The sequence below is a fragment of the Ensifer sp. EB106-05-01-XG146 genome (assembly GCF_058791875.1).
Genome location: NZ_JBYTDX010000002.1, coordinates 1,615,477 through 1,729,731 on the forward strand (window position 1 = coordinate 1,615,477; position 114,255 = coordinate 1,729,731).

At 64.1% G+C, this 114,255-nt stretch carries 99 protein-coding genes and 1 riboswitch (2 of these 100 cut by a window edge); of the genes, 53 read left to right on the plus strand and 46 right to left on the minus strand.

Annotation, left to right across the window (positions count from 1 at the left end):
* A protein-coding gene (locus AC3WVQ_RS27460) for a GlxA family transcriptional regulator (RefSeq protein WP_457578499.1) crosses the window boundary here: on the plus strand, positions 1-534 show its 3' portion. 438 nt of this gene lie to the left of the window's left edge; only the last 534 of its 972 coding nucleotides appear in the window; its start codon lies beyond the left edge, outside the window; the stop codon is at positions 532-534.
* Between the two features lie 37 nt (positions 535-571).
* On the opposite strand, the gene AC3WVQ_RS27465 is transcribed toward AC3WVQ_RS27460, so the two are convergent.
* The 5 genes from AC3WVQ_RS27465 to AC3WVQ_RS27485 form a co-directional block, all read right to left on the minus strand.
* Positions 572-1,819 (minus strand): MFS transporter, encoded by a 1,248-nt coding sequence (locus AC3WVQ_RS27465; RefSeq protein WP_112771379.1) that lies wholly within the window; start codon positions 1,817-1,819, stop codon positions 572-574.
* A complete protein-coding gene (locus AC3WVQ_RS27470; protein ID WP_492383268.1) occupies positions 1,819-4,134 on the minus strand; it encodes a TonB-dependent siderophore receptor in 2,316 nt (771 codons plus the stop codon). The genes AC3WVQ_RS27465 and AC3WVQ_RS27470 overlap by 1 nt, the downstream gene beginning before the upstream one ends.
* Positions 4,135-4,387: 253 nt before the next feature.
* Positions 4,388-5,338, minus strand: a complete 951-nt coding sequence (locus AC3WVQ_RS27475) for a FecR family protein (RefSeq protein ID WP_090425918.1) — start codon at positions 5,336-5,338, stop codon at positions 4,388-4,390.
* A gap of 97 nt (positions 5,339-5,435) precedes the next feature.
* On the minus strand, positions 5,436-5,942 hold the full coding sequence (locus AC3WVQ_RS27480) for a sigma-70 family RNA polymerase sigma factor (RefSeq protein ID WP_060601781.1): 507 nt from the start codon (positions 5,940-5,942) through the stop codon (positions 5,436-5,438).
* 213 nt (positions 5,943-6,155) lie between these two features.
* Positions 6,156-7,073, minus strand: coding sequence for a LysR family transcriptional regulator (locus tag AC3WVQ_RS27485; RefSeq protein ID WP_060601783.1), 918 nt, complete (start codon positions 7,071-7,073; stop codon positions 6,156-6,158).
* Positions 7,074-7,164: 91 nt separating this feature from the next.
* On the opposite strand from AC3WVQ_RS27485, the gene AC3WVQ_RS27490 reads away from it, so the two are divergent.
* The 5 genes from AC3WVQ_RS27490 to AC3WVQ_RS27510 all read left to right on the plus strand — a co-directional run bounded on the left by AC3WVQ_RS27490 (position 7,165) and on the right by AC3WVQ_RS27510 (position 11,602).
* On the plus strand, positions 7,165-7,572 hold the full coding sequence (locus AC3WVQ_RS27490) for a VOC family protein (protein WP_060581066.1): 408 nt from the start codon (positions 7,165-7,167) through the stop codon (positions 7,570-7,572).
* A complete protein-coding gene (locus AC3WVQ_RS27495; RefSeq protein WP_492383269.1) occupies positions 7,559-8,230 on the plus strand; it encodes an SDR family oxidoreductase in 672 nt (223 codons plus the stop codon). The genes AC3WVQ_RS27490 and AC3WVQ_RS27495 overlap by 14 nt, the downstream gene beginning before the upstream one ends.
* A 59-nt stretch (positions 8,231-8,289) precedes the next feature.
* A complete protein-coding gene (locus AC3WVQ_RS27500; RefSeq protein WP_060530393.1) occupies positions 8,290-9,390 on the plus strand; it encodes an alkene reductase in 1,101 nt (366 codons plus the stop codon).
* Positions 9,391-9,431: 41 nt separating this feature from the next.
* Positions 9,432-10,448 (plus strand): zinc-binding alcohol dehydrogenase family protein, encoded by a 1,017-nt coding sequence (locus AC3WVQ_RS27505; protein ID WP_060644600.1) that lies wholly within the window; start codon positions 9,432-9,434, stop codon positions 10,446-10,448.
* Between the two features lie 347 nt (positions 10,449-10,795).
* Positions 10,796-11,602, plus strand: coding sequence for an arginase family protein (locus AC3WVQ_RS27510; RefSeq protein ID WP_268088223.1), 807 nt, complete (start codon positions 10,796-10,798; stop codon positions 11,600-11,602).
* 28 nt (positions 11,603-11,630) lie between these two features.
* On the opposite strand, the gene AC3WVQ_RS27515 is transcribed toward AC3WVQ_RS27510, so the two are convergent.
* Together AC3WVQ_RS27515 and AC3WVQ_RS27520 are read right to left on the minus strand one after the other, a co-directional pair.
* A complete protein-coding gene (locus AC3WVQ_RS27515; protein ID WP_034805481.1) occupies positions 11,631-12,680 on the minus strand; it encodes a serine hydrolase domain-containing protein in 1,050 nt (349 codons plus the stop codon).
* A 97-nt stretch (positions 12,681-12,777) separates the two neighbouring features.
* Positions 12,778-13,350, minus strand: a complete 573-nt coding sequence (locus tag AC3WVQ_RS27520; protein WP_112985521.1) for a TetR/AcrR family transcriptional regulator — start codon at positions 13,348-13,350, stop codon at positions 12,778-12,780.
* Positions 13,351-13,439: 89 nt separating this feature from the next.
* Between AC3WVQ_RS27520 and AC3WVQ_RS27525 the strand changes: the two genes are divergently transcribed.
* The 4 genes from AC3WVQ_RS27525 (at position 13,440) to AC3WVQ_RS27540 (ending at position 16,978) form a co-directional block, all read left to right on the plus strand.
* The gene (locus AC3WVQ_RS27525) at positions 13,440-14,348 is read left to right on the plus strand and encodes an SDR family oxidoreductase (RefSeq protein ID WP_034805465.1); all 909 of its coding nucleotides are present in this window, start codon (positions 13,440-13,442) and stop codon (positions 14,346-14,348) included.
* Positions 14,349-14,477: 129 nt separating this feature from the next.
* Positions 14,478-14,732 carry a hypothetical protein gene (locus AC3WVQ_RS27530; RefSeq protein ID WP_034805462.1) on the plus strand — a complete coding sequence of 85 codons (255 nt, stop codon included), beginning with the start codon at positions 14,478-14,480 and terminating at the stop codon, positions 14,730-14,732.
* A 333-nt stretch (positions 14,733-15,065) separates the two neighbouring features.
* The gene (locus AC3WVQ_RS27535; RefSeq protein ID WP_060530479.1) at positions 15,066-16,055 is read left to right on the plus strand and encodes a L,D-transpeptidase family protein; all 990 of its coding nucleotides are present in this window, start codon (positions 15,066-15,068) and stop codon (positions 16,053-16,055) included.
* Positions 16,056-16,138: 83 nt separating this feature from the next.
* Positions 16,139-16,978, plus strand: coding sequence for a L,D-transpeptidase (locus tag AC3WVQ_RS27540; RefSeq protein ID WP_082566580.1), 840 nt, complete (start codon positions 16,139-16,141; stop codon positions 16,976-16,978).
* Positions 16,979-17,026: 48 nt separating this feature from the next.
* On the opposite strand, the gene AC3WVQ_RS27545 is transcribed toward AC3WVQ_RS27540, so the two are convergent.
* Together AC3WVQ_RS27545 and AC3WVQ_RS27550 are read right to left on the minus strand one after the other, a co-directional pair.
* Positions 17,027-17,743 (minus strand): L,D-transpeptidase, encoded by a 717-nt coding sequence (locus AC3WVQ_RS27545; protein WP_060530387.1) that lies wholly within the window; start codon positions 17,741-17,743, stop codon positions 17,027-17,029.
* Between the two features lie 184 nt (positions 17,744-17,927).
* The gene (locus AC3WVQ_RS27550) at positions 17,928-18,686 is read right to left on the minus strand and encodes a L,D-transpeptidase (RefSeq protein ID WP_060581085.1); all 759 of its coding nucleotides are present in this window, start codon (positions 18,684-18,686) and stop codon (positions 17,928-17,930) included.
* A 115-nt stretch (positions 18,687-18,801) separates the two neighbouring features.
* Here AC3WVQ_RS27550 and AC3WVQ_RS27555 point away from each other — a divergent pair, with 115 nt between their 5' ends.
* Entirely contained in the window at positions 18,802-19,464 is a 663-nt protein-coding gene (locus AC3WVQ_RS27555; RefSeq protein WP_034805456.1) for a response regulator, read from the plus strand.
* Positions 19,464-20,837: an ATP-binding protein gene (locus AC3WVQ_RS27560; RefSeq protein ID WP_113187141.1), complete on the plus strand. Its 1,374-nt coding sequence runs from the start codon at positions 19,464-19,466 to the stop codon at positions 20,835-20,837. The genes AC3WVQ_RS27555 and AC3WVQ_RS27560 overlap by 1 nt, the downstream gene beginning before the upstream one ends.
* Positions 20,838-20,903: 66 nt before the next feature.
* Here the strand turns inward: AC3WVQ_RS27560 and AC3WVQ_RS27565 are convergent, their stop codons facing one another.
* The 10 genes from AC3WVQ_RS27565 to AC3WVQ_RS27610 form a co-directional block, all read right to left on the minus strand.
* Positions 20,904-22,574 (minus strand): ABC transporter ATP-binding protein, encoded by a 1,671-nt coding sequence (locus AC3WVQ_RS27565; protein WP_268088215.1) that lies wholly within the window; start codon positions 22,572-22,574, stop codon positions 20,904-20,906.
* Positions 22,571-23,515: an acetamidase/formamidase family protein gene (locus AC3WVQ_RS27570; protein ID WP_113187143.1), complete on the minus strand. Its 945-nt coding sequence runs from the start codon at positions 23,513-23,515 to the stop codon at positions 22,571-22,573. Before AC3WVQ_RS27570 ends, AC3WVQ_RS27565 begins: the two co-directional genes overlap by 4 nt.
* Before the next feature lie 60 nt (positions 23,516-23,575).
* The gene (locus tag AC3WVQ_RS27575; protein WP_034805443.1) at positions 23,576-25,195 is read right to left on the minus strand and encodes an ABC transporter substrate-binding protein; all 1,620 of its coding nucleotides are present in this window, start codon (positions 25,193-25,195) and stop codon (positions 23,576-23,578) included.
* Positions 25,196-25,224: 29 nt separating this feature from the next.
* Positions 25,225-26,145, minus strand: coding sequence for an ABC transporter permease (locus AC3WVQ_RS27580; RefSeq protein ID WP_268088212.1), 921 nt, complete (start codon positions 26,143-26,145; stop codon positions 25,225-25,227).
* 1 nt (position 26,146) lies between these two features.
* Complete coding sequence (locus AC3WVQ_RS27585; protein WP_034805438.1) at positions 26,147-26,995, minus strand: ABC transporter permease; 849 nt, start codon at positions 26,993-26,995, stop codon at positions 26,147-26,149.
* Positions 26,995-27,576: an ANTAR domain-containing response regulator gene (locus AC3WVQ_RS27590; protein WP_060530382.1), complete on the minus strand. Its 582-nt coding sequence runs from the start codon at positions 27,574-27,576 to the stop codon at positions 26,995-26,997. Before AC3WVQ_RS27590 ends, AC3WVQ_RS27585 begins: the two co-directional genes overlap by 1 nt.
* On the minus strand, positions 27,573-28,709 hold the full coding sequence (locus AC3WVQ_RS27595) for a transporter substrate-binding protein (RefSeq protein WP_060521916.1): 1,137 nt from the start codon (positions 28,707-28,709) through the stop codon (positions 27,573-27,575). Before AC3WVQ_RS27595 ends, AC3WVQ_RS27590 begins: the two co-directional genes overlap by 4 nt.
* A gap of 303 nt (positions 28,710-29,012) precedes the next feature.
* Positions 29,013-31,505 (minus strand): TonB-dependent receptor, encoded by a 2,493-nt coding sequence (locus AC3WVQ_RS27600; protein WP_268088207.1) that lies wholly within the window; start codon positions 31,503-31,505, stop codon positions 29,013-29,015.
* A gap of 93 nt (positions 31,506-31,598) precedes the next feature.
* On the minus strand, positions 31,599-32,540 hold the full coding sequence (locus AC3WVQ_RS27605; protein ID WP_162765870.1) for a FecR family protein: 942 nt from the start codon (positions 32,538-32,540) through the stop codon (positions 31,599-31,601).
* A complete protein-coding gene (locus tag AC3WVQ_RS27610; protein ID WP_113187172.1) occupies positions 32,537-33,061 on the minus strand; it encodes an RNA polymerase sigma factor in 525 nt (174 codons plus the stop codon). Before AC3WVQ_RS27610 ends, AC3WVQ_RS27605 begins: the two co-directional genes overlap by 4 nt.
* Positions 33,062-33,470: 409 nt before the next feature.
* Between AC3WVQ_RS27610 and AC3WVQ_RS27615 the strand changes: the two genes are divergently transcribed.
* Together AC3WVQ_RS27615 and AC3WVQ_RS27620 are read left to right on the plus strand one after the other, a co-directional pair.
* Complete coding sequence (locus tag AC3WVQ_RS27615) at positions 33,471-34,541, plus strand: IS110 family RNA-guided transposase (RefSeq protein ID WP_192373398.1); 1,071 nt, start codon at positions 33,471-33,473, stop codon at positions 34,539-34,541.
* A gap of 263 nt (positions 34,542-34,804) precedes the next feature.
* Positions 34,805-35,239: a GFA family protein gene (locus tag AC3WVQ_RS27620; RefSeq protein ID WP_034798487.1), complete on the plus strand. Its 435-nt coding sequence runs from the start codon at positions 34,805-34,807 to the stop codon at positions 35,237-35,239.
* Between the two features lie 59 nt (positions 35,240-35,298).
* Here AC3WVQ_RS27620 and AC3WVQ_RS27625 read toward each other — a convergent pair whose 3' ends face one another.
* The gene (locus tag AC3WVQ_RS27625) at positions 35,299-36,969 is read right to left on the minus strand and encodes a SulP family inorganic anion transporter (RefSeq protein WP_034798485.1); all 1,671 of its coding nucleotides are present in this window, start codon (positions 36,967-36,969) and stop codon (positions 35,299-35,301) included.
* A 307-nt stretch (positions 36,970-37,276) separates the two neighbouring features.
* Between AC3WVQ_RS27625 and AC3WVQ_RS27630 the strand changes: the two genes are divergently transcribed.
* A complete protein-coding gene (locus AC3WVQ_RS27630; RefSeq protein WP_034798484.1) occupies positions 37,277-37,594 on the plus strand; it encodes a potassium channel family protein in 318 nt (105 codons plus the stop codon).
* A gap of 43 nt (positions 37,595-37,637) precedes the next feature.
* Here the strand turns inward: AC3WVQ_RS27630 and AC3WVQ_RS27635 are convergent, their stop codons facing one another.
* From AC3WVQ_RS27635 to AC3WVQ_RS27645, 3 genes are all read right to left on the minus strand, one after another.
* Positions 37,638-38,240, minus strand: coding sequence for a nitroreductase family protein (locus AC3WVQ_RS27635; protein ID WP_060521914.1), 603 nt, complete (start codon positions 38,238-38,240; stop codon positions 37,638-37,640).
* Positions 38,241-38,302: 62 nt separating this feature from the next.
* Entirely contained in the window at positions 38,303-38,566 is a 264-nt protein-coding gene (locus tag AC3WVQ_RS27640; protein ID WP_309142281.1) for a hypothetical protein, read from the minus strand.
* 165 nt (positions 38,567-38,731) lie between these two features.
* Positions 38,732-38,926 carry a hypothetical protein gene (locus AC3WVQ_RS27645; RefSeq protein WP_034798505.1) on the minus strand — a complete coding sequence of 65 codons (195 nt, stop codon included), beginning with the start codon at positions 38,924-38,926 and terminating at the stop codon, positions 38,732-38,734.
* Between the two features lie 106 nt (positions 38,927-39,032).
* Here AC3WVQ_RS27645 and AC3WVQ_RS27650 point away from each other — a divergent pair, with 106 nt between their 5' ends.
* The 4 genes from AC3WVQ_RS27650 to AC3WVQ_RS27665 all read left to right on the plus strand — a co-directional run bounded on the left by AC3WVQ_RS27650 (position 39,033) and on the right by AC3WVQ_RS27665 (position 43,821).
* A complete protein-coding gene (locus AC3WVQ_RS27650) occupies positions 39,033-39,932 on the plus strand; it encodes a LysR substrate-binding domain-containing protein (RefSeq protein WP_492383270.1) in 900 nt (299 codons plus the stop codon).
* Between the two features lie 129 nt (positions 39,933-40,061).
* Positions 40,062-40,886 (plus strand): N-formylglutamate amidohydrolase, encoded by an 825-nt coding sequence (locus AC3WVQ_RS27655; protein WP_090296452.1) that lies wholly within the window; start codon positions 40,062-40,064, stop codon positions 40,884-40,886.
* On the plus strand, positions 40,883-42,766 hold the full coding sequence (locus AC3WVQ_RS27660; protein ID WP_089042870.1) for a flavohemoglobin expression-modulating QEGLA motif protein: 1,884 nt from the start codon (positions 40,883-40,885) through the stop codon (positions 42,764-42,766). Before AC3WVQ_RS27655 ends, AC3WVQ_RS27660 begins: the two co-directional genes overlap by 4 nt.
* A gap of 8 nt (positions 42,767-42,774) precedes the next feature.
* Positions 42,775-43,821, plus strand: a complete 1,047-nt coding sequence (locus tag AC3WVQ_RS27665) for a glutathione synthetase (protein WP_060529375.1) — start codon at positions 42,775-42,777, stop codon at positions 43,819-43,821.
* Positions 43,822-43,839: 18 nt separating this feature from the next.
* Here AC3WVQ_RS27665 and AC3WVQ_RS27670 read toward each other — a convergent pair whose 3' ends face one another.
* From AC3WVQ_RS27670 to AC3WVQ_RS27685, 4 genes are all read right to left on the minus strand, one after another.
* The gene (locus AC3WVQ_RS27670; protein ID WP_060644571.1) at positions 43,840-44,316 is read right to left on the minus strand and encodes an RbsD/FucU family protein; all 477 of its coding nucleotides are present in this window, start codon (positions 44,314-44,316) and stop codon (positions 43,840-43,842) included.
* A 145-nt stretch (positions 44,317-44,461) separates the two neighbouring features.
* The gene (locus AC3WVQ_RS27675) at positions 44,462-45,475 is read right to left on the minus strand and encodes an ABC transporter permease (protein ID WP_060521908.1); all 1,014 of its coding nucleotides are present in this window, start codon (positions 45,473-45,475) and stop codon (positions 44,462-44,464) included.
* 1 nt (position 45,476) lies between these two features.
* Positions 45,477-47,039: a sugar ABC transporter ATP-binding protein gene (locus AC3WVQ_RS27680; RefSeq protein WP_268088501.1), complete on the minus strand. Its 1,563-nt coding sequence runs from the start codon at positions 47,037-47,039 to the stop codon at positions 45,477-45,479.
* 117 nt (positions 47,040-47,156) lie between these two features.
* Complete coding sequence (locus tag AC3WVQ_RS27685) at positions 47,157-48,089, minus strand: sugar ABC transporter substrate-binding protein (protein ID WP_034798471.1); 933 nt, start codon at positions 48,087-48,089, stop codon at positions 47,157-47,159.
* A gap of 297 nt (positions 48,090-48,386) precedes the next feature.
* Here AC3WVQ_RS27685 and AC3WVQ_RS27690 point away from each other — a divergent pair, with 297 nt between their 5' ends.
* On the plus strand, positions 48,387-49,388 hold the full coding sequence (locus tag AC3WVQ_RS27690) for a LacI family DNA-binding transcriptional regulator (RefSeq protein WP_089042872.1): 1,002 nt from the start codon (positions 48,387-48,389) through the stop codon (positions 49,386-49,388).
* Positions 49,389-49,439: 51 nt separating this feature from the next.
* Here AC3WVQ_RS27690 and AC3WVQ_RS27695 read toward each other — a convergent pair whose 3' ends face one another.
* From AC3WVQ_RS27695 to bioB, 5 genes are read right to left on the minus strand one after another with little or no spacing between them, the layout of a single operon-like run.
* Positions 49,440-50,429: a beta-ketoacyl-ACP synthase III gene (locus AC3WVQ_RS27695; protein ID WP_268088195.1), complete on the minus strand. Its 990-nt coding sequence runs from the start codon at positions 50,427-50,429 to the stop codon at positions 49,440-49,442.
* Positions 50,426-51,694 (minus strand): adenosylmethionine--8-amino-7-oxononanoate transaminase, encoded by a 1,269-nt coding sequence (locus AC3WVQ_RS27700; RefSeq protein WP_060644568.1) that lies wholly within the window; start codon positions 51,692-51,694, stop codon positions 50,426-50,428. The genes AC3WVQ_RS27695 and AC3WVQ_RS27700 overlap by 4 nt, the downstream gene beginning before the upstream one ends.
* Positions 51,691-52,329 (minus strand): dethiobiotin synthase, encoded by a 639-nt coding sequence (gene bioD, locus AC3WVQ_RS27705; RefSeq protein WP_268088192.1) that lies wholly within the window; start codon positions 52,327-52,329, stop codon positions 51,691-51,693. The genes AC3WVQ_RS27700 and bioD overlap by 4 nt, the downstream gene beginning before the upstream one ends.
* Positions 52,326-53,471, minus strand: coding sequence for an 8-amino-7-oxononanoate synthase (locus AC3WVQ_RS27710; protein WP_268088190.1), 1,146 nt, complete (start codon positions 53,469-53,471; stop codon positions 52,326-52,328). The genes bioD and AC3WVQ_RS27710 overlap by 4 nt, the downstream gene beginning before the upstream one ends.
* Positions 53,468-54,484, minus strand: coding sequence for a biotin synthase BioB (gene bioB / locus AC3WVQ_RS27715; RefSeq protein ID WP_060521901.1), 1,017 nt, complete (start codon positions 54,482-54,484; stop codon positions 53,468-53,470). Before bioB ends, AC3WVQ_RS27710 begins: the two co-directional genes overlap by 4 nt.
* Before the next feature lie 423 nt (positions 54,485-54,907).
* A riboswitch (TPP riboswitch) is annotated at positions 54,908-55,028 on the plus strand.
* Between the two features lie 161 nt (positions 55,029-55,189).
* Here bioB and thiO point away from each other — a divergent pair.
* The 4 genes from thiO to AC3WVQ_RS27735 are packed head-to-tail and all read left to right on the plus strand — an operon-like array spanning position 55,190 to position 57,734.
* A complete protein-coding gene (gene thiO, locus AC3WVQ_RS27720) occupies positions 55,190-56,161 on the plus strand; it encodes a glycine oxidase ThiO (protein WP_268088186.1) in 972 nt (323 codons plus the stop codon).
* Positions 56,158-56,355 carry a sulfur carrier protein ThiS gene (thiS, locus tag AC3WVQ_RS27725; RefSeq protein ID WP_060583946.1) on the plus strand — a complete coding sequence of 66 codons (198 nt, stop codon included), beginning with the start codon at positions 56,158-56,160 and terminating at the stop codon, positions 56,353-56,355. The genes thiO and thiS overlap by 4 nt, the downstream gene beginning before the upstream one ends.
* Before the next feature lie 3 nt (positions 56,356-56,358).
* A complete protein-coding gene (locus AC3WVQ_RS27730) occupies positions 56,359-57,132 on the plus strand; it encodes a thiazole synthase (protein WP_268088180.1) in 774 nt (257 codons plus the stop codon).
* Complete coding sequence (locus tag AC3WVQ_RS27735; RefSeq protein WP_159415750.1) at positions 57,129-57,734, plus strand: thiamine phosphate synthase; 606 nt, start codon at positions 57,129-57,131, stop codon at positions 57,732-57,734. The genes AC3WVQ_RS27730 and AC3WVQ_RS27735 overlap by 4 nt, the downstream gene beginning before the upstream one ends.
* A gap of 33 nt (positions 57,735-57,767) precedes the next feature.
* Here AC3WVQ_RS27735 and AC3WVQ_RS27740 read toward each other — a convergent pair whose 3' ends face one another.
* Complete coding sequence (locus AC3WVQ_RS27740; protein ID WP_268088178.1) at positions 57,768-59,453, minus strand: amidohydrolase family protein; 1,686 nt, start codon at positions 59,451-59,453, stop codon at positions 57,768-57,770.
* A 171-nt stretch (positions 59,454-59,624) separates the two neighbouring features.
* On the opposite strand from AC3WVQ_RS27740, the gene AC3WVQ_RS27745 reads away from it, so the two are divergent.
* The 3 genes from AC3WVQ_RS27745 (at position 59,625) to AC3WVQ_RS27755 (ending at position 66,527) form a co-directional block, all read left to right on the plus strand.
* A complete protein-coding gene (locus tag AC3WVQ_RS27745; RefSeq protein WP_492383271.1) occupies positions 59,625-63,740 on the plus strand; it encodes an AAA family ATPase in 4,116 nt (1,371 codons plus the stop codon).
* Positions 63,737-65,296 carry a B12-binding domain-containing radical SAM protein gene (locus AC3WVQ_RS27750; RefSeq protein WP_090296481.1) on the plus strand — a complete coding sequence of 520 codons (1,560 nt, stop codon included), beginning with the start codon at positions 63,737-63,739 and terminating at the stop codon, positions 65,294-65,296. Before AC3WVQ_RS27745 ends, AC3WVQ_RS27750 begins: the two co-directional genes overlap by 4 nt.
* A 169-nt stretch (positions 65,297-65,465) precedes the next feature.
* On the plus strand, positions 65,466-66,527 hold the full coding sequence (locus AC3WVQ_RS27755) for a glycoside hydrolase family 25 protein (RefSeq protein WP_192444624.1): 1,062 nt from the start codon (positions 65,466-65,468) through the stop codon (positions 66,525-66,527).
* 43 nt (positions 66,528-66,570) lie between these two features.
* On the opposite strand, the gene AC3WVQ_RS27760 is transcribed toward AC3WVQ_RS27755, so the two are convergent.
* The gene (locus AC3WVQ_RS27760; protein WP_181529518.1) at positions 66,571-67,860 is read right to left on the minus strand and encodes a patatin-like phospholipase family protein; all 1,290 of its coding nucleotides are present in this window, start codon (positions 67,858-67,860) and stop codon (positions 66,571-66,573) included.
* A 414-nt stretch (positions 67,861-68,274) separates the two neighbouring features.
* On the opposite strand from AC3WVQ_RS27760, the gene AC3WVQ_RS27765 reads away from it, so the two are divergent.
* Both AC3WVQ_RS27765 and AC3WVQ_RS27770 read left to right on the plus strand, forming a co-directional pair.
* The gene (locus tag AC3WVQ_RS27765; protein WP_060583952.1) at positions 68,275-68,949 is read left to right on the plus strand and encodes a response regulator transcription factor; all 675 of its coding nucleotides are present in this window, start codon (positions 68,275-68,277) and stop codon (positions 68,947-68,949) included.
* Positions 68,946-70,316 carry a sensor histidine kinase gene (locus AC3WVQ_RS27770; protein ID WP_268088174.1) on the plus strand — a complete coding sequence of 457 codons (1,371 nt, stop codon included), beginning with the start codon at positions 68,946-68,948 and terminating at the stop codon, positions 70,314-70,316. Before AC3WVQ_RS27765 ends, AC3WVQ_RS27770 begins: the two co-directional genes overlap by 4 nt.
* A gap of 114 nt (positions 70,317-70,430) precedes the next feature.
* On the opposite strand, the gene AC3WVQ_RS27775 is transcribed toward AC3WVQ_RS27770, so the two are convergent.
* From AC3WVQ_RS27775 to AC3WVQ_RS27800, 6 genes are all read right to left on the minus strand, one after another.
* The gene (locus AC3WVQ_RS27775) at positions 70,431-71,804 is read right to left on the minus strand and encodes an alpha-glucosidase/alpha-galactosidase (protein ID WP_060529358.1); all 1,374 of its coding nucleotides are present in this window, start codon (positions 71,802-71,804) and stop codon (positions 70,431-70,433) included.
* A 23-nt stretch (positions 71,805-71,827) separates the two neighbouring features.
* Complete coding sequence (locus AC3WVQ_RS27780; RefSeq protein WP_060644557.1) at positions 71,828-73,501, minus strand: ABC transporter ATP-binding protein; 1,674 nt, start codon at positions 73,499-73,501, stop codon at positions 71,828-71,830.
* A gap of 12 nt (positions 73,502-73,513) precedes the next feature.
* Positions 73,514-74,641, minus strand: coding sequence for an ABC transporter permease (locus AC3WVQ_RS27785; protein ID WP_090425958.1), 1,128 nt, complete (start codon positions 74,639-74,641; stop codon positions 73,514-73,516).
* Positions 74,638-75,648, minus strand: a complete 1,011-nt coding sequence (locus AC3WVQ_RS27790; protein ID WP_060521888.1) for an ABC transporter permease — start codon at positions 75,646-75,648, stop codon at positions 74,638-74,640. Before AC3WVQ_RS27790 ends, AC3WVQ_RS27785 begins: the two co-directional genes overlap by 4 nt.
* Before the next feature lie 69 nt (positions 75,649-75,717).
* On the minus strand, positions 75,718-77,802 hold the full coding sequence (locus AC3WVQ_RS27795) for an ABC transporter substrate-binding protein (RefSeq protein ID WP_134887553.1): 2,085 nt from the start codon (positions 77,800-77,802) through the stop codon (positions 75,718-75,720).
* Between the two features lie 110 nt (positions 77,803-77,912).
* Positions 77,913-79,376 carry an alpha-glucosidase/alpha-galactosidase gene (locus AC3WVQ_RS27800; RefSeq protein ID WP_112985754.1) on the minus strand — a complete coding sequence of 488 codons (1,464 nt, stop codon included), beginning with the start codon at positions 79,374-79,376 and terminating at the stop codon, positions 77,913-77,915.
* Between the two features lie 188 nt (positions 79,377-79,564).
* Between AC3WVQ_RS27800 and AC3WVQ_RS27805 the strand changes: the two genes are divergently transcribed.
* Positions 79,565-80,506: an AraC family transcriptional regulator gene (locus AC3WVQ_RS27805; protein WP_492383272.1), complete on the plus strand. Its 942-nt coding sequence runs from the start codon at positions 79,565-79,567 to the stop codon at positions 80,504-80,506.
* 12 nt (positions 80,507-80,518) lie between these two features.
* Here the strand turns inward: AC3WVQ_RS27805 and AC3WVQ_RS27810 are convergent, their stop codons facing one another.
* The 3 genes from AC3WVQ_RS27810 to AC3WVQ_RS27820 all read right to left on the minus strand — a co-directional run bounded on the left by AC3WVQ_RS27810 (position 80,519) and on the right by AC3WVQ_RS27820 (position 82,198).
* Positions 80,519-81,016, minus strand: coding sequence for an EVE domain-containing protein (locus AC3WVQ_RS27810; protein ID WP_492383273.1), 498 nt, complete (start codon positions 81,014-81,016; stop codon positions 80,519-80,521).
* 126 nt (positions 81,017-81,142) lie between these two features.
* Entirely contained in the window at positions 81,143-81,862 is a 720-nt protein-coding gene (locus tag AC3WVQ_RS27815) for a GNAT family N-acetyltransferase (protein ID WP_492383274.1), read from the minus strand.
* Positions 81,863-82,051: 189 nt separating this feature from the next.
* Positions 82,052-82,198 (minus strand): DUF1127 domain-containing protein, encoded by a 147-nt coding sequence (locus tag AC3WVQ_RS27820; RefSeq protein ID WP_064817045.1) that lies wholly within the window; start codon positions 82,196-82,198, stop codon positions 82,052-82,054.
* A gap of 260 nt (positions 82,199-82,458) precedes the next feature.
* On the opposite strand from AC3WVQ_RS27820, the gene AC3WVQ_RS27825 reads away from it, so the two are divergent.
* Positions 82,459-83,169 (plus strand): GntR family transcriptional regulator, encoded by a 711-nt coding sequence (locus tag AC3WVQ_RS27825; protein WP_090426227.1) that lies wholly within the window; start codon positions 82,459-82,461, stop codon positions 83,167-83,169.
* A 113-nt stretch (positions 83,170-83,282) separates the two neighbouring features.
* The gene (locus tag AC3WVQ_RS27830; protein ID WP_034798428.1) at positions 83,283-84,245 is read left to right on the plus strand and encodes a dihydrodipicolinate synthase family protein; all 963 of its coding nucleotides are present in this window, start codon (positions 83,283-83,285) and stop codon (positions 84,243-84,245) included.
* A 102-nt stretch (positions 84,246-84,347) separates the two neighbouring features.
* Here the strand turns inward: AC3WVQ_RS27830 and AC3WVQ_RS27835 are convergent, their stop codons facing one another.
* Positions 84,348-85,385 carry an Ldh family oxidoreductase gene (locus AC3WVQ_RS27835; protein WP_034798426.1) on the minus strand — a complete coding sequence of 346 codons (1,038 nt, stop codon included), beginning with the start codon at positions 85,383-85,385 and terminating at the stop codon, positions 84,348-84,350.
* Positions 85,386-85,541: 156 nt separating this feature from the next.
* On the opposite strand from AC3WVQ_RS27835, the gene AC3WVQ_RS27840 reads away from it, so the two are divergent.
* From AC3WVQ_RS27840 to lhpI, 8 genes are all read left to right on the plus strand, one after another.
* On the plus strand, positions 85,542-87,059 hold the full coding sequence (locus AC3WVQ_RS27840) for an aldehyde dehydrogenase (NADP(+)) (RefSeq protein ID WP_112986007.1): 1,518 nt from the start codon (positions 85,542-85,544) through the stop codon (positions 87,057-87,059).
* Between the two features lie 223 nt (positions 87,060-87,282).
* Positions 87,283-88,089: an ABC transporter substrate-binding protein gene (locus AC3WVQ_RS27845; RefSeq protein ID WP_034798420.1), complete on the plus strand. Its 807-nt coding sequence runs from the start codon at positions 87,283-87,285 to the stop codon at positions 88,087-88,089.
* 71 nt (positions 88,090-88,160) lie between these two features.
* Positions 88,161-88,826 carry an amino acid ABC transporter permease gene (locus AC3WVQ_RS27850; RefSeq protein WP_034798417.1) on the plus strand — a complete coding sequence of 222 codons (666 nt, stop codon included), beginning with the start codon at positions 88,161-88,163 and terminating at the stop codon, positions 88,824-88,826.
* Between the two features lie 13 nt (positions 88,827-88,839).
* Positions 88,840-89,490, plus strand: a complete 651-nt coding sequence (locus AC3WVQ_RS27855; RefSeq protein WP_034798414.1) for an amino acid ABC transporter permease — start codon at positions 88,840-88,842, stop codon at positions 89,488-89,490.
* Positions 89,483-90,205: an amino acid ABC transporter ATP-binding protein gene (locus AC3WVQ_RS27860; RefSeq protein WP_034798411.1), complete on the plus strand. Its 723-nt coding sequence runs from the start codon at positions 89,483-89,485 to the stop codon at positions 90,203-90,205. Before AC3WVQ_RS27855 ends, AC3WVQ_RS27860 begins: the two co-directional genes overlap by 8 nt.
* 7 nt (positions 90,206-90,212) lie before the next feature.
* Positions 90,213-91,460, plus strand: coding sequence for an NAD(P)/FAD-dependent oxidoreductase (locus tag AC3WVQ_RS27865; RefSeq protein ID WP_034798409.1), 1,248 nt, complete (start codon positions 90,213-90,215; stop codon positions 91,458-91,460).
* A gap of 13 nt (positions 91,461-91,473) precedes the next feature.
* Positions 91,474-92,475, plus strand: a complete 1,002-nt coding sequence (locus AC3WVQ_RS27870) for a 4-hydroxyproline epimerase (RefSeq protein WP_060521880.1) — start codon at positions 91,474-91,476, stop codon at positions 92,473-92,475.
* Positions 92,472-94,163 carry a cis-3-hydroxy-L-proline dehydratase gene (gene lhpI, locus AC3WVQ_RS27875; RefSeq protein ID WP_492383275.1) on the plus strand — a complete coding sequence of 564 codons (1,692 nt, stop codon included), beginning with the start codon at positions 92,472-92,474 and terminating at the stop codon, positions 94,161-94,163. The genes AC3WVQ_RS27870 and lhpI overlap by 4 nt, the downstream gene beginning before the upstream one ends.
* A 118-nt stretch (positions 94,164-94,281) precedes the next feature.
* Here lhpI and AC3WVQ_RS27880 read toward each other — a convergent pair whose 3' ends face one another.
* Positions 94,282-95,334, minus strand: a complete 1,053-nt coding sequence (locus tag AC3WVQ_RS27880; RefSeq protein WP_112771358.1) for a LacI family DNA-binding transcriptional regulator — start codon at positions 95,332-95,334, stop codon at positions 94,282-94,284.
* 117 nt (positions 95,335-95,451) lie between these two features.
* Here AC3WVQ_RS27880 and bglB point away from each other — a divergent pair, with 117 nt between their 5' ends.
* The 12 genes from bglB (at position 95,452) to AC3WVQ_RS27940 (ending at position 111,476) form a co-directional block, all read left to right on the plus strand.
* Entirely contained in the window at positions 95,452-96,552 is a 1,101-nt protein-coding gene (gene bglB / locus AC3WVQ_RS27885; protein ID WP_268088152.1) for a beta-galactosidase BglB, read from the plus strand.
* A complete protein-coding gene (kduI, locus tag AC3WVQ_RS27890) occupies positions 96,549-97,385 on the plus strand; it encodes a 5-dehydro-4-deoxy-D-glucuronate isomerase (protein WP_268088150.1) in 837 nt (278 codons plus the stop codon). The genes bglB and kduI overlap by 4 nt, the downstream gene beginning before the upstream one ends.
* Entirely contained in the window at positions 97,382-99,868 is a 2,487-nt protein-coding gene (locus AC3WVQ_RS27895) for a hypothetical protein (protein WP_268088149.1), read from the plus strand. The genes kduI and AC3WVQ_RS27895 overlap by 4 nt, the downstream gene beginning before the upstream one ends.
* Before the next feature lie 93 nt (positions 99,869-99,961).
* Positions 99,962-101,230: an ABC transporter substrate-binding protein gene (locus AC3WVQ_RS27900; RefSeq protein ID WP_268088148.1), complete on the plus strand. Its 1,269-nt coding sequence runs from the start codon at positions 99,962-99,964 to the stop codon at positions 101,228-101,230.
* Between the two features lie 269 nt (positions 101,231-101,499).
* Positions 101,500-102,528: a carbohydrate ABC transporter permease gene (locus tag AC3WVQ_RS27905; protein WP_268088146.1), complete on the plus strand. Its 1,029-nt coding sequence runs from the start codon at positions 101,500-101,502 to the stop codon at positions 102,526-102,528.
* Entirely contained in the window at positions 102,525-103,577 is a 1,053-nt protein-coding gene (locus AC3WVQ_RS27910; protein ID WP_192440565.1) for a carbohydrate ABC transporter permease, read from the plus strand. The genes AC3WVQ_RS27905 and AC3WVQ_RS27910 overlap by 4 nt, the downstream gene beginning before the upstream one ends.
* A gap of 10 nt (positions 103,578-103,587) precedes the next feature.
* Entirely contained in the window at positions 103,588-104,673 is a 1,086-nt protein-coding gene (locus tag AC3WVQ_RS27915) for an ABC transporter ATP-binding protein (protein ID WP_112771351.1), read from the plus strand.
* Positions 104,657-105,415, plus strand: a complete 759-nt coding sequence (gene kduD / locus AC3WVQ_RS27920) for a 2-dehydro-3-deoxy-D-gluconate 5-dehydrogenase KduD (protein WP_268088143.1) — start codon at positions 104,657-104,659, stop codon at positions 105,413-105,415. The genes AC3WVQ_RS27915 and kduD overlap by 17 nt, the downstream gene beginning before the upstream one ends.
* Before the next feature lie 159 nt (positions 105,416-105,574).
* A complete protein-coding gene (locus tag AC3WVQ_RS27925; RefSeq protein WP_492383276.1) occupies positions 105,575-106,336 on the plus strand; it encodes an alpha/beta hydrolase family protein in 762 nt (253 codons plus the stop codon).
* A gap of 270 nt (positions 106,337-106,606) precedes the next feature.
* Complete coding sequence (locus tag AC3WVQ_RS27930) at positions 106,607-108,556, plus strand: PrkA family serine protein kinase (protein ID WP_058329685.1); 1,950 nt, start codon at positions 106,607-106,609, stop codon at positions 108,554-108,556.
* A gap of 40 nt (positions 108,557-108,596) precedes the next feature.
* Entirely contained in the window at positions 108,597-109,916 is a 1,320-nt protein-coding gene (locus AC3WVQ_RS27935) for a YeaH/YhbH family protein (protein ID WP_268088141.1), read from the plus strand.
* A 12-nt stretch (positions 109,917-109,928) separates the two neighbouring features.
* Positions 109,929-111,476, plus strand: coding sequence for a SpoVR family protein (locus AC3WVQ_RS27940; RefSeq protein ID WP_268088140.1), 1,548 nt, complete (start codon positions 109,929-109,931; stop codon positions 111,474-111,476).
* A 132-nt stretch (positions 111,477-111,608) separates the two neighbouring features.
* Here the strand turns inward: AC3WVQ_RS27940 and AC3WVQ_RS27945 are convergent, their stop codons facing one another.
* A complete protein-coding gene (locus AC3WVQ_RS27945) occupies positions 111,609-112,526 on the minus strand; it encodes a LysR family transcriptional regulator (protein WP_051659435.1) in 918 nt (305 codons plus the stop codon).
* 322 nt (positions 112,527-112,848) lie between these two features.
* On the opposite strand from AC3WVQ_RS27945, the gene AC3WVQ_RS27950 reads away from it, so the two are divergent.
* Positions 112,849-114,255, plus strand: the 5' portion of a protein-coding gene (locus AC3WVQ_RS27950; protein WP_268088137.1) for a penicillin-binding protein 1A. Its footprint extends 1,050 nt past the window's final position; only the first 1,407 of its 2,457 coding nucleotides appear in the window; it begins with the start codon at positions 112,849-112,851; its stop codon lies beyond the right edge, outside the window.

Consider the following 114,255-nt stretch of genomic DNA (forward strand, 5'->3'; position numbering starts at 1 on the left):
TATCTCGACGAGGGCGATATCCTGACGTCCGCCGGAACGGCCGCGGCGATCGACTGCTGCCTGCACATCGTGCGCAGCGACCACGGCGCCGAGATCGCCAACCGCATCGCCCGCCGGTTGGTCGTCGCACCTCATCGTCACGGCGACCAGGCGCAATATATCGAAGCGCCGCTCCCTGCCCCCGGCAGCGGCGACCCGCTCTCAGCGACGATTACCTGGGCGATCGAACATCTCGACGAGCCACTGTCGCTCGAACGGCTGGCCGATCACGCCGGCATGAGTCTCCGCAGCTTTACCCGGCACTTCCGCAAGAAGACAGGAACGACGTTCACGCAATGGGTTCTGGCGCAGCGGTTGGCGGTGGCGCAGCGCCTGCTGGAGACCGGCTCCTGTTCGGTCGATCACGTAGCGGAGATGGCGGGTTTTGGCTCCACCGTCTCCTTCCGCCAGCATTTCACCCGCGCCCTCTCCATCTCGCCAGCCAGCTATCGCCGACAGTTCCGCAACCGGCCAGCACGTGCATCCGCGCCCTAACCGGTCCCTTGCCCGTGTACATCAGGTAGCGCCGGCGTCAGGGCAAGGCGCGCTGCGCGTCGGCCCGCATCGGCGGCCGCACGAGGAACGCCAGCAACGGCACCGCAACCGTTGAAACCCCTGCCGCGCAAATAAAGAAGGCGGAATAGCCGAACCGTTCGGCGATCCAGCCGGCGCCCAAGCCCCCGGCCATGCTGACAAGGCTGTCCATGCATTGGAACAGAGTGAAATCGACGCCCGCCTGGCGCGGATCGGCCCAGCCCATGAACTGTGCATAGAGCGCGACGAAGCCGATCGCCATGACGCCGGAGGAACTGGCAACCGCAAGCGTCATCACCAGCGGTCGCGAGACATCCCCGGAGGCGCCGACATAGGCGAAGGCGACCAGCATCGTCACCTGCAGGAGCAGCGCGCCGATCAGCACGGCACCGGTACCGCACAGGCGCACGAGCAGACCGCCGAACAAGGCCCCACCGAAGCCGACGAGCATGCTGCCGACACCATTGAGCATACCGACAGAGGCGAGATCGAACCCGTAGTCGATCAGGAAAGGGCCGAGCATGGCAAGGCCCCATTTCTGCGCGGACACATAGATCGCTGCGAGCAGAAGGCCTTTGCGCACCTCCGGCCGGGCGAGCGCGGCCTTGAGCGACGGAGTGTGGCTGCGCGCCTCGTTCGTCGGGCGCGAACCGGGCCCGAGCAGGAAAGGCAGACCGAGCCCCAGCACGACGGCGGCCATGATCCACACCGCCGGGGCCCAGCCGAGCCGATCGACGAGCACGAGGAACAGGCCGGCACCGATCGCCGAGCCGACATAGGAGCCGCCGACCTGGGCGGCATTGCCCCAACCGTGATGCTCTTCGGCGAGCGTCTCGACCGCAAAACCGTCGCAGGCGATGTCGACGGTCGAGGTGAAGAGCGCGATGAACACGAGGCAGGCGAGAACGGGGAAGAGCCGCTCCGGGCCGATGAACCCGAGAACCGCCAGCATCAGCGCCGACAGCGTGCCGCCGACGACAATGATGACCGCCGAGCGGTTGCGACCGACCACCGGCAGGCGGAAACGCTCCACCTGCGGCGACCAGAGGAACTTCAGCGCCCAGGGCAGCACCGTCAGATAGACGAGGCCGATCTGGTCGAGCGGGAGGCCTTGCGTCCGCAAGACCGCCGGCAGGCCGAGCATCGTCAGCCCGCCGATCACGCTCTGCGCGACATAGAGCCCACCGACCGCGAAGAAGATCGCGGCCGGCGACGGCCTTGGCTGGACTGCCTTTTCCGACGCCATCAGAAGCGGTAGCGCAGGCTGGCGACGACCTTGCGGCCTTCGTCGAAGTAGCAGAAGCCCGTTGTGCAAAGCTGCTCGACTTCGTCGAAGAGGTTGGTCGCATTGAGCTGAAGCCGCACGCCCTCGAAGTTCGGATTGGCAGCGCCAAGATCGTAGCGCACCGAAGCATCGACAAATGTGCGCGCCTGGTTGTTGAGGACCGGCGTGTGGACGTTGTCGCCGAAGCTCGAGCCGACATAGCGCACGCCTGCGCCGACGCCGAGCCCTTCGAGCGGTCCGGACTGCACCTCGTAGTCCGCCCACAGCGAGAACATGTGGTAGGGCGAGGAGTTCAGCTGGTTGCCGAGCGTTTCCGACGTCAGCTTGGTGATTTCGACGTCGTTGTAGGAGTAGGACGCGATGAAGTTCCAGCCGTTGTCGAGCGAGGCCGTGCCCTCGAGCTCGAAGCCGCGTGACTTCAGATCGAGCTGGCGCAGGAGGTTGAGACCCGATGACGTCTCGTAGACGGTGGCGTTTTCCTGGTCGATGTTGAAGACCGCGGCCGTAATCGTCGCGTTCTGGCCGGGGATCTCATACTTGACGCCCGCCTCCCATTGCTTGCCGAGCGTCGGCATCGCCGGCGTATCGGTGCCGCCGAGATTGAGGATCACGCCCGGGTTGGAAACGAAGGCCGTGCCGTAGCTGACATAGGGCATCATGCCGTTCGGCAGCACGTAGCCAAGGGCGGCGCGCGCGGTCGTCTCGCTGTCGTCGCGGTTGAAGCGCCTTCCGTCGACGGAATATTTGTTGTCCACCCAGTCGTGGCGCAGGCCCGCCGTCAGGCGCCAGGCCTCATACTCGATCTGGTCCTGGATGTAGATGCCGATGCCGCTTTGCGACTGCTTCTGGGTCGAAGTCAGCTTCGGCACATAGGTGAAGTCGTCGGTGAAGAGATCCGGCCCGCTGCCCTGCTGCGAGGTGTACTTCATGTAGCTGTAGTCGATGCCGGCGATCAGCTGGTGCGCAGCGGCACCCGTGTCGAAGTCGAACTTCAGATAGGTGTCGCTGGCAAGGCCGCTGTTGTCCTCGACGGTCAGGCCCGGATACTTGGCGAACACCCATTCCTGCCGCGTCGAAATGTCGGAGTAGCGCAGCTTGTGGAAGAGCGTGACGCTGTCTGTGAGCTCATGCTCCAGCTCGTAGCCGATGCGCGCCTGCTTCTGGGTGAAATCGTTGAAGCGGGCGTCGCCGCCATAGGTCGGGATCGCGCCGATCGACTTGCCGTCCGGCCCGTAGCGGTTGAGGTAGCCCCAGGTGCCGCCGGTGGTCGAATCCATGTACTCGCCAAGCAGCGTGAACTTGGTGCCCTCGTCCGGCTGCCAGGTGAAAGCGGGCGCGATGAACAGGCGGTCGTCCTTCACCGCCTCGATCTCGGTGCGGCCGTCGCGCGCAAGACCGGTCATGCGGTAGAGCATGGTGCCTTCGTCGTCGAGCGGTCCGGAAACGTCAAAGGCGCCCTGCACGCGACCGAAGGAACCGTATTGCACCTCAACCTCGCACAGCGGGTCGCTGGTCGGGCGTTTCGAGACGATATCGACGATACCGCCAGACGAGCTGGCGCCGTAGATGGAGGCGGCCGGGCCGCGCAGCGTGGCGATTGCCTCGACGCCATAGGGCTCCAGCCGGAACAGGCCGTTGGGGCTTGCGATCTGGCGCAAGCCGTCTCGGAAGATGCCGGTCAGCGTCAGGTCGATGCCGCGCACCTTGAAGGCGTCGAAGCGCGGCTCGGCGCCGTATTGGCCGACGCGGGCGCCGGGTGTATAATTCAGCGCTTCCATCAGGTTCTGGGGCTTCAGGTCCTGCAACTGTTTCTGGCTGATCACTGACATCGACTGCGGCGTCTGCATGACCGGCGTATCGGTCTTGGTGGCGATCCTTGCGGATTTCGCCACGTAGCCGTCAGTCTCGACGATGCCTTCGGCGCCGGTCCGCTCGCCGGTCGCGGTGATCTTTTCCAGTTGCGTTGCGCCATCCCTGACGACGGCGCCGGTGGTGATCGTCGCGTCCGCCGGATCGAAGATCTGCACGGTCGTTGCGCTGACGATGCGGAAGCGAAGCCCGGTCCCGTCGAGCAGTTGCGCAACCGCCGCCTCGGTCGCGAGCCTGCCTTCAACGCCCTTGGTCACCTTGCCGCTGGTGAGCGCGCTCGGATAGAGCAGGCGCAGGTCGGCCTGCCGGCCGAGCTTGAGAATGCCCGTTTCAAGGGAGCCCGCGGGAACGGAGATCGCTTTGGACGCCGTGATCGCGGACGGTGCCGCCGTCGCCTGCGCCTGCATTGCGCTCGCGCAGGCGATGAAAGAAACACTGGCGAGCGCCAAGCATGCAAAAGACCGGCGTCGCGATCCACGACCCTGCAAAATTCTCATCCGAGATCCCCTACTCCAACTCCGGGCGGGCCACCTCGAACCAGGTGCAGCGCCGCCACTGCTGACTAAGAGTGTGGGGAGCGCGTTCTCCTGACGTCACCGGACGATTTTTGTCAGAAAAGATTCTTGTAAGGCGCGAAACCGCCTTGCCGCCGGCGTCAACCTAACGCGACTGGACGAGGACCATCAGGCCCGAGAGCCGCAAGACACGGAGCGGCAGACTGGCTTCGAGAACGCTCAGTGCGTCGTCGGTATCGTGCAGATCGAAGATGCCCGACACTTCGAGCGCGCCGGCCTTCTCGTCGATGAGCAGGATCCGGCCGCGGCGGTAGCGCTCGAGCGTCGAAAGGACCTCACGGAGCGGCAGACGGGAGAAGACAAGCTTTCCGTCGCGCCAGGCCGTCCCGGCGGCAACATCCGTCTTCGTCAGGAACAGGCGACCCTGCCGGTCGATCGTTGCCGCTTCGCCGGCGCCCAGGATGGCTTTCTGCCCGGCCGCCTCGACTTCGACACGGCCCTCCTCCACCTTAACGTCGGCCGCTCGGTCCGCCCCCGTCGCGCCAACCGAGTAGCGGGTTCCGAGCGCCGTCGCGCTGATCGAGCCGTCTTCGACCACGAAGGGCCTCTGCGGATTTTTTGCGACGGCGAAGAACGCCTCGCCGCGCAGCAGCCGCACCTTTCTTTGCCCCTGATCATATCGGACGACGAGCGCCGTGTCGGTGTTGAGGTCCACCTGCGTCCCGTCCTCCAGCGCGATGCGCCTGACCTCGCCGACACCGGTGTAGTAGTCGGCGCGCCAACGGTCGCCATAGGGCGTCGCCAGCGTCAGGATCGCGACGCCTGCGGCAAGACAGAGCCCGACAAAGCCACCGACGCGGCGGCGGCGCTGTGCGCGCAACTGCCCGAGCCGCCCTTCGGGGATCGGTACCTCGCCGAGATCGCTCCATAATGCCCGCAGTTCTTCGTAGGCCGCCCGATGATCCGGATGCTCGTCGAGCCAGCGCTCGAATGCCTGGCGGTCGATAACGGTCGCATCCTCGGACTGCAGTCGCGCAACCCAGCCGGCAGCCGCTTGCAGAACGCTGTCATCGATTGTCTGGCGATCGCCACTCATTCCTGTCTTCCGGTCGAACTGAAAATGCCTTCGGGCGGTCCCAAAGAATCGCTCCCATCATCTTAGAGTTGAATGGATGGTTTTGCCTGATGTCGGCTCAGAAAATAATTTCGGCGCGTATTTTCCGGCATTCGAGCAGCGCCCGGATGATGTGCTTTTCGACCATGTTTCTCGATATGCCGAGCTGCTCGGCAATCGCGCCGTTGCTGAGGCCGTGCAGGCGGCTGAGGATGAAGACCTGCTGGCAACGGTTCGGAAGCCCCTCGATGGTGCGCGCCATGATCAAAAGGCACTGGCGGGCGTTGACGATGCGATCCTGGATCGGCCTGTCTTCGGCATGTTCCCTGCCGTCCTCGTCGGCAACGAACAGCGCCTGCTCGCGCGCGGTGCGCTCGGCGGCGACCCGCGCGACGGAGCGCGCGACCTGGAACAGATAGGCTTGCGGGTTCTCGATCAGCGTCGAGCGCGATGCCTCCAGCATGCGCATGAACGTTTCCTGCGTGGCGTCGACGGCATCCTCGCGACTTCTGAGGCGGCGGCTGAAGAAACGGCGTATCCTGCCCTCTTCCCGTTCGTGGAGCCCCTGCACCATCGCATCGGTCATCAATCTGCCTCTCCATCGCGGGAGCCGCGCGGCCGCCGCCGGAACCAGCGGTGGCGCCGTGCGCCCCCGCTTATGTTGAATGCGTTACTCATGTTTTATAAGTGAAGCCACGCGCGACCGCAATGCGCTGGCATGCCGCATAGGAAAACGGGGGGCGATACTGTTGCACGACCGCCACGTCGGCAGCGGCCACGGGCGGACGTGGCGCCGGCCCTATGCGTCTCCAATGCGCGTCAGGACAGTCTCGATCGAACCGAGTTCCGAAGCGATCCGCTCGATCAACAGCCGCACCCGGCGTGGCTGGACGCTCGCCGGCGGATAGACGATCTGCAATCCGGTTTCGCCGACCGCAAAATCCTTGAGAAGCTCGACCAGCGCGCCGGAGGCCAGGTCCTCGGCGATGTCCCACACCGACTTCAGGGCGATGCCGTGCCCCGCCCTGCACCACGCCCCCACCAGTCCGCCGTCATTGGCGACGCGACGCCCGCGCACCATGACCTTGTGCGGCTTGCCATCCACCTGAAAGGCCCATTCGCGGTCGAGATTGGCGCCGAAGCGCATGACGATGCAGTCGTGGCGGGAGAGATCGTCGGGATGCTCCGGCCGGCCCATAGCTTCGAGATAGGACGGCGCCGCACAGACGACGCGCCGGTTCTCCCCGAGCGACCGAGACCTCAGCGTGCTGTCGGCAAGCACGCCGTGCCGGATCGCGAAATCCATGCCCTGGCCGACCAGGTCGAGGTAACCGTCGGTGAGATTGAGATCCACCGTCACATCGGGGTGCTCCGCGAGAAAGCGATCGAGGATCGGTACGATGTAGCGCCGCCCCATATCCTCAGGCGCGCTCAGCCGGATCGGCCCCGAGATCGTGCGCGTGCCCGACCGGATGCCGCTCTCCAGTTCGTCGGCCTCCGCCAGCAGCCGGCGGGCGCCGTCCACCAGTAGGCGGCCCTCCTCCGTCAGACTGATCGCCCGCGTCGTGCGTTTCAGAAGTGCGGCGCCATAGTGGGCCTCGAGTGCTGCCAGCCGCTCGGAGACGGAGGCTGGCGACAACCCCTTCTCGCGGCCGGCGGCGGAAAGCCCGCCCTTTTCGACGATCAGAAGAAACAGAGCCAGATTGTCGAGCAGCATCTTTCGCTTTCTCCGAAATATAATTTTAGAAATAAGCCAATTATCCGGATGCGCCGCAAGCGCTAAATTTGCTGGCGAAAGGAGACGCGTGATGCACATCGACCACGTCACCATCCGCACCACCGATATCGACGCCACACGCGCGTTCTTCGAGACGGTCTTCGACCTGACCGTCGGCGAGCGTCCGGCAGCTATCCGCCGAATCCCCGGCTGCTGGCTCTATGCCGGAGGCAAGCCGATCGTCCACCTCATCGGCAGCCGTGGCGTGGGCTTCGAGCGTGCGGCCGAAGCGATCGATCATGTCGGCTTCCGGTTCGAAGGCTACGCCGCCTTCCGCGCCAAGCTCGACCGGCTCGCCATTCCCTATTCGACGATGGACCTTGCCGACATCGGCGAGCGGCGGCTGTTCCTGCGCGCGCCCGGCGGACCGCTGCTCGAAGCCGTCTTTTCCGAACCCTTTCCCACTCTTCCTCCGGAGAATGACCATGACTTTCACTGACACCACCGTCTCCGTCGTCATCGGCGGCACCAGCGGTATCGGCGCCGCCGTCGCCAAGGCGCTTGCCGAGCGCCCGGGTCGGGTAGAGATCGCCAGCCGCGCCACCGGTCTCGATCTTGCCGATGCCGCGGCAGTGGTCGCCTATTTCCAACAGCTCGGTCCGTTCGATCACCTGATCGTCACGGCTGGCTCCTCGGCGCCGGGCGGCACCGTCGTCGATATCGACCTCGAAGCAGCCAAGGCCGCCTTCGACGTCAAGTACTGGGGCTCGATCCTGCTTGCCCGCGAGGCGGGCAAGAGCATTCGGCCCGGCGGTACGATCACCTTCACCTCGGGCTTTCTCGCCCGCCGATCGGTGCCGGGCACCTTCGTCAAGACGGCGATGAACGCGGCACTCGAAGCAACCGCCAAGGTGCTGGCCAAGGAATTGGCACCGCTGCGGGTGAACGTCGTCAGCCCCGGCCTGACGCGAACGGAAGCCTATGCCGGCATGGCCGGCGAGGCGCGCGACGCGATGTTCGATCGCGCCGCTGCAACACTGCCTGCCGGCCGCGCCGGGCAACCGGAAGATATCGCCAGCGGCTATCTCTTCGCCATCGACAATCCCTTCGTCACCGGCTCGGTCATCGACATCGAAGGCGGCGCACTGATCAACTGACGTGCTTCCCCGCGCTTGGCCCTGCCGCTATGCGACTGCCCCTCCCAAAGGATCTCACCATGCCATCGCTCTTTTCTCCGATCCCGCTCGGGTCCTTGACCCTACCCAATCGCATCGCGCTTGCGCCGATGACGCGGGCGCGAAGCAGCCAGCCGGGCAATGTGCCCAACGCCCTGATGGCCGAGTACTATGCCCAGCGCGCCTCGGCCGGCCTCATCGTCACCGAGGCCACCCAGATCTCGGCGCAGGGCCAGGGCTACTCGTTTACACCCGGCATCCACTCTCCCGCGCAGATCGCCGGCTGGCGGCTCGTCACCGACGCCGTACACCGGGCCGGAGGCCGCATCATGCTGCAACTCTGGCATGTCGGCCGCATGAGCCATGAGAGTTTCCACGACGGCGGACGCCCGGTCGCACCGTCTGCGATTTCGCCGGACGCAAAGGTCTGGGTGGCCGATCCAGAAACCGGCATCGGCGCGATGGTCGACAGCCCCTTGCCGCGCGCCTTGGAGCTGAGCGAGATCGCCGGCATCGTCGAAGATTTCCGCCAGGCGGCGGCCAACGCCATCGAAGCCGGCTTTGACGGCGTCGAGATCCATGGCGCCAACGGCTACCTGATCGACCAGTTCCTGCGCCGCTCGTCCAACCGGCGCGACGACCGCTATGGCGGCCCGGCCGAAAACCGCATCCGCTTCCTGGTCGAGGTCGCCGAGGCGGTCGCCGGCGAGATCGGCGCCTCCCGGGTCGGCATCCGGCTGTCGCCCTATATCACCCAGCGCAACATGAAGGACGACGAGATCATCCCGACGATCCTGAAGGCCGCGGGCGAAATCGACCGCATCGGCCTTGCCTATATCCATCTGGTGGAAGCCGACTGGGACGATGCGCCCGTCATCCCCGACGACTTCCGCCGCGAGCTGCGCGCCACCTATTCCGGCCGCATCATCGTCGCCGGCCGCTATGATCGTAAGAAGGCCGAGACGATCCTTGCCGCCGGTCTTGCCGACATCGTCGCCTTCGGCCGCCCGTTCATCGCCAATCCGGACCTGCCGCGCCGACTGAAAGACGGGCTGCCGCTCGCAAGCTTCGACGGGGCCACGCTTTTCGGCGGCAGCGCCGAAGGCTACTCTAGCTATCCGGCACTCGAGCGCGTGGCATGACCGCGGCAATCACACCTCTTCACCCCACAAAGGAGCAACTCATGAAAGCTGTCGCCCTCACCCGCTATCTCCCGGTTTCCGACCCGGAGAGTTTCCTCGATGTCGAGCTCCCGAAGCCGGAGCCCAAAGGGCATGATATCCTGGTCGCGGTCCGCGCCGTCGCGGTCAATCCCGTCGACGTGAAAATGCGCGCGCCGAAGGACAAGGTCGAGGAAACGCCGCGCGTGCTCGGCTGGGACGCAAGCGGCGTGGTCGAGGCCGTCGGTGCTGATGTGACGCTGTTCCAGCCGGGCGACGCCGTCTACTACGCCGGCGACCTGACTCGATCGGGATCCAACCAGCAGTATCAACTGGTCGATGAGCGCATCGTCGGGCGCAAGCCGAAGAGCCTGTCCTTTGCGGAAGCGGCCGCCCTGCCGCTGACGACGATCACCGCCTATGAGGCCTTCTTCGACCGGCTCGGCATCGACCGGGACGGCGCCGACCACGGCCAGTCGATCCTCATCGTCGGTGGCGCCGGCGGCGTCGGCTCGATCGGTATCCAGCTGGCAAAGCGCGCCGGCCTCACCGTCATCGCCACCGCCTCGCGGCCGGAAACCATCGCCTGGGTCAAGGAACTTGGCGCCGACCACGTGGTCAGCCACCGTGAACCGCTGGTCGCGCAGGTCCGCGCGCTCGGCTTTCCCCATGTCGACCACATCGCCATCTTCAACGACATGCGCCACTGGGACGACGCTGTCGAGCTGATCCGGCCGCAAGGCGGCATCGTTTCGATCGACAACACCGACGTGCCGATGCCGATGGCCGGCATGAAGACCAAGGCGGCGAGCCTGCATTGGGAGTTCATGTTCGCCCGCCCGATGCACCAGACGCCCGACATGATCGAACAGCATCGTCTGCTGAGCTTCGTCGCCGACGAGATCGATGCCGGACGGCTGAAGACGACGCTTGCCGAGGTGCTGTCGCCGATCAACGCGGCGAACCTGCGCGAAGCGCATCGCCGCATCGAAACCGGCGCTGCCAAGGGCAAGATCGTCATTGAAGGCTTTGCCGGCTAAGTGCACCAGCTGCCGATTTAAACGAAATCGCTTGCCGCGACATAGATTGCGGCAAGCACCTGTCACCTCTGAAATTTCCGCGGCACCCGCGCCGCGCCAAACGGCCGAGCGACATTGGCGGTCGCCGCGACCCGCGTCGCCCTGTGCACGGCAATCGCATCAACGCTCGCCCCGATGAAATTGCGATCGCGGCGCGATATCGATATATCCACGTAGATATATCGAATCTTCGAGGCTTCCCTTCAAACCAATCCCACAGATCCCCTCGAAAACGCTGAAACAGGCGGGCTTTGCAGGTGCGCCCAATACCGGCGTTAACGCCCACCGAAAATGCAAGGAGAATGCCCGTGCCCTATGAACTCGTCGTCTCCCAGGGACGCATCGCCGACAGAACGTCCGGCGCCATCCCCGGGGCGGCCCTGACGGCCGAAGCGCTGAGCAAGCGCACCGGGCTGCAGCCGACCGTTATCGGCAGCCCGTCACCGGCAAAGGAAGACGACTGGTCGGCAAGCCTGCCTGAGGCCGGGGAGACCCTGGCCGCTTTGCAGGCGGCGATTGCCGCAACACTTGCGCGTGGCAACAAACCACTTTTCATCGCCAATACCTGCTCCGCCAGCCTTGCGACACTGCCGGTCGTCGCGCGGGAACGCGCCGACGCGGTCTTGCTCTGGTTCGATGCCCATGGCGATTTCAACACGCCGCAGACCACCGAAAGCGGCTATCTCGGCGGCATGGTGCTGGCTGCCGCCTGCGGGCTCTGGGAGAGCGGCCACGGCAGCGGGCTGCACCCGGCAAAGGTCGTCATCGTCGGCGCGCGCGACATCGACCCCGCGGAGATGGATTTGCTGCGGCAGGCAGGCGTGTGCATCCTTTCGCCGACAGAAGCGACGCCGGAAGTCATTCTTTCGTTGATCGGCGATGCGCCGGTCTGGATCCATGTCGATTGGGACGTGCTCGAGCCGAAGCATGTGCCGGCCGCCTATGCGATCGGCGGAGGCCTCTATCCGCAGACCTTGCGCGCCATCTTCGCGGCAATCCCGAAAGAGCAGATTGCCGGCATCGAGCTCGCGGAATTCGAGGCGTCTGAGGCGGCGCTGAAGAATGAAGCTGCGATCGAATGCCTGCTTGGCGTCGTGGAACCGTTGCTGGCTTGACGCGGAGCGGCGTCGAGCCGGCGCCCTGTCACCCGTCCGTTTCCGGATCGGCCTTTACATTCGTGATGATCTCGCCGAGCACCAGATGCAGCGCGTCGCGGTAGCCGTTGCGGGCCGACGGCCCGCTTTCGGCCGATGTCATCACCACCGTCAGATCCAGGTTCGGCACGATGTAGAGCATCTGGCCGCCATAACCCCAGGCGAAATGCACTTCTTCACCGGCGATCTGGCGCTCGAACCAGCCATAACCGTACTCGTCGCCGGAGAAGCGCGAATTGGTTCGATGCTGCCAGGAGGCCGCGACCCACCCTTCCGACACCAGTTGCTGGCCTGACGCCGTGCGGCCGCCATTGCGATAGAGTTCGCCGAAGGCAAGCAGGGAGCGCGGGCTCATCGCCATCTGGTTGCCGCCAAGGTAGATGCCTTGCGGATCGCGATCCCAGGCCCCGATGCGGAAGCCCTCGAGCGGCCCCAGCCACGCGCGCGCGAGCGCCAGGGTCGACTTGCCGCTGACCTTCGTCAGGATCGCCGAAAGCAGATGGGTCGAGGCGGTGGAATAGAGCATCTCACCACCCGGATCGTCGTCGAAGGGCTGGGCAAGCGCCGTGCGCACCCAGTTCCGGCTGGCGACCCATCGCCCATAGTTCGGGCCCGAGAGACGGCCGAGCCCGGCCTGCATCGAAAGCAAATGACCTATGGTGATGTCGTTGATGCGCGGATCAGGCGAGGCCGGCAGGTCCGCCTTCAGGATCGGCGCGATCTTCTGCTCCGGACCTTCGAGCAGCCGCTTGTCGATGGCGATGCCGACCAGCGCCGAGATGATCGATTTCGACGCCGACTTGATGTTGGTCGAGTCCGTCACGCGGTTGCGGCCGTAACCACGCTCAGCGACGATCTTGCCGTCGCGGGCGACGATCACGGTCTTCAGGGGATCAAGCTCTGACCGTGAGGCCAGTTCGTCCAGCAAGGCCGAAATCGGCGATGGCGTCTGAGCCGCGACCGGCAAGGCGACAAGCGTCGAGACGACGAGTGCCAAAGTGGAGATGCGGGCAACGAGGACTGCGACAAATCTGATCATGGATCAGCATCTAAGACCAGCTTGCGCCGCCGTCATCCACCGCACGGCCATCTCACGGCGATTTGACAGACCGGTGAGCACGCCACTGCCGCAGTTGTCAGCCTGCCGGCCGTCTCGCAAAAGCTTCGACGAAGCGCGTCAGGCTCTGCTCGACAAAGACCGTGACCGGCACCTGCGGGTCGAAGCTCCACCAGAGCAAGGATCCCTGCCATTGCGACGCCATCAGCAGACCGAGCCCCGGGCTCGCAGCGGGAAGGCCGGCGAGGCATTCGTCGAGCACGCCTGCGAGCACGTCGCGCCACTTTGCGCCGCGGGCACGGAGCAACGGATCGCGCAGGTCTTCCCGCAGAATCCTGAGGTCGTCGGCATAGCTGTCGATACCGCCATAATCGCCCGAGAGGCCGACGAGCAGTGCGATGGCGCCCTCCGGCGTCCGCGGTACGCTCGCCATCAGCTCCGCCGTCTGCCCGTCCAGCCCGTCCCAGGCCTGGCTGAGCGCCCGCTGGATCAGCTTCGCCTTGTTCTCGAAGCGCTGCACCAGCGTGGCGCCGGAAAGGCCCGTACGTGCAGCCAGCGCCGCGAAGGTCAGGCGATCTGGACCATCGGCCCGCATCAATGCGAAGGCGGCGGCCAGCAGCTCTTCGTCAGGCATGGTTTTTGGGCGAGGCATCTTGACTCTCATTTATAACCGAACAATCATTTATATATCACCCGAGCAAGAAAACGCCAGTCGGCAAGCGGCCGCGAAGGAGAAGAATCATGACACTCGAAGGAAAAGTCGCCCTCGTCGCTGGCGCGACGCGCGGCGGCGGGCGCGGCATCGCGACCGAACTTGGCGCCGCCGGCGCCACTGTTTACGTAACCGGCCGCACCACGCGGCAACAGCAATCCGATTACGGGCGTCCCGAAACGATCGAGGAAACCGCCGAGATCGTCACCAGCCTCGGCGGCAAGGGCATTCCCGCCCAGGTCGACCATCTGCAGCCGGCGCAGGTACAGGCGCTTGTCGAGCGCATCCGCAGCGAACAGGGACGGCTCGACATCCTCGTCAACGACGTCTGGGGCGGCGAGTTGCTGTTCGAGTGGAACAAGCCGGTCTGGGAGCACAATCTCGAAAACGGGTTGAAGCTCCTGCATCTCGGCGTCGATACGCACCTGATCACCGCCCACTATGCCCTGCCGCTGATGATCGAGAAGCCCGGCGGCCTCTTGGTCGAGGTGACCGACGGCACCGCCGAATACAATGCCGAGAACTACCGGCTGTCGCCGTTCTACGACCTTGCCAAGGTTTCAGCGAACCGCATGGCCTGGGCCCACGCCAAGGACCTTTCGCCGCACGGCGCAACCGCGGTTTCGATCACGCCCGGCTGGATGCGGTCGGAGATGATGCTCGAACATTTCGAGGTCGGTGAAGACAACTGGCAGGACGCCACAAAGAACCAACCGCACTTCGTCATTTCGGAAACACCACGTTTCGTCGGCCGCGCCATCGCGGCGCTCGCGGCCGATCCGGACAAGTCCCGCTGGAACGGCCAGTCGCTGTCGAGCGGCGGGCTGGCGCAGGTCTACGGGTTTTCCGATCTCGACGGCTCGCGGCCCGATTGCTGGCGCTACATGCGCGAGGTGATGGAGGCGAACAAGCCGGCCGACGCAACCGGCTATCGTTAGGCGTTGCCGCCAAAACCCGTCACCGGCAAACTTGAAACGACGGGCGGCCTCCTATAGTTCGGTGTTTCGGGCAACCAAGCGCCGCCGCCCGCCATCCGGATGTGGCAGCGCTATCGAGTGTGATTGAACATGGCATCGCGGGATCGGTATTCGAGAAAGCTGGAATGCGCCAAATGCGGAGCCGCCGGCTTCGCCGAAGCGTCGGAAAACGACAAAGGCAAGGGCAGCAATCGCGGCTTTACCATCGACGTGATGCCCAAGGGCTTCTCGACTGAACGCACCTCTCCCGACCCCGCCAAGCACATGGTGCGCTGCCGCTGCGGCAACGTCTTTGCCTTCAAGCAGAAGACCGTCTATGCGCCCGGCAGTGAGCCGCGGGACTGACGCAGCGGGACTTTTCCGGCGCCCGCGTTGAGAAAAAATTCACCATCTTGTCTCAACATCGACCCAATCGGCGGTCAGCTATGGCAGCGCGCGTTCAAAAATTTTTGATCGCGAGCGCCAGGGACAAAGGCTTGCAGCCAGGGCTGTCACCGCTTAATCGCTGAACTTGAGGCTGAACCGAACTGCGTCGAACGCAACCGGCCGGCACACACGCCACACGAAGGACGCTTGGTGGCGGAAGCATTTCCAGGAGCCCGCATGCGGCGCGAGACGATCAAGAGCCCTTCTTCCGAGACACCTCAGGCCGGCAGGATATTCGCGCAGGTGCGACGGATGCGGCATGCCTTGGCGATCGGCGCGATGGCCCTGGCGCTGTCCGGCTGCATGGCGCTCGACGCCGACGACGTGCGCGAGCCACCGCCGATCCCGGCCAAGCTGATCGCCGCCATGGCGAAGAACGGCAGCAAGCCGGAAAGCCCGGTGTTGATCCGCATCTTCAAGCAGGAAAGCGAACTGGAAGTCTGGAAACAGAATAAGCAGGGCCAGTACGCGCTGCTGAAGACCTATCCCATGTGCCGCTGGTCGGGAAAGCTCGGCCCGAAGATGAAGTCGGGCGACCGCCAGGCGCCGGAGGGCTTCTACCACGTCTCCGCCGGCATGCTGAACCCGAAATCGCAATATTTCCTGTCGTTTAACCTCGGCTACCCGAACCGGCTGGAATCGGCGCTCGGCTACACCGGTGAAGCGCTGATGGTGCACGGCGCCTGCTCGTCGTCCGGCTGCTACGCCATGACCGACCAGGGTGTCGGCGAAATCTATTCCGTGGTGCAACGCGCGCTCGCCGGCGGCCAGGGCACGTTCCAGGTTCAGGCCTATCCCTTCCGCATGACGGCGGAGAACATGGCCAAGCACCGCGGCGACCCGAATTTCGACTTCTGGAAGAACATCAAGCAGGGCTACGACATCTTCGAGGCGACGAAGCGTCAGCCGAAGGTTTCGGCCTGCGGCCGCCGCTACGTCTTCAACACCGATTTCGCCGATGGCGAACCGTCCGACCCGCTTGCCGCCTGCCCGGCGGCGATCTCCACGCCCGATGCCGGGCTGGTGGCGCGACTGCAATCGGAGGACGCGAAGCTCGCCGGCATGATGACCAACCAGACGTCGGCGCCGCTGAACGCCTATGTCGATGGCGGCATGCATCCGAGCTTCCGGGCGCTTCTTGAGAAAAACGGTGCTGAAAAGCTGGCCGCGAAGATCTCGGGAACTAAGTATCCTATCAGCCGACCCGAAGCGGCGCTGGCGGACCCCTACGCCGGCCTGTGATCGTTCCGTCGGCTGGCGACGCACAATTGACTTAAAAGGTCGGTTGCATCGCCGGTAGCGAATAGAGGACGATCGAGGATTACATGCCCGAAAGAGAGTTCCGCCGCCGCGCCTTCCTGCAGCTTTCCGCCGGGTTGGCGGCCGTTGGTCTCGCCGGCTGCGCCTCGCCGCGGCCTACTGTGACGCGCTCCTATGCGCCGGAACCGGTTCCCGAGACCAACACGTTCCTGGCCGACATGTACGGCGAGAAGCCGAACGAGCCCTACCCGCTGCCGGCCATTCCCTACGAGAAGATCGATCCGCGCTTCTACCGCCAGATGGTCGCCGATCCGACCGGCGAAAAGCCGGGAACGCTGGTCGTCGACGTCGGCAGCCACTTTCTCTATAGGGTCTATGAAGGCGGCCAGGCGATGCGCTACGGCGTCGGCCTCGGGCGTGCCGGTTTCGCCTGGGCCGGGCGCGGCGTCATCCAGTACAAGCGCGAATGGCCCCGCTGGAAGCCGCCGAACGAGATGGTGGCGCGCCAGCCCGAGCTGCAGCAATTCAGCATCGAGGCGGGCGGCATGGATCCCGGCCTCAAGAACCCGCTCGGCGCCCGCGCCATGTACATCTTCCAGAACGGCGAAGACACGCTCTACCGCATTCACGGCTCGCCGGAATGGTGGACGATCGGCAAGTCGGTGTCGTCGGGCTGCGTGCGCATGATCAACCAGGACGTCGTCGATCTCTACAACCGCGTGCCGAACGGCACGCCGATCGTCGTCACCGATCTCTCGGGCGGCGGCATGGTGCAATCGCAGCCGATGCAGGACGCGCAGCCCCTGCCGGATGGGCAACCATTGCCGGACTCCCAGCCGGTGCAGCGGTCGCCCGACTATATGCTGATGGGGCCGGACGGGCTGCCGCTTCCGCAGCCACTTTGAGGCAATCCGTCCGGCAAGGGCGCAGAAATTACGCCAGATTGTCGCCCATCACAGGACGAGCAGCGGCGTCTTGCCTCTGACGCGATCATAGAGATCGATCGCGTCCTGCTGCAGCATCCGCACGCAGCCCGCCGACGCGTTCTTGCCGATCGAGCGCCACTGCGGCGAGCCGTGGATGCGGTAAAGCGTATCCTGGCCGTCCTGGAAGATATACATGGCGCGGGCGCCGAGCGGATTGTCGAGGCCCGGATCCATGCCGCCGGCATCGATGCCGTATTTCTTGAGGTGCGGCTGGCGTGCGACCATGTCGTCGGGCACCGTCCAGCGCGGCCACTTGCGCTTCCAATGCACGACGGCACGCCCCTTCCAGGCGCGGCCGGCCGCACCAAGACCGACGCCGTAACGGATGGCGCGGCCGCCGGGCAGGACGTAGTAGAGGAACATCGTCTGGGTATCGACGACGATCGAATGGGGCGGCTCGTTGGTGGCATAGGCCACTTCCTGGCGCAGGAACTGCGGCTTGATCTCGGTGTGCTGGATGCCCGGGACGTCGTAGCCTTCGTCCTTCACCGGCGCGTAGATCCTGGCATAGTCGAAGGTCTTCGTCGGCACGCCCGCCGCATCCGCCGCCTTTTCCGGCGAGCCGCCATCACCGCCGATCGGCTCGATCAGCTTCGGTTTCGGTTCGGGTTTCGGGATCTGCGTGCAGGCGCTCAAAACAGAGCTGGCGATCACCGCGAGCAGCGACCGGCGGGACAAATTCATCGACACTGTATTCAATTCCAGGGTTGGAGATTTCGGTTGGGAGGTCCGAGGGGAGGCCCAAGGCTGTTGGGCCGAACCGTGACCGAAATGTGGTGAAAATCTTTCTTTGGCGTGGATCGCTTGCGCGAGGCGGTACTCGTTTTCGAAGTGTTGCAGAATTCCCGCGCTCGCTGCCTGCCCTCACCTAACCGATCGCCATGTCGCCCTTGGTCGGATCCGGAATGACGACGATGGTGCTGCCGTCGCGGACCTGATCATGGAGGTAGACGACATCCTGATTGAGCAGGCGAATGCAGCCGGAAGAGACCGCCTTGCCGATCGAAAATGCCTCGGGACTGCCATGGATGCGGTAGAGCGTGTCCTTGCCGTCCTTATGGATATAGAGCGCGCGGGCGCCGAGCGGGTTCTTGATGCCCGGGGGCATGCCGCCATTGGCGATGCTGTAGGGCTGGAGTTTCGGCTGACGCGCGACCATCTCGTCGGGCGGCGTCCAGCGCGGCCATTTGCGCTTGTAGGCGACGATCGCCCGGCCCGACCAGGCAAAGCCCTCGCGCCCGACGCCGATGCCGTAGCGCATCGCCCGCCCGCCCGGCAGCACGTGATAGAGGTATTTCGCGGGCGTATCGACGATCAGCGTGCCGGGCCGCTCACTGGTCGGATAATCCACCTCCTGCCGCCAGAACTTCGGATCGACCTCGGCGATCTTCACCTCGGGGATCGGAAACTGCTCGTCGGGCATCGCATAGTACATCGGCGGCACCGTCCGGCCGGCTGAGGGGCGGACGGGCGTGACGGCTGCCGGCACCACCGCCGGCGTCGGGCGGGCGGTCGCGCAGCCGGTGACGAACAGCGAGGCCGCGCCGACGACAAGGCTGCGGCGGGTCAGCGTGATGCCGGTCTTGTGATCGGCCGTGGAGGAAGAAGGCTCGTGTGCTTCGGTCATATCGGGCATTCAACGATTCGATTGTTGCAATGCCGCCTCAGAGGGAAGTCCTACCTTAAGGCTGCCTTAAGGGAGCGATTAAAGGATCGCGCTCTCAGAAATGTTAGGAGTAGCGATGCGAGTCCTGATCGTCGAAGACGACGATATCCTTAGAGACGGCCTGAAGGTCGGCCTGGCGCTGGCGGGCTTCACCACCGATGCCGTCGGCACCTGCGATGCGGCCGCGACGGCGCTTGCCGCCAACGGCTTCGACGCGGTCGTGCTCGACCTGATGCTGCCCGACGGCTCCGGTCTCGACATTCTGCGGGACCTGCGCGCCAGGCAGAGCGACATTCCGGTGCTGCTGTTGACCGCACGCGACACCGTGCGCGATCGCGTTGCCGGCCTCGACACTGGCGCCGACGACTATCTCGGCAAACCCTTCGACCTCGACGAGGTCGCCGCCAGGCTTCGGGCGCTGGCGCGACGCTCCAGCGGCCGGGCGAGCGCCGCGCTGGAATGGTCGACGCTCAGGCTCGATCCGGCCAGGCAATCGGTGGAACAGGCGGGCAAACCGGTGCAACTCTCGCGGCGCGAATATTCCATCCTGCATACGCTGATGTCGCACCCGGGGGTGATCTTCTCCAAGACCAAGCTGGAGGACAAACTCTACGGCTGGCAGGAGGAAATCGAGAGCAATGCCGTGGAGGTACACATCCACCATCTGCGCAACAAGCTCGGCCCGGGACTGATCGAAACCATCCGGGGCATCGGCTACCGGCTGGGCGGAGCCGGCTGATGCAATCGCTGCGCGCCCGGCTTTTCGCCATCCTCCTGATCACGACGGGGCTCCTGTGGCTATCGGCCACCGTCTGGATCTTCCTCAGCACCCGCGCCGAAGTCGAGCGCGTGCTCGACGCGCGGCTGATGGAGGCGGCGCGCATGGTGAATTCGCTGATCGTCAGCCCAGACATGATGAAGGAAGAAGGCGACACCCATGCCAACCGCCCGGCACAGAGCGCAATCAGCATCCCGCTGCTGGAGCACCCGCATTACGACCGGCAGCTCTCCTGCCAGATCTGGTCGCTGGACGGAACTCTGATCGGCAAGTCGGACAGCGCGCCCGACACAACGCTTGCACCCCACGCCATGGGCTTTTCCGAAACCGTCATCAACGGCGAGACCTGGCGTGTCTTTGCGGTGGAGAATGCGAGCCTCGGCGTGCGCGTTCTCGTCGGTGACAACCTGCGCATCCGCGACCGGCTGGTCAACGACCTGGTCAAGGGGCTGTTGCTGCCGGCGCTGCTGATCATTCCGCTTCTGGCCGTGCTGATCTGGCTCTGCGTCGGGCGTGGCCTCGCGCCGCTGCGCAAGCTTGCCGGCGACCTTGCCGCGCGTGAAGCCTCCGACCTGCACGCGATCGAGGACACCGGCACGACGCGCGAGATCAGCCCGGTCTTGAAGTCGCTGAACGGCCTTTTTGCCCGTGTCGCCGGCGCCCGCGAGCGCGAGCAGAATTTCATCGCGTTTGCCGCCCACGAGCTGCGTACGCCGCTGGCGGGCCTCAAGACGCAGGCGCAGGTGGCGCTCGCCAGCGACGACGGCGAAATCCGCGAGAAGGCGCTCGGCCAGATCGTCGCCGGTGTCGACCGGACCGGCAAGCTGGTGCGGCAACTGCTCGATATCGCCTCGGTCGAAGCCACCGAGAGCGGCAGGCCGGCGGCCGGTTTTGATGTCGGCGAGATGCTGACAAGTCTTCGCACCGAACTCGCCGGCCAGGCGCGTCGCGTCGATGTTGTCGTCGACGGGGCGATGTCCGGTCTCAGGATCAATATGGATCCGGACCTCTTCCGGCTCGCGGCGCGCAACCTGCTCGAAAACGCCATCAACCATTCGCCACCGGGCGCAACGGTCTCTTGCCACGCCGAGATACGAGGCCAGCATCTGGCAATCGCGATCGACGACGAGGGGCCTGGCATCCCCGAGGAGGAAATGCCGCGCGTGACCGAGCGCTTCTTCCGCGGTCGGTTCAAGGCGGCGGCCGGCAGCGGGCTCGGCCTCAGCATCGTCGAGCGTGCGCTTGACCGAACCGGCGCCGAACTCGAACTGCGCAACCGACCGACCGGCGGCCTCTCGGCTCGCATCGTATTGTCGCAAGCGCTCGCGCCGTGATCGATCGCGATTGTTTCAAACAGAGGGGGATGCGGGCGGAGACCGCACCCGTTTTGTCATCTCGCTCTAAGCGCTTTTCCGCATCGGCGGGTCCGGCAGCGGCACCGCGGCCATCAGCGCCCGGGTGTAGGCGTCCTGCGGATCCTCGAACACGGCGCGGCGCGTTCCCATCTCGACGATGCGGCCGCCGCGCATGACGGCGACATGGTGCGACATCCGCTCGATCACAGCCATGTCGTGCGAGACGAAGAGATAGGCAAGACCCATCGTCTCCTGCAGTTCGAGCATCAGATCAAGCACGCGTGCCCGCACTGACACGTCGAGCGCGGCCACGCTTTCATCCGCGACAATCAGCTTCGGATTGACCGCCAGCGCGCGGGCAATGCAGATGCGCTGCCGCTGTCCCCCGGAGAACTCGTGCGGATAGCGGCTGGCAGCATCGGGCCCAAGCCCGACACGGCGCAACAGATCGGCGACGCGATCCGTGCGTTCGCTGCGATTGCCGATGCCATGGATGAGCAGCGGCTCGGCGATCGCCGCCCCGACCGCCATGCGCGGGTCGAGCGAGGCATAGGGATCCTGAAAGATCATCTGCGCGGAGCGGCGCACGGGCCGCATCTGGCGTTGCGACAGCGCGCCGATCTGCTGGCCGTCGATCGCCACATCGCCATCGAATGGAATGAGGCCGAGCACCGCCTTGCCGGTGGTCGACTTGCCCGATCCGCTTTCGCCGACGAGCCCCAGCGTCTCACCGGGGAAGATGTCGAAGGAAACGTCGCTGACGGCGGCGGCCAGCTTCTTTCCGCCCAACAGTCCGCTGGGCTTTTTTCCGTAGTGGACGGCGAGGTCACGCACGGACAGGACCGGGCTCGCCGCCCGCGAGACGGATGCCGCAGCCGTTGCGGCGATGCGCGGCGGGCCGTCGGTGCCGGCATGCGCCCCCAGCCTCGGCACGGCCGCCAATAACTCCTGCGTGTAGCGCTCGCGCGGCGAGCGGAAGATCGGCAGTACGTCGCCCTGCTCGACGATGCGGCCCTGCTGCATGATGACCACGCGGTCCGCCATCTGCGCGACCACGCCCATGTCATGGGTGATCAGCACAATCGAAGCGCCGAATTCCCGCTTCAGTTCCTTCATCAGCGTCAGGATCTGCGCCTGCACGGTAACGTCGAGTGCCGTCGTCGGCTCGTCGGCGATCAGCACCTTGGGTCGGCACGAGAGTGCCATCGCGATCATCACGCGCTGCCGCATGCCGCCGGAAAGCTCGTGCGGATATTGCGTCATGCGCCGCGCCGGCTCGGTGATGTGCGCCGCATCCAGCATGCGCAGGGCGACGGCACTCGCCGTTCCCCCCTCGGAACCCTGATGTTCGCGAATGGCCTCGGTCAGTTGCTCGCCGATCGACATCACGGGATTGAGCGATGTCATTGGCTCCTGAAAGACCATCGCGACATCGCCGCCGCGCACGCTGCGCATCGCACTGTTGGAGAGCTTCGAGAGTTCGCGCCCTTCGAGCTTGATGCTGCCGGAGGCGATCCGCAGCGAGGCTTTCGGCAGGAGCCCCATGACAGCAAGCGAAGTCACGGATTTGCCCGAGCCGCTCTCGCCGGCAATGCACAGCGTTTCGCCGCTCATGAGGTTGAAGCTGACGGCATCAAGGACCCTTCGCGGCCCTTGCGGCGTCAGCGCATCGACGCAGAGGCCATCGATGCCGAGCACGGGTGCTGCCGTTGTCACGAAAAGACGATCCTCGGGAAGTAGAAGGAAACGACCCAGTTCGGAGCGTCGACGATCTCGCTGATGCGGAGGTCGCCGCAGACCGAGCAGAGCAGATAGGCATCGACCGGACTCAAGCCGTGTTCGGCGCCAAGCAGGTCGATCATGCGCATCAGGCTTTCGCGCGCGCCGGTCATCAGATCCGGGCCGATGCCGGTCGTCACCTCGTAACCGGCAGCATCCAGATGACGGGTCACCGGACCCGGCGTAGTGAACCGCGGGCTGGCGAGACGGGAATCCTTGACGAGCTCGATCGTGGCTTCGACCTCCATTTGGCTCTCGATCGCGGTGCCACAGACCTCGCCGTCGCCCTGGGCTGCGTGGGTGTCGCCGATGGAAAACAGCGCGCCCTCCACCTCGACCGGCAGATAGAGGGTGACGCCCGATGTGAGATCGCGAATGTCGAGATTGCCGCCGACCCGGCGCGGCGGCACCACCGAATGCAGGCCCGGTTCGGCCGGCGCGACGCCGATCGTGCCGGCGAAGGGCTTCAGCGGCACGCGGCCGCCCGGTCCATAGAGCGCCGGTGCCATGGTATTCGCATCATAGGACCACATGTGCAGCGCCGGATCGGTGAACTGATCGGCGAGCAGGCCGAAGCCCGGAATGTTGGCCGTCCAGCCAACGCCCGAGGGCACGAAGCGGCGGATCGTCACCTTCAGCGCGTCGCCGGGCGCAGCACCTTCGACATAGACAGGCCCCGTCACCGGATTGATCTTCTCGAAATCGAGCGAGGCCAATGTCTCAAGCGTTGAGCCAGCGCCGAGCTGCCCGCCGGAAGAATCCAGGCATTCGAAATGGATGGTCTCACCGGGCTTGGCGATCAGCGTCGGCTCGAAGTCGCGGTTCCAGCCGAAATGATGCTTGGCGCGATGGATGGTGTGTGTGCAGGCAACGCACATGAAATCTCTCCCAAACTCATGAAGAGGCTCCCCGAAGACGACCTCCGGAGAGCCCGACGCTTATTGCTTCACGAAGATCGCGTCGTAGTTGATGACCCGGGTCGGATCGACGTAGATCTCGCCCTCGCCACCCATTCGCGGCGACTTGGCGACGACGCGGCGCTCGTTGGTGACGGGCACCCACGGCGCATCGGCCATAATGTCGGTGAAGATCTTGCCCCATTCCGCCTGCCGCTCGGCCGCCTTTGCCGGATCGGACATGGAATCGGCGGCAACGGCGCGCTTGTCGAGTGCCTCGTTGCAGTACCACGACCAGTTCCAGCCGCCCTGGACCGCACCGGAGCAGCCGAGGATCGGGCCGTAGAAGTTCGACGGGTCCGGGAAGTCGGCGATCCAGGCCATACCACCCGACCAGATCATCGGCGCTTCGCCTTCGGTGCCGCCGGCGGCAATGACGTTGGCCTGGGCCAGCGCCCGCACCTCCGCCTTGATGCCGATGGCGGCCAGATCCTGCTGGATCGCCTGGGCGATGCGCGGCTGCGGGTCGGTGTTGGTCGAATAGAGCACCGTCTCGAAGCCATCGCCATGTCCGGCCTCGGCGAGCAGGGCCTTCGCCTTCTCGACGTCATAGTCATAACCGGTGAACGCCTTGTCGTAACCCGGCATCAGCGGCGGCAGCGGCTGGTTGGCGGGCGTCGCGCGACCATTGAGGATGCGGGTGATACGCTCCTTGTTGATCGCCATATTGACGGCCTGACGAACCTTTACGTCGTCGAAGGGCTTCACCTTGGTGTTGAGCGTGACATAGCCGGTATGGAGCTGCTGTCCATCCACGATAATCTCGGCGCCTTCAGGCGAATTCTTGATTTCGAGGAATTTTGCCGGCGGAATACCGTCCCCGGCAATATCGACCTCCCCCTTCTGCAGTCGCAGCAGCGCCACCAGCGGCTCCTGGCCGACCTCGACCGTGAACTTGTCGATATGCGGCATGTCCTTGACGAAATAGTCGGGGTTGCGCTCGAAGGTCAGGCTCTGACCGACGGTCCAGTCCCTAAGGACGAAGGTGCCGGAGCCGACCGGCTTCTTGCCGAAGTCGCCGGCGGCAGCCTCGACCGCTTCCTTTGGCACGACCGAGGCGAAGTTGACGGCGAGCACGTGCAGGAAGGTTGCGTCCGGGCGCGACAGGTGGAAGACGACAGTCGCATCATCCGGCGCCTCAATGCCTTCAAGCGTCGCCGCCTTGCCGCCCGAGAGATCGTCGAAGCCCTTGATCGCGCCGAAGAAACCGGCGCCCGGCCCCTGCGTCTTCGGGTCGACCGCCCGTTCGATCGAATACTTCACGTCCGAGGCGACGATCTCGCGGCCGTTGGTGAATTTCACGCCCTTGCGCAGCTTGAACGTATAGGTCAGGCCATCCGGCGCGACGTCGAAGGTTTCGGCGAGCGACGGCACCAGCTCGGTGGTACCCGGCTTGTAGTCCATCAGGCGCGAGAACAGGCTCTTGATCATCGACCAGTTGACCCAGTCGTAGCCGATGGCGGGATCGAGCGTGGCGATATCGTCCTTGTAGGTGATGACGATATCTCCGCCCTGTTTCGGCGCATCCTGTGCAAGGGCCGAGAGCGGTGCTGCGAGCAGTGCCGCAGCGACGGTTGAAGTTCGAAGCCAGCTTTTGAACATTGTTGTTCCCCTTTTTGGTTGGTTTCGGATTAGCGGGCGCGGATGCGCGGATCGATGAGCGGCGCGACGAGGTCGGCAAGGAGGTTGCCAAGCACGATCGCGAGCGCCGAGACGAGCGTCACCCCCATGATGATCGGAATGTCGACCTGCTGGATCGCCTGCCAGGCGAGCTGGCCGATGCCTGGCCAGCCATAGACGGCCTCGACGACAACGACCCCACTCATGAATTGGCCGATATCGATGCCGACCATGGCGATGACGGGTAGAAGCGCGTTCGGCAGCGCATGGCGGAAGATGATGCGGAACGAGGACAGGCCCTTGGCACGTGCGGTGCGCACATAATCCTGGTTCAAGACGTCGATCATCGCCGAGCGCACCATGCGCGCATACCAGCCGGCACCGAGGATGCCGAGCGTCAGCGCCGGCAGGACCACATGGGCGAAGCTGCCGAAGCCGCTCATCGGGAACCAGGCGAGCGTGACCGCGAAGACATAGAGCAGCAAAAGGGCCGCAACGAATTGCGGTGCCGAGACGCCGACGAAGGATGCCATCATCACGAGCCGATCGACGAAACCGCCGCGCCGGATGGCCGCGACGACACCGAGAAACACGCCGAGCAGGACTTCGACGAAAATTCCGGCCGCCATCAGGATCAGCGTTGCCGGCAGGCGCGCCGCGATCAAGGTACCGACATCGGTCTTCTGCGCGTAGGAGCGACCGAGATCGCCCTGCACCAGCCCCTGGAGATAGCTCCAGAACTGAACGAGCAGCGGCTGGTCGAGCCCGAGTTCCCGACGAATGTTGGCGACCGTCTGCGCCGTTGCGCTGCGCCCGGCGATCATGCGCGCCGGGTCGGCGGGAAGCGCATAGAGCAACAGGAAGGTGATGGCGGCAACGCCGAGCAGGATGAGCGCGGTCTGCACGAGACGGCGCAGCAGAAGGAATGCCATCTCAGCCCCTCCCGCGTTGCGTCGGGTCGAGGATATCGCGGAGCGCATCGCCGACCAGATTGAAGGAGAGCGCGGTCAAAAGGATGACGGCGCCGGGGATGAACACCAGCCAGGGCGCGGCCTGGAAATAGCTCTGGCTCTCGAAGATGATGTTACCCCAGGAGGGTGTCGGCGGCTGGACGCCGATGCCGAGGAATGAGAGCGTCGCTTCGAGCAGCACCGTGGTTGCGATGCCGAGCGTGCCCCAGACGATCGCCGTCGGCACCAGATGCGGCAGGATGTGGTGAAACAGGATGCGCCCGTGGCCGGCGCCGAGTGAGCGCTCGGCGAGGATGAAGTCGCGTTCGACCAAGCCACGGGTCTCGGTATAGACGATGCGGGCGACCTGGACCCAGTTGACGAGCGCGATCACCATGGCGACGATCCAGAGACTTGGGCGCAGCAGTGCGGCAAGGACGATCGCCAGCAGCAGCGCCGGAAAGGCCATCATCAGGTCGGTGAAGCGCATCAGTGCGCTGCCGATAAGGCCCCGCATGTAGCCCGAGAGAATGCCGATCATGAGCCCGATCGAGACGGCAACGCCATTGGCGACGAGGCCGATGACAAGCGAAGTTCGGGCGCCATAGAGCAGGCGCGAAAAGAGGTCGCGGCCGAGCGTATCGGTACCGAGCAGGAACTGAGCACTCGGCGGCAACGGCGCTCCTTCGAGCGTCAGCCCGTCGAACATCTGTTCGTCCGGGCTATAGGGGGCAACCAGCGGAGCGGCCAAAGCGAGCATGACGACCAGTGCAACGACGACGAGACCGAACAGCGCCGCCGGCTGCCTGAACATGGATTTCAAAACCTGCATCAACCGGCCTCCGGCAAGGGCTCGGCACCGCCGAGGATGGAACCGGCGATCTGCTCCATCGACAGGCGCTTTTTCATCGCGCAATTGCGCAGGATTCCATAGGCTTGTTCTTCGTTGACATGGCAGGCCTGACCGATCTTCTGCACGGCGGCATGAACGAGCGGGCGCATGCGCACCCGTTCTTCGAGATGGGCGATCTTGTCGGCGACGGCGCGGCGCTCCTCGTGGATCCCAACCGCCAACACCAGGGCCGGGTAGACCGCCGAGGACGCGACCGGCTTGGCGATGATGGCCGCAACCCCCTGCCCCATCGCCCAGGCGACCCGGCCCGGTGCTTCCGAGCCGAGCAAGGCGATCAGCGGCCGTGGCGCCTGTTCGTCCTTCCAGGGCAAGAGCCCGCTCCAGCCCTGGTCAGCGTCGACGAGGATGATATCGGGCAGGTCGCGCGCATCGAGCGGCTGCCATTGTACGGTGACGTCGAAGCCGAAGAGCTTGAGCTGTCGCACCAGCCGCTCCGTCGTCTGGTCTTCGCGGTGCAGGATTGCCGCACGCCAGCCGGTGAAGTTCGGTGTTTCCCTCATGAGACGATCCGCAATTGGGGCGCCTTGCGCTTGCGCTGGCCGGTCAGATAGGGGTCGGCGGCAATTGACGGCAGCGATGTGACGATGTCGAAGCCTCCGTCGTCGCTGATGCGGCCGAGATGGAACGGCAACGCCGCATGGTGGGTCTGCGGATCGATCCTGAGCGGGCCGAGCACACTCTGATGCGCCGCTGCCGAAACAAGCTGCGTGATCGTCGCGGGATCGTCGACGCCCGCCTCGATGATCGCCTCGGCGCAAAGCTTGACGGAGGCATAGGCGCTGGCAAACAGGCTGGAGATGCGTCGCCCGGGGCCGAAGCGACTGGCAACGCGCAGCTTGAAGGCCGCATTGTCGGGCGAAACCACCGTGTCGAAATAGGAAGCGGCGCAGAGCTGGCCGGTCGCGACCCCGAGGCCAATGTCCGTCAGCTCGCACTCTTGCAGGTCGCAGCTGACGACCGGGCAATTTTCCGGCCGGAACCCCGGATCGCGCACGGCGAGCGCACGGATCGCCGCGTGGAAGGCGTAGCTGGAAGGACCGACGAGATTGTTGAGGATGAAGCTCGGCCGGCGCTGCTCGATTTCGGCGACGATCCGCTCGACCGCGGTTTCCTCGAGCGGCAGGTAACGCTCGCCGAGGATTGCGCCGCCGGCTTCCTCCACCAGCTCACGCGCCAGGCGGTTCATTTCCCAGCCCCAGACATAGTTTGCGCCGATCAGATAGGGCCGGTTGCCGAAACGCGGCAGCAGATAGTCGAGCAAGGGCAGCAAATGCTGGTTCGGGCAGCCGCCCGTATAGATCACGTTGTCGTTGGCCTCGAAGCCCTCATAGGGGCACATGTACCAGAGCAGGCCGTCGTGCTTTTCGACAAGCGGAATGACCTCCTTGCGAGCGAGCGAGGTGATGGTGCCGATGATGTGGCGGCATCCGTGGTCGCGCAGCAGCGATCTGGCGCCTTCGAGATAGCGGTCGATATTGGCTTCCGGATCGATGAAAACCGGCTCGATCCGGCCCGGATGGCTTGCCGCAATCTCCTCGATCGCCAATTCCGCGCCGTCGCGACAGTCGCGGCCCATCGTCCCGTAGGGCCCGGTCGTCGAATAGAGGATGCCGATCTTTACCGCGCCGCTCATGTACCCGCCAAAAACCAAAAACCCCACGACGCCGGGCCCATCGAAGATGGGGGCATCATGGGGCGAAACTGCCCGTCGACCATCGAGGTCATGTGAATGGATTGATCATGCTCAATCTGAGAGCATGATTAAGATACGGGCAATCGACGGCTGTCAAGCAAGGATTGGCAAGCTCGCAACCTATTATACGCAACTTTACAGACAGAGGCGGGTGGAGCACCGCAATCAAGCGCCACTGCTGCGCGGAGGCGCGTAGGAGGACATTCGGCCGACCGCATGCCGGCCGGCCGGGTCCATGTCCGGTCAGAACTTGCGGCTGATCGCGATCTTGAAGTTGCGGCCGGGCATCGCCGAGATCCCGTCGCTGAGATAGGGCTCGTAGTATTTGTCGAAGATATTGTCGACCGCGAGATGCACTTCGCCACCCTCCATGAAGCCCGATGTCGGCGTCCAGTCGAGGAAGAGGCCGTGCACCGCATAGCCGGCACTCGGCGGGCGCGCGTAGGTCTGTCCGCCCTGATTGTAGGGCGTGCGGTTCTGGTCGTCGACGAAGGTGCCTGTCCAGCCGAAGGCGAGGTCCTGATCCGGTACCTTGATCCCGGCCGTCGCGATCACGGTCAGGGGCGCCAGATCGTTGATATAGGTGTCCGGTCCCCAGACGTTGTTGACGGCGCCGGTCCGCTCGCCGGTCATCCAGGACACGCCGAGATCGGCGAACATACGCTCGGTCTCGTAGTGCGTCTGCCACTCGATGCCGCGGATATCGTAGGACGGCGTGTTCCAGTAAAATGGCACGTTGCCGGTAACGTCGGCGAGGTTGGCCGTGCCGAACCGGCGCGTTACCGGATTGGAGACGTGGTTGTTGTAGATCGAAATACGCGTCGACAGCATGTCGTCGGTCGTCAGCACGTCGTTGAAGCTCAAGTCGACACCAATGTTGAAGGTGCTGTTACGCTCGACCTCCAGATCACGGCTGGTGCCGGAAGCCTTGGTAAGCACGCTCTGGGTCGAATAGATTTCGTCAATGTTGGGCACCCGCATCGCATAGGCCCAGTCGGCAAAGAACCGCACCGACGGCGTGGCTTCCCATGACAGGCTGATCGCCGGCGTCACACCCTGGTGCGACACGGCTGAATAGTCGTGCCCGGCCAGCGGATTGTCGAACCGCGGCGCCTCGTTCGGCACGCCCTTCGAGCGCACATGGTCGTAGCGCAGGCCCGGCGTCACGGCAAACGCGTCCGTCAGTTCGATCCGATCGCGAACGAAAGCGGCAAAGGTCTTCTGCGAGCCCTCGGGCATGAACCAGGGGGCGTAGGAGCCGTAGTTGTACTGCGCCTGGGTGCGGTTGGCGATGTCATACATCCAGATGTCCCGGTCATGATCCAGGTACTGAATGCCATAGTTCAGGCTGTGCGACAGTCCGCCGAGCGTGAAGTTGGAGGTATTCTCCGCTTCGAACTTGATGTCTGTGTAGGTGGCATCGTTTTCGTAGCCGCCGACGGATGCGCTGGGGTTGAGCCCCGGAATGTCGGGCCGCTTCGCATGCTGGCCGGTCGACGAGAAGCTCCCCATCATGCGGTAATTCACCAGGTCGCTGTCGCCCGTATAGCTATAGGTAAGCGTCGAGGTGAAATCCTCGATTTCACGCCAGGTGAGAAGCCGGCGCATCGCTTCCTTGTAGCCGTAGCGGGTGATGTTGTAGTCCGACGGCGCCGACTGGCCGCGGATGGCGGCCACGGGTCCCCAATTGTCGTTTTGGCCGTAGGCGACCGTCCCCCTGATCTCGTGGCCGTCATATTCGGCACCGACATTGGCAAGCAGGGTGGTCAGCTTCGAGTTGGAATAGTTGTAGACCTCGCCGCCGCCGACGCGCATGTCGCCGCTTTTGCGCCATGTGCCGGCCAGAAGGCCATCATAGGTGATGGGGCCGCCGAAATCCGACTTTCCGTAGAGCGCGCCGGTTTCGAGAAACTGCTTGTTGGCACTCTGGAAACCGGACTTGGCCCAGACGCCCCATTCTTCGCCGGGCCTGAGTATGTCGGCCGCGTCCTTGGTCTCCATCAGCACCGTGCCGCCGAAGCCGCCATTGCCATAGCGCACCGATGTCGCGCCCTTTTCGATCTCGACGCGCTTGAGCAGTTCCGGCTCGATGAAGACTGTGCCCTGGTCGTACTTCTCGAAATTCTTCGGCGCGCCGTCGAGGATGATCCGCACGTCAGACTGCCGGGCAAAGCCGCGGATGGCGAGCGTTTGTCCTTCGATGCGCACGCCACCGCCCATCGACACGCCGGGCGTCTTCTGCAGCAATTCCGGAAGGCTCGATGCCTGGGCCTTTTCGATGTCCTCGGCATCAAGGACCGCGACGTTCGGCGCGCGGTCACCGTCCTTGGCGTCGCCGCGGGCGACAATGGGCGCGAGCTTCGTGCCTTCGCCGTCTGCCGGCGTCGCGGCTTCCACCGCACCCATCAGCTTCACCGTCGAGCTGCCGACGAAACGATAGCGGACGCCCGTTCCGCTCAGCAACCGCGCCAGCGCCTCTTCGGCCGTCATCTCGCCGGAAAGGCCTGGCGTGGTGACACCTGAGGCGACCGAGCTGTCGAACACCACCTGCAGCTTGAGCTGTGAGGCCAGGCGATTGACGGCCGTCGTCAGCTTGCCCGCAGGTACGTCGACGTGATGCCGCACCGCATCTTGCGCAAGGGCGACGGTGGTGGTGAGGGCAAACACGGTGCCTGCCATCAGCAGGTTGAGAATTCCGGATTGGCGGCGGCGGCCGGTCGTATTCGAATATGACATGATGGTTCCAGACAGAGAGATGGCCGAAACGGCCGGGGTCTGGTTTCTGGACGAACGAGGTGCCGGTTCAGGGACACCTCGTCCTCGATTTTTTTAGCGCAGGATCGTGACGTAGGCTCCGATCCGGGTGACCTTGACGTCGAAGGCTTCGGCAAGACCTTGCAATGCGCCGACGGGATCGGAGAGATCGAAGCTGCCGGACACCCGCCTGGCGCCGACGCCGGCATCGGCGATCAGGATCTTGCCGGGAACGTAGCGCCCGATTTCCTCGACGACGGACGCGATCGTGCGTTCCTCGAAAACCAGGCGCCCCTGCCGCCATGCTGCTGCCACGAATGGATCGACCGGCGTGACATCGCCGAGCCGGCCGTCATGGTCGTAGCTGACCTGCTCGTTGACCGCGACGCGGCGCGGCGGCATTGCCGCGTCCGTCGCGACCGATACGGCGTGTTCGAGAACGGTGACGCTGGTGCCGTCGTCGGTGAGGTTGACGTCGAATGCCGTCCCGAGTGCCGTCGTCGTGCCGCCTCCGGCCTTAACGACAAAGGGCCGTTGGCTGTCGGCCGCGACCTGGACGAAGGCCTCGCCACGCAGCAGCACGATCCGCCGCTCGGCGGAAGTGAACTGATAGGCGACGGCCGACTGGGCGTTGAGCTGCAGTGTCGAGCCATCCTCAAGGGTAAGAATCGGCCTTTCACCCTTGCCGGCGATGACGTCCGCCTGCATCCACAGGGCGCCGTCGAGCGCAACAAAAATGCCGGCGCCGACGCTGACGATGGCCGCCAGCGCTGTTGCGGTTTTTCGCCGCGTCCCTGTCCGCTTCACCGCCCTTTGGGCGAATTCCGGTTCGCGCCGGATCAAGAGCGATGCGTCACCGATCGCCCTTTGAGCGCGCGCAAAAATCTCGGCATGGGCAGGATCCTCCGCGCGCCAGCGTTCGAAGGCGAGCTGCAACGCTTCATCGTCGGGATCACCCGTCAGGCGGACGAGCCAATCCACCGCCTGCTCGCGCATCCTCCTGTCGCGCGCCGTCACAACACCTCCTCCAACCGGTCGAGGCAATGCAGATAGGCCTTGCGCAGATGCCGGTCGACCATGTTGCGACTGATCCCTGTGCGCATGGCGATTTCGTCCGAGGTGAGGTTGCCGATGCGGCTTGCGAGAAAGACGCGCCGCCGCTGCAGCGACATGTCCATGATCGCCCTCTTCAGGATCGCCAGCCGCCGGGGAAGATCGATGTTGGCATCAGGCGCAGTGATATCGCTGGCGACAGCCAGAGCGTCTTCTTCGCTACCGGAGAAAAGCTTGAACTCGAAGCGGTCGCGCCGCAGCCGGTCGATACCGAGATTGGCACAGGCGCGGCGCAGAAACGCCCTGAGCGACGACTTGCCCTCAAGCGGCGTGCGCCGATCGACCAACCGAACATAAAGCTCGTGAACGACCTCGTTCGCGGTTGCCGCCTGGTGACCACGCCGCCGCGTCATCGCGCAAAGCTCGTCGTAGTAGGCGACGATCGCGTCGTCGAGCATCAAATGCGAAGCTGATTTCTCTGGCATGATAGGTTTCAGGGCCGATCAGGAGCCGTCGGCAGAGCGAAGATGAGAGACAGGGCGCGGTGCAGACGAGGCAGCGCCGGCGTTCATTAGCGCGTCCGTGCGGTGTGCACAACAAATATGAGTATTGTACTCATCTTTAATTTCCGAGGCCGTCAGCAGTGCAACTAGCTCGAAAGGAGGCGTTGACCTCAGGGCTCAGAGTGAGACCCTCAGGCAGGGTTCACGCCGGTTATCAGCAAGAGCCAGATTTCCGGGCGACAAGAACCGAAAGGAGGTGGCATGAAAGAGACCGCGTCCGCTGAGAGAACGGATCACTGAGATGCAGGTGATGATTGAGGGACAGCCACGCTTCCGGCCTTTCGGCTTATCCTGTTGGGGTTTTGGAGATCTCAACACGGGAGTTGGAAGCATGACTGCGTCCTATGATTACCATATCGGCGTTGATTACCACAAATCCTATAGCCATCTGGTGGTGCAGGACAGCAGCGGCAAGACGCTGCGCTCCGGCCGGGTGAAGAACGATCGCCAGTCGCTCGGCGGGTTTCTCGAGCGGTACCGCGAAAACAGCCATGCGGTTGTCGAGGCGACGCGCAACTGGATGGTTATCTACGACTGGCTCGACGACATTTGTGATGATGTCGTTCTCGCCCACCCGTTGAAGGTCAAGGCGATCGCCGACGCCAAGATCAAGACCGACAAGATCGATGCGACCGTGCTGGCGCATTTGCTGCGCGCCGACCTGGTGCCGGAAGCCTGGGCGCCAAGCGAGCGGTCGCGGGACCTGCGTGTCGCCCTGCGGGAGCGGATGTTCTACGTGCGGCTGCGCACGATGACGAAGAACCGCATCGTCACGGTGTTTGATCGCTATCCGGAGCAGACGGCGCAATTGAAGACGCTCGGCGATCTGTTTGGTAAGGCCGGCCGCATTCAGCTTTCGCAGGTCAACGTCTCTGAGATCGACCGCATCCAGATCGACCGTGGCCTCGCTTTCATTGGCGACATCGATGAGCGGATCAAGCAGTCGGAAGCGACGATCCGGGCGATGACCAAGGCCAATCCCAACGTGAGGCTGTTGAAGACGATCCCCGGCATCGGCGAGTTCTTCGCCCGTCTGATCGACGCGGAGATCGATGACATAGCGCGGTTCCGCAACCCGAAGAAGCTGGCCGCCTATGCCGGGCTGGTGCCCTCGACCTATTCGAGCGGCGGCAAGACCTATCACGGCAAGATCATCAAGCAGGGCAACAAGTGGCTGCGCTGGGCTTTTGTCGAAGCGGTCACCCCGGCGATCGCCAGCGATCCACAGCTTCGCGCCCAATATGAGCACCTGAAGATCAGAGGAACCAACAAGGCGCGTGTGGCGATGGCGCGCAAGCTTTTGACGATCGCCTTCCAGATCCTGCGCGACCAGCGCGCTTACGAGCCGCGCGGCGAAAGCATCATCACGGAAGGCGCGTCAATGAAATCCCGACTGTCCTGATGACTTTCTAGCGAGCCTAGCAGTGCCGGGCTGCGCTCCTCAAGGAGAATGGGAAGCCGGGAGCCGAACGCCACTCTGTGACCGAAGCCAAGCCATCAGGTCACGCATTGGAGAATGGTTCAGAACCGAAGGACGGCCCTGTCCAGCGGAACGAAGACCATTGAGCCGATCGGCAAAAAAGGCCGGTCAGAACAAAACCGAACCCAAGGAAAGCCGCCAACTCAAGGCGTTCTGCCCCTTGCGTTCTTTCATTGGAGAAAGTCATGGCAGCGAACGGCAGCCTCAACGGAAAGTGCTTCTGCGGCGCAGTCGAGATCGAAGTGAGCGGCGATCCGGCCGCCATGGGTTATTGCCATTGCAGTTCCTGCCGAAGCTGGTCGGCAGGCCCGGTCAACGCCTTTACGCTCTGGCCACCGGAGAAGGTCAAGATCGTCAAGGGTGCGGACAATCTGGTTGGCTACCAGAAGACGGCAACGAGCGTGCGCAAATGGTGCAAGGCCTGCGGCGGGCATCTCATGACCGAACATCCGCTCTGGGGTGTCACCGACGTCTTTGCAGCGGCAATCCCGTCGCTTGCCTTCAAGCCGATGCTTCATGTCAACTATCAGGAGACGGTGCTGCCGATGAAGGACGGCCTGCCGAAGTATCGGGACTTCCCGCCGGCCTTCGGCGGAACGGGCGAGATGATGGCGGAATAGCTCATTTTCTGAGCACAATTCCGGACGGAAAACCGCTGTGCGCTTTTCCTGGAATTGCTTTACGCCTGCGCGGCGCCGGCCAGATAGTGCTGGAGCGCCGTGCGGGTATTGACGAACAGGCGGTCAGGGCCGAGCTGATCGGCAAAGCCGGATGCGCGCACATAGGCAAGCACGTCCGGGTTCAGCTCGGCCAGCCAGACGGTGACGCCGTGTTCGCTGATGCGGCGCTCGCCCTCCATCATCATCTGCAGCGCCGAATATTCGATGTCGAAAACCCGGCTCATGTCGAGCACGACAACTCTGGGCTTCTGCTTTGCGACCAGCATCTGCGCCTGGTCGGCCACCTGCTGGGCATTGCCAAAAAAGAGCCGACCCTCCGGGCGTAGGATCAAAAGTCCCTCGAAGGTCTCGTCATCGGGGTGCGCGGACGAGAGCGGCCGCAGCCGATCGGTGCCGCGCTTGCGGCCGACGACATAGACCTTCGCCGAGGCCGCCTGGCGCGCGAGCCCGATGAAGGACAGCACGATTGCAACGATGATGCCCTGCAGCGTGCCGAAAAACAGCACGCCGAGAAAGGCGGCCAACGCCCAGTGAAACTCCATCAGCCGGACCTTGCGGACGGAGAGGAAGTCCGCGGGCTTGATGAGCCCGACCGAGTAGACGATGACGATCGCCGCAAGCACGGCCTGCGGCAGCAGGCCGAGCAGCGGCGCCAGGACCAGCATGGTCGCAGCCGCAGCCGCCGCGGTGACCAGAGACGCCATCTGGCTGTGGCCGCCGACCGCTCGCACCACGGCGGTTTGCGACGTGCCGCCGCCGGCACTCATGGCACCGAAAAAGGCGCCCCCGAAATTCGCGGCACCCGTCGCCAGCAACTCGCGGTTCGCCCGGATCGGCGGGTCGGACGGAGCGGCAAAGGCCCGGCCGGCGGCAATGGTCTCGGTGAAGCTCATCAACGCGATGCCGAGCGCGCCCGGCAAGAGTTCCTGAACAAGACCCAAGCTCGGAAGTGTCAGCGAAGGCAGCGATTGCGGGATGAAGCCGACGGTGGAAACGCCGAGCGCGGCGAGACCCGCGAACCAGGAAAGCGCGATGCCCGCGGCCACCGCCAGAAGCGGCGCCGGCGAATGCGGCCAGAGGCGCTCCATCGCAAGCAAAGCCACCAGAGCCGCGGCCGCAATCGCGAGCGTGAGCATCGAGGTCTCGGACAGGTGCCCGGCGATGCTGAGGATATCGCGGAAGAAGCCTTCCTTGGTGATGTGAATGCCGAGCAGCTTCGGCACCTGGTCGAGCACGATGACAAGGCCGATGCCGGCCTTGAAGCCGATCAGCACCGGCGACGATATGAAATTGGCGACAAAGCCGAAACGCAGCAGCGATGCCAGGAACAGTAGCGCGCCGGTGAGCGCCGTCAGCGTCGCGGTCGCCGTCAGCAGCTTGGCCGGATCGCCATCCGGGACGGCAAGGCCGAGCTGCGTGCCGGCGAGGATCGCAAGCGTGGTGGTCGACGAGACGCTGAGAACGCGCGACGTGCCGAGAAGCGCGTAGATGATCATCGGCACGAAGGCGGTGTAGAGGCCGACACTGACGGGCAGGCCGGCGACCGTGGCATAGGCCATCGCCTTGGGCAGGACCACGGCGGCGGCCGTAAGACCTGCGATCACGTCGAGCCGCAGGCCCGCGGAGAGAGAGCGGCCGTCGCCGGCAAGTGAATGCTCATGCGATGCCATCCGGGTTGTCCTTTGGCAGGAGCTTTCATGAGATTATTCTAAAGCGATAGCACTCGGCCAAAGCGGTTGCAAGAAATGCAACTGACGGCATCGCATCCCGTTTGCCGGCCGGAAAACAGGCGCTGGAAGCCGACCCGACTCAGGGCTATCTTCAGAGCGGCGGCGGTGCGTTTGCGAAGGGATTTCGGCGGCGGCAAGCGAGCCTTGGGCCGATCGTCTTGGGGGCGCGGCTGGTTCGCCTTCCAGGCCTATCCGCGAGAGGGAGGATTGCGTGGCGGAATCTCAACGCCGGCGGCAGACGAAGAGAATGCGACGCCGGTTCTTCTCCAATCTCTACCAGCAGCTTCAGCTGCTCTGGCCGATCTTCTCAGCGATCCTGATCGTAATGGCAGGAACCGGCGTCGTCATCGGCCGCATCGAAGACTGGCGGCTCGACGAAGCGTTCTATTTCACCTTCGTCACGGGCCTGACCATCGGCTACGGCGACATCACGCCGAAGCATCTGAGCGCTCGGGTGCTGGCGCTGGTGATCGGTTTTTCCGGCATCGTACTGACCGGCCTCGTCGCTGCGGTCACCGTGCAGGCGCTGAATGAGACTAGCCGGGATGAGACCGACGACCACTGAGGGGGCAAGCCGGCAAGCCTTGCCCGCCCCCTCGTTTGACGGGTCAGCCGGCCACGAACCGGCCTTCGGATACGATCTCCGACAGCGCCTTGCGCGGGCTTGGCTGCTCGCGCTGCTGCAGCGCGTGCGGAAGCAGCGCCTTGTCGCCGAGACGCCCGATCGCGACGGCCGCTTCGATCCGATAGTTCTCGGGCACGCCGAGCTCCGTTCGCGCGCGCTCATAGTCGAGACCGGCCATACCATGCGCCTGCCAGCCGGAATGCGCTGCCTGCAGCGCAAGCGCACCCCAGGCGGCACCGGCATCGAAGGAATGGGTGTAGGACGCCACCTCTTCGCTACCGCCGGGCGGCAACAGTGAAGTCTTCGACAACACGAAGATCAGCGCCGATGCCTCCGCCGCCCAACTCCGGTTGAACTCGTTCAGGAGGCCGAGCAGCCTCTCCCAACCTTCACTGCCGCGGCGCGCATAGACGAAATGCCAAGGCTGGGCATTGTAGGCGGACGGCGCCCAGCGAGCAGCCTCAAGAATCTCGAACAGCTCGGGCTCGGAAATCTCGGCACCCGAATAGGCGCGCGGAGACCAGCGCTCGAGAAAAAGCGGGTTGATCGCATAATCTGCGACGCGGGAATTTACATGCAACGTCATGGGGATGTTCCATTCATCGACGGCGTGCCGCCGTCACTTCAGGTAATTGATGGCGGATTTGGTCACTGACGGCCGAAGCTTTGATAGCGTCCGCAGCGGCTTTTCAAGGTCGAGATCTCATCGGAAAGTTCGGCAATGCGATCCTTAAGCTCATGGACCGTGCCATCCTCGATATCGTCGAAACCAAAACAATCGCGTGCCTCGTGCAGTTCCAGCCGGCCCTGCAGGACCTCGCGGATTGCACTCAAACGCTCGTATTGCCGCAACATGCTCATCATGGACCTCATCTCAGGCGGCCGCCGCAAACTCGCGCCGGCCGACACCACCGAGATTATCCACTTAAACAGTAGATTAAAGGAATTCTGACCCAAAGAGCGGGCGGGACGTGGAAAACTGCTCCGCCCGGGCGACGACGCTGCGTCGCGGGCAAGAAAAGACCCGGGCGGTGGGAGGTCCGCCCGGGTCTGTCGAAATCAAGCGGTCGGACGAAATCATGCGGTCGGGAGGTCGTGCCCGTCGGGGCGGTTGCCGTCGAGAAAGCCCATATCCCGCTTCAGGTGATCCGACAGATCCCTGACGTCGACGACATCGGTCGTCCGGCTCTTCCTCGCGAACAGGAGCGCCAGCCAGGAACCGACGGAAAAATCGTTTGTCGACGAAAAACTACGTACTTGAATAGTTGTCATAGCCGTCATCCTCTTCATCAATCCGTCTAATGGACGGACCTTGAAAATGGTTGTGGACGGCATCAACTTCCAATCGAATATCGGTCACCATGCATAAGGCCATTTGATGCATAAGACACTTCCGCTTCCCCCATTGACGGCGATACGGGTCTTCGAGGCGGTCGCGCGCCATGGAAGTTTCACCAATGCCGCAAGCGAACTCGGCATGACGCAAGCTGCGGTGAGCTATCAGATCAAGGTGCTGGAAGATCGGATCGGCGCATCCCTGTTCCTCCGCCGCCCACGCCAGATCGCGCTCACCGAGGTCGGCCAGCGGCTTGCACCCGTGGTGACGCAGGTCTTCGAGCAGCTCAGCGAAGCCTATGTGAGCGCGGGCGGCGGCGCCCAGGGAACACTGGTCATCAGTACGATCGCGACCTTTGCCTCCAACTGGCTGGCGCGGCGCCTCGGCTCGTTTCAGATCACTCACCCCTCGCTTGCCGTGCGACTTCAAACCGAGCCGCATCTCGTCGACTTCAGTCGCGAGGAGGTCGATATCGGCATTCGCTCAGGCCGCGGCGAGTGGCCGGGACTTGCCGCCCACCGTCTGATCAACGCCGATTTTTCGCCGATGTTGAGCCCAGGCCTTGCGGCCAGCATCGGTGGCGTGAAGGAACCGGCCGACCTCCTGCGCCTGCCGCTTCTCGACCCCGGTGATCCCTGGTGGGCGCAGTGGTTTGCCGCCGCCAACGTGCCGGTGGAAGGGCTTGCGAGCCGGCCCGGCTCCAGCATGGGCGCCCAAGTCTATGAGGGAAATGCGGCCGCGGCCGGACAGGGCGTGGCGATCCTGACGCCGGCCTTCTTTGCCGCGGAACTCGCAGACGGGCGTCTGATCCAGCCCTTCGATCTGCTCTGCGACGAGAGCCAGGCCTTTTGGATGGTCTATCCGGAAAGCCGGCGAAACGCCCCGAAAATCAGCGCCTTCCGCCAGTGGATTCTCGGCGAGATCGGCCAACAAAAACGTTGAGGGCGGCTGTCGAAGCGGGGTGGCCTTGCGTCTCGACCGCCCCGGAAATTTCTCCCGTTCTGGAACCCTTCGGGCCACCGGGGAGTTGCACCCCCGTAGCGACCAGAGCGAGGGAGTGCGGGAGCGAAGATGCAAAGCGAGCCGACGGAACAGTTCCGCTCAGCCAGCGAAACCACCTGGTGGACCGCACACCGCGGCGATGGGCCGATCGTCGGCACGGCGATCCACAACGGGCACGCGATGCGCAGCGACGCCCGCGCGCTCACCGCCCTGACAGACGAGGAACGGCTGCGCGAGGAGGATCCGTTCACCGAGTTCGTCATCCGCGATCTTGCCAACCGCATCGTCGTCCACAGGTCCCGCTTCGAGGTCGACCTCAACCGTGCCCGCACGGGCGCGGTCTATCTTCAGCCGGCGCAAGCCTGGGGCCTTTCCGTCTGGCGGGAACATCCGCCCGTCGAGATGATCGAGGCGTCCCTCGCCGTCCATGACGAGTACTATGCCATGCTGCATTCGATGCTGACGGCGATCGAGCGCCGCCACGGTCGCTTCATCGTGCTCGACATGCACAGCTACAACCACCGGCGACAGGGACCGGACGCCGCGCCTGCGGCTCCCGACGAAGCCCCGGAAATCAACATCGGGACCTCCTCGATGGATCGGCTCAGATGGGCCGGCGTCATCGATACGCTGATGTCGGCGCTCGGCACCGCCTCTATCGACGGCCGGCCGGTGGATGTACGCGAGAACGTCGCCTTCCAAGGACGCGGAGAGCAGACGCGCTTCATCCACGAGCATTTTCCCGAGACCGGCTGCGCGATCGCGATCGAGTTCAAGAAGACCTTCATGGACGAATGGACCGGCAAGCCGGATATCCGGGCGCTTCGTTCTCTGCGGGCACTGGTCTCTTCCCTCGTCCCGATCCTGACCGAAACGTTGGCGAGGCAGCGATGACGGAGGAGAAAGCGACGCCCGTAAGTCCGGCCCCGGCCTGGCTCGACGAAGCCATCGGCCGGCTGACGGATGGCCGCGCCGTGCGGCGCGATTTCGGCGAGGGCGGACGGCTGCACATCGACCGCCTCGTTCCCTTCCTCTGCGTGCACATCGCCGCCGAGCACCAACAGCCGGTGGCGCGCGACATCGCCCAGGCGAACGCCGCCTATCTACTGGCGCCCGACATCGATACCGCCGCCGCAATCATCGAACGTGTCGGGCGCGTAATCGAACAGCGACTCGGCCTTTTCATCGTGCTCGAATTCGGTGAGCTCGAAAGCGATGAACCGCCGGCCAAGGACGCGCCCTTCCTGCCGCCCTTTTTGATCGAGGTGGTCGCCGGCGCGCGTGCCGCCGAGCAGGTCGCCGCCAAGGCCCTGATCGAGACGGCGGCAACGATCGAAGGAAAATTCCGCACACCGCATGTGACGCTCGTCGAGCGCCCAGCGGCGACAGCGACAGGCCGAAAGGCGCTTGCGCTCGACACCCCACACCTGACGGTGCGCTTCGCGCCGATCTACTGCGAGCCGGGAACGCGCCGCATCTATCCGCAACTGCGCGAGCGGCTGGTCGCGAGCATCTTCGACGCGGGGCTAAGAGCCGTTGCTGCTTTCGCCCGCGCAAAATCGGACAGTTTTCGGCTGCCGACGCACCGTGCCTTCGGCCGAAAAGCCTTCGTCGATGCCGTCGTGCGCGCCGACCGCGGCATCGACGAGATTGCCTCCAGCTTCGACTTCCTTCTGGCGGTGACGCCAATCAACGCCGAAGCCGCTTGGACGGAGTTCGCTTCGGGCGGCTTCTCCAAGAGTCCGCGTCTCTACTACCGGCCGCTGACGCTGCAGATCGAGACGGCCAAGCGGAAGCTCTTTTCCCTCAACTTCGAACATCTCGAAGATCCGCTGCTCTACGCGCTGTACCGGGAAAAGCAGCAGGAGGTCGATCTGCAGTTGTCGATGATCTCGGCGCGGGAGACGCGCACCTTCGTCGAGTTCGGTCGCGCCCTCTATGGCCCGGTGGAAGCCACGCTTCATGACGCCGCCTCCGAAATCCTGGCGCGCACTGCACCCGACCGCGATGCACGGTCTTCGGCCGCAGACAGGCGCGATTGCGAGTACATAAGGGAGCGCGCCCAGGCGATGATATCGGCCTATCGGCGCCAGTCGGCCGATTTTTCCGCCTCCGTCGACATTCGCGACGACCTGCCGGCTGGCTTGCTCGTTTCGCGCGGCCAGCTTTTGATCGCCAGGAGTTCCGCGCTCGACGCCGATCGCGTCGAGGCGCTGCTCAACCACGAGATTGGCGTGCATCTGCTGACCTATTTCAACGGTTCGGCCCAGGGGCTGCGTATCCTTCGCTCCGGACTGGCCGGTTACGAAGGCATGCAGGAGGGGCTCGCGGTCTTTGCCGAATATCTGAGCGCCGGCATGACGATAGACCGGCTGCGCGTGCTGGCGGCACGGGTCGTCGGCTGCGCCGCCATGCTCGACGGCGCACCCTTTCCGCAGACCTACCGGCTGCTCGTCGACGGTCATGGCTTTGCGGCCACCGAGGCCTTCAACATCACGCTGCGCATCTATCGCGGCGGCGGGCTGGTCAAGGACGCGATCTACCTGCGCGGCCTCTTGCAGCTTCTCGATCACCTCGCCGGCGGCGGCACTCTCGAACCGTTCTGGATGGGCAAGATCGCCGCCTCGCATTTCGGCGCGATCCAGGAACTCAGCCTGCGCGGCCTCCTTGGTACCGCAGCGCTCCGCCCTATCTTTCTCGATGAGGTCAAAGCGCGCGACCGACTTCAGCGAGCCCAAAGGGGACTGTCCCCGCTCGACTTGATCTCAGAGTAGGAAACCGAATGCGCATTGCCTTTCTCGTCAACTCCATCGAGGGCGAAGAGACGTTCTATGCGACGACGTCGCTGGCACTCGCCGCCCTCGCCCGCGGCCATGAGATCGTCTACCTCACGCCAGGCGATTTCGTTCTGACACCCGACGGCCGCCTGATCGTCCATGCGCTTTCTCTCGGAACTGCAAAGCCGCGCAAGGCTGAAACCTTCATTGCGGCACTGCGGGGTGATGCGACGCGGCGCGAGGTCCTGGACATTACGGATATCCAGATCCTCTTTCTGCGCAACGACCCCTCGGAGGATGCCGCAACGCGTCCCTGGGCGACCCAGGCCGGCATCATCTTCGGGCGGCTCGCCGCCGAGCGCGGTGCGATCGTCGTCAACGACCCGGACGGATTGGCGGCAGCACAGAACAAGCTCTATCTGCAGGGTTTTCCCGAGGTCGTCCGTCCAACCACGCTGATCACGAAACACATGGAGGAGGTCCGGTCCTTCCTCGACGCCCATCCCGAAGGCGTCATCCTGAAGCCGCTGCAGGGCTCCGGCGGCAAGAACGTCTTCAAGGTCGGCTCCAGCCATGAGACGAACCTCAACCAGATCTTCGAGGCCGTCAGCGAGATGGGCTATGTGATCGCGCAGGAATACCTGCCGGCGGCGACGGAGGGCGACGTCCGCCTGTTCCTGATGAACGGCCGGCCGCTCAAGCGTGGCGACACCTATGCCGCCGTGCGGCGCGTTCCGGCGGAAGGCGAGTTGCGCTCCAACATGCATGTCAACGGCCGGCCCGCCGCGGCCGTCGTCACCCCGGCGATGCTTGCCGTCGCCGAAGAGATGCGCCCCAAACTGGTGCGCGACGGCATGTTCCTGGTCGGCCTCGACGTCGTCGGCGACAAGCTGGTGGAGGTCAATGTCTTCACGCCCGGCGCCCTGCCCGAGATCGCCGAGCTGACCTCGATCGATTTCAGCGAAGACATCGTCGCCGAGCTCGAACGGAAGGTCGAGATAAGGCGGGCCAATGATGGCGTGCTTTCCAATCGGGAGCTTGCGACCCTTTGATGGCGGCCAAGGTGGCTCTCACCCGGCGACGGCCTCGTGCCAGTGGCTGGCCGGCGGCACCACGCCCTTGGTGAAGAGGAAGCTGCCGAAGCGGCGCGCCTCGCCCGTCACGATGATACAATAGGCGCGCTTCGCTTCCTCGTGGAAGGCGAAACGCTCGATCGCATACATCTTCGAAAGAATACCATCCGCACGCACGAGCTCGGCCTGCACCTCGCGCTGGACGTCCGGCAGTTCGCCCGCCTCTCCGTCCGGCGTCAGCCGCGCCGCCGAGGGCTGCAGCGGCGTGTCGAGCGGCATGACGGAAAGAATGGCGCGCACCGCACGCGCGGCCGAGACATTCGCAATGTGCAGCGGTAGGCCGAGCCGGGTGTGGCGGGCGATCGTGTCGGCGGGAAAATTCGCGTCAACGATCGCGATCCGGTCTCCATGTCCCATTGAGCGTAGTGCATGCAGCACGTCGGCGTTTAGCGCCGGATCGATGTTCTTGAGCATCAGCCTAACCTTCCCCATTTGCTTCTGCGTGAAAACCAGGCCGCAGAGATCCCCGCGGGCGGGTCTATCGACCCGACCACCTTGTCCTTCACCGCGTTTCGTCGATTGCGGCGGGCGGCGATCCGTCCGCACGTGGCTCCCGGTCTTAGATACCGGTCAGCCGTTCGCGATATTTATCTATGATGACGGCGAGGATGATGACGACACCGGTGATCATCTGCCGCATGAAATCGCTGAGCCCGAACAGGATGAGGCCGTTGGCAAGCACCCCAGTGATGCAGGCACCGAGCAGGGTGCCGATCACCGTGCCGCGGCCGCCGTTGAGGCTCGTGCCACCGATGATGACGGCGGCGATCGCGTTCAGCTCGAAGCCGATGCCGATGATCGGGCTCGCGATGTTAAGGCGGGCCATGTAGACCATGGCGGCGATGCCGACGAGCGCACCGGCAATCGTGAAGGCCGCCACTTTGTAGAACATCAGCGAATGGCCGGCGAGACGCACGGCCTCCTCGTTGTTGCCGATGCCATAGAGCAGCCGGCCGAACACCGTCTTTGACAGTACGAACCAGGCGATCGCGACGAGCAGCAGCGCGATCAGGAAGACGACGGGGATGCCGAAGATCATCTGCGAGCCGAAGGCGTTGAAGCTCGGCGGAAACGAATAGATCGTGCGTGCGTCCGTCACCTGCAGCGCGGCACCGCGGGCGATGTTCAGCATGCCAAGCGTGACGATGAAGGAGGGCAGCCCCCAGAAGGCGCTGATCCAGCCATTCAGGAAGCCACAGACGACGCCGGTGCCGACAGCGGCGAGCGTTGCCAGCGCCACGGCCTGGAACACCGAGAGATCGGGAATCGTCAACACCGTGCCGCCGACGACGGCGCAGAAGGCCAGCATCGAGCCGACGGAAAGATCAATGCCGCCGATCAGGATGACGAAGGTCATGCCGACGGCGAGGATCAGGTTGATGGTGATCTGCGTCAGGATGTTGGAGATGTTGTTGGCCGTCAGGAAGTGCTCGGTCGAGACCGAGAAGAAGAGGATCAAAAGCAGGAGCGCCAGGCCGATGCCGGCATCGCGCAGGAGCACCTTTGGCGACCAGCCCGGCAGCTGGCGGGCATGGACGGTTTCGCCGGCTTGTGTCTTTTCGAGTGCTTGCATCTTACTGCCTCGCCTGTTGCTGCTCGCCCTGGTAGGCAAATTGCAGGATACGTTCTTCGGAGAATTCCGGCCGCGACAGCTCGCCGACGACACGGTGCTGCGACATCACGAGGATGCGGTCCGACAGGGTCATCAGTTCCGGCAGCTCCGACGAGACGATCAACAGCGCCAAGCCACGTTCAGCGAACTGGCGGATCAGGGCATAAATCTCGGCCTTGGCGCCGACGTCGACGCCGCGTGTCGGCTCGTCGAGCAGCAGTACCTTCGGATTGCGCGCCAGCCATTTGGCGAGCACCACCTTCTGCTGGTTGCCGCCCGAGAGCGTCGCGGCATTCTTGCCGGGTCCGCCATATTTCAGCTTGAGCTCGGCGCCGAGCCGTTCCGTCACTTCGATTTCCGCCTTCCTGTCAAGGATGCCGGCACGCGAGACGTCCGAGAGGGACGCGAGCGTGACATTGGCCGAAATCGACATGTTGAGGATCAGGCCTTCCTCTTTCCGGTCCTCGGTCACGAAGCCGATACCGGCATTGATCGCCTCGCGCGGCGAGCGGAAGGAGGCGCGCTTCCCCTCAAGGAAGAGCTCACCGGAGAGCGGCCGTTGAGCGGCCGCGATCGCCCGCAGAAGCTCGGTGCGGCCGGAGCCGACAAGCCCGGCGATCCCCAGGATTTCGCCCTTGTGCAGGTGCAGTGAAATGCCCTCGGCATGCGGCGATTGCGGCGGGCGAAACCGGGCAAGCGACAACGCCTGTGCCGGCCGAGCAAACGAGACCACTTCGCTCGCCATCTGCTGCTGCAGCTTGCGGCCCACCATGGCGCGCACAAGTTCGTCCTGATTGGTCTCGACGATCGGCCGCGAGAACACCGTCTCGCCGTTGCGCAGCACCGTCACCCGATCGCAGATGCGGAAGACCTCGTCGAGATGATGCGACACGAAAACGATCGAGACGCCGCGACGGCGAAGGTCGCTGACGATCTTGAACAGCCGCTCGGTTTCGCGCGACGTCAGCGTCGCCGTCGGCTCGTCGAGGATGAGAATACGGCTTTCCGTCATCAGCGCGCGCGCCACCTCGACCAACTGTCGGTGGGCGATGCCGAGGCGCGCGACCGGCCAGCGCACGTCGATGTCGCTGAGGCCGATGGCGTCGAGTGCGGCCCGTGCGCCGGCATGCATCTCCTGCCGTCTAACGACGCCGAACGCATTGCGCGGCAGATGCTCGATGAAGATGTTTTCCGCCACCGACAGATGGGGCAGAAGGTTGAATTCCTGGTGCACCACCTGGAGACCGTTGGCCTTGGCCTCCCGGGGCGTGGCCGGCGCATAGGCCCGGCCTGCAAGATTGATTGCGCCCTCGTCCGGACGGACGATACCGCAGAGAACCTTGATCAAAGTCGATTTGCCGGCACCGTTCTCGCCGATGAGGCCGTGCACTTCGCCCGGCTGAATGGAGAGGCTGACGCCGTTCAGTGCCTTGGTACCCCCGAAGGCCTTCTTAACATCGTGCAGTTCCAGAACCGGCGGCATCGAAACGCCAGCCGCTTCCGCCTGCACGGTTTGCGTGTTCATCATGACCTGGCCCTTTTGAAACGCAGCAATTGCGCACGCAAACCATTGGCCTGCGGCGGATGCTGTCCTTGCCGAAGCGCACCGGGCAGCGCCCGGTGCGCACGCGCGGTCTCAGAGCTATTTCACGTTGTCCTTGGTCACGAGCTCGATGTCGGTCTTCACCCAACCTTCGAGTTTGGGCCCGCCGGCCACGACTTCGAGCGCCTTGTCGATTGCGTTCGCCGCCATCTGCGAACCGAACTGGTCGACTGTCGCCAAAAGCTTGCCGTCCTTCAGCATGGGGGCTACCGCCGGCACATTGTCGAAGCCGACGACCTTGATGTCGTTTCGGCCAGCCGCGTCGAGCGCCTTGACGACACCGATCGCCATGGAATCGTTGGCGGCGAGCACACCCTGGATATCGGGATGCGCCGTCAGCATGGTCGAGAAGACGGAATTGGCCTCTTCCGTTTCCCAATGCGCCGTCCGAGAATCGAGAAGATCGAGCTTGCCTGCCGCGATCGCATCCTCGAAGCCGAGCTTGCGCTGCGCTGCATTGTCGGCGCCCGGATTGCCCTCGAGGATCACGACCTTACCGCCGGCGCCGAGATCCTTGGCGAGCGCATCACCGACCATCTTGGCGCCGCCTCGATTGTCAGGGCCGACGAAGGCCAGATCGACGCCGGCATCCTTCTTTGCCTGCTCGTCGAGCGAAACGTCGAAATTGATGACGACAATACCCGCATCCATCGCCTTCTTCAGCGGCGCGACCATGGCGCGGGAGTCGGCCGGCGCAATCACGATCGCATCGACGCCCTGGGTAATGAAGTTCTCGACGCCATTCAGCTGGCTCTCGAAGTCGGTCTCGTTCTGCATGCCGATGGCTTTAAGCTCGTAGTCGCCACGCTTCTGCGCATGTGCTTCGGCGCCTTCCAGCATGTTCTTGAAGAAGTCGTTTGCAAGCGACTTCATGACGAGGCCGACGACGGGTTTATCGGCAGCCATGGCAAGTGTCGGCAATGCGGTGGCAACGGTAAGTGCGACGATAGACGCATACAGGGAAAATTTCATGGGTTCTCCTCCGGTGAAAAGATGGCCCTCCAACCATCAATGAAACGTTTCATCACATGAACATGCGTGGCCCGCTTCGACCTTTAGAAGATAGAAAGGCGGTATCGCTGTCAATATGAAACGTTTCATCGCTGAGAAATTTGTGCTGGAAGCCGCTACCGGTTCGCGGCATTCTCTGATCTAAGAGGAAGGCCAGCTGCCGTCGGGCGGACCCGCGGTCGCTGGCGTAAGACTTTGATCCGTTGCATGATTTTTCCCTCCTGATCGATGCAGCGAACGTGATAGGGAGCCGACCGTTTGAACCCGACGATCAAGGATGTTGCCCAGCGCGCCGGGGTGTCCGTCGGCACGGTTTCGCGTGTGCTTGCCAAGAACAAGACGGTGAGCGAGGACATCAGGGCTAAGGTCGAAGCAACGATCGACGCGATCGGCTACCGACCGAACATTCTCGGTCGCAGCCTCCGGCTCGCCAAGACCGACATTATCGGCCTGGTCGTGCCTGACATCACCAACCCCTTCTTTGCCGAGCTTGCCAAACAGGTGGAGATGTTGGCTTCCGCCGAAGGCTACTCGGTGCTGCTTGCCAACACCCATGACGACCCGGACGCCGAGAAGCAGCAAATTGAAACCCTGCTCGGACGGTTGCCGGCCGGGCTGATCCTCGTTCCCGTCAGCAACAGCCTCGCCGATGGATTGGCGTCGCGCACGCGCACGGTGACCGTCGACCGGCCCTTGAGCGGCCATGCGCTCGTCTCCGTCGACAATCGTCAGGGCGGTTATCTCGCCGCGGACCACCTGCTTTCGCTCGGCCATCGTCGGCTTGGCTATATCAGCGGTCCGGGCACGACCGAAGTCTCCGGCGAGCGCCGCGGCGGTTTCGTTCAACGGCTCGAGGAATTCCAGAAAAGCCACCCAGGCGACTACGTTCCGCCGCAGATCGTCGAGGGGCACTTCGACTACCGCTCAGGTGAAGAACTTGGTAAGCAGCTGCTGACGCAACCCGTAGCAAGTCGCCCGACTGCGATCGCCACCGCCAGCGACCAGCAGGCAATCGGCTTGCTGCGCGCCGCCGACGACATGGGGCTTCGGGTCCCGAACGACCTTTCGATCGTCGGCTTCGACGACATTCCTCTGGCTTCGCTGGTGCTGCCGCGGCTCACCACCATTCGCCAGCCGATCGACGAGATCGCCCGGCTGGCACTCGAAGGCGTGCTCGGCAGCCATGCGCTGCAGGAGGAATACAAGCTGCAGCCAATGCTGATGAAACGCGGCTCTTGCGCCGCGCCCTCAACACCCTGACATCACGGCGCGCGCCCCAGGTTACGCGGCGTGGCTGCCGTCGACGCGTCATCAGATCGCGAGCACTGCCGCCCCTCCCGCAAGCCCCGCGCCGGCCGCCGTCAGCAACAGCTTTTCGCCGGAGACGAAGGGTTTTTCTCGGTGCGCCAGCGATAGCGACAGCGGGATGGTCGCGGCCGACGAATTGCCGTAGTCCGAGATCGTGCGCACCGTTTTCGACGGCGCGATGCCGAGACGATCGCAGACGGCGTCGAAAATGCGGGCATTGGCCTGATGCGGCACGAAGCGGCTGATGTCCGAGGCCACGCAGCCGGCGGCGTCCATGGCGTTCACGGCACAGGCCGTCATCATCTCCACCGCCTGCGCGAACATCTCGCGCCCGTCGCGCATTGTCATCAACAGGTCCTCGGGCCTGGTGTCGGCGGAAAACGGCCTGTTGCCGCCGCCGGCGGCAATAGAGATCAGATCGTAGCGGCTGCCGTCGGCGGCGAGGTCAACGCCGACGAGGCCGGTTTGCGGGTCATCGGACGGCGCGACGACGACGGCGCCGGCCGCATCGGCAAAGAGCACGGCGCTCGCCCGCTCGGCCAGATTGATCCTGCGGCTCAAGATGTTGGCCGCCACCACCAGCACCGGCTTTCCCTGAGCCCGCGCGAAACCATCGGCAAGCGTCAGCGCGTAGAGGAAACCCGAGCAGGCGCCGGCAAGGTCGATCGCACCAGCGTTGGAAAGGCCGAGACGATGGGCGAGCAGGGGTGCTGAAGGCGGCAGCAGGTGATCGGGCGTCGAGGTCGCAAGCAGGACCAGGGCGATATTGGCGGCCGGGGTGCGGGCATCTTCGAGCGCCATTGCGCCCGCCTTTGCTGCAAGCCCCGACAGCGTGTCTTCAGACGCGGCCCAGCGCCGCTCGCGAATGCCGGTGCGGCGCTCGATCCAGCCGGGCTCAAGCCCGAGCGTCGTCTCGATTTCGCCGTTGGCGACACGCCGCTCCGGCACCGCATGGCCGAAACCGACGATCCGGGATGAGCGAACGAGCCTCATAGCTGCCCTGCCCCGAAGAGCGACGCCGCCTCGTCGATCGCGTCATAGGCCCGCCCGAGATCGGCATCGGTGACGCAATAGGGCGGCATCAGGTAGATGACGTTGCCGAGCGGACGGATCAGCAAACCACGCTTGCGGAAAAACGCCCTGAGCTGCGGGCCGACCTCGGCGAGATAGCCGCCGGACGGCACCGTGAGGTCGAGGGCTGTAATGGTGCCGATTTGGCGAACGTCGACGAAGCGAGGATCGTCGGCGAAGCGCGCCAGATGTCGACGCTGGCGCGCGACCAAGGTTTCGATACGCGCTCCCACCGGCTCCTGTCTCCAGACGGCGAGATTGGCAAGTGCCGCGGCACAGGCGATCGGGTTGGCCGTGTAGGAACTCGAATGGAAGAAGGTCTTGCGTCGGTCGACCGAAAGATGCGCCTCGAAGATCTCCGAGGTGCAAAGCGTCGCGGCCAGAGGAAGCGCGCCGCCGGTCAGCCCCTTCGAGGTGCAGAGAATATCGGGCGCGATCCCGGCCTGCTCGCAGGCAAACAGGCTGCCCGTCCGCCCCCAACCGGTCATCACCTCGTCGGCGATCAGCAGGCTGCCATGCCGTTCGGCAATGCGTTTCAGCTCGGACAGCACGGAAGCCGGATAGGTCTTCATGCCACCGGCGCCAAGCAGCAGAGGCTCGATCAACAGGGCGGCAACCTCGCCGGAAGCGCAAGCCTGTTCGAAGGCGTCGAGCGTTGCCTGCTCCCGGCCCGGCTCCGGAAAGGGCAGGCGATCGACGGCGAAGAGCAGCGGCGCGTAGGCGGCATTGAAGACGCCTCTTTCGCCGGCCGACATCGTGCCGATCGTGTCGCCGTGATAGCCATGCTCCAGCACACAGATCCGGCTCCGCGGCTGGCCGCTGTTGTGGAAGAACCCGAGCGCCATCTTCAGCGCGACCTCGACCGCAGTCGAACCGCTATCGGAATAAAACACATGGGAGAGCCCGGGCGGTGCGATCTCGATCAGCCCGCGCGCCAGGTCTTCCGCCGGTGCGTGAGTATATTCGGCGAAGATGATCTGGTCGTAGGTCTCCGTAGCCCTGCGGATCGCCTCCATGATCGTGGGGTGACGGTGGCCGTGGGTGATAACCCACCAGGACGAAATCGCATCGAGGATCGACGCGCCATCTTCGTCGACGAGATACGCTCCTTCGGTGCCGACGATGCGGCGCATCGCCGGTTCGAGGGCATGCTGGGTGAAGGGATACCAGACGGCGGAGCTCTTCATGCCGGCATCCCTCGAAAATCGGCGATGTTGAAATTCTCGGCGAAGGCGTGGCGCAGGCGGTCGGGCGTCAGCGGGTCGAGCCGCGGCAGCCGCCCGAGCCGGCGCACCCCGCCAAGGCGCGCGATGATCGCTTCGCTGTCCTCCTGCGCGTCGCCGATGAAGGCGACGCCGAGAACGGGAATGGCGCGGCGGCGCAGCGCTTCGAGCGACAAGAGGGTGTGGTTGATCGTGCCGAGCCCGGTGCGAGCGCAGACAACCACCGGGATCAGCCAGCGCGCAAAGACATCCGCAAAGACCGTGTGCTCCGTCAGCGGCACCAGAAGCCCGCCTGCGCCTTCGATCACCAGCGGTCGTTCCACCGCCTGCGGGGAAAGATGCTCCGGGTCGATGGTGACGCCGTCGATCCGTGCTGACAGGTGCGGCGATGCCGGTGTTGCGAGCCTGTAGGCTTCGGGCAGGACGCGGTCACACGACAACCGACCAAGCCGGGCGACGGTTTCGCTGTCGGTTTCTTCGTCGAGCCCTGACTGCACAGGCTTCCAGTAGCAACCGTCGAGCGCATCGGTGAGGGCTGCGGAAAAGATGGTCTTGCCGATGCCGGTATCGGTACCGGTGATCACAATACGGGTTTTCATGGCCGCTCCTTCGCGATCGCGATCTTCAACTGCTGCAGCATCTGCACGATTGCGGCCCGGTCGACGTTGAGGGTGATGGCGATCCGAAGACGCGCGGTGCCTTCCGGCACCGTCGGCGGGCGGATTGCCCTGACATCGTAACCCTCGGCGCGCATACGGGCGGCGATGCGGACCGCTCGGCCGTTATCACCGATCGGGATGGGCAGGATCTGCGAGCCGCTGCCTTCGATGCCGAGCACTTCGGCAAGCGCCCGGTTGGCGAAAGACCTGAGGTCGTCGAATGCGGCGCGGCGTTCCGGCTCGTCGACGAGGGCGGCGAGCGCTTCACGCACCGCGGCCGCGATGAGTGGCGAGGGCGCGGTCGAATAGATGAAATTGCGGGCGCGGTTGACGAGATAGTCGCAAAGCACGGCGCTTGTTCCGACCAGTGCGCCGGAAACACCGAGCGCCTTGCCGCAAGTATGCAGCATGACGACGTTCTCCCGGTCCTCCAGCTCAGCGGCGAGACCGCGACCTTCCGGCCCGAAGACGCCGGTCGCGTGCGCCTCGTCGATGACGAGAAAGCCGTCATGCTGCGCGGCAAGCGCTAAGAGGTCAGCGAGCGGCGCCCGATCGCCATCCATCGAATAGAGGCTTTCGACGGCAATCCACGGGCGCCCTGTGCCGCCGGCGCGGCGCCATTGGCCGATCGCATCGGCAAAGGCGTCGATATCGTTGTGCGCTGCCGCAACCGAATCGGCCTTGCTCGCAGCGATGCCTTCATGGGCGCTCGCATGGATCAGGGCATCGTGGACGATGAGGTCGTCGCGCTGCGGCAGCGTCGAAAACAGGGCAGCATTGGCGGCATAGCCGCTGCCGAAGAAGAGCATTCGTTCCGCGCCGAAGAAGGTGGCCGCTTCCGCCTCAAGCGCCTCGTGTTCTTCGTGATTGCCGCGCAACAGCCGTGAGCCGCCGGAGCCGACCGGCACGCCGCGCGCGATGGCACTCGTTATCGCCGCCTTCAGCCGCGTCGAAGCGGCGAGCGCCAGGTAGTCGTTCGAGGTAAAATCCAGGCCGCCAGCGGGGGCAAGTGCGCGCCGGCGGCCCTTGCGATCAAGGCCCTCCAGCGTCTTCTCATAGCGCGCAAACAGACCCAGGGTCATTCGGCCGCATCCTGCCTTGCCGCCGGAGCCATCGGCTTCAACCCCAGGCGTCGGAAGAGCGCCGCATCATGGTCCTCGCCGGGATTGTCGGCGGTCAGCAGGGTTTCGCCGACAAAGATCGAATTGGCGCCGGCGAAGAAACAGAGCGCCTGCGTCTCGTCGCTCATGTCGGTCCGGCCGGCCGAAAGCCGGACATGCGATAGCGGCATCAGGATGCGGGCAAGCGCGATGGTGCGGACGAAATCGATCGGATCGACGGGCGCTGCATCGGCCAGCTTCGAGCCCGGGATCGGGATCAGCATGTTGATCGGCACGCTTTCGGGCGGCACCGGCAGATTGGCGAGCGTCACCAGCATGGAGATCCGGTCGTCGGCGGTTTCGCCCATGCCGAGAATGCCACCGGCGCAGACCTTGATGCCGGCGTCGCGGACATTCGCGAGCGTCTCCAGCCGGTCGGCAAAGCTGCGGGTGGTGATGATCTCGCCGTAGAAGCGTTCGGAGGTATCGACATTGTGGTTGTAGTAGTCGAGCCCGGCCTCGGCGAGCCGTGCGGACTGGTCCGGCGTCAGCATCCCGAGCGTCATGCAGGTTTCCATGCCAAGCGCCCGCACACCGCCGATCATGGCGACGATCGCGTCCATGTCGCGGTCCTTCGGGCTGCGCCAGGCGGCCCCCATGCAATAGCGCGTCGCACCGCCGTCGCGCGCCTGTCGCGCCTCGGCAAGCACACGCTCGACCTCCATCAGCTTCGATGCCTTGAGCCCGGTCGGATAGTGGGCGGACTGGCTGCAATAGCCGCAATCCTCGGCGCAGCCTCCGGTCTTGATCGAGAGCAGCCGGCTCATCTGGATGGCGTTGGGATCGAACTGCGCACGATGGACCGTGTGTGCGCGGTAGAGCAAATCGTTGAACGGCAAATTATAGATTTTTTCAGCTTCCGCTTGGGTCCAGCGGGATTCGCCCGCGTCGCCCGGGGTAAAATTAGCGCCAGTTGATAGGGTTCCGTCCAGCATTTCGGCTCGTCCTCCAGGTCATCGCAAACGCGAAATAGATAGAATCTGATATTATCTATAATTTTATCGACCAGCAAAGTTCGCAAGCACCCAGGTGGAGAGTTTGTGTTAGCAAATACCCTTCTGGTTGTATTTTGACCGTGAGTGAATCTGGAAACCGCCGAGACAGGGCAACAATCACCAATCAATCGGTCGCATCTCCCATTTCCGAAATCGGGCGTAACGCACCCGAGAAACGAGGACGAGCGGGGCTTCTCCGGTATTTTTCGACCCGCTCTGCCCGCCTGACACTCCTCCCCTCAGCACGCCGCCAACGCTTCCGCTTTCTCGTCGCAAAATTATAGATAATTTTCTCGGCAGCTGAGATCACATCGCACACGAATGCTGGCTCTTGACAAAAACCGCCCCGAACGGTCAGCTTGGAGCATTCACCAGGGGTGTCCCGCCAAGGGGCTGAGATTCTGCTATGCGGTTTGCGCGGCGCAGTGACCCGTTGAACCTGATCCAGTTCATACTGGCGTAGGGACGGTGCAGACATCGCTGCCGCAAACGTCGCGTTCACGCGACCATTCAACGGCAAGGCGTCCTTCCCCTTCCTTCGCTCGTGAACTGGGTCTCCACAATCGGAGCCTCGGCATGCACACCGCCAACACCATCCCGCTTCCCTCACGACGGCCCGCCCACGCCTCGCGGGAACACTGAGCCATGCGGATCCTCGTCAAAGGTGCCGGCGTCGCAGGGCTCTGTCTGGCGCATGAACTTAGCGCCCGCGGTGTCGCGGTGACGGTTGTCGAGCAAAAACCAGGCTTTGCCGGCGCGGCCTCCTGGTTTGCCGGCGGCATGCTGGCACCCTGGTGCGAACGCGAGAGCGCCGAAGAGGTGGTGCTGACGAAGGGCATCGGCGCCATCGACTGGTGGGACGACGCCCTGCCGGGCGAGGTTTCCCGAAACGGCACGCTTGTCGTCGCCCCGCCACGGGATGCGGGCGAACTCAAGCGCTTTGCCTCACGCACCTCCGGCTTCGAATGGCTCGACGCCGCCGCGATCGAACGGCTGGAACCGGCGCTTGCCGGACGTTTCCGCGAGGCGCTGTTTTTTCCCGGTGAGGCGCATCTCGACCCGCGCCGGGCGCTGAGCCGGTTGCGGCAGAAGCTTGTCGATCACGGCGTCACCTTCCTCGATGAGACGAGCGACGATGGCCACCACGATCTCGTCGCCGACTGCGCCGGCGCGGCACGCATCGGCGAAACGCCGGGCCTGCGGGGCGTGCGCGGCGAAATGCTCTACCTGCAGACAAGCGACGTGGAACTGTCGCGGCCGGTCAGGCTCATTCATCCCCGCATCCCGCTCTACATCGTGCCGCGCGGCGGCGGCCTCTTCATGTGCGGGGCGACGATGATCGAGACGGATGACGGCGGACCGATCACCGCCCGCTCCCTCATGGAACTGCTGAACGCCGCCTATGCGCTGCATCCGGCCTTCGGCGAAGCGCGCCTCGTCGAAACCGGCGCCGGCGTCCGCCCCGCCTTCGCCAACAACCTGCCGCGCGCCCTGCGCACCGAGCAGACCATCACGATCAACGGACTTTACCGCCATGGCTTCCTGCTTTCGCCGGCCCTGGCGGCGGAAGCAGCCGACCTCGCGCTTGCGCAGGACCTGAAGGGAGATGCCGCATGAGACTGACCGTCAATGGCGAGGATCACGACCTCGCCGTCACCACCCTCGCCGAGCTTCTGGCCGCCCTTGATTTCGAAGGCGACTGGCTCGCCACCGCCGTCAACGGCGAACTGGTGCACCGGGCCGACCGTTCGGGTCATGCGCTCAGCGACAGGGACCGGATCGAAATTCTCTCGCCGATGAAAGGAGGCTGAGACATGCTGACGCTTTATGGACAGGACCTGCGCTCACGGTTGCTGCTCGGCACCGCCCGCTACCCCTCCCCCGCCGTTATGGAAGATGCGGTGCGATCGTCAGGCACTGAGATCGTCACGGTCTCGCTCCGGCGCGAAACCGCCGGAGGCCGCCAGGGCGGCGCCTTCTTCGAACTGATCCGGGCGCTCGGCGTGCACGTGCTGCCGAACACCGCCGGCTGCCACTCGGTGTCAGAGGCGGTGTTGACGGCCAAGATGGCGCGCGAGGTCTTCGGCACCAACTGGCTGAAACTCGAAGTGATCGGCCACCACGATACGCTGCAGCCCGATGTCTTCGGGCTGGTCGAGGCGGCGCGCATCCTCTCGGCCGAAGGGTTCGAAGTCTTTCCCTACACCACGGATGATCTCGTGGTTGCCGAACGGCTCGTGGAAGCCGGCTGCAAGGTGCTGATGCCCTGGTGCGCGCCGATCGGCAGCGCCATGGGGCCGCAGAACATCCAGGCGCTCAGGGCAATGCGGGCCAACTTTCCCGATGTGCCGCTGATCGTCGATGCCGGCATCGGCCGGCCCTCGCACGCAACGACGGTGATGGAGTTCGGCTTCGATGCCGTCCTGCTCAACACCGCCGTCGCCGGCGCCGCCAAGCCCGCGCTGATGGCCGCTGCGTTCGCGGGCGCGATCGATGCCGGCCGGCAGGCCTTCGAGGCGGGCATGCTCGAGCCGCGCGATTTTGCCGTCCCTTCCACCCCCGTCATCGGAAAGGCGGTGTTTGCGTGAAACTTGACCCCTTCTATCTCATCGTCGACAGCACGGATTGGATCGAGCGGCTGGTGCCGCTCGGCGTCAAGCTGGTGCAGCTACGCGTCAAGGATCGTACGGAAGCGGAGATCCGCCGCGAGATCCGCGCGGCCAAGGCCGTTTGCGACGAGCAGGGCTGCCAGCTCATCGTCAACGACTACTGGCAACTGGCGATCGCGGAAGGCTGCGACTTCGTCCATCTCGGCCAGGAGGACCTGGCGGAGGCCGACCTTACTGCAATCCGCGCCGCCGGCCTGAAGCTCGGACTCAGCACCCATGACGAGACGGAACTGGAGACAGCACTTGCTGCCAAGCCCGACTATGTCGCGCTCGGACCGGTTTACCCGACCATTCTCAAGGCTATGAAGTGGGCGCCGCAGGGACTGCCGCGCCTTGCCGCCTGGCGGAACCGTGTCGGGTTGCTGCCGCTGGTCGCCATCGGCGGCCTCAACGTCGAGCGGATCGCCGGCGTCTTCGAGCACGGCGCCGACATCGCCGCCGTCGTTACCGACATCACCCGCAACGCCGACCCGGAAGGCCGGACGCGCGAATGGATCGCCAGAACCGCACCGTGGCGATAGGCACGTGCCGGACCGCGGGTAGCAGTTTCGCGGTCAGGCGATCTCCAGCTGCGAGAGCCAGGAGGCGTCCAGGCCACGCTTGCGACAATAGGTGGCGAGCCGCTGGCGGGTCGGCCCCGGCCGGTCGAGGCCGAGGTAACGGGAGGCGTTCTTCCAGAAGATGTTCTGCTGGTCCTCCTCGCTCACATTGGCCTCCTTCAGTTGCTGGGCGATCCGCGGGACGTAGGCGTTGTAGTCCTTCTCCAGCGCCATCATCGACCAGTCGGTGCCGAACATCAGATGGCGCGCATCGGGATCGTAGTCCCGCAGCCATTTGTCGAGCAGCGCGCGGATTTTTTCGTGCAGCCCGGGCGTGTTGTCGGTGACGAGCTCGCTCAGGTAGCTCAGGTCGGCAAACAGGTTCGGCCGGCGCCCGTGGCCGATCGTCTCGCCAATGATGTCCTCCCAGGTCGGCGGACCGGAGAATTTGTCCTGGGCGCAGGACACCATGACCCCCGTCGGTGCGCCTGGGCGAATGACTTCATCGAAAGCGCCGAAATGCGCCAGATTGATCCGCAAGTCATTGTAACGGTTGGTGTCGAGCAGCTTCTTCCAGTAGGCGGGGCTCGCCATATTGCCATAGCCGCAGCCGGCGCCGATGCTGTTTTCCGCATGCGCCATGATCGGCACGCTGTTGTCGCGGCACCAGTCGTAGAGCCGCTTCAGCGCCGCATCGATCGCCGGATCCGCATTGCCCCATGCCTTGAAGCCCATCGGCGGGTAGATCTTCACGCCGATGAAGCCCTTTTCCATGATCGCGTAGCGGACGTTTTCCAGCGACGAGCCACGCTTCTGCGCCTCCCGGTGCGGATCGAAGCCGACGAAGCTGTGCATGTGGATGCCGTGCCGCTTGATCACCAGCTGCTGGATCTCGTCCATCACGTCGATCTGGTCGTGCTGCGGCGATGCCCTGCCGCCGATCGACTTCTCGAAATCGAGGATGCTCGGCGTGATCATGGAAAACCGGCATTTCGAAGCGAAGATCCGGGCATAGGTTTCCGCCAGGTTTTCGCGGTAGTCCTGCATGAGGCGCACGAAGGAAAGGTAGTTGCCGATCTGTTCGTGGGCCTTGGCGGCCGACGCCAGGGCATCGACATCCGTCTCCTCCACGCTGCCGGAGCGCCGCTGCAAGCCCTGCGGCAGGCCGGGGGTGCCGCCGATCTGTTCCAACAGGCCTTGATAATCCGGCGTTTCGGCGCCGCTTCGTGCGGTCAACGATGCGCGCTGCTCGCCGGCTAGCGCGACCAGTTGCTTGACGGCGATGCGCAACTGCTCGTCCTTCTGCCGCTCGAACTCGGCGTCGGAGGGGCGCGGCACCCGCTTCTTGAGAATAGCGTCCTCAGCCTTGGCCTTGGGCGCGACGTCGCCAAGGGCCGTCACGAGGAAGACCACCAGGGCGTTTTCCAGACGCTTCGACTGCAGCGGATCGGCGGAGAGTTTTGCTTCCGGCAGTTTCTCCCGCAGCGCCACATAGCGCACCAGCCCTTCCACGGGCACATCGGCCGCGTTGAAGAAATGGCAGTGAACGTCGACGATCGGGTAGGGAAGCTCGCAGGCCGCGGCCGGTGGCCAGTCGTGTCGACACCCGGAAAGCACATTCGCCATCACGCCTGCCGAGAACAGCCGCAAGACATTGCGGCGTGTCACGGCGGCGACCGGACCAGCCCAGTCGACCCCCATCATCCCCTCCTGTTGCGAGACCCCCTCGAACAATCGGGCAAACATTACTCCGTTAGCAAGCGGCGTGGAACAGATATTTACTTGCCGTTACTGGAAACCCATAGGTCAACACGGGCGGCCTTTAAGTGCGAAAGGAGGCATGTTACTCTAAAATCTTGGGGAGAATTTTGCGTGGTAGGTGGCGCCGGCAAGAATGAATTCCAACGTTACCTGTCGGGAGCCCTGGTTCGATGGTCTGCCCCGGCGGCGACGGATTCGGCTGGCCCGACGCGCGAGGACTTTCCCGGCGCCTTGCTGTTCGCCGACATCTCCGGTTTTACCCGCCTGACCGCCAAATGGTCCGAAAGCGACCGCGCCGCCGGCGCCGAACGGGTGAGCCGGCTGCTCAACGGCTACATGGGGCCGCTCGTCCGGCATATCGAGGAACATGGTGGCACCGTGTTGAGCTTTGCCGGGGACAGCCTGCTTGCCGGCTGGCAGGCTGCCTCCGACAGCGAACTGGAGCAGGCCGCCTGGCGCAGCTGCTATTGTGCCGGCCGCATCCGTGAAGAGATCGGCGGCCCGGGCGGGCCGGAGGACGCGCTGCAGCTGCGCATCGCCGTCGGCGTCGGCACCATCACCCTGCTGCACCTCGTTCCCCGCATCGACCAGCGCTGGCTGATCGTCGGCGGCGACTGCCTGGCGCAGGCGGACCATTGCGGCCTTTTGAGCGATGCCGGCGAAATTCTCGTCTCCGACGCCGTGTGGCAGCTGATCGGCAAGCGGGCAACCGGCCGGCCCGGCCGGGAGGGCACCGCCCGCCTCGAACGCATCGATCCCTATTCGACCGCAACCGGGCAGCCCCACCCCCTTTCGGGCTTCGCCAGCAAGCGGCTTGAAGCCTACCTGCCGCTTTCGCTGCGCGGTCGGCTTCTATCGCCGCTTTCGGAGTGGCTGGCGGACCTGAGAACCATTACGGCCCTGTTCGTGCATATCGTTGGCCCGGACCTCGAGAAAGATCTCGATCGGCTGAACCAGCTCGTTGCACGGTCGATCGCCGTTGTCGGCCGCACCGGCGGGGAAATCCTCCACACAGCCCTTCACGCAAACAGTCTCGAGATCTTCGCGGTCTTCGGTCTGCCCGGCCCCAAACATGCCGACAATGCGCGCCGCGCGATCGTTGCGGCGCTGCGTCTTTCAGGCGAGCTCGACGATCCCGATATCGGCCTTTCGGCCGGCATCTCCACCGGCGAAAGCTTCTGTGGCGCGCTCGGCGCCAGCCACCGCGCGGACTACACGGTGGTCGGCGCCGCCGTGAACATGGCCGCGCGCCTGGCAAGCGTTGCCGCCGGGCGCATCCTTGTCGACCAGGCGACGGCAAAGGAGACGGCCAGCCAGATCGCCTTCTCCGGACCGTGGTCGCTGGCCATACCGGGCGTGCGCGGCGGCGTGTCTGCCTTCGCGCCGATTGCCGAGACGGTCGCAACGATCGACACCAAGTCACCGGCACTCCTCAACCGTGCGGCCGAAATGACGGCCCTTTCCGCCTATCTCGAAAGCGCGCGCAGGGGGCAGTCCGGCATCATGATCGTCAAGGGCGATTCCGGCGTCGGGAAGTCGGCCCTTCTGCGCGCCTTCGTCGAGCGCTGTCGCGACCGCGGCAACCGCGTGCTCGTCGGCAATGCCGACGACATCGAAAGCGACGTCCCCTATTTCGCCTGGCGCGGGGTTATCCGCGACCTGCTCGGTATCGGCGATCTGCGCGGCGCCGAGGCCACGGACCAGGTGGCGCTCTTCTTTGCGGAAAGACCGGAGCTTGCTTCCCTCGCGCCGCTGCTCAACGATGCCATCAACCTCACCTTGCCGGACACGCCGGAGACCCGGGCCATGTCCGGCGACGGGCGCTCCCATCGGCTACGCGAGCTGCTGAGCGAGCTCATGGCCGACAGTCTCGCCGGGGGACAGGGCTTCGTCGTGCTCGAAGATGTGCACTGGCTCGACGAGGCGTCCGGCCAGCTGCTCGGGCGGCTGGTTTCAGGGGCGGCACCCGTGCCGGTGGTCGTATCGACCCGGACGACCCGCACACAGGAAGACCTGACCCGGTGGACCGGCCTGCACCACAACGGCGCCCAGACGCTCGATCTTTTGCCGCTCGACTTCGAGGGTACGATCGCGCTCGTTCGCGCATCAATCGGCAGCAACTCGCCCGCCGACGGCTTCGGCGAGGCGGTCTATGCGCAGTCGGCCGGAAACCCGCTGCTGATTTGCGAAATCTGCCGGATGATCGGCGAGCGCCGGCTGCCCAAGGCGGCCGAACCTGCCGCAGCCGTCTCGCTGCTCTCCGAGCCCCGCTCGAACGATGCGACCCTGCTCAACACCGCCAAGGTTACCGTGATTGCCCGGACCGACCAGCTTCCGGCAGAGCTGCAGGTTCTCCTGAAGATCGCAAGCGCCATGGGCGCGACCTTCTCGCTTGCCGAGCTTGGCGCGCTGCCGCCGATCAGGAAGACGGCACTGGACATCGAGGCGAGCATCGAGCGGCTGCAGGCGGCGCATCTGATCAAGCCCGCCGACGACCGCCCGGGCCGGTTCATGTTCAGCCATGCCGTCATCCGCCAGGCGATCTACGAAAGCCTGTTGTCGGAACAGCGCCATGAAGCGCATCGCGCGATCGCCAAGGCGATGGAGGAAGGCGGGCAGCCGGACAATGCGGAAAACCTGCCGCGCGTGCTCAGCCACTGGGAGCGCGCAGGCGACGCCGCGCAGGCCTTCAACTATCTGGACCGCGTTGCCGAACTGCGGCTGCGCCAGTTCGACAACGCCGCGGTTGTCGATCTGATCGAGCGCTTCTTCAAGACAGCGCGCGACCTTTCGATCACCATTCTACCGGCAAGACGGGCGGCCGCCTGCTTCCTGCTCGGCGAAGCCAGCCTCAATCTTGGCCGCGCCGAAGCGGCCCGCCATGCCTATGAGGAAGGACTGCGGCTTTCCGGCCTGCCGCTGCCGCGCACCTCTGCCGGCCTCGCGCTGCATCTCGTACTCGATCTCGCCGAACAGGTGTGGCGCCGCACCATCCACCGCGACGCGGACTGGATCCTGAAGCGCGAAATCTCGCGATCGCCGTCCGATCCCTTCCTGCTTGCGGCGAAGGCGCATGAGGACCTGACGCGGATCTATTACTTCACCAGCGAGAAGCTGCGGCTGATCCATGCGACGCTGAGGGCGACGAACCTTGCCGAAAGAAACAAATACGTCTCTCCGACGACCGCCGCCAATTATGCCAGCCTCGGCGCCATATGCGGCGTGATCCCGCTGCACAGCCAGGCCGAACACTACAGTCGGCTGGCGGCAGCACTTTCCGAACGCGTCGACCAGTTGGGAACGCGCGTGCGGGTCGACTTACTGTCGGGCATGTACCAGATCGGCATCGGTCATTGGCACGCGGGCAAGCGGGCGTTCGAGGCCGGCCTGAACAATGCGGCGACGGTCGGCGACCTGAGGCGCTGGTGCGAAGTGGCGGTCGGGCTGGAGACGATTTCCGGCCCTTGGCTTTTGACCTCCGCCTTCGAGGGCATCGCGCCCTGGGAGATCCTCGTGCAGCGGATCTGCGAGGAGGGGCGCCGGCGCGGGGACATGCAGGTGCTCGGCTGCGGCCTGCTCGGCCGTCTCAGGGGCCACGCAGCACTTGGCCGCTGGAACGCGATCGACACCGACCTCGACGAACTCGAACAGATCCTTCGCGAAAAGGGTGACGGGCTGGAACTCGTCCATTCGATCGAAGGCGCATCGCTTCTGAGCGAGGCCGCCCGGCGCCGGGGCAACAGCACGGAGGCCGCAAGCTGGCTCGAGCGCGCGCTTTCCTGGTGCGAGACGCTCAACCCGGCGATGAAGACGCGAACGCTACCGGCGCTCGCCCGTCTCTTCGATGTCGCCAGCGACCCTGACGGAGGCGACCTGCTGGCCGCACAGCTCGTCCTTAGAAAACTCGAGCGCTTTGCGCGGGTTTACCCGATCGGCCGACCGGTGGCAGCGCTCGGCGAAGCGACCCTACATCTGCGCCGCGGCCAACAACGCCGCGCCGAGCGCGTCACCCAGTATGCCCTCGCGGAGGCGATCCGGCTGGAGATGCCGGCCGTCGCGCTTGCCGCCCTGCAGCATGCCGCCGGACCGAGAGACGCCGAAGCGCGCCAGGCGTTCGAGACGATGTTTTCGCTGCGCCGGGCCACGTGGTGCGAGGTTCTTCCGCTTGGCCAAACCGACCAGGCGCCGCATGTCCAGTTTGCCAGATCTCAGGGGAGCCGCGCATGAACCGTCCCAGTCCTCCCCGCATCCTGATCGTGCTAGCCCATTTCGACGAAACCCGGAACCCCAGGGGCCGCCCCGACTTCATCCCCCAGGGAACCGGCCACCTGTTCCTGGCGGGCGCCTTTGCCCGCGACCGCGTGGACCTTCGCGCCTACAGCGAATTCCATGACGGACCGCTCGTCGACGAGGCAGCCTTTGCCGACCTCGACATGCTGGTGTTGACGGGCGTGACCGCAGCCTTCGACCGGATGCAGCACCTGACGGCCTATGCCCGCACCAAGTCACCCGGTTGCGTCGTCGTCGCCGGCGGGCCGGTCGTGCGCAATCTGCCGGTTTCGAGCGCCGAAACCTTCGACTACGCCTGCGACGGTGACGTCGAGGAGATGCAGGCGGTCATCAGGGAGGTGTTTGGCGAATGGGCCGTCTCCGAGACGATCCTGCCGCGCTTCGACCTTGCCAATTGGCGCGGTCCGGTCAGCTACATCGAGACGAGCCGCTACTGCAATTTCAAGTGTAGCTTCTGTGCGCTAACCGCCGAAGGCAGACGCTATCACAGCTACGACCCCGCCTATATCGAGGCGCAGCTGCGCAACGCCCCGCCGAAGAAATACGTGCTGTTCATCGACAACAACTTCTACGGCAACAGCAAGGACGTCTTCTATGACAAGCTCGAAGTGATCCGATCGCTGTGGCGGGAGGGGCTGTTTCAGGGCTGGATTGCGCTCGTCACCGGCGACTTCTTCCGCGATCCCGCCAATCTGGAAGCCGTGCGGGCGGCCGGCTGTCTCGGCCTTTTCAGCGGCGTCGAAACGCTGAACGAAGCGCAACTGAAACGCTACCAGAAAAAGCAGAACCTGGTGGTGCCGCAACTGGAGGCGATCCAGACCTGCCTCAACGCCGGCGTCGCCTTCCAGTATGGCTTGATGTTCGATCCGTCGTCGCAGACGATCGAGGCTATGCAGGAGGAGCTCGCCTTCATCACCGGCGAAACCACGATGCCTCTGCCGGCGTTCCTGAGCCTGACGATCCCGCTGCTCGGCACGCCGCTCTTCGACGAGTGCGTCGCCGACGAACGCTTCCTGCCCTCGGCCAAGCTGCGCGACATGGATGGCTTCACCCTGATGACCCGTCCGCTCGATGGTCTTGAGGACGTGGCCCTCTTTGCCCGCAAGTTGTCGCGCCTCGACGGCAACCGCGCCCGTATCCTGCGCCATTGCCTGGGGTTCTACCGCAACTACCGCCACTCGCTTTCCGGGCGGCAGATGATCCACCTGCTGGCCAACAGCCTGCGCCTCGCGCTTCCTTCGGTCCTGCATCGCCACGGCCTGCCGACGCGCTCGGGAAGCGACGAAAATCTCACCTATGTGACGACGACACAGCCGCTCGGCCCGCTCTACACACCAGCCTTCCGGGTCGGCGAGGGTTTCCGTTCGCATTTTGCGCCGACGATGATCACCGACGCGTCCGGCGCGCTCGACGACACCATCGCCCGCAACCTCGAATTCCGCACCAGCCGCCGGCAACGGACAGGCACCGGCATCGAACATTCGTCCAGCTGACAGCGCCACCACGCCTGCGTCAAAGTGCCCGGCCCGATGCAACCTCCAGTGCGTGAAATTGGGTTCGCTTGGTAAGATTGGATTCAAACTTTTTGGGTAAGTTTCCGTTAGCTATTTCACACCTGTCGGCCGGCGATCGCCGTCGACCTTGTTTTGCGTACGGGTGCCCATGCGTCTTTCAGCTGCGACCGCAATCCTTTTTGCTGGCCTCATTTCGGGCTGCTCCTCCAGTTCGAGCCTGGACACCATCGCGCCGCCCTCGCGCGAAACGACGAGTTCGGTCGCAATGTCGGCCGCACCGGTGCCCGCCGCCAATGTCGGCGCGCGGGTCGCGCAGATGACGCCGCCGCAGAACGTTCAATCAGCACCGCCCCAAGAAATGCTCGCCTGGGCCGGACCGGTCCCGGAGCCGGAAGCCTTTGCACCCGCGTCAAACACCACGACGACGCTCGCCGCGCCTGTTCCGGACGCGCGGCCGGTCGCTTTCGTCGCGCCGGAAAATCCGGTGACCCAGGCGATGCCACAGGGCCGCTCGCGCATCTACGGTCATCGTTTCCGTGACGCCAAGCCGATCAACTTCGGCCGCGCCAAAAATCCGCGCAAGATGGCCGTGCATGGCGTCGACGTCTCGCGCTGGCAGGCTGACATCGACTGGGCTCGGCTGCGTACACAAGGGGCGAACTTCGCCTTCATCAAGGCGACCGATGGCGGCGACCACCTCGATCCGATGTTCAAGAAGAACTGGCGCGCTGCCAAGGCGGCCGGCATCCGTCGCGGCGCCTATCACTTCTTCTACTGGTGCCGCACGGCCGGCGAACAGGCCGACTGGTTCATCCGCAACGTTCCGCGTGAACCGGGCGCGCTGCCGCCTGTCATCGACGTCGAGTATAATGGCGAATCGAGCTGCAAGCGTCGCCTGTCGCCCGAGCGCGTGCGCGAAAAGATGCAGGTGTTCATGGACAAGCTCGAGGCCCATTACGGCCAGCGTCCTATCATCTACACGGCGCCGGACTTCTACGCCGACAACCTGCAGGGCGCTTTCAAGAACTATCCGTTCTGGCTGCGTGCCGTCGCCCAGCACCCGTCGATCGTCTACCCGAACCGCAAGTGGCTGTTCTGGCAGTATTCCGGTTCTGGCCTTTCTCAAGGGGTCGATGGCAAGATCGACCTCAACGTCTTCCACGGCAGCGAGGACCAGTGGCACGACTGGCTGGAGGCACGGGCGAACTGAGCCGGCAGGCTCTCGCTAACCTGCCTTCTCAGTCTGCAACCTCTCAATCCGCGCGGGCCAGCTTCGGCCCGCCATGGTTGACGCGGTCGAGGAACCGCCGATAGCCGGCATGGTCGCGCAACAGGCGCCGGCCGAGATCCGCAAGAAAATCGACGTCCTTTTCGTTGAGGCTCAGCCGATTGTGCAGCCCGAGGATCCGCCGCGCCAGCACCGGTTCGGATACATCCGACAGCGCCAGCCGGATGATCTCGACATCGAGATCGCCGCAGCCCCGCTTGGCGCCGCTGCTGCCGCACCGCCAAGTCACGAAGCTTTCCCGCCAGGCCGGCAGATGATCGCGCAGCGCATCGAAGCTCTGAAGATTGGGAATATTGATCATCGCGTCGATGGCGGCGACGATCGCATCGGGAGCCTTGGGGCTGTCGACTGTCTTCGAGATGGCCCCGCCGATCCGCGTGGAGGCATCGACGACGATGACAACCAAATGCCTGAGACGGAAGGCGCGCTCCGCTGGGATGGGTTCCGGAGCACCCCGGCCCATCAGGTGCAGCAGGCTTTGCGTTCCGACGCCATCGACCAGGCCGCCATCGTAGAGTTTCAGATAGTTGAGATCCCTTGCCGTTTCATAGCGCCTGAGGGAGCCAGCGTATTCGCGCGCAACGAGCGAGCCCGGCGCGCGAACCCCTGTCTTCTGTGTTTTCGCTTCCGGCAACGCCTCGCAACCGCTTCGGAAGTTCTGCAAGGTCAGCGGCGCGAAAACGACCGGGACGGCGGCCGAGGCCGCAACCGCATAGGCGAGCGGATAGTCGTCGTAGCTGCTGCAGATGGCGGTGAACGAGGCGCGGTCGAAGATGAACGGTGCGCGGTTATAGAGATCGGTCGCGTGGATCACCAGGCGCGGATGGCCGGAGCGCGAGATGTTGCCGAGCGTTGCGCCGTTAAACAGGTTGGCGTCGAGCCAGGCCGGAAAACCGGAGAGATCGTTCACCCCGCCGCGATAGCCGCGCAGGATATTGGGCGGTGAAAACGACGTCCTGAGCGAGGCCTCGACATCGCGTCCGAGAAACCGCTTGCGGAAATCCTCAAGGCCCGCGCGGCCGTTCAAGGCAAAATAGGAGGCGAGCACAGCACCTCCGGAGACGCCGGCAACAACCGCGACATCGTCGGCAAGCCGGCGCCCTCGCCCGCCCGGGGACGGCGCCTCGGCCAACGCCGACAGGACGCCGTAGCCGAAGGCAGCAGAGCGGGCGCCGCCACCGGAAAAGGCAAGGATAATGCCGGTGTCGCTCACATCAAACGTCGACTGCGCAAGCGGCACGGCACCCGTCGTCAATTCAAGTCGCCTGTTTGTGGGCGTCACGTCCGGGCCGGCGCAGCCGGCGGTGGCAAGAGCGAGCGCCAAGGTACCGTGACGCAGGAACCGACCTGCGCGCGCAAGTGCAACCGGATGCGCTGCACGCCAGCCAGCCGGCCTTTCCCTGCGTTGTCTGAGTGTAGGCGACGTCCGTTTGCTGAATGTCATGCGCCGTGATCCGGGTTGGCTTTGTCCGCGAACCCCGTTCTTGAGGTTTCACTGCTTCACAGCCTAAGGATCAAGATTGAGACAGCATGTCATGCAGGGCGCCCGCAACGAATGATTGTGCGGCGACAAAGATCGGGATTACCTTGCGGCGGGATGACAGGTTCCCTCAATGAAGCGGCACTAGGATCGCGCGCGTAGGCACGTTGCACGGGGTAAAGCGCATTCATGCGGGTCTTGCTGGTCGAAGATGAGAAGGAGCTCGCGGGGGCGCTGAAGGCCGCGTTGAGCCATCACCGGATGATCGCCGATCATGCGCGCGATCTCGCTGAGGCCGCGCTGATCCTCAACGACGCCGTCTATGACGTGGTCGTGCTCGATCGCAAGCTGCCCGATGGCGACGGGCTCTCGCTCATCCCCGTGATACGGGCGCGCGGCAACACCGTGCCGGTGCTGATGCTGACGGCGCTCGACGACCTCGCCGACCGGGTGGCGGGGCTCGATGGCGGCGCCGACGACTATATCGGCAAGCCCTTCGCCTTCGAGGAACTGCTGGCGCGGCTGCGCGCGCTTGCCCGTCGCCCGGTTCCGGTGCAATCCGATGTCGTCACCGTCGGTCGGCTCTCCTTCGATCTTGCCCATTGCGAGGCGAGTGTGGCCGGTACGCCGCTGAAGATGCCGCGGCGCGAGCTTCTGGTGCTTGAAACGCTGACCCGTCGCATGGGACGCATGGTGCTGCGCGCGGCCCTGATGGAAGCCGTGTTCGGGCTCGACGACGAGATCCAGTCCAATGCGCTCGACACCCATATCTCGCGCGTGCGCCGCAAGCTGACGGACGCAGACGCGGGCGTGACCATCAACGGCATCCGCGGCGTCGGCTATCTCCTCAGAGAAGACCAATGAGCGGCCGCGCTTCCCATTCCTTCAAATGGCGGCTCGTCGGCTGGCTCGTGCTGTTCGAAACGGTAGCGACCCTTGTCGTTATCGCCATTGCGGTCGGCCTGCTCTGGGTGACCGGCTATCTCATCGACGGCTACGAGAACGGCAATGTTGACGTCTTGAAGGACGCGATCACCCGCAAAGCCGATGGCGGGCTCGAACTTCAGGAAACGCCGGAGCTGCAGCGGCTGCGCCAACAGGCGGGAAAGATCTGGTTCATCGTTCGCGACAGACAAGGGCACAGACTCTCGGAGGGCACGGTGCCGGAAGAATTCGCCTTTGCGGTCGCCGGGCTCGAGCGCATGAACGACGCCCGCTTCCGGCTTTCGCCCGACAAGAACGCCCGTCCGGAAGCGGTCGTCAAATGGCTCGAGTCGCCGGCCGGCATGGTCCAGATCTTCAGCGGCACGGAGGGACAATTGACGCTCGGCCGCCTGCTGCTCAGCACCACCGGCGCCTTCCTCAGCATCTTCGTGCCGATGCTGCTACTGCTCGCCTTTGCGACCGTGGTCGTCACCCCGATCGTCGTTCGAAGGATGCTCTCGGGCCTGTCGCACGCGGCCTCGCATGCCGCCCACATCGAATATGACCAGCGCGGCATCCAGATGCCGGTGACGGGTGTTCCCAATGAGTTTCTGCCGCTGGTGACGGCCGTCAACGATGCGCTGACAAGGCTCGATGACGGCTATACGAGACACAAGCGCTTCCTGGCCCAGGCGGCGCATGAGTTGCGCACGCCGGTCGCCATTCTCGGCGCTCGCATCGCCTCGCTGCCGCCGGGACCGGACAAGACCCGCCTCAACGAGGACGTGACGCGCCTTTCCATTCTGGCGGGTCAGCTTCTCGATCTCGAACGGCTCGACGCCGAGAACGATGAGTTCAGGCCGGTCGATCTTGCAGCACTTGCCGAGCGGGTGATCGTCGCGCTCGCGCCGCTTGGCTTTGGGGCAGGTTACGAGATGACATTCGAGGCCGATCAACGCCCTGTCATGGTGACGGGAGACGAGGCGTCGCTGGAGCGAGCGCTCACCAATCTCGTGCAGAACGCCATCGACCATGGCGGAAGGCGCGGCACGATCACGGTCAAGGTCGATCCCCAGGGCGTGATTGAGGTCTGCGACGACGGCGACGGCATTCCGCGCAGCGAAACCGACCGGATCTTCGAGCCGTTTCAGCGGCTGCGCAAGGACGGCAAGGGCGCGGGCCTCGGCCTCAACCTCGTGCAGAAGATCGTGCACCTGCATGGCGGCTACGTCGACGTCTCCCGCTCGGCATCCGGCGGCGCCTGCATGCGGATCGTGCTGCCGCTGGCGGCAGCCGTAACAGCTTGAGAAGAACAAGCCCCGGAACCGGCGCTGTCGGTCTTGCCCCGTAAATCGGCTAGGACATGGGGGAAAGACGACATGCGGTTCCGGGGCTTGACGCGGCCTGACCGGGAGAAAAAGTCAGGCTGCCTGGACCTTTTTCGACACGCGCGCCCATTCCGGGATCCAGTCGCGATGCGCGACGAGCAGGTCGTCGACGAGCGACCAGATCTGGTCGAGATCGAGTTCGGCCGCCGTGTGCGGATCCATCATTGCGGCGTGGTAGAGATGCTCGCGGTTCTCGGTCATGAGCGCCTGAACCGTCAGCTCCTGCACGTTGATGTTGGTGCGGATCAGCGCCGTCAGCTGCGGCGGCAGATCGCCGATGAAGGTCGGCTGGATACCCGAGGCATCGACCAGGCAGGGAACTTCAGCGGCGCAATTTTCCGGCAGCGAGGTGATGCAGCCGTTGTTCCTGAGGTTGCCGTAGATGACGGAGGGTTCGCCGGTCCAGACCGAGTTCATGATCGAAGACGCGTATTCGTGGCTCTCGGCCACTTCGATCGTCTCGGCTTCCTTGAAGGCAGCCGCCTGCCCCTTCCAGCGTTCGATCTGCTCGACGCAACGCTTCGGGTACTCGTCGAGCGGGATGCCGAACTTCTCGATCAGGTCGGGACGGCCGTCCTTGATGAAATAGGGCGTGTACTCGGCGAAATGCTCGGAGCTTTCGGTGACGAAATAGCCGAGCCGCGTCAGCATCTCGTAGCGCACCTTGTTGGGGCAGCGCGGGTTCCAGTGGCTGGGCTTGGGGAAGCGGCCTTCGCGGTAGCCGCGCACCAGATCCGGATAGAGATCGCGGAAGCTGCCGTCGGCCTGTTTGTGTTCGAACTTGAGGAAGAAGGCCATGTGGTTGATGCCGGCGGCGCGGTAGCGGATCTCCGAAACCGGGATGTCGAGATCGCGTGAAAGCTCGTAGGCCGTGCCCTGGACAGAATGGCAAAGGCCGACCTGACGGATCGTCGGATACTTCTCGGAGATCGCCCAGGTGTTGATCGCCATCGGGTTGACGTATTGCAGCAGGATCGCGTTCGGGCAGACCTGCAGCATGTCCTCGCAGATCTTCCAGAGATGCGGCACGGTGCGAAGGCCGCGCATGATGCCGCCGACGCCGAGCGTATCGGCAATGGTCTGGCGCAGGCCGTACTTCTTCGGCACCTCGAAATCGGTGACCGTGCAGGGCTCAAAGCCGCCGATCTGGAAGGCGACGACGACGAAGTCCGCACCCTCCAGCGCCTTTTTCTGGTTGGAATGGGTCTCGATATCAGCCTTGACGCCGAGCGTGCGCACCAGCTTGCCGGCGACGACCTCGCTTTCGCCGAGGCGCTCGGGGTTCACGTCCATCAGCGCGATCGTCGCGGCCGACAGCGCCGGACGCTGCAGTACGTCGCCGATGATGTTCTTCATGAAGACGGTGGAGCCGGCGCCGATGAAGGTGATCTTGGGTTGTCTGGTCATGGATTGCCTCTGCTTTCTAGCGGTCATGCTGCCACATCGAAGGCGGCTCTCACGAGCCTTTCGGTGTAGGCGGTCTTGGGATTGGACAGAATTTCGCTCACCGGCCCCTCCTCGACTATTCTGCCGTGCTGCATCACCACCACCCGATGGCAGAGCGCGCGCACGACCTTGAGGTCATGGGAGATGAAGAGGTAGCTCAGGCCCCGCTCGTCCTGCAGCTTGCGCAGCAGTTCGATGATCTGGGCCTGGACCGAGAGATCGAGCGCCGAAGTCGGCTCGTCGAGCAGGATGAATTCAGGCTCAAGCGCGATGGCCCGGGCGATCGCAATGCGCTGGCGCTGGCCGCCGGAGAACTCATGCGGAAAGCGCGACAGGATGTTGCCCGGCATGCCTGCGGCGTTAAGCGCATCCACCACCCGGTCGAGCCGGTCCTTCCGGTTCTCACCGATGCCGTTGACGACCAGCCCCTCCTCGATGATCTGGCCGATCGACATGCGCGGGTTGAGCGAGGCGAAGGGGTCCTGAAAGACGATCTGGATGCGCGAGCGCAGAGGCCGCATCTGGGTCCGGTCCTTGTCGTGGATCGGGATGCCGTCGAAGTAGATCTCGCCGCCATCGGGGTTGAGCAGGCGGATCAGCGCCTGGCCGAAGGTCGTCTTGCCCGATCCGGATTCGCCGACGAGCCCCAGCGTTTCGTGCTTGCGCAGATTAAGGCTGAGCTTGTCGACCGCGACCAACTCAGAAAACTGCGAGCGGAAAAGACCGCCCTTCTTCAGCATGAAGGAGACCTTCACGTCCCGCCCGTCGAGCATGATCGGGGCGTTGTCCGGTAGCGTTTTAGCCGCACCCGACGGCTCCGACGAGAGCAGCCGTTTGGTATAGGCATGCAACGGGTTGGCGAAGAGCCCGGCCGTGGTGTTGTGCTCCTTCACCTCGCCGTACTGCATGACGTAGACGTAGTCCGAGAACTGCCGAACCACCGTCAGGTCGTGGGTGATCAGGATCACCGCCATGCCGAGCTCGCGCTGCAGGTCTCGGATGAGGTTGAGGATCTGCGCCTGGACGGTGACGTCGAGCGCCGTCGTCGGCTCGTCGGCGATCAGCACATCCGGATCGTTGGCGAGTGCCATCGCGATCATCACCCGCTGGCGCTGGCCGCCGGAGAGCTGGTGTGGATACTGATTGATCCGAAGCTCCGGGTCCGGGATCCGCACGTGGCGCAGGAGCTCCAGCGCCCGCTCGGTCGCGGCGCGTCGGCTTATCCTGCGATGCGCCCGGATCGCCTCGATGATCTGCGTGCCGACCGTGTAGACCGGATTGAGCGAACTCATCGGCTCCTGGAAGATCATCGCAAGGCGATTGCCACGCAAACCGCGCCGCTCACGCGGCGAGAATTTCAGCACGTCCTTGCCGTCATAGTCGATGCGCGATTGGGGGGCGATCGTGGCGCGCTTGGAGAGCAGCCCCATGACGCAGCGCGCGGTAACCGATTTGCCCGAGCCGGACTCGCCGACGATGGCGATGGTCTCGCCGCGGTAGAGCTGGAAGGAAACATCCTTCACCGCCTCCACCGTGCCATGTTCGACCTTGAATCGAACCGCGACATTGCGGGCGTCGATGACCGGCCGGCCATCGCGTTCGGCAAGGTCCCTGCGCTCAAAGGGCGCGGCAGTGAGGACGTCGATTGTCTCTGTCATGATGCGTCCTCCTCAATAGGGATCGATGGCGTCGCGCAGGCCGTCGCCAAGCGCATTGAAGGCGAAGACCGTGACAAGCACGAAGGCCACGGGCGACAGGATCCAGGGATAGGACCCGATGACGGAATAGGTGGAGGTATCCTGCAGCATCAGCCCCCAGGAAATGAGCGGCGGCTTGACCGCAAAGCCGAGGAACCCGAGGAAGGATTCAAGCAGCACCACCTGCGGGATCGACAGCGTGACGGCGACGATCACATGGCTCATCACGTTCGGCAGGATGTGCTGGAAGATGATGCGCCGGTCGCTGGCGCCGACGGCGATCGCCGCCCGCACATAGTCGATGCGGGCAAGCGCCAGCGTCTTACCGCGCACCTCGCGCGACATCTGCGCCCAGCCGAGCGCCGACATGACGATAATGACGAAGGCGAGGAAGACATTGGTCGGCGCCGTCACCGGGATCAGCGACGTCAGCGCCAGGTAGAGCGGCAACTGCGGGAAGGCGAGTACCAGTTCGACGAAGCGCTGAGTCCAGACGTCGAAGCGGCCGCCGAAATAGCCCGACGCCATGCCGACGGTCGTGCCGACGATGGTGACGATCGAGACGACGATGAGGGCGATCATCAACGAGATGCGCGAGCCGACGAGAATGCGTGACAGCACGTCGCGGCCAAACTTGTCGGTACCGAGCAGATGCACCGGCGAGCCATCGACCGCGCCAAAGAAATGGCGCTCGGCCGGGATCAGGCCGAAGAGACTGTAGGGGGCGCCCTTGACGAAGAAGCCAAGGATCTGCGGATTGTCGTAGTCGGGGCCGATGATCGGCTGAAAGGTGATCGGGTCGAGTTCCGTACCTTCGCTGAGCGGATAGCTGCGCGGCGAGAAAACGAGGTTGCCGTCCTTATCGGTAAAGCTGATCGCCTGCGGCGGCGCAAAGGCGACGCCCGTGGCCTTCGGATCGACCGGCGACAGGAAGTCGGCAAAGACCGCCATGAAGAGCAACAGGCCAACGAGCACGAGGCCGAGCATGCCGGTCCAGGAGCGCTTCAGCCGGCGCCAGACGAGCGCAGGATAGCTTTCGTTGTGCTGCTCGTTCTTGGGTTCGACGACGAGCGGAAGGGTTGTTTGCATCTCGACGGTCATGCTGGGGCTCCTCCGAGACGCACGCGCGGATCGAGTGCGGCCAACAGCATGTCGGCGATGATGTTGCCGAGGATAAGGGTCGCCGACAGAACCAGCATGAAGGTGGCGGTGACATAGACGTCGCCCACCCACATGGAGCCGACGATGGCCGGTCCGACGGTCGGCAGCGCGAAGATGATCGCCGTCTCGATCTCGCCGGTCAGCATGTAGGGCAGCACAACGCCCTGGTACATGATCAGCGGATGCAGGGCATTCGGCACCGCATGGCGCATGACCACCGCGCCTTCGCTCAGGCCCTTCGCCCGGGCGGTTTCGACATATTGCGCGTTCAGCGTGTCGAGCAGATTGCCGCGCATCACCCGCATATTGTAGGCGAGGCCGCCGAAAGTGGCGATCGCCACGACCGGCCAGACATGTTTGACGAGGTCGACGAATTTGTCCCAGGACCAGGGCGCACCGCCATAACGGGCCGAGTGGAAGCTGTTGATTTCGCTCACATTGAAATGGAAGACGAGGATGTAGACGATGATCAGCGCCATCAGGAAGCGCGGCACCGTCATGCCGAGGAAGGCCACCGTCGAAAGCAGGCTGTCGATCCACGAATATTGCCGTGTCGCGGCGATGATACCGAAGGATATGCCGATGATGGACGCCAGGATGTGGCAGACGAGCGCCAATGCCAGCGTGCGCGGCAGGCGTTCGCCGACGACATCGGCAACAGGCTTGTTGTAATAGAGGCTGTGGCCGAAATCGCCGCGCGTCAGGATGCCGGTCATCCAGTTGACGTATTGAACCGGCAGCGGCTTATCGAGGCCATGCTCCTTGCGATAGGCCTGCGCCTGGGCTTCGGCTTCCTCGTAGGATGCGCCACCCTGGTTGATCAACTGCGAGCGGATGTAATCGCTGTAGTCTCCGGGCGGCGCCTGGATGATGGCGAAGGTCGCCACGCTCAAGACAAGCAGCACCGGAATGGCAGAGGCGATGCGGACAAGCAGAAACCTGAACATGCCGTTTCCTTCTGTCGGTTAAGATGAGGCGCCGCCCCTCCGGCTTGAGGCCGGAGGGGCGGCCTTCGATCAGTTGCTCAGGCTCTTCTCGCCGGGCTTGCCCGGGAGCTGCTCGGCGAAGAGCTCGAAGTCACCCTGCTTGTCGGCGGGGACAAAGAGACGCTCGCGCATGATCGTGTCCTCGGCCCAGTTGAACATGAAGATCGGCGCTCCCGTCGGCACGTTGGCGAAGCGCTTGTTGATGATCAGCGCGCCCGGATATTCGGTAAGGCCGACTGTATCGAGGTTCGTCGTCGCGACCTTCTGGTACTGCTTCATCAAGTTCGCGCGCTCGGCATTGTCGTTGGTGGCAATGAACTTGTTGATGATGTCGACGAGTTCCTGTTCGAAGGGCATCAGGTCAAGCTGACCGCCTTCCGGTGCACGGTGGTGCCAGCTGGTGCGCGGACCGGCGGCCGCCAGCTGCGGCGTGTTCTGCACGACGGAGGCATATTCGGCGGCGTTGCGGTGAACCATCCAGTCGAACTTGCCGGCGTAATTGGTCGCGTCCCGCTGCTTGCCGTCCAGCGAGTTCAGAACCACCCGGAGGCCGAGCTTTTCCATCTGGCCGATAAGGCCCTCGGCCAGGTTGCGGTCGGTCGCATAGCTGTTGTCGATCAGAAGCACGATCTCCACGTCCTTGCCGCCGGCCTTGCCGTCCGCGAAGTTGACGAAGCCGTTGCCGTCGGTGTCCTTCAGCCCCGCCTTCTCAAGCAGCGCCTTCGCGCCATCGATGTCGAAGGGATAGTAGACGGTCGATTGCCGGTCGTAGAAGCTGGTGCCGGAGGAAAGCCCGCCGGGATAGATCGCGGTAAAGGGGCCCTTTACGAGCGCCTCGCCGAGCTTCTTGCGGTCGACCGCCATGGTCACCGCCTTGCGGAAATCCTCGTTGCGGTTGAGTTCACGCACCGCCTGGGCGCGTTCGTCCGGCTCCCCCCAGCCATTGGCCGAGAAGTTCATGTGCAGATTGTAGCCGATGAGGCGCGGGCCGAAGGCAAGCCGGGCGGGGGCCGTATCCTGGGCGGCGCGCTTCAGCGACTCCACGAAGTTTTCCGGCTGCTCGAGGTTCGAGAGATCGGCGGAACCTGCAATCGCCTGTACGTCGCGGTCGGCCCAGGTCGAGAGCTTGTAGTGCAACTCGTTGATGTAGGGCAGCTGGTTGCCGGCCTCATCGACCTTCCAATAGTACGGGTTCCGGCGCAGCACGATGATATCGTCGGGGCGATAGGCGACAGGGACCCAGGCACCCATGACCGGGATGTTCATGTACTCGGGCGGGAAGGCATTCTTGTACTGGTCGTAGGTGGTACCGGCGTATTTCGGATGCTTGGCCTTGAGAATATGCGACGGGCCGGGGCAGAAGGTGCCATAGGCCATGGCATAGAGATGCTGGCGCGGGAAGGCCTCCTTGAAGGTCCACTCGACCGTATACTGGTCGATCTTCTTCAGCGTCGTGCCGGCGCCGAAGGTCTCCGGCGTCGCGCCGTTCAGCGGCGTCACGCTCGGGTCGAGCACGTTGTCTTCCCAGTAGAACATTACGTCGTCGGCATCGAAGAGGTCGCCATCCGACCACTTGGCGCCCTCGACCAGATGCATCGTCAGCTTGTGGCCGTCAGAAGACCAGTCCCAGCTCTTGGCAAGGTTCGGCAGAGGCTCGACGTCCTTCGCTTCCACCTGGAAGAGCGGCGCCGTACGCGTCAGGCATTCGGACATGCCGATATCGATGCCCCCCCAACCCTGGCTCTGGCCGGCTGAGTAGTTCCAACCCTCGGGACGACCGCCGATGACGTGGCGTAGCGTGTCGCCGTAGACACCGACGCCATCAGGCATGTTGCCGGTCTTGAAGACCATCGGCTCCTTCGGCAGCCGTTCGGCGACCGGCGGCAGCTTGCCGGTCTTGACGTATTTCTCGGTAACCCAGGTCGGTTCCTTGTATTCCGGCAGCGCCTTGAACTCGGCGATCGAGTCGCGCGGCACATAGGTGATCTTGCCCTCGGCCGGAAAGGCCGGCTGCTGGGGCACGACGGTCGGCTCGGAAGCGGTCGCCTCCAAGGCAAAGGCCGAGATGCCGACAAGCATCAGGCTCGCCATTTTCATCAGTCTGTGGCTGGTCATTGGCTTAGATTCTCCCTCTTTGCCGCGCCGGGACGCGGCCTCCTCCTTGAAAAGTCTGCACTTCAGGCAGCGCTGCCCACGTCTCCTCACGGAAGCAGCGCTGCAATCGATCAGCCGGCGGCGCGGACCTGACGCTCGGCGCGCAACTCGTCGAGCGAACGCACTTCACGCCGCGCAGCACCCTTCCATTCGCGCGTCCTGACGGTTGCGCGGCCAAGTCGCTCCTTCGCGCCGTCGATGGCATGGGCGTATTGCGGCAGCCACTGGCTTTGAGCGACCACCATCTCGTCGACCATCTGCCAAACCTCCTCCGGTGTGCAGATGGCGCCGACCAGCGGATCATGCAGCATCGCCAGCTTTAGAAGATCGAGATCGCCGGTCACGGCCGCATGGACCGACATGCGCTGGACGTTGATCGAGGAAAGGCAGGTGGCGGCACAGGCCTCGGGAAGGGTGAGGCCCGAGACCATGTTGATGCCGAAGCGATCGACGAAGCCGGGGGATTCGATGATGGCGTCGGCAGGCAGGTTGGTGATCACGCCATCGTTCTTGACGTTGAAATGGCCGCGATAGACCCGGCCCGTTTCCAGGGCCTCGAGAATATGGCTCGCATGTTCGTTCGAGCGCTTCTGATGGTCGAGCGGCCGGCCGGCTGCTTCGAGGAACTGCGGAAACTCGGTTTCGAACCAGTTGCGCGTCTCGGTCGAATGCCTGAGATAGCCGCCGGTCTCGCCGTGGATCCAGTCGGACATATCGATCCAGCGGGTAATTTCCTCCGGGCGCTTGCGATACCAGGGAAGATATTCGGAGAGATGGCCGTTGCTCTCGGTCGAATAGACGCCGAACCGCTTCAGCACGTCGATGCGGAGCTTCTCCTGCTTGGAGAACACCGGGTGCGCCTCGAAGGCCGCAACCAACTCGTCCTTGCCGATCCTGCGGCCCTTCAGCCTCACGTCGACGAACCAGGTCTGATGGTTGATACCCGAGCAGATGTAGTCGAGTTCGCCCTCGCCGGCTCCCAAGATTTCGGCGATCTGCTCGCCGCCGTGCTGAACACCGTGGCAGAGCCCGACCGTATCGACCTTGCCGTATTCGATCGCCGCCCAGGTGTTCATCGCCATCGGGTTGGCATAGTTCAGGAACTTGGCACCCGGTTCGGCGACCGCGCGGATATCCCGGCAGAAGTCGAGGATGACGGGGATGTTGCGCTGGCCGTAGAGGATGCCACCGGCGCAGATCGTATCGCCGACGCATTGGTCGACGCCATATTTAAGGGGGATGCGGATGTCGTCGGCATAGGCTTCGAGCCCGCCGACACGGACGCAGCTGATGATGTAGCGGGCGCCTTCGAGCGCTTTCAGCCGGTCGGTGGTTGCCGTGACCTTCGTCGGCAGGCGGTTGACTTCGACAATCCGGTCGAGGATCGCCTTGATCATCTCCAGATTGCGGGCGCTGAGATCTGTCAGCGCAACCTCGATGTCGCGCAATTCCGGCACGGCGAGAATGTCGGTGAAGAGCTTCTTGGTGAAGCCTATGCTGCCGGCGCCGATGATGGCGATCTTGAATGTTGCCATGCCCTCACTCCTCATGAACTGCATGCATCTCTGACAAAGGGTAAAATCAATTCACGGTTTTCCACCGTCTCTGCGCGCAACTTCGATGCATCCCCTCATTTCTTACGGGCCAAAAGCACCGCCTGTTGCGCTGTTGGTGGTCATTATGTGTATAATCGCCGACCCCGCCAGAGCGGTATTGTGCTTTCATGGGTAATTTTATGCTGCAAGAATTGGTCGACAACGGCCCGGTTATGCGAACCGTTTCACTGCCGCGGGGACGCCAGAGCCTGCACGCGATGCCGACCAGCACCGGCTATGAAATCCGCAACAATGCGACCTATGACTGGGATGGCAGAAAGCGCGGAAACACGCCCTTTACCGTGCTCCAGCATACGATCGCGGGTGCCGGAAACCTGCGATACGAAAACCGCAGCTATCGGGTGCGCGAGGGCGAGACGCTGCTCCTGCTCGTGCCGCACAATCATCGCTACTGGCTGGAAGACGGCGGGCGCTGGGAGTTCTTCTGGATCTCGATGAACGGCGACGAGGCGCTGCGCATCCACCGCGCCCTGCTCGCCGTCACCGGTCCGGTATTGAAGCTGCAACCGGAAACGATCGAGCATCTGGCCGACTGCAGCCTGCGGCTGATCCGCGGCGGCGAGACGCCAGGCAGAGCCTCGGCGATTGCCTACGAGGCGGCGATGGCGCTCTACGACGACGTCTTCGGCTCGCACCCGGTGTTCAGCCATGAACACAGGACGATGCACCGGGTCGTCGACCACATCATGAACAACTTGCAGAACCCGCTTCCGGTGGAGGAACTGGCACGCGTGTCGGGCTTGAGCCGGGCGCATTTCTCGCGCGTCTTCGCCGCCAGCGAAGGCATGGCGCCGGCCGAATATGTGCTGCAGAAGCGACTGCAGCGTGCGGTAAAACTGCTGACGAAAACCGCAAGCCTTCCGGTCAAGGAAGTGGCCATTCTCTCGGGCTTCGAAGACCCCAACTATTTCGCCAAGGTGTTCCGCCGCTCCTTCGGTCTGAGCCCGACGGAATTCAGAACCACCGGCATGTATGCCAGCATCGCCGCCGGCTCGGTGGAGCAAGCGGTCGACACGGCGGAGGACGCAACGGTGCTGCTGCCCGGTTGAGGACGCGAACGATCAGCCGGCGAGCTGCTGGCGAAAGGCCGACACCCTCGGGAAAACCATGCCGAGGTCTGCATGCATGGCCCGCGCGATCACGCGGAAGTCACGCTCGCTGATGGCAAGATGACCAAGACGAAGCTTCTGGTCCCAGTTACGGTTGCCTTCGGCAAATTCCAGGCTGTCGAGCCACGGCCGAACCGGCGCCTCCATGCTGTCGGCCCAGTCGATGTCGCCGCGATGCGGGGCGACACCGCCCATGGCAAAGAAGTAGGGCGGGCGCTCCTTGACGACACCGATGGCGGCAAAACAGGCAAGCCCCGCCCTGCCGTTGAAGGCGGCGTTGGGCGCATAACCGATGAAGCCATCACCCGCCTTCATGCGCGTCATCGCCTGGACATTGCCGTAGCCGTAGCCAAAGCGAGAGAAGCCGTCTTCCGCAGCATGCTGCAGGTCATCGCCGGAAACCGCGCCGATCCAGAAATTGCGCTCGCCCGACCTGTTTGCTGCACCCATCTGAAACATATCCTGCGCCGACATCTGCAATCCCTCGATCTCTTATCCTGGGACCACTTTACGCGCGACCCCTGCCAGATTCTGTCAGCATCGCTTTGACAGCCGGGCATACCGTCGAGCCGCGTCTCAGCCGTCTTCGGAGGGCGCTTCCCATTGGCCAAAAAGCGTCACGCCCACGGCTCCCGCAAGCGCCACCGACGCGTGGTTGTCGAGTTGGCAGCGATATTGCGGTTGGTAGCCCTTTTCGAGGGCGACCCTGCTGATTGCGCGCACGACCTTGCGGGCGTGGCCCTTACCCCTATCGGACATAAGCGTCAGCACACCGAGATCGGCGATCTGCCGCTCCTGCCAGGGATACATGCTCGCGGCACAGACCAGCCTGTCACCATCGAAGGCACCGTAGACCAACCAGTGATCCAGTTCGACATAGGCTGCATCGAGATCCTCTTCCGAGGCGGAGCCCTGGAACAGGGCGAACGCGGCCGCATCCTTCGCCGTGAGCGCGCGCACATAGTCGCTCGAATTCTCCCGCAACAGCACAGCCTTATCCGCTTCGGTGAAGTAGAAGAGGTTGTCAGCACCGTTCAGGACGATGCCGGCATCGCACAGCCCTTGGCGAAGGGGCGCTTCGGTGAGCACCTGCCCCGCCGCCGACGACAGCGCGGCGCCGAGCGCCGGGGACAGGGCCACGATCACGCCGTTTTCAGCAGTGTGCAGCACCATGGCCGGGCTCTCCTCGTCGAGGTCGGGATTGACCACGACGGTAAACCGATCCGCGCTTGCGAGAACATCGCCCGCAAAGGACGCGTTCCAGAAATCGGTAATCTCAGGGGAAAACGGCGGCATGGCACTCAGTCTCTTGAACGAACACCGCGCCTGTCGGCGGCAAGCGGCGCGATTAATGGAGTAGTCGATTAATCAAATCGCAGTGCCAGCGATGTGTGGGACGACAATGGCGCAATGAAGGCGCCAAAAAAGCAAAAGCGCCCGCAGGAGATGCAGGCGCTTGGCAATACTTCAGTCTTTAAGATCGCCTTAGCGGGCGAAGGCCGTACGTGCGACGCGGTCGATGTCGGCGCGTTCGATGCCGAGGTCGCGAAGTTCGCGGTTCGACATGCGGCCCAGTTCGGTGACCGTCTGACGGTACTTGCGCCAGTTGTTGATGGAGCGTGCGATGTTCATTTGATCCCCCTTTCAATGGGCTTTCGAAGCCTGGCTGCCAGTCCGTGGCGCCTCGTTTCGCTTCGATGAACACCTTATAGCTCAGGCTTTCCGTGAGTTGCAGCGCTCAAAACTCAGCGCTCCCATGTGGGAAACGCATGGGTCGCCACAACAACCTGTGCACGCAGATGCGGATAACAGCTTCGCGCAATGACGGCAGCGGAAACTGTTGATCCCGGCGACAGAGACAAGTATTTCTTTTGTCGACAAAGGAATCTGACATGACCGATATCGACACCGACAACAGCCCCATCCCCGAGCGCAAGCGCGGCTCCGGCGTAAAGATGGTCTATGACCTCTTGCGCGACGAGATCCTCGACCTGGTGCTGCCGCCGGGCAGCCCGATCGACGAAGTGCAGCTTGCCGAGCGGCTGAAGATGTCGCGCACGCCGATCCGCGAGGCGCTGGTGCGTCTTGCCGGCGAAGGGCTGATCGACACGCTGCCGAACCGCTCGACGATGGTGGCGAACATCGACTTCCTCAATCTCAATCCGTTCTTCGACGCGCTGGTGCTGATGTACCGCGTCACCACGCGGCTTGCGGCGCAGAACCACCGCCCGGAAGACCTGGCGATCATTCGTGGCTTCCACGAAGACTATGCGGCAGCCGTGCAGACGCGCGACGCGCTGACGATGATCGCCACCAACGCCGCCTTCCATGCGGCAATCGCGGAAAGCGGACGCAACCCCTACTTCACCAGCCTGTTCCGCCGGCTGCTGGACGAAGGGCGGCGCATTCTCCGTCTCTATTATCAGTCCTATGACGAGCAGTTCCCCCAGCGCTTCGTCGACGAGCATGCGGCCATGATCGCCGCGATCGCCGCGCGCGACGTCGAGGCTGCGGATCGGCTGGGCAAGGCGCATGCGGAGCAGATCGTCGAGCAGGTGCAGAAGCTTTTTGCCCGCAACAACAAGCTCGATATCGCTTTGTAGCGAGCTTTGTATTTTTCTTGTCGACAAATAAAATACAAACAGCTATTGTCTGGATCAAAGGCAAGGGCGCAGGTGCGCCGCTGCCCTGAAGACAAAGCCGAGAGGAGTTTCAGATGAAGGCTCAGATTTTCACCGGCGTCATCCCGGCGCTGATGACCCCCTGCAAAGAAGACCGCACCCCCGATTTCGACGCGCTGGTGCGCAAGGGCAAGGAGCTGATCGCTCAAGGCATGTCCGCCGTCGTCTACTGCGGCTCGATGGGTGACTGGCCGCTCCTGACCGACGAACAGCGCATGGAAGGCGTCGAGCGCCTCGTCAAGGCCGGCATTCCGGTTATCGTCGGCACCGGCGCCGTCAACACCGCTTCGGCCGTCGCTCACGCGGCACATGCCGAGAAGGTCGGCGCCCAGGGCCTGATGGTCATCCCGCGCGTGCTTTCGCGCGGCTCGGTTGTCGCTGCCCAGAAGAACCACTTCAAGGCCATTCTCTCGGCCGCCCCGAGCCTGCCGGCTGTCATCTACAACAGCCCGTACTACGGCTTCGCCACCCGCGCCGACCTGTTCTTCGCACTGCGCGCCGAACATCCGAACCTCGTCGGCTTCAAGGAATTCGGCGGCGCTGCCGACATGCGCTATGCGGCCGAGAACATCACCAGCCGTGACGATGGCGTCTCGCTGATGATCGGTGTCGACACGGCCGTTTTCCACGGCTTCGTCAACTGCGGCGCAACCGGTGCCATCACCGGCATCGGCTGCGTTCTGCCGAAGGAAGTCATCCACATGTGCAACCTGTCGCGTGCCGCCGCCGAAGGCGACGTCGACGCACGTCTGCGCGCACTGGAACTGGAACAGGCGCTCGCCGTTCTCTCGTCCTTCGACGAAGGTCCGGACCTCGTTCTCTACTTCAAGCATATGATGGTGCTGAAGGGCGACAAGGAATACACGCTGCACTTCAACGAGAGCGACGTTCTCTCCGACAGCCAGCGCGGCTACGTCGAAGCCCAGTTCAAGCTGTTCAACAGCTGGTACGCCGAGTGGAGCAAGCTCCCGGGCGCGGTGCAGAAGTACAAGGCCTGATCGCTCGATCGGCACTCAAATAGAAAAGGCCCTCCGGTTGGAGGGCCTTTTTCGTTTGGCAGTCTCGACGGGTCGATGACCGACGAAAAGGTTAGCCGTCGCTTACGCGACGGCGTCCAGTCCAAGAGCAAGCAGCCGCTCGAGCTGCTCGATTTCAGCCGTGTTGAGAACGACACCTTCGACTTCCGACTTGGCGCGCGCCACGAAGCGACGCTGCGACGGCAGGCGGGCGCCCTGGCCGACGATCGCCTCAAACAGCACTTCCGCACGGGCGAAGGGATTGCCCGGGCGTCCGGCTGCAAATTTCTCCGGCGAGAAGGCGACGATCAGTTCGCCGTGGAACGGTGCAAGCGTCGTGGTGCCGAGATAGTCGAGCACTTCCGGGCTCGTCAGGTCGCCGATCATGATGCCGGCAAGAAGCTCGACCATGGTGCCGATCGCCGAACCCTTGTGGCCGCCGAAGGGCAGCATGGCGCCGGCAAGCGCTGCTTCCGGATCGGTCGTCGGATTGCCTTCGGCATCGATCGCCCAACCCTCCGGCAAGGGCTTGCCGGCACGGCGGTGCAGTTCGATCTCTCCGCGGGCGGCAACCGAGGTGGCGAAGTCGAAGACGTAAGGCGGCTTGTTTTCGCGCGGCCAGCCGAAGGCGAAGGGGTTGGTGCCGAGCAGCGGCTTGTTGCCGCCGGTCGGCGCAACGGTCGCATAGCTCGGGCACATGACGAGGCCGGCAAGTCCCTCGCCGGTCAGGCCTTCGACCTCAGGCCAGAGCGCCGAAAAATGGGTGCAATCGTTGATGACGAGCGCGGCGATGCCCAGCGAGCGAGCGCGTTCGGCGAGAACCGGCAGGCCGAGCTCGAAGGCGGGATTGGCAAAACCGCCCTTGGCGTTGACCTTGACGATAGCGGAACCTTCGCCCGCTTCGAGCTCCGGTGTTGCATCCGGCTTCACCTTGCCCGCCTTGACGGTGCGAAGCGCTCCTTCGATGCGGTAGATGCCATGCGACTTGCAGGCATCCCGCTCGCCGGCGACGATCACGCGGGCCAGTGCACCGGCCTGAATGGCGTTGAGCCCCGCCTTCAGGAAGATCGCCTCAACGCGCTCGAAAAGTGCTGCGATCGTCAGGGTGTTGGTTTCGCTCATCTCTCTCCCTCTCAAATGCTGCGCCTGATCCGGAAGGGCCAGTCAGGCGATTGATGTTCTGCATACATATAGTATACAAAGATCCGACAAGTGCAATTCAGCCATGATCCCCTCTGCTAGAAAAGGCAATCCGGGATCGAACGAAAGGATCGGCAGATGGCCTTCACCCCCAAAGGAAAACACCTTGTCGCCGGCGAATGGCTCGACGGCGCGGGCACCTTCGCATCGGCACCCGCCCACGGTCCGGTCCATCAGTTCGCCACCGGCACCGTGGAACTGGTCAACCGCGCGGCTGAAGCCGCCGAAGAAGCCTTCCTGAGCTATGGCTATTCGACCCGGACCGAGCGCGCCGCCTTCCTGCGCGCCATCGCCGACGAGATCGAGGCACGCGCGGAGGCCATTACCGAGATCGGCACCCAGGAAACCGGCCTGCCGGAAGCGCGCCTGCAGGGCGAACGCGGCCGCACCACCGGCCAGCTCCGTCTCTTTGCCGACCACATCGAAAAGGGTGAATATCTCGACCGCCGTTTCGATGCGGCCCTGCCCGAGCGTCAGCCAGCGCCGCGCCCGGAAATCCGCCTTATCCAGCGCCCGATCGGCCCGGTCGCAGTCTTCGGCGCCTCGAACTTCCCGCTGGCCTTCTCGACCGCCGGCGGCGACACGGCTGCCGCCCTTGCTGCCGGCTGCCCCGTGGTCGTCAAGGGCCACTCGGCCCATCCGGGCACCGGTGAGATCGTTGCGCAGGCCGTCGAGGCCGCGATCCGCAAGACCGGCGTTCACCCGGGCGTCTTCTCGCTGATCCAAGGCGGCAACCGCCAGGTCGGCGAAGCGCTTGTCCAGCATCCGCTGATCAAGGCCGTCGGCTTCACCGGTTCGCTCGCCGGTGGCCGCGCGCTCTTCAATCTCTGCGCCGCACGTCCGGAGCCGATCCCGTTCTTCGGCGAGCTCGGCTCGGTCAACCCGATGTTCCTGCTGCCGGAAGCACTGAAGGCACGCGCCGAGACACTCGGCCAGGGTTGGGCCGGTTCGCTGACCATGGGTGCCGGCCAGTTCTGCACCAACCCCGGCATCGCCGTGGTTGTCGAAGGTGCTGACGCCGATCGCTTCACCACGGCCGCCGTCGAAGCGCTCGGCAAGGTCGCGCCGCAGACGATGCTGACCGACGGCATTGCCAAGGCCTATCACGAGGGCCAGGCGCGCTTTGAAAGCCGCAACACCGTGAAGCCGCTGCTGACGACCGAATCGTCCGGCCGCTCGGTCTCGCCGAACCTGTTCGAAACGACCGGCGACCAGTTCCTGGCCGACCATGCGCTCGGCGAAGAGGTGTTCGGTCCGCTCGGCCTCGTCGTTCGCGTCGGTTCGACCTCTGAAATGGAACAGCTTGCCCGCGGCTTCGAGGGGCAGCTGACCACCACCATCCACATGGATGCGACCGATCTCGAGACCGCCCGTCGTCTGCGCCCGATCCTTGAGCGCAAGGCCGGCCGCGTCCTCGTCAACGGCTTTCCGACCGGCGTCGAGGTGGTGGATTCGATGGTGCATGGCGGACCCTATCCGGCCTCGACCAACTTCGGCGCAACCAGCGTCGGTACCCTGTCGATCCGCCGTTTCCTGCGCCCGGTCGCCTACCAGAACATGCCGGAAGGCCTGCTGCCCGAGGACTTCCAGGGCTAAGGCACTCACCGACAGCTGCGGGTGCCTGCCGCCCGCAGCCGCAAGACACGACAGATCGCTGCGCAGGCATCCCATTTGACGAAACAAATGGGATGCCTGCGCGCGTTCTGCGTTATGAACTTATACTTTTTGTATACTAATTGTATTTTTCTATTGATTTGTGCTGTCTAAAACGGAATAGTGCCTCAGCCGTCAAACGGCACTCATTTCAGGGAGAGAGAAAATGAAGACTTCGGTGCTCGCGCTCGGCCTCGTTGCGGCCGCTGCTCTGACCAGCCAGGCCCATGCCGACAAGCTGGATGACGTCATCGGCTCGGGTACGCTGCGTTGCGCAGTCGTGCTCGACTTCCCGCCGATGGGTTCTCGCGACGAGAACAACAACCCGATCGGTTTTGACGTCGACTACTGCAACGACCTCGCAAAGGCACTCGGCGTCACCGCCGAAATCGTCGAGACCCCGTTCCCGGAGCGCATTCCCGCTCTGATGTCGGGCCGCGTCGACGTCGGCGTTGCCTCGACCTCCGACACGCTTGAGCGCGCCAAGACCGTCGGCATGACGATCCCCTACTTCGCCTTCGAAATGGCCGTCACTGCCAACGAGAAGTCGGGCGTCAAGTCCTTCGAAGACATGAAGGGCAAGGTTGTCGGCGCGACCGCCGGCACGTTCGAAGCGATCGCTCTCGAAAAGCAGGTCAAGGAATGGGGCGCCGGTGAGTTCCGTCCGTACCAGACCCAGGCAGACGTCTTCCTCGCGCTCAGCCAGGGCCAGATCGACGCTACGGTTTCGACCTCGACCGTCGCCCAGGCCAACGTGAAGGGCGGCAAGTTCGCCGGCATCTCCGTCGTTGGCAAGGCTCCGTTCGACACCGACTACGTCGCGCTCTTCACCAACCGCGAAGAATACGGCTTCATCAACTTCCTCAACCTCTTCATCAACCAGCAGGTCCGCACCGGCCGCTACGCTGAACTTTACGAAAAGTGGGTCGGCGGCGAACTTCCGGACCTTACGGCTAAGGGCGTTTACCGCTAATATGCCGTTTATCTGGCGGCGCGAAGTTTAGCTTCGCGCCGCTATTCGTTTCCGAAGAGGTGAGACGAAACATGTTCAGCTATACCTTTCATTGGAACCAGGCGCTGAAAGCCCTGCCACAGATGCTCGACGGAGCGCTGGTCACCCTGCAGGTGGCTCTGCTCTCGATGGTCATCGGCCTGGCACTGGCGCTCGCGCTGACGGCTTGCCGCCTGTCGGGCAATCGCATCCTCGGTGGTTTTGCCACCGCCTGGGTCGAAATCGCCCGCAACACGCCGGCGCTGTTCCAGATCTACATGGCCCATTTCGGCCTCGGCAATTTCGGTATCCACCTGAGCCCCTATACGGCGCTGCTCGCGGGGATCGCCTTCAACAATGCCGGTTATCTCGCGGAAAACTTCCGCGGCGCCCTCAAGGCCATTCCCGATACCCAGGCACGGGCCGGCCGCTCGCTCGGCATGACCCCGGTGCAGGCCTTCCGCTACATCGTGCTGCCGCAGATGCTGCGCATCGCCTTCCTGCCCGTCACCAACCAGATGGTCTGGGCGATCCTGATGACCTCGCTTGGCGTTACCGTCGGCATGAACACCGACCTTGCCGGCATCACCCAGGAACTGAACGCCCGTTCGTTCCGCACCTTCGAATTCTTCGCGATCGCGGCGATCATCTATTACCTGATCGCCAAGGCCGTGACGCTAGGCGCGCGCCTGCTCGCCGCGCGCATGTTCCGCTACTAAGGAGAGGTGAGAGATGTTCAATACCGCCCTCACCCTCGCTGATCTCGGCTTCCTGCTGCAGGGCGCCTTGATGACGCTCGCGGTCACCGCCGTCTCAGTTACCGCCGGCACCGTGCTCGGCATCATCTTCGGCGTCGTGCGCAACCAGGTCGGCCCCTATTGGGCCGCTCCGCTCACCTTCGTGCTCGACATCTTCCGTTCGGTGCCGCTGCTGATCCAGCTGGTTCTTGCCAATGCCTTCCAGGCGATCGCCAAGCTCGGCTGGGCACCGTTCACGACCTCCTGCGTGGTGCTGTCGCTCTATACGGCCGCCTATTGCACCGAGATCGTTCGTGGCGGCATCTCTTCCGTGCCACCGACGACGCGCCGCGCCGCCCGCTCGCTCGGCATGACCTGGTGGCAGGACATGCGCTACATCGTGGCGCCGCTTGCGACCCGCGTTTCGCTGCCGTCCTGGATCGGCCTGACGCTCGGCGTCATGAAGGACTCCGCACTCGTCCTCTGGCTCGGCCTGATCGAACTCTTGCGCGCCTCGCAGGTGCTCGTCACCCGCCTGCAGGAACCGCTGCTGATCCTTCTGATCTGCGGCGCCATCTACTTCCTTATCAGCTTCCCGATCGCCCGGCTCGGCGGTTACCTTGAAAAACGGTGGTCCAATGATTGAGATCCAGAACGTTCGCAAATCCTTCGGCTCGCTGGAGGTTCTCAAAGGCATCGACCTCACCGTCAACAAGGGCGAGGTGCTGACCATCATTGGCGGCTCCGGTTCCGGCAAGTCGACGCTGCTGACCTGCATCAACGGTCTCGAGCCGATCGATGCCGGCCGCATCCTCGTCGACGGCACCGAGGTCCACGCGAAATCAACAAACCTCAACAAGCTGCGCAGCAAGCTCGGCATCGTCTTCCAGCAGTTCAATGCTTTCCCGCACCTGACCGTGCTTGAAAACGTCATGCTGGCGCCGCGCAAGGTGCTCGGCCTCTCCAAGGAAAAGGCCGAGGAAAACGCCGTCAAGCAGCTCACGCACGTCGGCCTCGGCGAGAAGCTCGGCGTCTATCCAACCCGCATGTCGGGCGGCCAGCAGCAGCGCATGGCGATCGCCCGCGCACTCGCGATGTCGCCGGAATACATGCTGTTTGACGAAGTGACCTCGGCGCTCGATCCGCAGCTCGTCGGCGAAGTGCTCGACACGCTGCGCATGCTGGCCTCCGAGGGCATGACGATGATCTGCGTCACCCATGAAATGAAGTTTGCCCGCGAAGTTTCCGACCGCGTCGCCTTCTTCCACAAGGGCGTGATGGCGGAAATCGCCGCACCGGAAGCGCTCTTCGGCGCGCCGAAGGATCCGGAACTCCAAAAGTTCCTCGCAGCGACGCACTGAGCCGATCATGAAGGATGCAGTTCAGCCTGACGTCATCGTCATCGGCGCCGGCGTTGTCGGCCTTTCTGCGGCGATCGCCGCCCAGGCACGGGGACTTTCCGTCACCGTGCTCGACCGGGAAGGCCCGGCAGCAGGTGCCTCGGCGGGCAACGCCGGGGCCTTCGCCTTCACCGACATCCTGCCGCTCGCGTCACCCGGCATCCTGAAGAAGGCGCCGAAGTGGCTGCTCGACCCGCTTGGGCCCTTGAGCGTGCCACCGGCCTATGCGGCACAGATCGCGCCGTGGATGTTCCGCTTCTGGCGCGCCTGCTCGGCAAGCCGCGTGGCCCATTCGACGACCGCCCAGACGGCGATGATGGACCTCTCCAAGGCCGAGCTCGAACCTTTCCTCGCCGAGACCGGCACCCTGCCGATGCTGCGCAAGGAAGGCAATCTGCAGGTCTATGAAAGCGAAGCCGAGCTGAAGGCCTCTCTTCCCGGCTGGACCGCGCGAGCCGAACACGGCATCGAGTTCCGACACATGGGCGCGGCCGAGATGGCCGAGATCCAGCCTGGTCTCGCATCGCGCTTCACCCATGGCACCTTTACCCCCGGCTGGTATTCCATCGCCGATCCCAAGCTCTACACGCTGGCGCTGGCAGACCATTTCCGCGCCAAGGGAGGTGTGATCGAGCGTGCCGAAGTTACGGCACTGAAGCCGATCGAAGGTGGCGTCGAACTGACGGCCGACGGCAAGACGCGGCGGGCAGAACAGGTCGTGCTTTCAGCCGGCGCGTTCTCGCACCAGGTCGCCCGTACGCTCGGCGAGCGTATCCCGCTCGAAACCGAGCGCGGCTACAACACCACGCTGCCGCAGGATGCCTTCGATCTGCGCACCCAGGTAACCTTCGGCGGACACGGCTTCGTCGTCACCAGGCTTTCGACCGGTATCCGCGTCGGCGGCGCCGTCGAACTCGGCGGGCTGAAGCTGCCGCCGAACTTCCGCCGCTCGGAAGCCATGCTGAAGAAGGCGCAAGCCTTCCTGCCGGGCTTCAAGAGCGAGGGCGGCGTGCAATGGATGGGCTTCCGCCCATCGCTGCCCGACAGCCTTCCGGCGATCGGCCGCGCCCGCGCCACCGGCCGCGTCGTCTACGCCTTCGGCCACGGCCATCTCGGTCTCACGCAATCGGCCGGCACCGCACGGCTCGTGGCCGACCTGCTCACCGGCCGGCGGCCGGCGATCGATATCAGTTCCTTCTCGCCCCAACGTTTCTGACAGAGTTTAGACCATGGCCAACCACACCTTCTCCTGCATCGACGGCCACACCTGCGGCAATCCGGTCCGCCTCGTTTCCGGCGGCGGGCCACGACTCGAAGGCGCTAACATGCTGGAGAAGCGGGCCCATTTCCTGCGCGAGTTCGACTGGATCCGCACTGGCCTGATGTTCGAGCCGCGCGGCCACGACATGATGTCGGGCTCGATCCTCTATCCGCCGACCCGGGCCGACTGCGATGTCGCCGTGCTCTTCATCGAAACGTCGGGCTGCCTGCCAATGTGCGGCCACGGCACGATCGGCACCATCACCATGGCGATCGAAAACGGCCTGATCACGCCGCGTGAACCGGGCAAGCTTTCAATCGACGCGCCGGCCGGCAAGGTCGACATCACCTATCGCCAGGAAGGCCGCTTCGTCGAAGAAGTGCGCCTCACCAACGTTCCGGGCTTCCTCTACGCCGAGGGGCTGACGGCTGAAGTCGAGGGTCTTGGCGAGATCGTCGTCGACGTCGCCTATGGCGGCAACTTCTACGCCATCGTCGAACCGCAGAAGAATTTTCGCGACATGGCCGACCATACGGCCGGCGAACTTGTCGGCTGGAGCCCGAAGCTCCGCGCGGCGCTCAACGCCAAATACGAGTTCGTGCATCCGGAGCACCCGGAAATCAAGGGCCTCAGCCACATCCAGTGGACCGGCAAGCCAACACAGGCAGAAGCGCATGCGCGCAACGCCGTCTTTTACGGCGAAAAGGCGATCGACCGCTCGCCCTGCGGCACCGGCACGTCGGCGCGCATGGCCCAGCTTGCCGCCAAGGGCAAGCTCAAGGTCGGTGACGAGTTCGTGCATGAATCGATCATCGGTTCGCTGTTCAAGGGCCGTGTCGAGGCAGCGACCAAGGTCGCCGACCGCGACGCCATCATCCCGTCGATTGCCGGCTGGGCCCGCATGACCGGCATCAACACGATCTTCATCGATGACCGCGACCCCTTTGCTCATGGATTTGTCGTAAAATGAACCAATCGATCTCCGCCCGCAGCATTCTTTCCGGCTCCGCCGATGGCCCCATCATCGACACGGAGGAGGCGCTGAGCTTCTGGGGCGGGGTCGATCCGGCAACGGGTCGGGTGATCGACGTGCACCATCCGCTGCACGGCCTCTGTCTGACCGACGGCATCCTGATGATGCCGTCGAGCCGCGGCTCCTGCACCGGTTCGGGCGTGCTGCTCGACATGGCGCTGACCGGCCGTGCGCCGGCGGCCCTGGTCTTCTCGGAAGCGGAAGACGTGCTGACGCTCGGCGCGCTGATCGCGGCCGAAATGTTCGGAAAATCCCTGCCGGTGCTTCGGCTTTCGCGCGACGCCTTCAAGGCGCTGGCGCAGGCAAAGACCGCGCGCATCAGCGATACGGCAATCGAAGCCGATGGCCTGACAATTCCGGTCGCTCCGCCGGCAATGACGGCGCTTGATCTCACCGACGACGATCGCGCCATGCTCGACGGTCGTGACGGCATCGCCGTGCAACAGGCGATGCGCATCATCGCGGCGATGGCGGCGCAGCAGGGTGCGGAAAAGCTCATCGACGTGGTCCAGGGCCATATCGACGGCTGCATCTATGCGAGCCCGGCAAACCTCACCTTCGCCGAGAAGATGGCGGACATGGGGGCCAAGGTTCGCGTGCCGACGACGATGAATGCGATCTCGGTCGACCGTGCCAACTGGCAGGCGCAGGGCGTGCCGGAGAGCTTCGGCGATCCGGCAGCAAGGCTTGCCGACGCCTATGTGCGCATGGGCTGCCGCCCGACCTTCACCTGCTCGCCCTATCTGCTCGACAGCGCGCCGAAATCCGGCGAAGCCATCGCCTGGGCGGAATCGAACGCCGTCATATTCGCCAATACGGTGCTCGGCGCGCGCACGGCCAAACACCCGGACTTTCTCGATCTCTGCATTGCGCTCACCGGTCGTGCACCGCTCTCGGGCGTCTATCTCGACGCGCCGCGCAAGGCGACGCGCGTCATCGACGTGGAACTGCCTGAGGATATCGACGATGCCTTCTGGCCGCTGATCGGTTATCTCGCCGGCAAGGCAGCACCCGACCGCATCCCGCTTTTGCGCGGTCTTGCATCGGCAAAGCCCTCGCGCGACGACCTCAAGGCGCTTTGCGCCGCCTTCGGCACCACGTCCGCATCCCCGATGCTGCATGTGGAGGGCGTGACCCCGGAAGCGGAAGGTGCCGCCGCCAAGGATGCCGACCACACGACGATCACGCGCGCCGACATGGCCGCGGCCTGGTCGCTCCTGAACGACGGTCCGGCGGAGGTCGAGCTTGTCGCCATCGGCAGCCCGCATGCGTCGCTCGAGGAATGCCGCACGCTGGCCACAGCCTTCGACGGCCGCAAGCGCGATAGCAACGTCGCCGTGATCGTCACCGCCGGGCGAGACGCGATAGCCGCAGCGCGGGACGAAGGTCTGCTTGCCCGCCTTGAAGAGAGCGGCATCCAGGTCCTGCCGGATCTTTGCTGGTGCTCGATCTCCGAACCGGTCTTTCCGACCAAGACCCGGGCGCTGATGACCAATTCCGGGAAATACGCCCATTACGGGCCCGGTCTTTCCGGCCGCGCTGTGCGCTTCAGCAACCTCGCCGACTGCGTCGAGGCGGCGCTCACGGGCCGTGTGCCGGTGCGGTTGCCGGCTTGGCTTTCTTGACGGTTTTGCTTCGCGCTTAGCGCAATTCCAGAAAAAGTGTGGAACGGTTTTCCGTCCGGAATTGCGGTCTTTCGAAGAGATTGACTGTTTCGCCGTTTCGAAGAAACGATAAAACAGTCTAGGCGCTGCGCGGCGGCGCCGTCGAGGCCCGCGGCACCAGATGACAGGCAAGCTCGACGCGCCGCGGCGGCGCCGGGATGCCCGACAGCGTGTCGCGCAAGAGATCGAGCGCAACCGAGCCGATCTCGCGCATCGGGATATGCATCGTCGTCAGCGGCGGGTTGAGGAAGGCCGCCTGCGGAAGGTCGTCCATGCCCATGACCGAAACGTCGCCGGGAACCGAAAAGCCCTTCTGCTGGATGCCGAGCATGGCTCCGACCGCGAGGCTGTCGCCAGCCGCAAGCACGGCGGTAAAATCCAGCCCCCGCTCCGAAATCCGCTGCGTCAGCGCCTGTATCGCAAGCTCCGGCAGCCAGTCCTCGACGGTAACGAGCATGTCGTCGGTGGCGGGAAGGCCTTTCGCCAGCAGCCCGTCGCGCCAGCCCTCGTAGCGCCTTTCGATCGTGCGGCGCCCCGGCCGCATCAGGAACAGGATGCGCTCATGCCCAAGCTCGATCAGATGGTCCGTCGCAAGCCGCGCGCTCGAGCGGTTGCAGGGCGTGACGCTCGATAGCCGCATATAGGGGTCGTCGCTGTTGAGCAGCACCACCGGCTTCTCGAAGCCGCGGGTGGCGGCGATCATGCCCTCGTCGTCGATGGTGAGAAACAGAAGCCCGGCAACCTGCTCGTCCGCCTCGGCCTCGGCAAGCACCGCAAGCTCCTCGCTGCGGTCGGCGATCGGCCGGGTGACGATTTCAAGGTCCAGCGCCTGCGCGCGCTCCTTCAGCCCTTCCAGCACGTAGTGGGTGAACTGGTTGCGCACATAGTCGATCATCGCGGCACTCGACGCAGCCACGATGACCTTCTGGCCGGCAACCGCCGTCGGGATCGAGTAATTGGCGTTCTTCGCCGCCTCCAGCACCTTCTGGCGGATTTCCGCGCGCACGCCCTTTTCGCCGGCAAGCGCCCGCGAAGCAGTGCTGAGCGACACGCCGCACGCTTCGGCGATGTCCTCCAAGCGGACCTTCTTGCTCTTCTTGCCGCGTTTGCCGGCCAACGGTTTGACGGTCATCCGCTCCCCCCCTGCCACAATACTGGGAAAAATTTTCATGTTGCGCAAGAAAAAACGTCATGCCTTTATCCCATCAAGAAAGCCGAGGGAAGAGCGGCTTCAAGGAGGAGGAGTGCCATGGGCCTCAACGCCCACGATATTCGCATGGGTCTCGATCGCCTTGTCGGCGGCATGACCGGTCTCAAGCATGACGGCCGGTTCGTTGAGCCGAACCTCGACGGCACCGCGGGCGACTACATCAGCTTCGACAGTTGGGAATGGCCGCAGGGCGTCGGCCTTTACGGCCTGATCAAGCTCTGGCTGTTCACCGGCCGTGACGACATCCGCCGGCTGATCGAAGGCTGGTACGAAGGGCGTATTGCGGCCGGCCTTCCCGAACTCAACGTCAACACGACCGCACCCATGCTCGGCCTCTCCGTGCTCTGGGCGAAGACGGGAAACCCGCGGTGGAAGCCCTTGCTCGACGAATGGGCAAACCGGGTGATGAGCGAAATGGGCCGCACGCCGGAAGGCGGCTTCGAGCACCATGTCTCCGACAAGGTCAACGACAATGAACTCTGGGACGACACGCTCTATATGGTCGCCCTGTTCCTTGCCTCCTACGGCCAGGCGAGCGGCCGGCGCGAACTGGTCGACGAGGCATCACGGCAGTTTCTCGTGCATGCCCGCTATCTCGCCGACACGCATTCGGGCCTCTGGTTCCACGGCTGGACCTTCGATGGCCGGCACAATTTCGCCCGCGCCCGCTGGGCCCGCGGCAATGCCTGGATCACCGCCGGCATGCTCGATCTCTTCGACCTCGCAGAGATTGCAGCGCCAGTGAAAGAGTATCTGCGCGGCGTGCTCGTGACCCAGGTCGAGGCGCTTCTGCCGCTGCAGACCGCGTCGGGCGCCTGGCGCACCCTGCTCGACGACGCATCGTCCTATGAAGAGATCTCGGCCACCGCCGGCATCGGCTACGGCCTGCTCAAGGGCTATCGCCTCGGCTACGGCACGCCCGCCTGGAGAGCCGCCGGTCTCAGCGCGCTCGAAGCCGTGATGCGCAACATCGACGAGACCGGCACCGTGCTCAATGTCTCCTACGGCACGCGCATGGGCCACGACCTGCAATTCTACAAGGACATCCCCATTCAGCCGACCGGCTATGGCCAGGCACTGGCAATCCTCTGCCTTTCCGAAGCCCTGCAGCATGTCGGCGCGGAAGGACAGGAAGCATGACGATGAAGGTTCTTTACGGGGCCAATCCCGAAGACATCAAGGCATATGACACGGCGCGGCTTCGCCGCGAGTTCCTGATCAGTGATCTCTTTGCCGAGGACGCGGTGAACTTTACCTATACCCATGTCGACCGGCTGATTCTCGGCGGCGCCATGCCGAAAACGAAGAGCGTATCCTTCGGCTCGGGCGCCGAGATCGGCACGCCCTATCTGCTTTCGGCGCGAGAGATGGGTATCGCCAATCTCGGCGGCAGCGGCACCATCACCGTCGACGGCAAGAGCTTCGTGCTCGAAAACCGCGATGTGCTCTATGTCGGGCGCGGCGCCAAGGAGATCGTCGTATCGAGCGAATCCGCCGACAGGCCTGCGCGCTTCTACATGAACTCGGTCCCCGCCGGCGCCGACCTGCCGCACCGGCTGATCAGGAAGGCCGAGGCCAAGGCGATCGAACTCGGCGACATCAAGCGCTCGAACGGGCGCAGGCTCGTCATGTACATCCATCCGGAAGTGATGTCCTCCTGCCTGCTCCTGATGGGCATTACCGATCTCGCCGAAGGCAGCGCCTGGAACACCATGCCGCCGCATGTGCATGAGCGGCGCATGGAGGCCTATTGCTACTTCGACATGGCGCCCGAGGACCGGATCGTCCACGTCATGGGCGAGCCGGACGAGACCCGGCACCTGATCGTCGCCGATTGTGACGCGGTGCTGTCACCCGCCTGGTCTATCCACATGGGCGCCGGCACCGGCCCCTATGCCTTCGTCTGGGGCATGACCGGCGAGAATCAGGAATACAACGACGTCACCCCCGTAGCCTTGGCTGAGTTGAAATGAGCGATACGATTTTCCATCTGAAGAAGAGCCTCGTCCCGGGGCAGGCGATCGGCTACTGGCAGCTCGGCGCTATTGCCGAGGAACGGTTCGACGTGCCGGACCAGCCGATGAAGGGCGAAATGGACCCCTTCTTCTTCCTGACCAAACACAAGAACTTCATTCCGCACGAATACCCCTGCCGGACGATCTTTGCTGAAACGTATCGCGGCAAGCGGCCGGACGTGCGCGGCACATTCGAGGCCAGCCGCTGGTGGCTGCCCTTCGGCTCGCCGCGGCTCGATCTCTCCGGCTTCTGGTTCCGGCCGACGCGGCTTGCGACCTGGGCCCGCACCTCGATCGAAGTCGAGACCGCAGGAACGGCGAAAATCCGCCTCGGCACCTGCGGCGGCGCAGTGGTCTTCTTGAACGGAACCGAGATCGGCTGGATGGCGCCCTATAGCCGCAACCTCGAGGCCAAGGCCGAATTCGAGCTACCGCTCAACGCCGGTCTCAACGAGGTCACGATCTTCTTCGACGACCTCGCCGAGCGCGACGCCCGCTATTTCTTCCAGCTCGACTATCTCTCCGGCCCGGCGGCGCGCGTGGCGCTCCCCGTACCCTGCCCGAGCGAAGCGGCTGCCGACATCGAAGCCGCACTCGACGGCATGCATTTCGACCGTACCGCCTATTTCGAGGGCGACATCACGCTTCTCTTCGCTGCCGCCCTGCCGCTCGACGTAAAGGTCAATGTTGCGGTTGAAGGCGACTTCATGTCGACCGAACGCTTCGACCACGACTTCCTCATGAAGGCCGGCGACAGGAAGTTGACGATCGGCCCATCGGAGGACACTCCGGCTGACTTCCGCCATTTCCGCATCACGCTCGATGCCGGCGGCTTCGTCGCCTCGCGCTCGCTCGGCGTCGAGATCTGCCATGCCGGCCGCCAGGGCAGGCCGCCCGAGGCGCTTTCGGCCCGCATCACCGAAACGCTCGACGAGATCTCCGGCTTTTCCGAGCGCGACACGGTACGTGCATTCGCAAGGCTCGCAAGCGGCCGCGGCGGCGCCGAAACGGACGCGATGATCGACGAAATCCTGCCCTCGATCGAGGATTGCCATGACTGCGCCGACTTCTCGCTGGTGCCGTTGATCTGGTCGCGCACCACCTGGGGCCTGGATATCGGCGACAAGACCCGGAACCGCATCGACCAGGCGATCCTCGGTTTCCGCTACTGGATGGACGAGCCCGGCAACGACGTGCAGTGGTATTTTTCCGAAAACCACGCGCTGCTGTTCCACACGTCCGCCTATCTCGCCGGCCAGCTGTTCCCGCAGGCGACCTTCCGTCGCTCCGGCCGCAAGGGACGCGAGCAGAGCGCTGTGGGTGCTGCCCGCGTCCGCGCCTGGCTCGACCACTTCGAGGCCTGGGAGATGGCCGAGTTCAACTCCGCGCCCTATTTCCCGATCGACCTCAAGGGCCTCACGGCATTGGCCGCACTTTCGCCGGACGCCGATATCGCCGAACGCGCCAAGAACGGCATCGTTCGCCTCTGCGAGATCATCGCCCGCTCCGCCCACCACGGCATGGTGACGGCAGCGCAAGGCCGCTCCTACGAGCACACGCTCTGCGCCGGCCGTTCGCTCGAACTTTCGGGTGTTGCCCGCCTGCTTTGGGGCAAGGGCTGTTACGGCCGCCGGGTGCACGCGCTGCCCCAGCTTGCCGTCTGCCTGCGCGACCATGGCATCGTCGTGCCCGAAACACTTGCCGCCGTTGCCTGCCATCAGGACGAGGCCAAGCACCAGGAATGGCGCTTCGCCCAGGGTGAAAACAGCTTCGCCGCACTCTACCACTACAAGGGTCGCCACTTCGCCATGGGCTCGGCGGCGCATTATCGCTGGAACGAATGGGGCTACCAGGAAACGGTGCTGCATTTGCGCCTTGGCCAGCGGCCGGAAGCGGCGATCTGGATCAACCATCCGGGCGAAACCATTCAGTTCGGGTACGGCCGGCCATCCTATTGGGGTGGTTGCGGCACCCTCCCTCGTGCCCACCAGTACAGGGGGCTGGCCGTACTCGACTTTTCGACCGTCAGCGAACAGCCGGATTTCACCCATGCCTGGTTCCCGGTCGCCGAATTCGACGAGAGCAGGGTCGAGGGCAATCTGGCGCTGGCGCGCAGCGGCCACGGCGCTGTTGTGCTGATCGGTGGAAATGAACTGGTCGCGGTAACCGATGGCCCATCGGCGAATGCCGAGTTGCGCCAGGCAGGTCACAGGACGCGATGGATCGTCAGGGTTTGCGAAGCCGGGGAGCTTGCCGAGGCGAAAGCGCGATTTGCTGGGCTTACGGTCGAGGAAACCGCCAACGGCACCTTCGTCGTCAACGATCCGGACTATGGCCGCGTCGTCTTCCGCAATGACGGTTCGGCCGAGGCCGAAGGGCGCACCATCGCCGCCAAGGATTTCACCGTGGCCGGCGAGGCGACCATGCTCGCCGCCCGATAAGGGCACGAAGAATTGCGCCGGCCGGGAGAAGACGGCGCCGTCCCAAACGAGCGGGAGGAAGCTCGTCCAAGGATCAAGTGGAGGAGAAGGACAATGAAGAAGACCAAGACGATGCTCGCGGCGCTCGCCGTCGGGCTTCTGACGTCGACGGCAGCAATGGCCGGCGACGTGCGCATCATGTGGTATTCCGATGGCGTCGAAGGCGAGGTGCTGAAGGACCTGCTCGATCGCTTCATGAAGGAGAACCCCGGGATCAACGTGATCCTCGACAACGTCTCCTACAGCGTCGTCAAGGAGCAGCTGCCGGTGCAACTCGAAGCCGGCAACGGCCCGGATATCGCCCGCGTCACCAATCTGAAGGCACAGGCCCAGCATTGGCTCGACCTGCGGCCGCTCGTTGCCGATGCGGCTTATTGGGACGAAAACTTCGGTGGCCAGGCGGACTGGATGCGTCCCGACGGGTCGAACCAGATCTCCGGTTTCATGACCCAGATCACCATTGCCGGCGGCTTTGCCAACAAGACGCTGTTCGATCAGGCGGGCGTCGCCATTCCCGGCAAGGATGCCACCTGGGACGACTGGGCAAAGGCCGCCAAGCAGGTTGCCGAAAACCAGCAAGTGCCCTTCCCGATGGCGCTCGACCGCTCCGGTCACCGCCTGAGCGGCCCGAACCTTGCCTATGGCGGCAACTACATCGGCGCCGACGGCAAGCCGGCGCCGCTCGACGACGGCTCGAAGAACTTCCTGAAGACCTTCGTCGGCTGGGTTGCCGACGGCACGATGAGCAAGGACGTGTGGGTTTCGGCCGCGGGCTCGACCTACCGGGCGGCGGCCGACGACTTCATCAACGGACAGCTCGTCTATTATTATTCCGGCTCCTGGCAGGTGCCTAACTTCTCGACGAAGATCGGCACCAACTTCGACTGGGTCGCGACCGGCAGTCCCTGCGGCCCGACGAACTGCACCGGCATGACCGGCGGCGCCGGCCTGGTTGCGGTCAAGTACACCAAGAACCCGAAGGACGTCGCCAAGGTAATGGACTACCTCGCGAGCGAACCGATCGTAAAGGAGTTCTCCGAGCGAACCCTATTCCTGCCCGCGCACAAGGGCGTACTCGCCAAGGGTCTCGACTTCAAGACCGACGACGCCCAGGCGAAGGCAGCGCTCAACGCCTTCGTCGAGGCGAGCAAGACGCTCTCCGACGAGGCGCGCAAGCTTCCCGGTTGGCTCTGGTCCGACGCCGTCTACGGTGCGCTCGTCACCCGCGTCAGCCAGGCGGCTGCCGGTGAGATGACAGTCGACGAGGCCTTCGCCCGCATCGACTCCGATATCGCCACCAAGGTGAAAGATACCGGTAACTGATCGCCACAATCGATGCCGGGCTGCTGACGGCGTGACGTGTCATGCCGTCGGATCGGCCGGCGCTGCGTAAGTTGATACTTACGGGCATCCGGAAAAGCCTTGCCCGCCTCTTGCGGGGGAAGGAACATCGGCCTTCCAACAAAGGCAGAAGGAACCAAAATCAAAGTGATAGAGCGCCGCGCACTCATTGAAACCCGCGGCGCTCCGGACCAGAATCCGGTGACAACCGTTGCGCTTCAAAGTGCAGTCGGTGGGCGAGGTGGCAAGCGATGAAGGCAGATGTTCCAAAAGGAAGCGGCTCAGGCCTCGGCGAGGCGGCAATGGCCCCTGTTCGCCTGGCGATGGCGGCCATCGATGCGCCGCTGCGCTGGGTGCAGCGCCGCCTCGGCATCGGCGGCATGGCGACCTTCTTCCTGCTGCCGAACATGCTGATCTTCGGCATCTTCGTGCTTTTGCCGTTCTTCATCAACTTCGCCTATTCCATGACCGGCGGCACAGCCCTTTTCCTGCCGGACCGGAGCTTCGTCGGCGGCGACCAATATGCGCGGCTGTTTGACTGCGTGAACTACACCGACCCGAACTCCTGCGCGGAAGACACCTTCTGGACGGCCGTCGGTAACACGGCGTGGTTCGTCGTGCTGCAGGTCAGCCTGATGATCCTGTTTTCGCTAGTGACGGCCTTGATCCTCAACCGCGAGCTTATGGCGCGCAGCTTCTGGCGCGCCGTGTTCTTCTTCCCCGTTCTGCTGTCGCCCGTCGTCGTCGGCCTGATCTGGAAGTGGATCCTGCAACGCCAGGGCCTGCTCAACTTCGGGCTCTACGGCCTCGGTTTTGATCCCTACACCTGGCTCAACGACCGCAACTGGTCCTTTGCCGCGACCGTCGGCGTTTCGATCTGGGCGCATATGGGCTTCTACACTCTGATCCTGCTTGCCGGCCTGCAGGCGATCCCGAAGGATCTTTATGAAGCGGCCGACATGGACGGCACCCGCCCGGCGCGCGCCTTCTGGCGCATCACCCTGCCGCTGCTGATGCCGAACCTGCTCGTCGTCATCGTGCTCGTGCTCATCCGCGCGGTGCAGATCTTCGACGAGGTCTACGTTCTGACCGGCGGCGGCCCGGGCACCAGCACGCTCTATATCACGCAGTACATCTACGAGACCGGCTTTGCGACGCAGTTGCGCAATCCAGGCCTTGCCGCAGCCGCCTCGATCCTGATGGGCGCCGTGCTGGTGGTGCTAACGCTGGTGCAGCTCGGCCTTGGGCGCAAAGGCGAGAACAAGGGAGCCCGCAAATGAGCCGTGTCGCCGAATTCATCTTCCGCTGCCGCGGCCGCAACGGCTGGCACTGGACCGACGTCTTCACGTGGGTGTGGCTGATCGGCGGTCTCTTCATCATGTTCGGCCCGGCCGTCTGGCTCGTCGGCTCCTCCTTCAAGTCACCGGCAGCGCTTGCCGAATTTCCGCCGACGATCATGCCCTATGTGACGCAGAAGGCGACGGTCGAAGGCTATGACAAGCCGCTCGACCTCTATGAGGTGACGATGCCCGATGGCAGCAAGAAGGTGCTCGCCGAGGTCCGCCGCATCGGCATCGTCAGCCAGATGGTTTCACCGGAGAAGCCGACCGAGATCGTCAAGGTCAAGATCGCCGAGCGCACGCCGGTGCGCACCATGTCCTTCGCCACGTCGAACTACAGCGAGCCCTTCACGCACTTCGACTTCGTCCGCTATCTCTGGAACTCCGTCTTCGTGACCGTGACGGCGACGCTGATCACGCTGATCGTCAACTCCATGGCGGCCTTCGCGCTCAGCAAATACGAGTTTCGCGGCCGCACCTTCGCGATGCTCCTGATCCTCGCGACGCTGATGGTGCCGCTCTCGGTGATCATGGTGCCGCTCTATTCGATTGTCTCGGCCCTCGGCCTCTTCAACAATCTCTGGGGCGTGATCCTGCCGACCGTCGCCACGCCCACCGGCGTCTTCATCCTGCGGCAATACATGCTGACCATCCCCGACGAACTGATCGACGCGGCGCGCATGGACAAGGCGTCGGAGTGGCAGATCTACTGGCGCATCATCCTGCCGCTGACGGCGCCGGCGCTCGCGGTTCTGGCGATCTTCTCGGTCGTCTGGCGCTGGAACGACTTCCTCTGGCCGCTGATCGTGCTGTCGCGCAAGGAACTCTATACGCTGCAGGTGGGTTTGAGCATCTATTCCGGCGAGCTGAACGTGCAGTGGCATTTCATTCTCGCCATGACGGTCGTGACGATGATCCCTGTCGTCCTCGTCTTCATCTTCCTGCAACGCTTCATCACCACCGGCATCGCCGGCACCGGACTGAAATAAGGGGGCACCCATGGGCCACATCAAGCTTACCAATGTGACCAAGTCGTTCGGCGCCGTCGACGTGCTTCATGACATCAACCTCGAGATCAAGGACGGCGAATTCGTCGTCTTCGTCGGCCCGTCCGGTTGCGGCAAGTCCACGCTGCTGCGCATGATTGCCGGGCTCGAAAAGCCGACCGGCGGTGAGCTCGCCATAGACGGCAAGGTGGTCAACGACGTGCCGGCGGCCGATCGCGGTCTTGCCATGGTGTTCCAGTCCTACGCGCTCTACCCGCATATGAGCGTGCGCCAGAACCTTGCCTTCGGGCTCGAAAACACCCGCATGCCCAAGGCGGAGATCGCCGAGCGCATTGCCGAAGCCGCGCGTATGCTGGAGATCGAAGCCTATCTCGAACGCCGGCCCGGCCAGCTCTCCGGCGGCCAGCGCCAGCGTGTCGCGATCGGCCGGGCGATCGTTCGCCGCCCGGTCGCCTTCCTGCTCGACGAGCCGCTGTCGAACCTCGACGCGGAACTGCGTGGCTCGACCCGCGCCGAGCTTGCGGCGCTGCATGCCCGCCTTTCGGCAACGATGATCTATGTGACGCACGACCAGGTGGAGGCGATGACGCTTGCCGACCGCATCGTCGTGCTTCGCGCCGGGCGTATCGAGCAGATTGGCACGCCGCTCGAACTTTACAACAAGCCGGCAAACCGTTTCGTCGCCGGCTTCATCGGCTCACCGCACATGAACTTCCTCGAAGGCACGCTGGAGGCGGCCGGCTCGGACAGGGCTGTCGCGACGCTCAAGGGCGGTCACCGCCTGGAGGTTCCGATGGCGGGCGGCGTGGCGGCAACCGGAACGCCCATCACGCTTGGCGTGCGCCCGCATCACATAACGCTCGATGCGGGCGAAAACAGCATTCCGGCGAAGATCCGCCTCGTCGAGGCGCTCGGCTCCGAAACCGTGCTGCACGCCGACGTCGCCGGCCAGAAGCTGCTGGTCGTTGCTCCCGGTCAGCACAACCTTGCGCAGGGCGACGACATCCGGCTGTCGCTTGCGGCAGCCCCCATCCACCTCTTCAACGACAAAGGGCTTCGCCTTGAACGCGCTGTTTGACCTCGCCGGCAAGACCGCTCTCGTCACCGGCGCCCGCACCGGCCTCGGCCAGGGCATGGCCTTGGCACTGGCCAGGGCCGGCGCCAACATTGCCGCGATCGGCTCGTCGCCAATGCCGGAAACGGCAGCGCTGGTCGTGGAAGCGGGCGTGCGCTTCCACCAGCAGACCGTGGATCTTTCGAGAAAGTTCAATGCGACCAACGTCATCTCCGAGGCGGCCGCGGCCCTCGGCGGCATCGATATCCTCGTCAACAATGCCGGCATCATCCGCCGCGCCGACCTGCTCGATTATTCCGAGGAAGACTGGGACAGCGTGCTCGACGTCAACCTCAAGGCAGCCTTCCTGCTGTCGCAGGCGGCCGCGAAGCACATGGTTGCGACCGGACGCGCCGGCCGCATCGTCAACGTGGCCTCGATGCTCACGTTCCAGGGCGGCATTCGCGTGCCGGCCTATTCCGCCTCGAAACACGGCATTGCCGGCCTTACCAAGGCGATGGCCAACGAACTGGCGCCGCGCGGAATTACCGTCAACGCGATTGCGCCCGGCTACATGGCGACCGACAACACCGAAGCGCTGCGCAACGATCCCGACCGCAACGCCCAGATTTCCGCCCGCATCCCCGCCGGGCGCTGGGGCACGCCGGATGATCTCGCCACCGCCGTGCTGTTCTTTGCCGCCCCGGCCTCCGGCTATGTCACCGGCACGGTGCTGCCGGTCGACGGCGGCTGGCTAGTTCGATAGATTGTACCCATGTAAATTTCTCGCGAACGCCTGCAGACGCTTCTCGGTCTCGCCAAAACAGAGCTCGTGCTGGAGGCGTGCGAGACGGAAGAGCAAGGCTCCCACCTTGTCGAGAGGCTGCGCTTCCGCAGCCTTCGCAATGGAGCCGAGATCCGCGGTTTGCTGACACGACCGCCCGGCAACGACGGGCCTCGACCGGCGATCCTCTACGCCCACGCCCATGGCGGACGCTACGAGATCGGTGCCAGCGAGTTGCTCGAGGGCCGGCCGGCGCTGCTCGGCCCGCCCGGCCCCCTTCTGGCAGAGCATGGTTTCGTCACCCTTTGCATCGATATGCCGACATTCGGCGAACGCTCCACCGTCACCGAGAGCGCCGCGGCGAAGGCGGCCCTCTGGTACGGTCGCACGCTTTTCGGCCAGATGCTCGCCGAGCAGGAGGCGGCGCTCACCTGGCTTTCGTCGCGCGACGATGTCGATGCCGACCGCATCGGCATGACCGGGATTTCGATGGGTGCGACGCTCTCCTATTTCCTGGCAGCGCTCGATGAGCGCATCGCGGCAACCGCGCATCTCTGCTCCTTCGCCGATTTCGCATCACTCGTCGAAACCGGAGCGCATGATCGGCACGGCCACTATCTCACCGTGCGCGGCCTGCTCGCGGAGACATCGACCGGCGCAATCGCCGGGCTCGTCGCGCCGCGGCCGCAATTGGTCTGCGTCGGGCTCGACGATCCGCTGACGCCGCCGCCGGCGGTGGAGCGCGCCTATGCAGACACGCTGGCCGCCTATCGGGAGGCCGGCGCCGAGGGTGACGTATCTTTGGTTGCAGAACTCGGCATCGGCCATGGCGAAACCAGGACCATGCGCGACGCGGTTCTCGCGTTCCTCACCCAACACCTCGCAGAAACCGGCAGCAACTGACGCGACCCCGCCGTCATGATCACGCGGAATGGCGGAGCCGCCGGGCTTAAAGCAGGCGGTCTGCGCCGCCGTTTCGCGCTTCTTCCACCGGCTCGATCAGGATTTCGTGATGTCGCGTTCACGATCTTTCAAACATCGAAAGCAACCCCTTCGAGAATCACAAGAAAGCGAGTATTCTGAAGGAACTTTGCGAATGGGACGCCGTTTATTCGAATGAGCGAGCCGATAAGCAGCGATCCCCGTCTCAGCCAGCGGCCGCGGGAGAGCATGATGCAAAAGAGCGAATGCGACGTCTTCGATCTCTTCTCGGAGATCTATACCAGTGCAGCGCAAGAAGAAATCAGCCTTCAGGAATACCTCCTCGCATGTCGTGATGACAAAAGCATGTATGCCACCGCGCAGGAGCGGATGGTCACAGCCATAGGTAACCCGACCCTGATCGATACGAGCGCGGACGAGCGCCTCGGTCGCATCTTCTCCAACCGGACCGTCAAGATCTATCCATCCTTCGCCGACTTCTACGGCATGGAGGACACGATCGAGCGCATCGTCGGTTACTTCCGATACGCAGCGCAAGGGCTGGAGGAGCGCAAGCAGATCCTCTATTTGCTCGGCCCCGTTGGCGGCGGCAAGTCGTCTCTGGCCGAGCGATTGAAGAAACTGATGGAGCAGCAGCCGATCTACACGCTGGCGGTCGGCGGCAAGGTGAGCCCCGTCTTTGAATCACCGCTCGGCCTCTTCCATCCCGACCGCATGGCCGATCTGCTCGAAGACAAATACGGCATCGGCCGACGCCGGCTGACCGGCCTCATCTCGCCTTGGGCGACGAAGCGGCTCGACGAAGTCGATGGGGACATCTCAAAGTTCAGCGTCGTCAAGCTGATGCCGTCGCGGCTGCGCCAGGTGGCGATCGCCAAGACGGAGCCCGGCGACGAGAACAACCAGGACGTTTCCTCGCTGGTCGGTAAGGTCGACATCCGCCAGCTCGAAAACTACAGCCAGGCCGATCCCGACGCCTATTCCTATAGCGGCGGCCTCAACCGCACGACGCAAGGCTTGCTCGAATTCGTCGAGATGTTCAAGGCGCCGATCAAGGTGCTGCATCCGCTTTTGACCGCAACCCAGGAAGGCAACTACAACGGCACCGAAAGCTTTGGAGGCTTCCCCTATCAGGGCATCGTTGTTGCGCACTCGAACGAGTCCGAATGGCTGCAGTTCAAGAACAACAAGAACAACGAGGCTTTCCTCGACCGCATCCTCGTGGTGAAGGTGCCTTACTGCCTGCGCGTCACCGAAGAGCGGCAGATCTACGAGAAGCTGCTGCGCGAAAGCGAACTGACCAAGAGTCCCTGCGCGCCGGAAGTGCTGGAAAGCCTCAGCCGCTTCACCGTCTCCACCCGCCTTGCCCGTCACGAGAACTCGCCGCTCTACACCAAGATGCGGGTCTATGACGGCGAGAACCTGAAGGACACCGATCCCAAGGCGAAGTCCGTTCAGGAATATCGCGACGCCGCCGGCGTCGACGAGGGTATGACCGGCATCAGCACCCGCTTTGCCTTCAAGGTTCTGTCGGAAACCTTCAACTACGACACCAAGGAGGTCGCGGCCGATCCCGTGCACCTCATGTATATTCTGGAACAGGCGATCCGCCGCGAACAGTTCCCGAAGGAGACGGAAGCGAGCTACCTCGACTTCATCAAGTCCGAGCTGGCATCGCGCTATGCCGAATTCATCGGCCACGAAATCCAGAAGGCCTATCTCGAATCCTACAGCGAATACGGCCAGAACCTGTTCGACCGTTACATCGCCTATGCCGACGCCTGGCTCGAAGATCAGGACTTCAAGGACCCGGATACCGGACAAATCCTCAACCGGGAGATCCTCGACAGCGAACTGTCGCAGATCGAAAAGCCGGCCGGCATCGCCAATCCCAAGGATTTCCGCAACGAGGTCGTCAAGTTCACCCTGCGCGCCCGCGCCAAGAACCATGGGCGCAACCCCTCCTGGACGAGCTACGAAAAGCTTCGCGATGTGATCGAGAAGCGCATGTTTGGCCAGGTCGAAGACCTGCTTCCGGTCATCAGCTTCGGCTCGAAGAAGGACAGCGCATCCGAGAAGCAACATGCCGAGTTCGTCCAACGCATGACCGAGCGCGGCTACACGGAGCGTCAGGTCCGGCGACTGGTCGACTGGTACATGCGGGTCAACAAGGCGGGCTAACGATGCCGAAGGGGATTGAGCCGAAGCAGGGGATTGGTATATGCCGAATTTCATCGACCGGCGGCTCAATCCGAAGGATAAGAGCCTCGGCAATCGACAACGCTTTCTGAAGCGGGCCCGCGAAGAGCTCAAGCGGGTCATCAAGGATCAGGTCAAGTCGGACAGGATCATCGACGTCGACGCCGCGCATGGCGTGCCGATGCCGACTGATGGTGCCAGCGAGCCCACGTTCCAGCCGTCCCGCGGCTCCGGCGAACGCAACTACGTGCTTCCCGGCAACAAGGAGTTTTCGGCAGGCGACCGCCTGCCGAAACCGGAAGCGGGTGGCGGTGGCGGCGGCAAGGGCAAGCCCGGAACCGGCGAAAGCGACGATGATTTCCAGTTCATCCTGTCGCGCGAGGAAGTGCTGGATTTGTTTTTCGAGGATCTGGAGCTGCCCGACATGGTCAAGCTCAGTCTCAAGGAAACGGTCACCTTCAAGCCCCGCCGCGCCGGCTTCGCCACGGCGGGAACGCCGACGAATATCAATGTCGGGCGCACGATGCGCAACAGTTTTGGCCGACACCTGGCACTGCACCGGCCGAAGGAGAAGGAACTGACCGCGGTCACCGACGAGATCGCGCAACTGGAAGTGGAGCCGGAGCCGACGGCGAAGAGCCGACAGAGGCTCAAGGAACTGCGGGTCGAGCTGGAAAGGATCGAGAAGAAGCGGCGGCGCATCCCTTACGTCGATCCGGTCGACATCCGCTTCAACCGCTTTGAGCAGCAGCCGCTGCCGAACGCCAACGCCGTGATGTTCTGCCTGATGGACGTCTCGGCCTCCATGGGCGAGCGCGAGAAGGACCTCGCCAAACGCTTCTTCGTGCTTCTGCACCTGTTTTTGAAACGGCGCTACGAACGCATCGACATCGTCTTCATCCGCCATACGGACGAGGCGCGCGAAGTCGACGAGGAGACCTTCTTCTACAGCACCCAGAGTGGCGGCACGATCGTATCGACGGCGCTCGAAGAGATGATCAGGATCGTCGAGGACCGCTACCCCTCGCAGATCTGGAACATCTATGCGGCCCAGGCCTCCGACGGCGACAACATCATTGGCGACAGCGAACATTGTGCGGCACTGCTGCGGGAAAAACTCACGAAGCTCTGCCAGTACTATGCCTATGTCGAGATCATAGACGAGCGCGAGACGGAAATCTTCGGCTCGACGGACAACGGCACCGCGCTCTGGCGCGCCTATCGCACGGTGGACGGCGAGAAGTCGAATTTCCAGATGACCCGGATTGCGAAACCCGCCGACATCTACCCGGTCTTCCGCAGGCTTTTTGCCCGGCAGCCGACCGTACGCACACGGAAATGAGGGGGAGACCGGATGGCAAGACGCACGACCTCAGGTCTCCTGTTCCAGGGGTCCGACTGGAATTTTGCGACGCTGTCGCGCGCTTACGACGCGATCGAGCAGGTCGCGCTCGGAGAAATGGGCCTCAGCGTCTACCCGAACCAGCTGGAGATCATCACTTCCGAACAGATGCTCGACGCCTATTCCTCAGTCGGCATGCCGCTGATGTACCAGCACTGGTCCTTCGGCAAGCGCTTTGCCTATGAAGAGCATCACTACCGTAAGGGCCACCGCGGTCTTGCCTATGAGTTGGTGATCAATTCCAATCCCTGCATCACCTATCTCATGGAAGAAAACACCATGGCGATGCAGGCGCTGGTTACCGCGCATGCCGCTTTCGGCCATAACCACTTCTTCAAGAACAACTATCTCTTCCGCCAGTGGACCGATGCTGGTGCGATCCTGAGCTACATGGATTTCGCCAAGAAATACGTGACCAAATGCGAGGAGCGGCACGGCACTGCCGCCGTCGAAGCCATTCTCGATTCCGCCCATGCGCTGATGGACCAGGGCGTTTTCCGCTACCGCCGCCCGCCCCGCCTCTCCTCTGAAAAGGTGCGCGAGAGAGCGCGTGAAAGGCTGGAATATGAGGAGCAGACCTATAGCGACCTGTGGCGAACGCTACCGCAGGTCGCCGAGAACCGCGACCCGGCCGAGGCTGAGCGCGACGCCTCCGAGCGCAAGAAGGTGCTCAACCTGCCGGAGGAGAACCTGCTCTATTTTCTCGAAAAGCACAGTCTGATCCTGGAGCCCTGGCAGCGGGAGCTGCTCAGGATCGTGCGGGTGATCGCGCAGTATTTTTCACCGCAGCGCCAGACGAAGGTCATGAACGAGGGGTGCGCCACCTTCGTGCATTACACCATCATCAACCGGCTCTACGACCAGGGCAGGATTGGCGAAGGCCACATGCTGGAACTGTTGCAGAGCCATTCCAACGTCGTCTTCCAGCCGGATTTCGACGACCGGCGCTACCCGGGCATCAACCCTTACGCGCTCGGCTTTGCGATGATGCAGGATATCCAGCGGATCGCCACCGAGCCGACGGAGGAAGACCGCGACTGGTTCCCCTCCTTTGCCGGCAATGGCGACTGGATGGAAACGCTGCGCGACGCCTGGGCGAACCATCGCGACGAGTCCTTCATCCTGCAGTATCTGAGCCCGGCGGTGATGCGCAAGTTCCGGCTGTTCCAGCTCTCAGATCGCTCGTCGGATCGTTTCGTCGAGGTTGCCTCGATCCACAACGAGCGCGGCTATTCCGCGGTCCGTTCGGCGCTCGCCAACAGCTACGACGTTGCTGCCAACCAGCCGGACATCCAGGTGATGGACGTCGATCTGCTCGGTGACCGGCAATTGCGGCTGCAGCACAATGTCAAGCACGGTATCCTGCTCGACGAGGGCAGCCGCGACGCGACGATGCGCCATATTCGCCATCTCTGGGGCTATGAGGTGAGCCTCGCCGGCGTCGATGCCCAAAGCGGGCGCACGGTGTACGAGTGCTCGACGGCAAAATCGTCCGAGTGAACGGATAAAAGCCGTGCGTCGTGGCCATCATTAGAATTGGTGGCAGACATTAGAATTATTGGGCCATAAAGACGCACCGCCGCGGGACCCGGTTGAGGCGCAGCTTGCGTTGAACTGCACTGTGGCGGACGTTCAGCCTGCGATAACGTCGGGCGTGGCCGGCAAGGCCGCTGCCTCCTGCTCGGCCGCCGCAGCGAGCCAATCGTGGAAGGCGGTCATCGCCGGCGTGACGGGACGCGATTTCAGCCGCGTCAGCCAGTAGCTTCCCATCGAGGTATGAACGTCGAAGGGCTGGCGCATCGTGCCGTTCGACAGCAGCCGCGAGAACATCAGCGGCGGCGCCAGCGCCACGCCAATCCCCTGGGCCGCTGCCTCCATCATCGCCAGCGAACTATCGAAGACGATGCCCTTGAGCAGGGGCGCCGGATAGGCGATGCCGGCTGCATCGAACCAGGTCACCCACTCGTCGGCCCGATAGGACCGGAGCAGCGTTTCGTCGAGCAGATCGGCCGGCGTCTTCAGCCGCTCGGCGATCTCGGGGATGCAAAGCACGGATAGCGGCGCCTCGAAGAGCCGCGTCGCCTCGATATTGTGCCACGAGCCGCCGCCGAAGCGTATAGCGAAATCCAGCCCCTCGGCCGCCATATCGACGCGGTTGTTGTTGGTGGAGAGGCGAACGTCGACAAAGGGATACTTCGCCTGGAAATCCGCGAGCCGCGGCAGCAGCCAACCGACCGCAAACGTGCCGACGGCGCCGATCATCAGCACTTCGCGAATATGCCCCGCCTCGAAGCGGTCGAGCATGTCCGCCATCCGGTCGAAGCTATCGCGCAGAACCGGCAGCAACGCCTCGCCCTCCGCCGTGATCATCAGCCCGCGCGGCAGCCGCTTGAACAGGGTCACGTTCAGGCGGTTTTCGAGAAGCTTGACCTGATGGCTGACTGCAGCTTGCGTAACGCAGAGCTCGATTGCCGCGCGCGTAAAGCTCAGATGCCGCGCCGAGGCTTCGAAAGCGCGTAGCGCATTGAGCGGAAGATATGGCCTGACCATGAATGCCCTAACTCACCTAATGGGTCTCGCAAATAAACGTGGTTTGTTGCGTAAGCACAATCCCTTTACGGTGAACTTTATCGGCGGTGCGTGCCGTTGCCCGGAAGCCGCCAACTCAGGAAAGGCGCGGTCAGCCGCACCGCTTTCGGAGACCTGATCCATGCGCCGTTTCATCTGGCCCTAGCGGCCGCAGGCACCGTCACCGAGCCAACGTCCGCGGACGTAGGCGCACCCCGATACTCCGCTCCGCATGCGCTGCCCGCCCCACGAACACCCGTGTCGGCGACGCTGCCTGCTGCCATGAAGGTCCGCTCTGCCCGTTATGAAGCTCCTCGTAAATCTGCTCGGCACATGCCTCAATCTTACTGTCGTCGTCGCGCTGGCCGCCGCCGCGCTCGTCGCAGCCCTGACGCGAAACCTGCCCGATCACCGCACGCTCGCCAACTGGGAGCCGGCGGTGACCAGCCGCCTCTATGCCGCCGACGGCACGATGGTCGCGGAACTCGCGCGGGAACGCCGGCTGTTCCTGCCCATCGCCACCATCCCCGCACGCGTGCGCCAGGCGTTCCTCTCCGCCGAGGACAAGAACTTCTACACCCATCCCGGCATCGATGTTGCGAGCATCGGCACGGCGCTCTTTGCCAATCTCGCCAACTACGGCTCCGGTCGCCGCATGATCGGCGGCTCGACGATCACGCAGCAGATCGCCAAGAATTTCCTGCTGACGTCGGACCGGACTGTGGAGCGCAAGCTGCGCGAGGCGATCCTTTCGCTGCGGATCGACCAGACCTATTCCAAGGACCGCATCCTCGAACTCTATCTCAACGACATCTATCTCGGGCGCGGTGCCTATGGCGTGGCGCAGGCAGCGCTCACCTATTTCGACAAGCCGGTCAGCGAGCTCTCGGTCGCGGAGGCAGCCTTCCTCGCAGCCCTGCCGAAGGCGCCCAACAATTACGACCCGGACCGCCAGGCGGAGCGGGCAACCGGCCGCCGCAACTGGGTGATCGACCAGATGCGGCAGAACGGCGTCATCGACACCGCCGCCGCCGCAAAGGCATCCGCTTCCTCGCTCGGCGTCAGGCAACGCCAACAATCGCCCGCGGTCGCCAGTTCCGACTATTTCACCGAGGACGTCCGCCGCCAGCTCAACGCCCGATACGGCGATGCTGCCCTTTATACGGCCGGCTTCTCCGTGCGCACGACGCTCGATCCGCGATTGCAGGTCGCCGCCATGACGGCGTTGCGCAAAGGCCTCGTCGCCTATGACCAGGCAAAGGGCTACCGCGGCCCCGTCGCCAGGCTCCCTTCGACCGGAAACTGGGCGCCGGCGCTTGCCAGGCTCCAGCCGCTCGCCGACGTGCCGGAATGGCGGCTCGGCGTGGTGATGGCGACCGACAAGGATGGAGCAGAGATCGGGCTAAGGCCGACGGTCGCGGAACGAAGCGGTGCTCTTGGCACCAACGAGACGATCCGCCTTGGCCGGGCGGGCATGGCCTGGGCGCTCTGCCGCTCGGCCAAGGCAAAGCGGGGCTGCGCCGCGGGACCCGACGGGGCTCTGGCGCCCGGCGACGTCGTATATGTGGAAAAGGCGGGCGACGGCTACTTGCTCCGGCAGCCGCCGCTCGTGCAGGGCGCGCTCGTTTCCATGGATCCGAACACCGGCCGGGTGCTGGCGGTCGCCGGTGGTTTTTCCTATGCCCAGTCGGAATTCAACCGCGCAACCCAG

Excerpts from the sequence above, each read along its gene's own strand:
- AC3WVQ_RS27585 (WP_034805438.1), bottom strand. The coding sequence starts at position 26,995 with ATGCAGGTTTTGAAATCCATGTTCAGGCAGCCGGCGGCGCTGTTCGGT.
- AC3WVQ_RS27730 (WP_268088180.1), top strand. The coding sequence starts at position 56,359 with ATGCTGACGCTTTATGGACAGGACCTGCGCTCACGGTTGCTGCTCGGC.
- AC3WVQ_RS27595 (WP_060521916.1), bottom strand. The coding sequence starts at position 28,709 with ATGAGCGGCGCGGTAAAGATCGGCATCCTCTATTCGACGACCGGGCCC.
- AC3WVQ_RS27465 (WP_112771379.1), bottom strand. The coding sequence starts at position 1,819 with ATGGCGTCGGAAAAGGCAGTCCAGCCAAGGCCGTCGCCGGCCGCGATC.
- AC3WVQ_RS27495 (WP_492383269.1), top strand. The coding sequence starts at position 7,559 with ATGACTTTCACTGACACCACCGTCTCCGTCGTCATCGGCGGCACCAGC.
- AC3WVQ_RS27905 (WP_268088146.1), top strand. The coding sequence starts at position 101,500 with ATGAAGGCAGATGTTCCAAAAGGAAGCGGCTCAGGCCTCGGCGAGGCG.
- AC3WVQ_RS27490 (WP_060581066.1), top strand. The coding sequence starts at position 7,165 with ATGCACATCGACCACGTCACCATCCGCACCACCGATATCGACGCCACA.
- AC3WVQ_RS27865 (WP_034798409.1), top strand. The coding sequence starts at position 90,213 with ATGAAGGATGCAGTTCAGCCTGACGTCATCGTCATCGGCGCCGGCGTT.
- AC3WVQ_RS27835 (WP_034798426.1), bottom strand. The coding sequence starts at position 85,385 with ATGAGCGAAACCAACACCCTGACGATCGCAGCACTTTTCGAGCGCGTT.
- AC3WVQ_RS27840 (WP_112986007.1), top strand. The coding sequence starts at position 85,542 with ATGGCCTTCACCCCCAAAGGAAAACACCTTGTCGCCGGCGAATGGCTC.
- thiO (WP_268088186.1), top strand. The coding sequence starts at position 55,190 with ATGCGGATCCTCGTCAAAGGTGCCGGCGTCGCAGGGCTCTGTCTGGCG.
- AC3WVQ_RS27665 (WP_060529375.1), top strand. The coding sequence starts at position 42,775 with ATGCGCATTGCCTTTCTCGTCAACTCCATCGAGGGCGAAGAGACGTTC.
- AC3WVQ_RS27615 (WP_192373398.1), top strand. The coding sequence starts at position 33,471 with ATGACTGCGTCCTATGATTACCATATCGGCGTTGATTACCACAAATCC.
- AC3WVQ_RS27545 (WP_060530387.1), bottom strand. The coding sequence starts at position 17,743 with ATGAATTTGTCCCGCCGGTCGCTGCTCGCGGTGATCGCCAGCTCTGTT.
- AC3WVQ_RS27830 (WP_034798428.1), top strand. The coding sequence starts at position 83,283 with ATGAAGGCTCAGATTTTCACCGGCGTCATCCCGGCGCTGATGACCCCC.
- AC3WVQ_RS27845 (WP_034798420.1), top strand. The coding sequence starts at position 87,283 with ATGAAGACTTCGGTGCTCGCGCTCGGCCTCGTTGCGGCCGCTGCTCTG.
- bioD (WP_268088192.1), bottom strand. The coding sequence starts at position 52,329 with ATGAAAACCCGTATTGTGATCACCGGTACCGATACCGGCATCGGCAAG.
- AC3WVQ_RS27500 (WP_060530393.1), top strand. The coding sequence starts at position 8,290 with ATGCCATCGCTCTTTTCTCCGATCCCGCTCGGGTCCTTGACCCTACCC.
- AC3WVQ_RS27560 (WP_113187141.1), top strand. The coding sequence starts at position 19,464 with ATGCAATCGCTGCGCGCCCGGCTTTTCGCCATCCTCCTGATCACGACG.
- AC3WVQ_RS27635 (WP_060521914.1), bottom strand. The coding sequence starts at position 38,240 with ATGACGTTGCATGTAAATTCCCGCGTCGCAGATTATGCGATCAACCCG.
- AC3WVQ_RS27765 (WP_060583952.1), top strand. The coding sequence starts at position 68,275 with ATGCGGGTCTTGCTGGTCGAAGATGAGAAGGAGCTCGCGGGGGCGCTG.
- AC3WVQ_RS27825 (WP_090426227.1), top strand. The coding sequence starts at position 82,459 with ATGACCGATATCGACACCGACAACAGCCCCATCCCCGAGCGCAAGCGC.
- AC3WVQ_RS27805 (WP_492383272.1), top strand. The coding sequence starts at position 79,565 with ATGGGTAATTTTATGCTGCAAGAATTGGTCGACAACGGCCCGGTTATG.
- AC3WVQ_RS27570 (WP_113187143.1), bottom strand. The coding sequence starts at position 23,515 with ATGTGCGTTGCCTGCACACACACCATCCATCGCGCCAAGCATCATTTC.
- AC3WVQ_RS27575 (WP_034805443.1), bottom strand. The coding sequence starts at position 25,195 with ATGTTCAAAAGCTGGCTTCGAACTTCAACCGTCGCTGCGGCACTGCTC.
- AC3WVQ_RS27795 (WP_134887553.1), bottom strand. The coding sequence starts at position 77,802 with ATGACCAGCCACAGACTGATGAAAATGGCGAGCCTGATGCTTGTCGGC.
- AC3WVQ_RS27485 (WP_060601783.1), bottom strand. The coding sequence starts at position 7,073 with ATGCTGCTCGACAATCTGGCTCTGTTTCTTCTGATCGTCGAAAAGGGC.
- AC3WVQ_RS27940 (WP_268088140.1), top strand. The coding sequence starts at position 109,929 with ATGGCAAGACGCACGACCTCAGGTCTCCTGTTCCAGGGGTCCGACTGG.
- AC3WVQ_RS27900 (WP_268088148.1), top strand. The coding sequence starts at position 99,962 with ATGAAGAAGACCAAGACGATGCTCGCGGCGCTCGCCGTCGGGCTTCTG.
- AC3WVQ_RS27515 (WP_034805481.1), bottom strand. The coding sequence starts at position 12,680 with ATGATCAGATTTGTCGCAGTCCTCGTTGCCCGCATCTCCACTTTGGCA.
- AC3WVQ_RS27945 (WP_051659435.1), bottom strand. The coding sequence starts at position 112,526 with ATGGTCAGGCCATATCTTCCGCTCAATGCGCTACGCGCTTTCGAAGCC.
- AC3WVQ_RS27880 (WP_112771358.1), bottom strand. The coding sequence starts at position 95,334 with ATGACCGTCAAACCGTTGGCCGGCAAACGCGGCAAGAAGAGCAAGAAG.
- AC3WVQ_RS27655 (WP_090296452.1), top strand. The coding sequence starts at position 40,062 with ATGCAAAGCGAGCCGACGGAACAGTTCCGCTCAGCCAGCGAAACCACC.
- AC3WVQ_RS27680 (WP_268088501.1), bottom strand. The coding sequence starts at position 47,039 with ATGAACACGCAAACCGTGCAGGCGGAAGCGGCTGGCGTTTCGATGCCG.
- AC3WVQ_RS27790 (WP_060521888.1), bottom strand. The coding sequence starts at position 75,648 with ATGTTCAGGTTTCTGCTTGTCCGCATCGCCTCTGCCATTCCGGTGCTG.
- AC3WVQ_RS27540 (WP_082566580.1), top strand. The coding sequence starts at position 16,139 with ATGCCCGAAAGAGAGTTCCGCCGCCGCGCCTTCCTGCAGCTTTCCGCC.
- AC3WVQ_RS27670 (WP_060644571.1), bottom strand. The coding sequence starts at position 44,316 with ATGCTCAAGAACATCGATCCGGCGCTAAACGCCGACGTGCTGCATGCA.
- bioB (WP_060521901.1), bottom strand. The coding sequence starts at position 54,484 with ATGCTGGACGGAACCCTATCAACTGGCGCTAATTTTACCCCGGGCGAC.
- AC3WVQ_RS27710 (WP_268088190.1), bottom strand. The coding sequence starts at position 53,471 with ATGACCCTGGGTCTGTTTGCGCGCTATGAGAAGACGCTGGAGGGCCTT.
- AC3WVQ_RS27860 (WP_034798411.1), top strand. The coding sequence starts at position 89,483 with ATGATTGAGATCCAGAACGTTCGCAAATCCTTCGGCTCGCTGGAGGTT.
- AC3WVQ_RS27740 (WP_268088178.1), bottom strand. The coding sequence starts at position 59,453 with ATGGGGGTCGACTGGGCTGGTCCGGTCGCCGCCGTGACACGCCGCAAT.
- lhpI (WP_492383275.1), top strand. The coding sequence starts at position 92,472 with ATGAACCAATCGATCTCCGCCCGCAGCATTCTTTCCGGCTCCGCCGAT.
- AC3WVQ_RS27660 (WP_089042870.1), top strand. The coding sequence starts at position 40,883 with ATGACGGAGGAGAAAGCGACGCCCGTAAGTCCGGCCCCGGCCTGGCTC.
- AC3WVQ_RS27580 (WP_268088212.1), bottom strand. The coding sequence starts at position 26,145 with ATGGCATTCCTTCTGCTGCGCCGTCTCGTGCAGACCGCGCTCATCCTG.
- AC3WVQ_RS27870 (WP_060521880.1), top strand. The coding sequence starts at position 91,474 with ATGGCCAACCACACCTTCTCCTGCATCGACGGCCACACCTGCGGCAAT.
- AC3WVQ_RS27505 (WP_060644600.1), top strand. The coding sequence starts at position 9,432 with ATGAAAGCTGTCGCCCTCACCCGCTATCTCCCGGTTTCCGACCCGGAG.
- AC3WVQ_RS27750 (WP_090296481.1), top strand. The coding sequence starts at position 63,737 with ATGAACCGTCCCAGTCCTCCCCGCATCCTGATCGTGCTAGCCCATTTC.
- AC3WVQ_RS27780 (WP_060644557.1), bottom strand. The coding sequence starts at position 73,501 with ATGACAGAGACAATCGACGTCCTCACTGCCGCGCCCTTTGAGCGCAGG.
- AC3WVQ_RS27930 (WP_058329685.1), top strand. The coding sequence starts at position 106,607 with ATGCAAAAGAGCGAATGCGACGTCTTCGATCTCTTCTCGGAGATCTAT.
- AC3WVQ_RS27625 (WP_034798485.1), bottom strand. The coding sequence starts at position 36,969 with ATGGCATCGCATGAGCATTCACTTGCCGGCGACGGCCGCTCTCTCTCC.
- AC3WVQ_RS27645 (WP_034798505.1), bottom strand. The coding sequence starts at position 38,926 with ATGACAACTATTCAAGTACGTAGTTTTTCGTCGACAAACGATTTTTCC.
- AC3WVQ_RS27800 (WP_112985754.1), bottom strand. The coding sequence starts at position 79,376 with ATGGCAACATTCAAGATCGCCATCATCGGCGCCGGCAGCATAGGCTTC.
- bglB (WP_268088152.1), top strand. The coding sequence starts at position 95,452 with ATGGGCCTCAACGCCCACGATATTCGCATGGGTCTCGATCGCCTTGTC.
- AC3WVQ_RS27475 (WP_090425918.1), bottom strand. The coding sequence starts at position 5,338 with ATGAGTGGCGATCGCCAGACAATCGATGACAGCGTTCTGCAAGCGGCT.
- AC3WVQ_RS27675 (WP_060521908.1), bottom strand. The coding sequence starts at position 45,475 with ATGCAAGCACTCGAAAAGACACAAGCCGGCGAAACCGTCCATGCCCGC.
- AC3WVQ_RS27530 (WP_034805462.1), top strand. The coding sequence starts at position 14,478 with ATGGCATCGCGGGATCGGTATTCGAGAAAGCTGGAATGCGCCAAATGC.
- AC3WVQ_RS27470 (WP_492383268.1), bottom strand. The coding sequence starts at position 4,134 with ATGCAGGCGCAGGCGACGGCGGCACCGTCCGCGATCACGGCGTCCAAA.
- AC3WVQ_RS27520 (WP_112985521.1), bottom strand. The coding sequence starts at position 13,350 with ATGCCTCGCCCAAAAACCATGCCTGACGAAGAGCTGCTGGCCGCCGCC.
- AC3WVQ_RS27535 (WP_060530479.1), top strand. The coding sequence starts at position 15,066 with ATGCGGCATGCCTTGGCGATCGGCGCGATGGCCCTGGCGCTGTCCGGC.
- AC3WVQ_RS27785 (WP_090425958.1), bottom strand. The coding sequence starts at position 74,641 with ATGACCGTCGAGATGCAAACAACCCTTCCGCTCGTCGTCGAACCCAAG.
- AC3WVQ_RS27895 (WP_268088149.1), top strand. The coding sequence starts at position 97,382 with ATGAGCGATACGATTTTCCATCTGAAGAAGAGCCTCGTCCCGGGGCAG.
- AC3WVQ_RS27480 (WP_060601781.1), bottom strand. The coding sequence starts at position 5,942 with ATGACCGATGCGATGGTGCAGGGGCTCCACGAACGGGAAGAGGGCAGG.
- AC3WVQ_RS27820 (WP_064817045.1), bottom strand. The coding sequence starts at position 82,198 with ATGAACATCGCACGCTCCATCAACAACTGGCGCAAGTACCGTCAGACG.
- AC3WVQ_RS27620 (WP_034798487.1), top strand. The coding sequence starts at position 34,805 with ATGGCAGCGAACGGCAGCCTCAACGGAAAGTGCTTCTGCGGCGCAGTC.
- AC3WVQ_RS27775 (WP_060529358.1), bottom strand. The coding sequence starts at position 71,804 with ATGACCAGACAACCCAAGATCACCTTCATCGGCGCCGGCTCCACCGTC.
- AC3WVQ_RS27915 (WP_112771351.1), top strand. The coding sequence starts at position 103,588 with ATGGGCCACATCAAGCTTACCAATGTGACCAAGTCGTTCGGCGCCGTC.
- AC3WVQ_RS27550 (WP_060581085.1), bottom strand. The coding sequence starts at position 18,686 with ATGACCGAAGCACACGAGCCTTCTTCCTCCACGGCCGATCACAAGACC.
- kduI (WP_268088150.1), top strand. The coding sequence starts at position 96,549 with ATGACGATGAAGGTTCTTTACGGGGCCAATCCCGAAGACATCAAGGCA.
- AC3WVQ_RS27935 (WP_268088141.1), top strand. The coding sequence starts at position 108,597 with ATGCCGAATTTCATCGACCGGCGGCTCAATCCGAAGGATAAGAGCCTC.
- AC3WVQ_RS27695 (WP_268088195.1), bottom strand. The coding sequence starts at position 50,429 with ATGAGGCTCGTTCGCTCATCCCGGATCGTCGGTTTCGGCCATGCGGTG.
- AC3WVQ_RS27910 (WP_192440565.1), top strand. The coding sequence starts at position 102,525 with ATGAGCCGTGTCGCCGAATTCATCTTCCGCTGCCGCGGCCGCAACGGC.
- AC3WVQ_RS27555 (WP_034805456.1), top strand. The coding sequence starts at position 18,802 with ATGCGAGTCCTGATCGTCGAAGACGACGATATCCTTAGAGACGGCCTG.
- thiS (WP_060583946.1), top strand. The coding sequence starts at position 56,158 with ATGAGACTGACCGTCAATGGCGAGGATCACGACCTCGCCGTCACCACC.
- AC3WVQ_RS27600 (WP_268088207.1), bottom strand. The coding sequence starts at position 31,505 with ATGTCATATTCGAATACGACCGGCCGCCGCCGCCAATCCGGAATTCTC.
- AC3WVQ_RS27590 (WP_060530382.1), bottom strand. The coding sequence starts at position 27,576 with ATGAGGGAAACACCGAACTTCACCGGCTGGCGTGCGGCAATCCTGCAC.
- AC3WVQ_RS27850 (WP_034798417.1), top strand. The coding sequence starts at position 88,161 with ATGTTCAGCTATACCTTTCATTGGAACCAGGCGCTGAAAGCCCTGCCA.
- AC3WVQ_RS27755 (WP_192444624.1), top strand. The coding sequence starts at position 65,466 with ATGCGTCTTTCAGCTGCGACCGCAATCCTTTTTGCTGGCCTCATTTCG.
- AC3WVQ_RS27855 (WP_034798414.1), top strand. The coding sequence starts at position 88,840 with ATGTTCAATACCGCCCTCACCCTCGCTGATCTCGGCTTCCTGCTGCAG.
- AC3WVQ_RS27815 (WP_492383274.1), bottom strand. The coding sequence starts at position 81,862 with ATGCCGCCGTTTTCCCCTGAGATTACCGATTTCTGGAACGCGTCCTTT.
- AC3WVQ_RS27770 (WP_268088174.1), top strand. The coding sequence starts at position 68,946 with ATGAGCGGCCGCGCTTCCCATTCCTTCAAATGGCGGCTCGTCGGCTGG.
- AC3WVQ_RS27650 (WP_492383270.1), top strand. The coding sequence starts at position 39,033 with ATGCATAAGACACTTCCGCTTCCCCCATTGACGGCGATACGGGTCTTC.
- AC3WVQ_RS27685 (WP_034798471.1), bottom strand. The coding sequence starts at position 48,089 with ATGAAATTTTCCCTGTATGCGTCTATCGTCGCACTTACCGTTGCCACC.
- AC3WVQ_RS27630 (WP_034798484.1), top strand. The coding sequence starts at position 37,277 with ATGCGACGCCGGTTCTTCTCCAATCTCTACCAGCAGCTTCAGCTGCTC.
- AC3WVQ_RS27610 (WP_113187172.1), bottom strand. The coding sequence starts at position 33,061 with ATGCCAGAGAAATCAGCTTCGCATTTGATGCTCGACGACGCGATCGTC.
- AC3WVQ_RS27810 (WP_492383273.1), bottom strand. The coding sequence starts at position 81,016 with ATGGGTGCAGCAAACAGGTCGGGCGAGCGCAATTTCTGGATCGGCGCG.
- AC3WVQ_RS27700 (WP_060644568.1), bottom strand. The coding sequence starts at position 51,694 with ATGAAGAGCTCCGCCGTCTGGTATCCCTTCACCCAGCATGCCCTCGAA.
- AC3WVQ_RS27525 (WP_034805465.1), top strand. The coding sequence starts at position 13,440 with ATGACACTCGAAGGAAAAGTCGCCCTCGTCGCTGGCGCGACGCGCGGC.